General features: G+C 72.2%; 96 protein-coding genes, 2 pseudogenes and 1 riboswitch (2 of these 99 running past the window's edge). Of the genes and pseudogenes, 51 read left to right on the top strand and 47 right to left on the bottom strand.

Features of this window, described 5'->3' with window-relative positions; translation table 11 throughout:
• Both OHS17_RS03915 and OHS17_RS03910 read right to left on the bottom strand, forming a co-directional pair.
• On the bottom strand, nt 1-1388 hold the 5' portion of the coding sequence (locus tag OHS17_RS03915; protein WP_330311066.1) for a (2,3-dihydroxybenzoyl)adenylate synthase. The gene continues 136 nt to the left of window position 1, outside the view; the window shows 1388 of its 1524 coding nt (coding positions 1-1388); it begins with the start codon at nt 1386-1388; the stop codon falls past the left edge of the window.
• A gap of 53 nt (nt 1389-1441) precedes the next feature.
• Nucleotides 1442-1813, bottom strand: a pseudogene (locus OHS17_RS03910) (SDR family oxidoreductase); the annotation flags it as partial.
• Nucleotides 1814-2248: 435 nt separating this feature from the next.
• Nucleotides 2249-2433, top strand: a riboswitch (cyclic di-AMP (ydaO/yuaA leader).
• Nucleotides 2434-2436: 3 nt separating this feature from the next.
• Here OHS17_RS03910 and OHS17_RS03905 point away from each other — a divergent pair.
• The 4 genes from OHS17_RS03905 (at nt 2437) to OHS17_RS03890 (ending at nt 8008) form a co-directional block, all read left to right on the top strand.
• Entirely contained in the window at nt 2437-3303 is an 867-nt protein-coding gene (locus OHS17_RS03905) for a transglycosylase SLT domain-containing protein (RefSeq protein WP_330311065.1), read from the top strand.
• A 220-nt stretch (nt 3304-3523) separates the two neighbouring features.
• Nucleotides 3524-5056 carry an FG-GAP repeat protein gene (locus OHS17_RS03900; RefSeq protein ID WP_330311064.1) on the top strand — a complete coding sequence of 511 codons (1533 nt, stop codon included), beginning with the start codon at nt 3524-3526 and terminating at the stop codon, nt 5054-5056.
• Between the two features lie 116 nt (nt 5057-5172).
• Nucleotides 5173-5361 carry an antitoxin gene (locus OHS17_RS03895; protein ID WP_018106190.1) on the top strand — a complete coding sequence of 63 codons (189 nt, stop codon included), beginning with the start codon at nt 5173-5175 and terminating at the stop codon, nt 5359-5361.
• A 139-nt stretch (nt 5362-5500) separates the two neighbouring features.
• Nucleotides 5501-8008, top strand: a complete 2508-nt coding sequence (locus OHS17_RS03890) for a SpoIIE family protein phosphatase (RefSeq protein WP_443066119.1) — start codon at nt 5501-5503, stop codon at nt 8006-8008.
• Nucleotides 8009-8017: 9 nt separating this feature from the next.
• On the opposite strand, the gene OHS17_RS03885 is transcribed toward OHS17_RS03890, so the two are convergent.
• The 7 genes from OHS17_RS03885 to OHS17_RS03855 are packed head-to-tail and all read right to left on the bottom strand — an operon-like array spanning nt 8018 to nt 16634.
• Nucleotides 8018-8953: an alpha/beta hydrolase gene (locus OHS17_RS03885; protein ID WP_330311063.1), complete on the bottom strand. Its 936-nt coding sequence runs from the start codon at nt 8951-8953 to the stop codon at nt 8018-8020.
• Entirely contained in the window at nt 8944-10566 is a 1623-nt protein-coding gene (locus tag OHS17_RS03880; protein ID WP_330311062.1) for an ABC transporter ATP-binding protein, read from the bottom strand. Before OHS17_RS03880 ends, OHS17_RS03885 begins: the two co-directional genes overlap by 10 nt.
• The gene (locus OHS17_RS03875) at nt 10563-11435 is read right to left on the bottom strand and encodes an ABC transporter permease (RefSeq protein ID WP_330311061.1); all 873 of its coding nucleotides are present in this window, start codon (nt 11433-11435) and stop codon (nt 10563-10565) included. Before OHS17_RS03875 ends, OHS17_RS03880 begins: the two co-directional genes overlap by 4 nt.
• Nucleotides 11432-12397 carry an ABC transporter permease gene (locus tag OHS17_RS03870; protein WP_330311060.1) on the bottom strand — a complete coding sequence of 322 codons (966 nt, stop codon included), beginning with the start codon at nt 12395-12397 and terminating at the stop codon, nt 11432-11434. Before OHS17_RS03870 ends, OHS17_RS03875 begins: the two co-directional genes overlap by 4 nt.
• Nucleotides 12394-14031 (bottom strand): ABC transporter substrate-binding protein, encoded by a 1638-nt coding sequence (locus OHS17_RS03865; protein ID WP_330311059.1) that lies wholly within the window; start codon nt 14029-14031, stop codon nt 12394-12396. Before OHS17_RS03865 ends, OHS17_RS03870 begins: the two co-directional genes overlap by 4 nt.
• 41 nt (nt 14032-14072) lie before the next feature.
• Complete coding sequence (locus OHS17_RS03860) at nt 14073-15110, bottom strand: LLM class flavin-dependent oxidoreductase (protein WP_330311058.1); 1038 nt, start codon at nt 15108-15110, stop codon at nt 14073-14075.
• Nucleotides 15111-15161: 51 nt separating this feature from the next.
• Entirely contained in the window at nt 15162-16634 is a 1473-nt protein-coding gene (locus OHS17_RS03855; RefSeq protein WP_330311057.1) for a DHA2 family efflux MFS transporter permease subunit, read from the bottom strand.
• A gap of 79 nt (nt 16635-16713) precedes the next feature.
• On the opposite strand from OHS17_RS03855, the gene OHS17_RS03850 reads away from it, so the two are divergent.
• Nucleotides 16714-17424, top strand: coding sequence for a TetR/AcrR family transcriptional regulator (locus tag OHS17_RS03850; protein WP_330311056.1), 711 nt, complete (start codon nt 16714-16716; stop codon nt 17422-17424).
• On the opposite strand, the gene OHS17_RS03845 is transcribed toward OHS17_RS03850, so the two are convergent.
• The 3 genes from OHS17_RS03845 to OHS17_RS03835 all read right to left on the bottom strand — a co-directional run bounded on the left by OHS17_RS03845 (nt 17414) and on the right by OHS17_RS03835 (nt 20231).
• Nucleotides 17414-18211 (bottom strand): thioesterase II family protein, encoded by a 798-nt coding sequence (locus tag OHS17_RS03845; RefSeq protein WP_330311055.1) that lies wholly within the window; start codon nt 18209-18211, stop codon nt 17414-17416. The genes OHS17_RS03850 and OHS17_RS03845 overlap by 11 nt on opposite strands.
• 68 nt (nt 18212-18279) lie before the next feature.
• On the bottom strand, nt 18280-19602 hold the full coding sequence (locus OHS17_RS03840) for a geranylgeranyl reductase family protein (protein WP_330311054.1): 1323 nt from the start codon (nt 19600-19602) through the stop codon (nt 18280-18282).
• Nucleotides 19603-19745: 143 nt separating this feature from the next.
• Nucleotides 19746-20231 carry a potassium channel family protein gene (locus tag OHS17_RS03835; protein ID WP_073865218.1) on the bottom strand — a complete coding sequence of 162 codons (486 nt, stop codon included), beginning with the start codon at nt 20229-20231 and terminating at the stop codon, nt 19746-19748.
• A gap of 301 nt (nt 20232-20532) precedes the next feature.
• On the opposite strand from OHS17_RS03835, the gene OHS17_RS03830 reads away from it, so the two are divergent.
• On the top strand, nt 20533-23175 hold the full coding sequence (locus OHS17_RS03830; protein WP_330311053.1) for a SpoIIE family protein phosphatase: 2643 nt from the start codon (nt 20533-20535) through the stop codon (nt 23173-23175).
• A gap of 91 nt (nt 23176-23266) precedes the next feature.
• Here the strand turns inward: OHS17_RS03830 and OHS17_RS03825 are convergent, their stop codons facing one another.
• Complete coding sequence (locus tag OHS17_RS03825) at nt 23267-25450, bottom strand: discoidin domain-containing protein (RefSeq protein ID WP_330311052.1); 2184 nt, start codon at nt 25448-25450, stop codon at nt 23267-23269.
• A 465-nt stretch (nt 25451-25915) separates the two neighbouring features.
• On the opposite strand from OHS17_RS03825, the gene OHS17_RS03820 reads away from it, so the two are divergent.
• Nucleotides 25916-27358: a helix-turn-helix domain-containing protein gene (locus tag OHS17_RS03820; RefSeq protein ID WP_330311051.1), complete on the top strand. Its 1443-nt coding sequence runs from the start codon at nt 25916-25918 to the stop codon at nt 27356-27358.
• 65 nt (nt 27359-27423) lie between these two features.
• On the opposite strand, the gene OHS17_RS03815 is transcribed toward OHS17_RS03820, so the two are convergent.
• Nucleotides 27424-30906 (bottom strand): M28 family peptidase, encoded by a 3483-nt coding sequence (locus OHS17_RS03815; RefSeq protein WP_330315141.1) that lies wholly within the window; start codon nt 30904-30906, stop codon nt 27424-27426.
• Between the two features lie 360 nt (nt 30907-31266).
• Between OHS17_RS03815 and OHS17_RS03810 the strand changes: the two genes are divergently transcribed.
• Entirely contained in the window at nt 31267-32187 is a 921-nt protein-coding gene (locus OHS17_RS03810) for an aldo/keto reductase (RefSeq protein WP_330311050.1), read from the top strand.
• Nucleotides 32184-33176 (top strand): aldo/keto reductase, encoded by a 993-nt coding sequence (locus tag OHS17_RS03805; RefSeq protein ID WP_330311049.1) that lies wholly within the window; start codon nt 32184-32186, stop codon nt 33174-33176. Before OHS17_RS03810 ends, OHS17_RS03805 begins: the two co-directional genes overlap by 4 nt.
• On the opposite strand, the gene OHS17_RS03800 is transcribed toward OHS17_RS03805, so the two are convergent.
• The 4 genes from OHS17_RS03800 to OHS17_RS03785 all read right to left on the bottom strand — a co-directional run bounded on the left by OHS17_RS03800 (nt 33177) and on the right by OHS17_RS03785 (nt 37173).
• Nucleotides 33177-34259, bottom strand: a complete 1083-nt coding sequence (locus OHS17_RS03800) for a serine/threonine-protein kinase (RefSeq protein WP_330311048.1) — start codon at nt 34257-34259, stop codon at nt 33177-33179.
• 203 nt (nt 34260-34462) lie between these two features.
• Nucleotides 34463-34936, bottom strand: coding sequence for an Lrp/AsnC family transcriptional regulator (locus OHS17_RS03795; RefSeq protein WP_018106209.1), 474 nt, complete (start codon nt 34934-34936; stop codon nt 34463-34465).
• A gap of 140 nt (nt 34937-35076) precedes the next feature.
• Nucleotides 35077-35667: a lytic polysaccharide monooxygenase auxiliary activity family 9 protein gene (locus OHS17_RS03790; protein WP_018106210.1), complete on the bottom strand. Its 591-nt coding sequence runs from the start codon at nt 35665-35667 to the stop codon at nt 35077-35079.
• A 162-nt stretch (nt 35668-35829) separates the two neighbouring features.
• Entirely contained in the window at nt 35830-37173 is a 1344-nt protein-coding gene (locus OHS17_RS03785) for a M64 family metallopeptidase (protein ID WP_330311047.1), read from the bottom strand.
• Nucleotides 37174-37364: 191 nt separating this feature from the next.
• Here OHS17_RS03785 and OHS17_RS03780 point away from each other — a divergent pair, with 191 nt between their 5' ends.
• The 3 genes from OHS17_RS03780 to OHS17_RS03770 all read left to right on the top strand — a co-directional run bounded on the left by OHS17_RS03780 (nt 37365) and on the right by OHS17_RS03770 (nt 41691).
• Nucleotides 37365-38783: a helix-turn-helix domain-containing protein gene (locus tag OHS17_RS03780; RefSeq protein WP_330311046.1), complete on the top strand. Its 1419-nt coding sequence runs from the start codon at nt 37365-37367 to the stop codon at nt 38781-38783.
• Nucleotides 38784-39033: 250 nt separating this feature from the next.
• Complete coding sequence (locus OHS17_RS03775) at nt 39034-40527, top strand: FUSC family protein (RefSeq protein WP_330311045.1); 1494 nt, start codon at nt 39034-39036, stop codon at nt 40525-40527.
• Nucleotides 40528-40644: 117 nt separating this feature from the next.
• Nucleotides 40645-41691 carry a lactonase family protein gene (locus OHS17_RS03770; RefSeq protein ID WP_330311044.1) on the top strand — a complete coding sequence of 349 codons (1047 nt, stop codon included), beginning with the start codon at nt 40645-40647 and terminating at the stop codon, nt 41689-41691.
• Between the two features lie 73 nt (nt 41692-41764).
• Here the strand turns inward: OHS17_RS03770 and OHS17_RS03765 are convergent, their stop codons facing one another.
• Nucleotides 41765-42688: a sirohydrochlorin chelatase gene (locus tag OHS17_RS03765; protein WP_026171934.1), complete on the bottom strand. Its 924-nt coding sequence runs from the start codon at nt 42686-42688 to the stop codon at nt 41765-41767.
• 138 nt (nt 42689-42826) lie between these two features.
• Nucleotides 42827-43837, bottom strand: a complete 1011-nt coding sequence (locus OHS17_RS03760) for an N-acetylglucosamine kinase (RefSeq protein WP_330311043.1) — start codon at nt 43835-43837, stop codon at nt 42827-42829.
• A gap of 85 nt (nt 43838-43922) precedes the next feature.
• On the opposite strand from OHS17_RS03760, the gene OHS17_RS03755 reads away from it, so the two are divergent.
• Complete coding sequence (locus OHS17_RS03755) at nt 43923-44600, top strand: uracil-DNA glycosylase (protein WP_330311042.1); 678 nt, start codon at nt 43923-43925, stop codon at nt 44598-44600.
• 4 nt (nt 44601-44604) lie between these two features.
• On the opposite strand, the gene OHS17_RS03750 is transcribed toward OHS17_RS03755, so the two are convergent.
• Together OHS17_RS03750 and OHS17_RS03745 are read right to left on the bottom strand one after the other, a co-directional pair.
• Nucleotides 44605-45693 carry a WD40/YVTN/BNR-like repeat-containing protein gene (locus OHS17_RS03750; RefSeq protein WP_330311041.1) on the bottom strand — a complete coding sequence of 363 codons (1089 nt, stop codon included), beginning with the start codon at nt 45691-45693 and terminating at the stop codon, nt 44605-44607.
• Between the two features lie 115 nt (nt 45694-45808).
• Entirely contained in the window at nt 45809-46867 is a 1059-nt protein-coding gene (locus tag OHS17_RS03745) for a LacI family DNA-binding transcriptional regulator (RefSeq protein ID WP_073865235.1), read from the bottom strand.
• Between the two features lie 214 nt (nt 46868-47081).
• Between OHS17_RS03745 and OHS17_RS03740 the strand changes: the two genes are divergently transcribed.
• From OHS17_RS03740 to OHS17_RS03695, 10 genes are all read left to right on the top strand, one after another.
• Entirely contained in the window at nt 47082-48332 is a 1251-nt protein-coding gene (locus OHS17_RS03740; RefSeq protein ID WP_330315140.1) for an extracellular solute-binding protein, read from the top strand.
• 2 nt (nt 48333-48334) lie between these two features.
• Nucleotides 48335-49264, top strand: a complete 930-nt coding sequence (locus OHS17_RS03735) for a carbohydrate ABC transporter permease (RefSeq protein WP_330311040.1) — start codon at nt 48335-48337, stop codon at nt 49262-49264.
• Nucleotides 49265-49268: 4 nt separating this feature from the next.
• Nucleotides 49269-50162 carry a carbohydrate ABC transporter permease gene (locus tag OHS17_RS03730; protein ID WP_330311039.1) on the top strand — a complete coding sequence of 298 codons (894 nt, stop codon included), beginning with the start codon at nt 49269-49271 and terminating at the stop codon, nt 50160-50162.
• Nucleotides 50163-50214: 52 nt separating this feature from the next.
• Complete coding sequence (locus OHS17_RS03725; RefSeq protein ID WP_330311038.1) at nt 50215-52629, top strand: glycoside hydrolase family 3 N-terminal domain-containing protein; 2415 nt, start codon at nt 50215-50217, stop codon at nt 52627-52629.
• 151 nt (nt 52630-52780) lie between these two features.
• A complete protein-coding gene (locus OHS17_RS03720) occupies nt 52781-53866 on the top strand; it encodes an endo-1,4-beta-xylanase (protein WP_330311037.1) in 1086 nt (361 codons plus the stop codon).
• A 20-nt stretch (nt 53867-53886) separates the two neighbouring features.
• Entirely contained in the window at nt 53887-57084 is a 3198-nt protein-coding gene (locus OHS17_RS03715; protein ID WP_330311036.1) for a glycosyl hydrolase 115 family protein, read from the top strand.
• A 39-nt stretch (nt 57085-57123) separates the two neighbouring features.
• Nucleotides 57124-57504 (top strand): hypothetical protein, encoded by a 381-nt coding sequence (locus OHS17_RS03710; protein WP_330311035.1) that lies wholly within the window; start codon nt 57124-57126, stop codon nt 57502-57504.
• 63 nt (nt 57505-57567) lie between these two features.
• Nucleotides 57568-57846: a DUF1876 domain-containing protein gene (locus tag OHS17_RS03705; RefSeq protein WP_018106227.1), complete on the top strand. Its 279-nt coding sequence runs from the start codon at nt 57568-57570 to the stop codon at nt 57844-57846.
• Nucleotides 57847-57964: 118 nt separating this feature from the next.
• The gene (locus OHS17_RS03700) at nt 57965-59062 is read left to right on the top strand and encodes an NADH:flavin oxidoreductase/NADH oxidase (RefSeq protein ID WP_330311034.1); all 1098 of its coding nucleotides are present in this window, start codon (nt 57965-57967) and stop codon (nt 59060-59062) included.
• 231 nt (nt 59063-59293) lie between these two features.
• The gene (locus OHS17_RS03695; RefSeq protein ID WP_330311033.1) at nt 59294-62569 is read left to right on the top strand and encodes a LamG-like jellyroll fold domain-containing protein; all 3276 of its coding nucleotides are present in this window, start codon (nt 59294-59296) and stop codon (nt 62567-62569) included.
• Between the two features lie 94 nt (nt 62570-62663).
• On the opposite strand, the gene OHS17_RS03690 is transcribed toward OHS17_RS03695, so the two are convergent.
• Entirely contained in the window at nt 62664-63668 is a 1005-nt protein-coding gene (locus OHS17_RS03690) for a LacI family DNA-binding transcriptional regulator (RefSeq protein ID WP_330311032.1), read from the bottom strand.
• A gap of 156 nt (nt 63669-63824) precedes the next feature.
• On the opposite strand from OHS17_RS03690, the gene OHS17_RS03685 reads away from it, so the two are divergent.
• Complete coding sequence (locus OHS17_RS03685) at nt 63825-64664, top strand: phytanoyl-CoA dioxygenase family protein (protein WP_330311031.1); 840 nt, start codon at nt 63825-63827, stop codon at nt 64662-64664.
• Nucleotides 64665-64715: 51 nt separating this feature from the next.
• Here OHS17_RS03685 and OHS17_RS03680 read toward each other — a convergent pair whose 3' ends face one another.
• Both OHS17_RS03680 and OHS17_RS03675 read right to left on the bottom strand, forming a co-directional pair.
• Complete coding sequence (locus OHS17_RS03680) at nt 64716-66986, bottom strand: AbfB domain-containing protein (protein WP_330315139.1); 2271 nt, start codon at nt 66984-66986, stop codon at nt 64716-64718.
• 160 nt (nt 66987-67146) lie between these two features.
• The gene (locus OHS17_RS03675) at nt 67147-69591 is read right to left on the bottom strand and encodes a beta-L-arabinofuranosidase domain-containing protein (protein WP_330311030.1); all 2445 of its coding nucleotides are present in this window, start codon (nt 69589-69591) and stop codon (nt 67147-67149) included.
• A gap of 512 nt (nt 69592-70103) precedes the next feature.
• Here OHS17_RS03675 and OHS17_RS03670 point away from each other — a divergent pair.
• The 7 genes from OHS17_RS03670 (at nt 70104) to OHS17_RS03640 (ending at nt 77750) form a co-directional block, all read left to right on the top strand.
• Nucleotides 70104-71192 (top strand): ABC transporter substrate-binding protein, encoded by a 1089-nt coding sequence (locus OHS17_RS03670; RefSeq protein WP_018106234.1) that lies wholly within the window; start codon nt 70104-70106, stop codon nt 71190-71192.
• Nucleotides 71193-71310: 118 nt separating this feature from the next.
• Nucleotides 71311-72966, top strand: a complete 1656-nt coding sequence (locus OHS17_RS03665; protein ID WP_330311029.1) for a sugar ABC transporter ATP-binding protein — start codon at nt 71311-71313, stop codon at nt 72964-72966.
• Nucleotides 72963-73937, top strand: a complete 975-nt coding sequence (locus OHS17_RS03660) for an ABC transporter permease (protein WP_330311028.1) — start codon at nt 72963-72965, stop codon at nt 73935-73937. Before OHS17_RS03665 ends, OHS17_RS03660 begins: the two co-directional genes overlap by 4 nt.
• Nucleotides 73934-74998: an ABC transporter permease gene (locus OHS17_RS03655; protein WP_161208169.1), complete on the top strand. Its 1065-nt coding sequence runs from the start codon at nt 73934-73936 to the stop codon at nt 74996-74998. Before OHS17_RS03660 ends, OHS17_RS03655 begins: the two co-directional genes overlap by 4 nt.
• Before the next feature lie 100 nt (nt 74999-75098).
• On the top strand, nt 75099-76133 hold the full coding sequence (locus OHS17_RS03650) for a LacI family DNA-binding transcriptional regulator (protein WP_026171938.1): 1035 nt from the start codon (nt 75099-75101) through the stop codon (nt 76131-76133).
• 95 nt (nt 76134-76228) lie between these two features.
• Nucleotides 76229-77311: an aldose epimerase family protein gene (locus OHS17_RS03645; protein ID WP_330311027.1), complete on the top strand. Its 1083-nt coding sequence runs from the start codon at nt 76229-76231 to the stop codon at nt 77309-77311.
• Between the two features lie 70 nt (nt 77312-77381).
• The gene (locus OHS17_RS03640; RefSeq protein WP_330311026.1) at nt 77382-77750 is read left to right on the top strand and encodes an ArsR/SmtB family transcription factor; all 369 of its coding nucleotides are present in this window, start codon (nt 77382-77384) and stop codon (nt 77748-77750) included.
• Between the two features lie 151 nt (nt 77751-77901).
• Here the strand turns inward: OHS17_RS03640 and OHS17_RS03635 are convergent, their stop codons facing one another.
• The 5 genes and pseudogenes from OHS17_RS03635 to OHS17_RS03615 form a co-directional block, all read right to left on the bottom strand.
• Nucleotides 77902-78081 carry a hypothetical protein gene (locus tag OHS17_RS03635; protein WP_051083973.1) on the bottom strand — a complete coding sequence of 60 codons (180 nt, stop codon included), beginning with the start codon at nt 78079-78081 and terminating at the stop codon, nt 77902-77904.
• A gap of 70 nt (nt 78082-78151) precedes the next feature.
• Nucleotides 78152-78842 (bottom strand): annotated as a pseudogene (locus OHS17_RS03630) (HAD family hydrolase).
• Nucleotides 78843-78914: 72 nt separating this feature from the next.
• Complete coding sequence (locus OHS17_RS03625; protein ID WP_330311025.1) at nt 78915-79607, bottom strand: phosphatase PAP2 family protein; 693 nt, start codon at nt 79605-79607, stop codon at nt 78915-78917.
• A gap of 63 nt (nt 79608-79670) precedes the next feature.
• Nucleotides 79671-80606 carry a M56 family metallopeptidase gene (locus OHS17_RS03620; protein ID WP_330311024.1) on the bottom strand — a complete coding sequence of 312 codons (936 nt, stop codon included), beginning with the start codon at nt 80604-80606 and terminating at the stop codon, nt 79671-79673.
• Between the two features lie 86 nt (nt 80607-80692).
• Nucleotides 80693-81286, bottom strand: a complete 594-nt coding sequence (locus tag OHS17_RS03615; RefSeq protein WP_330311023.1) for a DUF5134 domain-containing protein — start codon at nt 81284-81286, stop codon at nt 80693-80695.
• Between the two features lie 232 nt (nt 81287-81518).
• On the opposite strand from OHS17_RS03615, the gene OHS17_RS03610 reads away from it, so the two are divergent.
• Nucleotides 81519-82073: a GNAT family N-acetyltransferase gene (locus OHS17_RS03610; RefSeq protein ID WP_330311022.1), complete on the top strand. Its 555-nt coding sequence runs from the start codon at nt 81519-81521 to the stop codon at nt 82071-82073.
• 10 nt (nt 82074-82083) lie between these two features.
• Here the strand turns inward: OHS17_RS03610 and OHS17_RS03605 are convergent, their stop codons facing one another.
• A complete protein-coding gene (locus OHS17_RS03605) occupies nt 82084-82767 on the bottom strand; it encodes a glycerophosphodiester phosphodiesterase (protein WP_330311021.1) in 684 nt (227 codons plus the stop codon).
• A 252-nt stretch (nt 82768-83019) separates the two neighbouring features.
• On the opposite strand from OHS17_RS03605, the gene OHS17_RS03600 reads away from it, so the two are divergent.
• The 3 genes from OHS17_RS03600 to OHS17_RS03590 are packed head-to-tail and all read left to right on the top strand — an operon-like array spanning nt 83020 to nt 86272.
• Nucleotides 83020-84417, top strand: a complete 1398-nt coding sequence (locus tag OHS17_RS03600) for a DUF6421 family protein (RefSeq protein ID WP_026171940.1) — start codon at nt 83020-83022, stop codon at nt 84415-84417.
• 26 nt (nt 84418-84443) lie between these two features.
• On the top strand, nt 84444-85211 hold the full coding sequence (locus OHS17_RS03595; RefSeq protein WP_330311020.1) for an SDR family NAD(P)-dependent oxidoreductase: 768 nt from the start codon (nt 84444-84446) through the stop codon (nt 85209-85211).
• A complete protein-coding gene (locus OHS17_RS03590; protein ID WP_018106250.1) occupies nt 85190-86272 on the top strand; it encodes a threonine aldolase family protein in 1083 nt (360 codons plus the stop codon). The genes OHS17_RS03595 and OHS17_RS03590 overlap by 22 nt, the downstream gene beginning before the upstream one ends.
• Before the next feature lie 58 nt (nt 86273-86330).
• On the opposite strand, the gene OHS17_RS03585 is transcribed toward OHS17_RS03590, so the two are convergent.
• Nucleotides 86331-87053: a lysophospholipid acyltransferase family protein gene (locus OHS17_RS03585; protein WP_161208160.1), complete on the bottom strand. Its 723-nt coding sequence runs from the start codon at nt 87051-87053 to the stop codon at nt 86331-86333.
• A 219-nt stretch (nt 87054-87272) separates the two neighbouring features.
• Between OHS17_RS03585 and OHS17_RS03580 the strand changes: the two genes are divergently transcribed.
• From OHS17_RS03580 to OHS17_RS03560, 6 genes are all read left to right on the top strand, one after another.
• Nucleotides 87273-87599 (top strand): TlpA family protein disulfide reductase, encoded by a 327-nt coding sequence (locus OHS17_RS03580; protein ID WP_330311019.1) that lies wholly within the window; start codon nt 87273-87275, stop codon nt 87597-87599.
• A 9-nt stretch (nt 87600-87608) separates the two neighbouring features.
• Entirely contained in the window at nt 87609-87752 is a 144-nt protein-coding gene (locus OHS17_RS33860; RefSeq protein ID WP_383746509.1) for a putative leader peptide, read from the top strand.
• A 43-nt stretch (nt 87753-87795) separates the two neighbouring features.
• Nucleotides 87796-88302: a flavin reductase family protein gene (locus OHS17_RS03575; RefSeq protein WP_330311018.1), complete on the top strand. Its 507-nt coding sequence runs from the start codon at nt 87796-87798 to the stop codon at nt 88300-88302.
• Between the two features lie 202 nt (nt 88303-88504).
• Nucleotides 88505-89290, top strand: coding sequence for an electron transfer flavoprotein subunit beta/FixA family protein (locus OHS17_RS03570; protein WP_161207171.1), 786 nt, complete (start codon nt 88505-88507; stop codon nt 89288-89290).
• 59 nt (nt 89291-89349) lie between these two features.
• Nucleotides 89350-90312 (top strand): electron transfer flavoprotein subunit alpha/FixB family protein, encoded by a 963-nt coding sequence (locus tag OHS17_RS03565; RefSeq protein ID WP_330311017.1) that lies wholly within the window; start codon nt 89350-89352, stop codon nt 90310-90312.
• A 171-nt stretch (nt 90313-90483) separates the two neighbouring features.
• Nucleotides 90484-91782: a DUF6986 family protein gene (locus tag OHS17_RS03560; protein ID WP_330311016.1), complete on the top strand. Its 1299-nt coding sequence runs from the start codon at nt 90484-90486 to the stop codon at nt 91780-91782.
• Nucleotides 91783-91793: 11 nt separating this feature from the next.
• Here the strand turns inward: OHS17_RS03560 and OHS17_RS03555 are convergent, their stop codons facing one another.
• Entirely contained in the window at nt 91794-92825 is a 1032-nt protein-coding gene (locus tag OHS17_RS03555; protein ID WP_330311015.1) for a LacI family DNA-binding transcriptional regulator, read from the bottom strand.
• 177 nt (nt 92826-93002) lie between these two features.
• Between OHS17_RS03555 and OHS17_RS03550 the strand changes: the two genes are divergently transcribed.
• Nucleotides 93003-93959, top strand: coding sequence for an ROK family protein (locus tag OHS17_RS03550; protein WP_330311014.1), 957 nt, complete (start codon nt 93003-93005; stop codon nt 93957-93959).
• Here OHS17_RS03550 and OHS17_RS03545 read toward each other — a convergent pair.
• Nucleotides 93949-95985, bottom strand: a complete 2037-nt coding sequence (locus OHS17_RS03545) for an NPCBM/NEW2 domain-containing protein (protein WP_330311013.1) — start codon at nt 95983-95985, stop codon at nt 93949-93951. The genes OHS17_RS03550 and OHS17_RS03545 overlap by 11 nt on opposite strands.
• Nucleotides 95986-96248: 263 nt before the next feature.
• Between OHS17_RS03545 and OHS17_RS03540 the strand changes: the two genes are divergently transcribed.
• Genes OHS17_RS03540 through OHS17_RS03530 form a run of 3 tightly spaced genes read left to right on the top strand, consistent with a single transcriptional unit; the run spans nt 96249 to nt 99383 of the window.
• A complete protein-coding gene (locus tag OHS17_RS03540; RefSeq protein WP_330315138.1) occupies nt 96249-97538 on the top strand; it encodes an ABC transporter substrate-binding protein in 1290 nt (429 codons plus the stop codon).
• Between the two features lie 16 nt (nt 97539-97554).
• Nucleotides 97555-98469, top strand: a complete 915-nt coding sequence (locus tag OHS17_RS03535) for a carbohydrate ABC transporter permease (protein WP_328898945.1) — start codon at nt 97555-97557, stop codon at nt 98467-98469.
• Nucleotides 98466-99383 carry a carbohydrate ABC transporter permease gene (locus tag OHS17_RS03530; protein ID WP_330311012.1) on the top strand — a complete coding sequence of 306 codons (918 nt, stop codon included), beginning with the start codon at nt 98466-98468 and terminating at the stop codon, nt 99381-99383. The genes OHS17_RS03535 and OHS17_RS03530 overlap by 4 nt, the downstream gene beginning before the upstream one ends.
• Before the next feature lie 44 nt (nt 99384-99427).
• Here OHS17_RS03530 and OHS17_RS03525 read toward each other — a convergent pair whose 3' ends face one another.
• The gene (locus OHS17_RS03525; protein ID WP_330311011.1) at nt 99428-99970 is read right to left on the bottom strand and encodes an excalibur calcium-binding domain-containing protein; all 543 of its coding nucleotides are present in this window, start codon (nt 99968-99970) and stop codon (nt 99428-99430) included.
• Nucleotides 99971-100134: 164 nt separating this feature from the next.
• Here OHS17_RS03525 and OHS17_RS03520 point away from each other — a divergent pair, with 164 nt between their 5' ends.
• A complete protein-coding gene (locus OHS17_RS03520) occupies nt 100135-100401 on the top strand; it encodes a hypothetical protein (RefSeq protein ID WP_018102743.1) in 267 nt (88 codons plus the stop codon).
• 110 nt (nt 100402-100511) lie between these two features.
• Nucleotides 100512-101549 carry an NUDIX hydrolase gene (locus tag OHS17_RS03515; protein WP_330311010.1) on the top strand — a complete coding sequence of 346 codons (1038 nt, stop codon included), beginning with the start codon at nt 100512-100514 and terminating at the stop codon, nt 101547-101549.
• On the opposite strand, the gene OHS17_RS03510 is transcribed toward OHS17_RS03515, so the two are convergent.
• Nucleotides 101508-102218 (bottom strand): MBL fold metallo-hydrolase, encoded by a 711-nt coding sequence (locus tag OHS17_RS03510; RefSeq protein WP_330311009.1) that lies wholly within the window; start codon nt 102216-102218, stop codon nt 101508-101510. The two genes, OHS17_RS03515 and OHS17_RS03510, sit on opposite strands and share 42 nt — an antisense overlap.
• 91 nt (nt 102219-102309) lie before the next feature.
• A complete protein-coding gene (locus OHS17_RS03505) occupies nt 102310-103674 on the bottom strand; it encodes a dipeptidase (RefSeq protein WP_330311008.1) in 1365 nt (454 codons plus the stop codon).
• 184 nt (nt 103675-103858) lie between these two features.
• Between OHS17_RS03505 and OHS17_RS03500 the strand changes: the two genes are divergently transcribed.
• Entirely contained in the window at nt 103859-105073 is a 1215-nt protein-coding gene (locus OHS17_RS03500) for a geranylgeranyl reductase family protein (protein ID WP_079199379.1), read from the top strand.
• Between the two features lie 50 nt (nt 105074-105123).
• Here OHS17_RS03500 and OHS17_RS03495 read toward each other — a convergent pair whose 3' ends face one another.
• Nucleotides 105124-105582, bottom strand: coding sequence for a nitroreductase/quinone reductase family protein (locus OHS17_RS03495; RefSeq protein WP_330311007.1), 459 nt, complete (start codon nt 105580-105582; stop codon nt 105124-105126).
• A gap of 141 nt (nt 105583-105723) precedes the next feature.
• Between OHS17_RS03495 and OHS17_RS03490 the strand changes: the two genes are divergently transcribed.
• Nucleotides 105724-106434: a TetR/AcrR family transcriptional regulator gene (locus OHS17_RS03490; RefSeq protein ID WP_330311006.1), complete on the top strand. Its 711-nt coding sequence runs from the start codon at nt 105724-105726 to the stop codon at nt 106432-106434.
• A gap of 14 nt (nt 106435-106448) precedes the next feature.
• Here OHS17_RS03490 and OHS17_RS03485 read toward each other — a convergent pair whose 3' ends face one another.
• From OHS17_RS03485 to OHS17_RS03475, 3 genes are all read right to left on the bottom strand, one after another.
• Nucleotides 106449-107204, bottom strand: a complete 756-nt coding sequence (locus OHS17_RS03485) for a maleylpyruvate isomerase family mycothiol-dependent enzyme (protein WP_330311005.1) — start codon at nt 107202-107204, stop codon at nt 106449-106451.
• Between the two features lie 43 nt (nt 107205-107247).
• The gene (locus tag OHS17_RS03480) at nt 107248-107619 is read right to left on the bottom strand and encodes an SCO4225 family membrane protein (protein ID WP_330311004.1); all 372 of its coding nucleotides are present in this window, start codon (nt 107617-107619) and stop codon (nt 107248-107250) included.
• Nucleotides 107620-107699: 80 nt separating this feature from the next.
• Complete coding sequence (locus OHS17_RS03475; protein WP_330311003.1) at nt 107700-108923, bottom strand: MFS transporter; 1224 nt, start codon at nt 108921-108923, stop codon at nt 107700-107702.
• Nucleotides 108924-109067: 144 nt separating this feature from the next.
• Here OHS17_RS03475 and OHS17_RS03470 point away from each other — a divergent pair, with 144 nt between their 5' ends.
• The gene (locus tag OHS17_RS03470; RefSeq protein ID WP_330311002.1) at nt 109068-110282 is read left to right on the top strand and encodes an ROK family protein; all 1215 of its coding nucleotides are present in this window, start codon (nt 109068-109070) and stop codon (nt 110280-110282) included.
• A 15-nt stretch (nt 110283-110297) separates the two neighbouring features.
• Here the strand turns inward: OHS17_RS03470 and OHS17_RS03465 are convergent, their stop codons facing one another.
• The 6 genes from OHS17_RS03465 to OHS17_RS03440 all read right to left on the bottom strand — a co-directional run bounded on the left by OHS17_RS03465 (nt 110298) and on the right by OHS17_RS03440 (nt 113960).
• Nucleotides 110298-111218, bottom strand: coding sequence for a phosphotriesterase family protein (locus OHS17_RS03465; protein WP_330311001.1), 921 nt, complete (start codon nt 111216-111218; stop codon nt 110298-110300).
• Nucleotides 111212-111793 carry a DUF4865 family protein gene (locus tag OHS17_RS03460; RefSeq protein WP_330311000.1) on the bottom strand — a complete coding sequence of 194 codons (582 nt, stop codon included), beginning with the start codon at nt 111791-111793 and terminating at the stop codon, nt 111212-111214. Before OHS17_RS03460 ends, OHS17_RS03465 begins: the two co-directional genes overlap by 7 nt.
• 11 nt (nt 111794-111804) lie before the next feature.
• Nucleotides 111805-112203, bottom strand: coding sequence for a (R)-mandelonitrile lyase (locus tag OHS17_RS03455; RefSeq protein WP_330310999.1), 399 nt, complete (start codon nt 112201-112203; stop codon nt 111805-111807).
• Nucleotides 112204-112232: 29 nt separating this feature from the next.
• Entirely contained in the window at nt 112233-112808 is a 576-nt protein-coding gene (locus OHS17_RS03450; protein WP_330310998.1) for a TetR/AcrR family transcriptional regulator, read from the bottom strand.
• Between the two features lie 105 nt (nt 112809-112913).
• Nucleotides 112914-113432, bottom strand: a complete 519-nt coding sequence (locus tag OHS17_RS03445; RefSeq protein ID WP_330310997.1) for an ATP-binding protein — start codon at nt 113430-113432, stop codon at nt 112914-112916.
• A 186-nt stretch (nt 113433-113618) separates the two neighbouring features.
• The gene (locus OHS17_RS03440; RefSeq protein WP_018102759.1) at nt 113619-113960 is read right to left on the bottom strand and encodes a hypothetical protein; all 342 of its coding nucleotides are present in this window, start codon (nt 113958-113960) and stop codon (nt 113619-113621) included.
• Nucleotides 113961-114187: 227 nt separating this feature from the next.
• On the opposite strand from OHS17_RS03440, the gene OHS17_RS03435 reads away from it, so the two are divergent.
• On the top strand, nt 114188-115107 hold the 5' portion of the coding sequence (locus OHS17_RS03435) for a PLP-dependent cysteine synthase family protein (RefSeq protein WP_330310996.1). Its footprint extends 217 nt past the window's final position; the window shows 920 of its 1137 coding nt (coding positions 1-920); its start codon is at nt 114188-114190; its stop codon lies beyond the right edge, outside the window.

Genomic DNA, 115107 nt, shown 5'->3' with positions numbered 1-115107 from the left:
ATTCCGCGTTCGCGTACGTGCCGCTTGACGGCGAGCGCCCCGGGCGGTTCGGCGCCTTCGCGCAGGATCACGTACGCCAGGGTGCGTTCACCGAGATTGGGGTCGGCCACACCGACCACCGACACGTCGTGCACCGAGGGGTGGGCGAGGATGATGTTCTCGATCTCCTCCGGCGCGACCTTCTCGCCGCCCCGGTTGATCTGGTCCTTCGCCCGCCCCTCCACGACGAGATGGCCGGTCGGGGTGCGGCGCACGATGTCGCCTGTGCGGTAGAACCCGTCCTCGGTGAACGCGGTCCTGTCGTGCTCGGGCGCGCGCCAGTAACCCCGGATCGTGTACGGGCCCCGGGTCAGCAGATGCCCGAACTCGCCGTCGGGGACGTCCTGTCCGGCGTCGTCCACGATGCGGATCTCGTCGTCCTCGGAGATCGGCCGGCCCTGGGTGGAGACGACGGTCTCGTGGTCGTCGTCCAGCCGGGTGTAGTTGACGAGGCCCTCGGCCATGCCGAAGACCTGCATCAGCCGGCAGCCGAGCGCCGGTTCGAGGCGCCGGGCGGCCGTCTCGCTGTATTTGGCGCCGCCGACGAGGACCAGTTCGAAGCTCGACAGGTCCTGCTCCGCCGAAGCGGCCGCGTCCGTCCACACCAGGGCGAGCGGCGGCACCATGCCGGTCATGGTGACGCGCTCCCGTTCGATGACCGGGAACGCCGTGGCCGGGTCGGGGCGCGGGCACAGGACGACGGTGCCGCCCGCGTACAGCGTGCCGAGCCAGCCGGGCGAGCTCATCGGGAAGTTGTGCGCGGCGGCCAGGATCACGAGGAAGCGGGTGTCCGCGCCGACGCCGCAGATCTCGTTGGAGCCGCGCAGCGAGTAGATGTAGTCGTCGTGCGTACGGGGGATGAGCTTGGGCACCCCCGTGGTGCCGCCGGACAGCTGGAGGAAGGCCAGGTCGTGCGGCTCGGGCCCGTCCTCGGGCTCCCCGGACGCGTCGCACGGCACGTCGGACAGGGCGGTGTGCTCGCCCGGGATCTCCGTCTCGCGGTGGGCGGGCAGCGCGTAGACGGGGAGCGCGCCGATCCGGAGGAGGGCGAAGACGACCTCGGCGAACTCGGCGATGTTGGGCAGCTGGACGACGACCCGGTCGCCCTTGGCTATCCCGCGTGCCCGGAAGCCGGCCGCCAGCCGGGCCGCGCGCTCGTCCAGCTCCCGGTACGCCCAGGCGCGGCGCTCGGGCGCGGGGTCGACCAGCGCGACGCGGTCGCCGTGGGCCTCGGCCCGTTCGCGCAGCATGCTCGTGAAGGTCTCGCCACGCCAGTGGCCGGCCGCGCGGTAGCGGGCGGCGAACTCTGCGGGCCAGGCCGGGGCGTCGTCGTACGGAGAGGCAGTCATCGTTTCAGGTCTCCAGGGGGAGGAGCCGCTTGCGGGGGCGCCGGGCGGACGGGTCAGGCGCGCAGGGTGGCGCCGCCGTCGACGTACAGGTCGTGCAGGGTGATGTGGCGGGCCCGGTCGGACACGAGGAAGGCGACCGCCTCGGCGATGTCGGACGGCTCGGCGATCCGGCCCAGCGGGATGCCCGTGCGGTAGCTCGCCAGGTCCCCGGCGATGACGCGCTGCGCGGCGGGCCCGTCGTCGTGCGCCTCACCGGCCGGCCACATCCCGCGCTGCATGTCGGTGAGCGTGGAGCCGGGCGAGACGGTGTTGCAGCGGACGCCCAGGGGGGCCGGTTCCAGGCCGAGGCACTTGGTGAACATGACGGAGGCGGCCTTGGACGCGGCGTACGCCGCCATGGTCGTACGGGGGATGCCGGCGGCGTTGGCGGGCGACGGCAGTTTGACGACAGGCCCTAGGACGGTGAACAGGGGCGGCAACACTTAGGTAAGCCTAACCATAGAGTGATCACGCGAACGGAGGGCCGGAACCGGTGATTCCGCCCGGTCGCGAGCCACCCTGTGTCCCTTTTGCTCGTGTATGAGCAAAATGCCAATTGCGGGCGTTCGGAGTGGTTTTGATGCGGTCAGATGCGACCAAAACGGGCGAACGCCCCCATTCCGGCTTCAGTGGGCAGCGTCACGTCGGCCGTTTCTGACGCGCAATCCGATCTCCCGGTTCCCAGTCGTGCCAAGAAATTTGACTTCCCCCGGCGCGGGCGATCATGAGCATTTCCTTTGATTGATCTTGCAAAACAATTGTGATCAGCAATTCCGGGCTTGTTCCGGCCGTCGTTTCTCGCTTACGGTCCCGTCATCAATCCGGATGGAACGCCGAATCCTGCCGCCGTCCGGGAACCCGACCACTCACGTACGGCAGGAGCGGGGGACCCAGGTTTGCCGCCGGTCCGGAATCCGGAGCGGCTAGGGGTGAAGTCGCCATGCGCGACCGGACATCTCCAGTCCGAACCCGACAGCTCACCTCGTAGGCGACGGAGAGGAAATACCCCATGCCCATCCCGGGTAAGCACCGTCGTGCCAAGTCCGCGTCCCTGACCCGCGGTTTCATCGCCGTCAGCGCGGGCGGAGCCGTTCTCGCACTCCCCCTGATCACGGCCGGATCGGCTTCCGCCGCCCCCGCCAAGACCGTCGTCGCCGAAAAGGCCGCGGCCCCGACTTCCGTCGCCGGCAAGGAAATTGCCGCGCGCAAGGCCGCGCCCACCACCTATTCCGTGGTGTCCGGCGATTCGCTTTACAAGATCGCCCAGGGCCATTCCCTCAGCGGTGGCTGGGAGCGGCTCTACAAGGACAACCGCGGTGCGGTCGGCGGCAACCCCGACCTCATTCACCCGGGCCTGAAGCTCACCATCGGCGCCAAGTCCGAGGCCGCTGCCCCGAAGGCCGCCGAGAAGAGCGCATTCAAGGCGGAGAGCGCCGAGAAGAACGGCGACACGGCCCCCCGGACCGAGAGCGCCGACCGCGCCGACCGTTCCGAGCGCACCGCCGTCCCGGTCGCCGCCGAGAAGCCCGCCGAGACCCAGGCGGCCGTCGCGTACACCGACGACCTCGACGGCTGGATCAAGGAATCCCTCGCCATCATGGGGCAGCAGGGCATCCCCGGCAGCTACGACGGCATCTACCGCAACATCATGCGGGAGTCCTCGGGCAACCCGATGGCGATCAACAACTGGGACATCAACGCCGTCAACGGCACCCCCTCCAAGGGCCTGCTCCAGGTGATCCAGCCCACCTTCGACGCCTACCACGTGCCCGGTACGTCGACGGACATCTACGACCCGGTCGCCAACATCACGGCCGCGTGCAACTACGCCGCCGCCACGTACGGCTCGATGGACAACGTCTTCGGCGCGTACTGACCGAAACCGGCCCCGCGCTCGGGGCAGGGCCGTGAACAGGGGCGGGAAGAAGCGGAAGCGCTTCTTCCCGCCCCTTTCGCATGCCGTCACGCTCTTGTCGCGGAAAAGCCGTACAACCCTTGTGGCACAAGCGGTGTCGAACACGGCGTCCGGGAAGACAGCGGGCTCTTCCCGGCACCCCCCGGAGTCGCCCGGCCATCCTTGATCCAAGGAGCCACCTGTGCGTACGTACCGTTCGGCCGCCGTTCTCGCGGCCTCGATCCTCCTGCTGACGGGCGCGGCCATCGCCGCGCCCTCCGCCTACGCCGGTCCGTCCGCGCCCGGCGCCGTCCAGGCGAAGGACCGCAACACCGACTTCAACGGCGACGGCTACGAGGACGTGCTCATCGGCGCCTCGGGCGCCACGATCGACAGCAAGCCCGGCGCCGGCTTCGTCACCGTCCAGTACGGCTCCCGCAGCGGCCTCGGCACCAGCCCGTCCGCCGTCTTCAGCCAGAACACCGCCGGGGTGCGCGGCGCCGCCGAGGCGGGCGACGCCTTCGGCCAGTCCGTGGCCACCGGCGACCTGAACGGCGACGGCTACGACGACGCGATCATCGGCGTCCCGGGCGAGGACATCGAGCCCTTGGCGGACGCGGGCGGCGCCGTCGTGCTCTGGGGGTCCCCGCAGGGCCTCACCGGCACGGACAGCGACTGGCTCCAGGCCGGCGAGCCCACCGCCTGGGCGCGATTCGGCAGCGCCCTCGCGGCCGCCCACTTCAGCCCCGACGTCCCCGGCGACGAGCTGGCCGTGACCGACCTGTTCGACCTCATGCTCTTCCGCTACGAACCCGCCCTGCTGAAGAAGGACGCCGACGCCGCGCCCCTCGCCCCCGCCCAGCGCGAGAACGTGATCCCGGCCGAACCCGGACACGAGATCGACCCGAAGTCGCTGACCACGGGCGACTACGACGGCAACGGCCTCGCCGACCTCGTCGTCTCCGGGACGGCCGCCGGCCCGAACCACGGAGAGGGCTGGTCCGCCTACTTCTCCGGCCAGGTCCAGGGGCTCCGCTTCGAGCGCTCCCTGCGCGGCGGCCCCGCCGTCGCCTCCGGTGACATCAACAACGACGGCTACGACGACCTCGTCACGGGGACGCCGCGCCGCCCAGACGCCACCAGCGGGGGCTCCCCGGACGGCGGCGTGGTCGGCGTCTACTACGGCAGCGCCGGTGACGGCCCGGTCGTCGGCGCCGCCGGGCCCGGCACCGAGCCCGTCTGGTGGACGCAGGACTCCCCGGGCGTCCCCGGGGTCTCCGAAGAGGGCGACCGCTGGGGCAGCGATCTGTCGGTGGCCGACACCGACGGCGACGGTTACGCGGACGTGGCCATCGGCGCCCCGCTGGAGGACGTCGGCGCGCCGGGCTCGGACCTCTCCCGGGGCGACACCGGAGCCGTATGGTTGCTGCGCGGAGCGGCCGGCGGTCTGACGGCGGCCGGGGCCCGTTCCTGGGACCAGGACTCCGCGGACGTCCCCGGGGTGCCCGAGAGCAACGACCAGTGGGGCGGCCAGGTGCGCCTGATCGACCCCGACGGCGACGGACGGTACGGCCTCCTGGCCGCCGCCCCCGGCGAGGACGTGTCCAACGGGGTCGTCTGGGTGCTGCCCGCCGGCCAGGGCGGTGTGACGGCCACCGGATCGTGGACCTTCGACGGCGGATCGCTCGGCGCCCCCCGGACGAAGGCCCACTTCGGCGGGGCGATCGACGAGTAGGCCGCCCGGACCCGCCCTGACCCCGCCCTGACCCCGCCCTGACCCGGCCGTCCCGGAATGCGAGGGCACGGCGGGGCGTGGATGCTGGAACGGTCAGCGTCTCTAGGAGGTCAGTCATGGGCATGCTCGACAAGATCAAGGACATGATCAAGGGGCATCCGGACCAGGCCCGCCAGGGAGTCGAGAAGGGCGGCGACTTCGTCGACAAGAAGACCGGCGGCAAGTACGAGGGCCAGGTCGACTCGGCTCAGCAGAAGATGAACGACCAGCTCGGTGACCGCCGCCCGCCCGGTGAGGGCCGGTAGGCGCTTGCACGGACCGTGAGGGAGCGGTGGACGCCACAGCCGTGGTGTCCACCGCTTCCGCGCGTCGCGCCCCCGGCCGTCCGCCCGGGCCGGGCGCCTCCGACGTGCCGCACCGGCCGCCCGGGAGCATCCTGGCTGTGTGACCTGGCACGGCGCGGCCGGGCGGCTGCCGTTCGGTCCGAGCGACGGCCCGCCCCGAGGACCGGAGGACAGCCGGGCGCCGGACGACCTGTCCCTGGTGCTCGCCCAGTCCGTCGTGAACGCGATCGAGGCGGTCGGCGGCCGGGCCGGCGGGGTCTACCTCCCCTCCCGCACCCCCGGCCTGCTCCGGCTGGCCGTCCTCGCCGGGCTCCCCGGCCCCCTGTTCCTCCCCTGGTGGCGGATGCACGTGAACCGGCCGTTCCCGGTCGCCGAGGCGTTCCGCACCGGCAGCCCGGTGTACCTCTCCGACGCCGAGGACGCCATGCGGCGCTTCCCGCAGCTGATGGCCGGGCTGCCGTTCCCCTTCGGCTCCCTGTACGTGCCGGTGCTGCGCCGCCGCGAACCGGTCGGCGTCCTCGTCGTCCTGCGCGGTGCGACGGGCGACGAGCCGGTGCCCGCCGCCGACCGGGCCCGCCTGCAGCGCGTCGCCGACGGCCTGGGCGCCGAACTGGCCGGCCTCGCGGACGCCGGCATCCGGCCCGAGTGGGAGGGCGAGCCCCTTCCCGTACAGCTGCCCGCCAGGACCTCGCCGCCCGTGCGCATCGGCCGCTTCGACTGGAACCTCGCCACCGGCGCCGTCGACGCGGACGACGAGCTCGCCGCGATCCTCGGCAGCGACGGATCCAACCACTTCCACGGCACCATCGACTCCCTGGCCGCCCGGCTCGCCCCGGAGGACGTCTACGGCCTCTGGGCGCTGGCCCGGCAGGCGGCGGGCTCCCGCGGCCCCGTCGTACGCCGGATGCGGCTGCGCGGCCCGGACGGGCGTTCCCACCTGCTGGAGGTGTCCGGGCGCCGGCAGGACGACGCGGGGCCCGGCGGACACCTGACCGGCTTCCTGGTGGACCTGGGCATCGGCCCGGTCGTCGCCGAGGCCGCGGACCGGCTGCCGCGCGGCATCTTCTCGCTCGACCGCTTCGGCCGGATCACCTACGTCAACCCGCTCGCCGAGGACATGCTCGGCCGGCCCCGGGCCGCCCTGGTCGGCCGGGTGTTCTGGGAGGCGCTGCCGTGGTTCGCGAACCCGGCGTACGAGGACCACTACCGGGCCGCGATGATCTCCGACGCCCCGGTCCACTTCCTCGCCCGCCGCGATCCGCCCCCCTGGCTCTCGGTCTCCCTGTACCCCGGGCACGACGGCCTGACCGCGGTCCTCACGCCCACCGACACGCCCGCCTACACCCCGGACTCCGTCGTCTCGCCCGGGCTGGGGCTCGGCTCACCGGCCGACCGGTCCGCCGCCCTGTACCGGCCGGTCGCCCTCGCCATCGCGCTCACCGAGGCCGTCACCGCCCGGCAGGTCTCCCGCGTGGTCACCGAGGAGCTGCTCCCCGCATTCGGCGGCCGGCAACTGGCGATCTACCTGCTCAAGGAGGGCCACCTCTACCTGGAGTGGGAGACCGGCTTCCCGCAGGGCTTCCTCGACCGGTTCGACGCGGTCGGCCTGGACGCCCGCATCCCCGGCGTGGAAACGCTCACCACCGGGCGCCCCATCTTCTTCGAGTCGATGCAGCGCCTGGCCGCCGCCTACCCGGGCATCCCCATGGACGCCGACGTCGGCGCCCGCGCCTTCCTCCCGCTCATCGCCTCCGGGCGGCTCGTCGGCTCCTGCATCCTCGGCTTCGACCAGCCGCGCGGCTTCAGCCCGGAGGAGCGCACGGTCCTGACCGCCCTGGCCGGCCTCATCGCCCAGGCCCTCCAGCGGGCCCAGCGCTACGACACCGAGGCCGCCCTCGCCCGCGGCCTCCAGGACGCCCTGCTGCCGCACCGGCTGCCCGCCGTCCGCGGCATCGACACCCAGGGCCGCTACCTCGCCGGCACCCAGGGCATGGACGTCGGCGGCGACTGGTACGACGTGATCGAGACCCACGGCCGCCTCGCCCTCGTCATCGGGGACGTGCAGGGGCACGGCGTGTCCGCCGCCGCGACCATGGGCCAGGTCCGCAGCGCCGTACGGGCCTTCGCGCTCAGCGGCCACGACCCCCAGGAGGTCATGAGCGGCACCAACCGGCTGCTCATCGACCTGGACACCGGCCAGTTCGCGAGCTGCTGCTACATCGTGACGGACCCGGCCACCGGCCGGACGCACGCCGTGCGCGCCGGGCATCCCCAGCCCGTCCTGCGCCGCCCCGACGGCACCGCCGAGGTCATGGACCTCCCGGGCGGCATCGTCCTGGGCATCGACGCCGAGGCCGGCTACCCCGTCACCGAACTGCACCTCGACCCGGGCGCCACGCTCGCCCTGTACACGGACGGCCTGGTCGAGCAGGCGGGCATCGACATCGACGTCGGGGTCGAGCGGTTGCGCGCCACCCTCCAGGGCCTGGGCGCCGCCCCGCTCGCCGACACCGCCGACCACGTCATCCGCCGGGCCCGCCAGGCCGCCGACCGGCCCGACGACATCGCCCTGCTCCTCGCGGCCCGGTGGACCGGGGACGACGCCTGACCGGCCGCCTCAGCCCGCCCCCGGGCCGCCGGGCCCGCCCGCGTGCAGCCCCCGCCGCAGCGCGGTCAGGTGCTCCGCCGCCACCCGGCGGGGCGCATCGGTGTCCGGTGAGCCCGGCGTCTCCGCCCAGCCGCCGAACGCGTGGTACGCGCCCGGGAAGTGGTGCACCTCCACCGGCACCCCGGCCCGGGCGAGGCGGAGCGCGTACAGCAGGCCCTCGTCGCGCAGCGGATCGAGCCCCGCGGTCGAGAGGTACGCCGGGGGCAGCCCGCCCAGGTCCGCCGCGCGCGCCGGCGCCGCGTACGCCGGTACGTGGGGCCCGCCACCGCCCGGCCCCAGATACAGCTCCCAGCTCTCCCGGGCCAGGCGGCGGTTCCAGACCGGGGTGTCCGGGAACGCGGCCATCGAGTCCGTGTCCAGCCGGTCGTCCAGCACCGGGGTGCTCAGGTGCTGGAGGACGAGGGCCGGGCCGCCCCGGTCCCGGGCCAGCAGGGTGAGACCGGCGGCGAGACAGCCGCCGGAGCTGGCGCCCGCGACGGCGATCCGGGCCGGGTCCGCCCCGATCTCCGCCGCGTGTCCGGCGGTCCACTCCAGCGCGGCCCAGCAGTCGTCCAGCCCCGCCGGGAACGGGTCCTCCGGGGCCAGCCGGTAGGACACCGCCACGACCACCGCGGAGGCGAACGCCGCCGCCCGCGCGGCCGCGTGGTGGACCGCGTCCACGCTGCCGAGCACGAAGCCCCCGCCGTGGATCCACAGCACCGCGGGCAGCGCGGCCCCCGCCCCGGCCGGCCGGTAGACCCGCACCCGTACCCGGGGCGCACCCGCAACCCCCGGAATCCAGCGCTCCGTGACCTCGGTCCCCGGCATGGCCGGGAGCTCGTCCAGCGGCCGCGGGCCTGCCCGGTGCGCCGCGACCGCGTCGGCCAGCCGCCCCGTCACCGGCATGCCCGCTCCCGACGCCGTGGCACCGCTGCCAGCAGGGCCCGCGTGTACGGGTGCGCGGGCTCGGCGAAGACCCGCTCCACCGCTCCGGACTCCACGATCCGGCCGTCCTCCATCACCAGCACCCGCGCGCACACCTCCCGTACGACCGCGAGATCGTGCGAGACGAAGAGCGTCGCCAGCCCGAGCTCGTCCTGCAACGACCGCAGCAGGCCGAGCACTTGGGCCTGTACGGACACATCGAGGGCCGACACCGGCTCGTCGCACACCAGCAGCCGGGGCGAGGGCGCCACAGCCCGCGCGATGGCCACCCGCTGACGCTGCCCGCCGGACAGCGCGAGCGGCCCGCGCGCCAAGTGCGCTGCGGACAGGCCCACTTGTTCCAGGAGCCGTACGGTGTGCTCCCGGCGCTCCGCGCGCGCCACCCCGGACACGGCCAGGGCCTCGCCCACGATCCGCTCCACGCTCCACCGCGGGTCGAACGCGCTGAGCGGATCCTGCGGCACGAGCTGCACGGTGTGCCGCCGCTCCCGCCGGTCCCGCTCGCGCAGGGTGCTCCACGGCGCCCCGTCCAGCTCCACCGTCCCGCCGTCGGGCGCGACCAGCCCCAGCACCATCCGGGCCAGCGTCGACTTGCCCGACCCGGACGCGCCGACCAGGCCCACCGCCTCGCCCGGCCGCACGGTGAACGACACCCCGTCCACCGCCGTTCTGCGGCTGCCCCGCGCCCCCTTGAACACCTTGCGGACCCCGGAGACGGCGAGCAGCGGCCCGCCGCCGTCGTCCGGAGGCGCGGCCGGAAGCGCGCGAGGCGGACCACTCCCCGGGATCGCCGCCAGCAGTTCCTTGGTGTAAGGGTGTTCAGGGGCGCCCAGCACCCGTTCGGCCGGCCCGTGCTCCACGATGGCGCCGTCCTTCATCACGGCCACCTCGTCCGCCAGCGCCTCGACGACCGCCAGGTCGTGGCTGATGAGGAGCAGCCCGGTGCCGCCCTCCTTCAGCTCGCCCAGGAGCCCCAGGACGCGCGACTGGACCGAGGCGTCCAGGGCGGTCGTCGGCTCGTCCGCGATCAGCACACCGGGCTCGGCGGCGATGGCCGAGGCGATCAGCGCCCGCTGCCGCAGCCCGCCGGACAGCTGGTGGACGTAGGCCCGCGCCCGTTCCGCGGGGTCGGGCACCCCGACCCGCTCCAGCAGGGCGAGGACCCGCGCCCCGGCCTCCTTGCGCGGGACGACGCGGTGGGCGAGCAGCGGCTCCGCGATCTCCTTGCCGACGGGCCGCAGCGGGTCCAGCGCCACCAGCGCGTCCTGCGCGACGAGGCCGACGCGCCGGCCCCGTACCGCACGCCACTCGCGCGGCCCGAAATCCCGCGCCTCGCGGCCCGCGACGCGCAGCCGGTCCGCCGTGACCCGGGCGGTCGGGCCCGCGAGGCCGAGCAGGGCGCGGGCGAGCGCGCTCTTCCCGGAGCCCGACTCGCCGACGACCGCCAGGCACCGGCCTGCGTCGAGCGAGAACGCGGCGTCGCGCACCGCGTGCACCTCGCCGGGTCCGGTGCCGAAGCGCACGTTCAGCCCGGCGACATCGAACAGGGCCTTCCTCGTCGATGCTGTCGTCATGAGGCGGCCCGTCCTTCCGCTCGTGCCTGCACGTGGCGGCCCACGACGGTGACCGCGAGGACCGTGGAGACCAGCAGGAGGCCCGGGAAGAGTGCGATCCACCACGCCTGGTCCAGGAACCCCTGGCCCTCCGTGAGCATCGCCCCCCACTCGGGCGTCGGCGGCTGCGCCCCGAGACCCAGATAACTCAGCGCCGCCCCCGTCGAGATGGACGCCCCGAGCGTCACCGTCGCCAGCACCAGCAACGGCCCCAGCGTGTTCGGCAGCACATGGCGGAGCACGATCAGCGGACGCGGCACGCCCAGCGCCACGGCGGACTCGACATACCCGGACCGGCGCACCACCCGTGCCTGCGCCCGCACCACCCGGGCGAACCCGGGCGCCGTCCCCACCGCCACGGCGACCGTGGTGCCCGGCACCCCCTTGCCCGCGATGAGCACGACCATCAGGGCCAGCAGCAGTCCGGGCAGTGCCAGCAGCGCGTCGGCGGCCCGCATCAGCACCGCGTCGCCGAACCGGCCGGACAGCGCGGCGCCCAGCCCCCACACCACGGCGAGCCCGACCCCGGCACCCGTCGCCGCCGCCCCGATGGCCAGCGAGTAGCGGGTGCCGTGCACCACCCGGGCGAAGACGTCCCGCCCCAGCTGATCCGTACCGAACCAGTGCGCCGCGCCCGGTGCCTGGAGCGCGTGGACCGGGTCGGTATCGGCCGGGCTGCCGTGGGCCAGGAGCCCCGGAGCCAGCGCGGCGAGCAGGATCAGCCCCAGCAGCACGGCGGCGGCGAGCACCCCCGGCCGCACCCGGCCCGTACGGCCCCTGCGGACCGCCGCGACCGGTGCCCCGGCCCGTACCGCCTGTTCGGCGCTCATGCGGCGGCCACCCCCGTACCCCTGCGCAGCCGGGGGTCCACGACCACGTACAGCAGCTCCACCACCGCGCCGACCAGCACGAACACCACGGCCGACAGCGCCACCACGCCCTGCACCACCGGCAGGTCGCGGTCGCTCACCGCCTGGAGGGTGATCCGGCCGAGGCCCGGGCGCGCGAACACGTTCTCCACCACCACCGCGCCGCCCAGCAGTGTCCCGGTAGACCAGCCCGTGAGGGTGAGCGCCGGCAGCGCGGCGTGGCGCAGTGCGTGGCGCGAGCGCACGGTGTGCTCGGCGAGCCCCCGCGAGCGCGCGGTCAGGCTGAACGGCTGTTCCAGTGCCCCGAGCAGCCCCTCCCGCATCACCTGCGTGAGCACCGCCGCGATGGGCAGCGCCAGCGTGATCACCGGCAGGACCAGCGAGCGGGCGTCACCGCTGTCGGAGACCGGCAGCCACTCCAGCCGGAACGAGAACACCGTCAGCAGCATGATCCCGAGCCAGAACGACGGCGTGGACACCACCAGCAGCTCCACCGCCGACGACACCCGGCGCGGCCACCGGGAACGCCCCGACGTCAGCACGGTCACCGTCGCCGCCAGCACCACCGCGACCAGCGAGGACCACAGCGCGAGCTGCGCGGTCGGCCCGATCTGACCGGCCAGCAGCGAGGAGACCGGCTGCTGCACCTGGTACGAGTCGCCCAGCTCGCCGGTGGCCAGCCGCCGGAGATACGCGCCGTACTGGATGAGCGGGGACCGGTCGAGGCCGTAGTGGTGGCGGATCTCCTCGCGCTGCTCCGCGCCGACCAGGGCATGGGACCCGACGATCGCGGCGACCGGATCGCCGGGGATGAGGTGCAGCGCCAGGAAGGCGCAGGTGGCGGCCCCCCAGACGACGAGGACCGCCGCCCCGGCCCGGGCCGCGACGGCCCGGACCACGGCGGACGCGTGCGGGTGTTTCATCGGCCGGCCTCGACCCAGGCGGCGTAGAACTCCGGCCACGCCGACAGGGACAGCCGCAGCCCGTGCACCTTCTTGTTGACCCCGACGGCGGCCTTCTGCACGTACGCGGGGACCACCGCGGCGTGGTCGGTCGTCCACTTCTGCACCTTGCCGTAGTACGCGGCGCGCTCGTCCGGCGAGGTCGCGGCCTGTGCCTTCTTCAGCCAGGCGTCGACCTGCGGGTCGGTGACCCTGGCGAAGTTGTGCCCGCCGCCCTCGGACGACTCGGTGGAGAGGAAGAAGCTGCTGAGGATGTCGCCGTCGCCGCGCGCCCAGGACGTCTCGACCACGTCGTAACGCCCCTCGTCCAGCTGGGCGGAGACCGCCGTCGCGTCGGTGGAGGCGGCGAGCCTCAGGTCGATGCCCGCCTTCTTCAGGTCGCCCTGCACGGCCTGCGAGAACACCGACGCCTGGCCGTAGACCGGGGCGGTCACGGTCAGCCGCTCGCCGTTCTTCGTCCGGTAGCCCTCCGCGTCGCGCCCTGTCCAGCCCGCCCGGTCCAGGAGCCGGCCGGCGAGCGCCCGGTCGTAGGGCCAGCTGTTCACCAGCGCGGGGTCGTAGCTGTGCGGAGTCGCGGGGGAGAGGGTGCTCCAGGCGCGGGTGCCGGTGCCCTGGAACACCGACTTCACCAGGGCGTCCAGGTCGATGGACCGCTGGAACGCCTTGCGTACCCGCTCGTCCGAGAAGAGCGGGCTCTTCGTGTTCAGGTAGAAGGTGTCGACCGCGCCCGGGACATCCTTCGTCACGACGTCCAGCCGGGCGTCGCGGCGTACGGCCGCTATGCGGTTCGCGGGCAGCGCGGCCGCCGCGTCGACCTGACCGGACGTCAGGGCGCCCACCCGGGTGGCGTCCTCGGTGAGGAAGCGGATGGTGAACGCGTCCAGCCGGGCGGGCCCGCTGTGACCGGCGCCCTTCGGGGCCCATGCGTAGGCGGCGTTCCTGGTGTAGCCGCGCTGCTGGCCCCGGGTGTAGGCACCGGCCTCGAAGGGCCCGGAGCCGACCGAGCCGGTGCCCGCGCAGAGCGTGTCGGCGCCCGCCTTCAGCGAGGCGGGCGAGGCCATGCCCAGATAGGTGGTGCTCGCCGCCTGGAGGAAGGGCGCGTACGGACGGCTGAAGCGGACCTCGGCCTCGTACTTCCCCTTCACGGTGGTGCCCTCGTACGGGCCGAGCAGCCCGGCCGCGTACTGCGACCGGGTCGCCTTGGCGGTGATGTGGTCGAAGTTGGCCTTCACCGCCGCCGCGTCGAGGCGCTTGCCATCGTGGAAGGTGACGTCGTCGCGCAGCTCGAAGGTGTACGTCCGGCCTCCCTCGGAGGTCTTCCAGGACTTCGCCAGCCACGGCTCCAGCTCCCCGTCCGGGGTCTGGTGGACGAGCGAGTCGAAGACCGGGCGCTGGACGAAGGCGGTCACGTCCTGCGCGCTGGTGTGCGGATCCCAGCAGTCCGGCTCCTGCTGCGCCGCGTAGGTGAGGCTGCCGCCGCTGCGGGGTTTCGCCGGACCGGCGGACGAGGCACCGCCGTCCGTGCTGCACGCGGTGACGGCGGCGAGGAGCAGGACGGGCAGCAGAGCGGATCGGCGAAGGCGCGGCTGGTGCATGAGGGCTCCGGGGTACGAGGGGAGAGGGGGCCGGACGTGGGTCACGGAGCGGTCCGGAGCCGGGCCGGTTCGGGCCGGACGTCCCGCGCGGCCTCCGCGAGCAGTTCGAACGAGCGCAGCCGGTCCGTCTGGTCCGGCACCACGGTCAGGGCCATCAGCTCATCGGCCCCCGTGCGCGCCACCAGGTCCGCCAGCCTGCCGCGCACGGTGTCCGGCGCCCCGATCAGCTGATGCCCCGCCAGCTCGTCCAGGAACTGCGCCTCCGCCTCGGTGTACGTGTGGCCGGCCGCGGTCCGGGCCGAGGGGAACGCGTCGAAGCGGCGCACCGTACGCATCCGTGTCTTGCCGAGCAGATAAGGCGCCGCGACCTCCCGGGCGGCCCGGTCCGTGCCGGCGACGGTGACCAGCGCGGAGATGAGGGTGCGCGGCCGGTCCAGGTACGGCGAGGGCCGGAAGGACCGCCGGTAGTGGTCCAGGGCGTCCGCGGTCGCGTGCGGGTTGATCTGGTGCGCGAAGGCGTACGGCAGGCCCAGCGATCCGGCGAGTCCGGCGCCGGCCGTGCTGGACCCGAGCAGCCACAGCTCCGGCCTGCCGTCGGCGGCGGGCACGGCGGTGATCGGTGACGCCGGGTCGCCGGGCGCGAAGTAGCCGTTCAGCTCGGCGACCTGACGGGCGAAGCCGTCCCCGTCCTCCGGTGCGCGGCGCAGGGCGCGGGCGGTGTGCGGGTCGGTGCCGGGCGCCCGGCCGAGGCCCAGGTCGACGCGGCCCGGGTGCAGCGCCTCCAGGGTGCCGAACTGTTCGGCGACGACGAGCGGCGCGTGGTTGGGCAGCAGGACGCCGCCGGAGCCGACGCGCAGCGTGGTCGTGGCGGCGGCCAGGCGTCCGGCGAGTATGCCGGGCGCGGAGGTGGCGAGGCTGGGGGTGCTGTGGTGCTCGGCCACCCAGTAGCGCAGGTAGCCGAGTTCTTCGATGCGCGGGGCCAGGGCGACGGTGTCGCGGAGCGCCCGGGTCGCGGAGCCGCCCTCGAAGACGGGCACCACGTCGAGCACGGACAGGGGGAAGCCGCGGGGACGGCTCATGGAGACCTCCGGGAGGGGGCGGACGAGCGGGTGAGGGGCGACGCGTACGGCTCAGGTGCGGCCGGTGACCGGCTCCGGGCCCGCGGACGCCTCCTCCGGCGCCCCGGCGGCGGCCGGTCCGCTCCCGGGCTTCCCGGGCAGCAGCAGACCCGCGGCGAAGACCACGACGGCCGCGGCGACCGGCCACCAGAAGGCGTCGGAGAAGGAGTCGGCGGTGGGGGCGGCGTGGGAGCCGCCGCTCTGGAGGATCAGCGCGACGACGGCGATGCCGAGCGAGGCGCCGATCTGGTTGAGGATGAAGACCGCGCCCGTGGCACCGGCGACCGACTCGCCCGGCACCGTCTTGTAGACCGAGCCCATGGTCGGCGCGCCGACCAGACCCATGCCGAAACCGGCGGCGAACTGGGCGGCGGTCAGGGCGGCCTGGGAGGTGCCGGAGCCCGAACCGGTGAAGACCAGGGCGCCGACGCCGATCAGCAGCGCACCGGCCGGGACCAGCCGCCGGGCGCCCACCTTGTCGGCGAGGTTGCCCGCGACCGGCATGCCGATCAGGGTGCCGAGGCCCAGTGGGGCGAGCAGCAGCCCGGACTCCAGGACGGTGTGGCCGCGCACCTGCTGGTAGTACAGCGGCAGCAGGAACAGCAGCGAGAACAGCCCGCCGCCGAGCAGGAACATCGTGGTCACGCTCGCGCTGAACCCCTTGCTGCCGAACAGTCGGAGGTCCAGCAGCGGCGTCGCCGGGGTGCGCAGCGCGTGCACGGCGTACGCGGCGAACAGGGCGACGCCCACCGCGAGCCCGACGATCACCTGCGTACCGCCGAAGCCGTCGCCGCCCGCCCGGGACAGCGCGAACACGATCGCGGCGAAACCGGGGGAGAGCAGGGCCACGCCCAGCGCGTCGAACGGCACGGGGTCGCCGCTCGGCGGCGGATCCGCCGGGAGCACCCGGACGGCCAGCACGATCGCGGCCAGCGCGAAGGGGATGTTGACCAGGAACATCCACTGCCAGGAGAAGTTGTCCAGCAGCAGCCCGCCGACCACGGGGCCGATCACCGGGCCCAGCGTGATCGGGACGGAGACCAGGCCCATGACCCGGCCGATCCTCGCCGGTCCCGCGGCGCCCGCCACCACGGTCATCATGATCGGATCGACCATGCCGCCGCCGAAGCCCTGGACGACGCGGAAGGCGATCAGGCTCTCCGCGTTCCGGGCGAAGGCGCAGAGCGTCGAGCCGATCAGGAACACCGAGAGGCCGAGCAGCCACATGCGCTTGGCGCCGAACCGCGTCACCGCCCAGCCGGCCAGCGGAATCGCCAGGGCCACCGCGAGCAGATAGCCGGTGGTGACCCACTCGATGGTGGCCAGCGTCGCGTGGAACTCGCCGCCCAGGGTGCTGATCCCGACGTTGACGATCGTCGCGTCCAGATACGACATCATCCCGCCGAGCACCATGACGCCGACCAGCGTCAGCAGCGCTCCATCGAGCCGGGCGGGCCCGCTTCCCACCGGCTTCGTTACAGACACAGCAACTCCTTTGAACCGACTCAGCCAGAAAATTTAACTGGGTAGTTAAATCAGGTGGCTGGCACCGTAGCATGGGCGCATGAGCGTTGGCGAGAAGGAAGAGAAGGACGGGCGCCCGGCGGACCGCGGCCGCCTCGACAAGCGCCGGGCGATCGTGGAGGCGGCCCTGCGGGTCTTCGCGCAGGTCGGATACGCCCAGGCGAGCCTGGATGTGATCGCCGCCGAGGCCGGGGTCTCCAAGCCGACGATCTACAACCACCTGGGCTCGAAGGAGAAGCTCTTCCGGTACGTCCTGACGGAGACGGCGGCCCGGTCCAACGCCAAGACCCTGGACGTCCTCACCGACTTCCCCACCGACCCGGACCGGCTGCGCCCCGCGCTCGAGGACCTGGCGACCAAGCTGGTCGACTGTTACTGCGACGAGCAGTCCGAGGCCGTACGCCGGCTGCTGTACGCGGAGGCCGTGCGCTTCCCGGACCTCTTCGACGCGGTACGGGCCAGCGGGCCCAACCAGTTCACCGAGGCGCTCGCGGGCCGCCTCGCCCGGCTGGCCAACGCCGGGCACCTGCGGATCGGGGACCCGGTCAGGGCGGCCAACCAGTTCATCGCGCTGGTCTACGACGAGCTGCCGGGGATGAGCGCGCTGGGCACCCGCCCGCTGGACCCGGCGGAGGTCGCCGAGGTCGTCACAGCGGGCGTCGACACCTTCCTGCGGGCCTTCGGCACCCACAAGGAAGCCCCCGACGCGCGGGGGGCGGCGTCGGGGGCTTCCGGCGGGGTCAGCGGCTGAGCGGCCCCTGGGCCGGGGCGGCGGACAGGGAAACGGCCAGCTCCGCGACGGCCGGCAGATGGTCGTTCAGGAAGAAGTGCCCGCCCGGCAGGATCCGCATCGCGAACGCGCCCGTGGTCGTCTCGCGCCACGGCCCCACGTCGTCCGGCGCCACCTCCGGGTCCCCGTCCCCGGTGAGGGCGACGACCGGGCACGACAGGAGACCGCCGCCCGGCACGTACCCCGCGACGGCCGCGTAGTCGGCGCGCAACGCCGGCAGGATCACGTCGAGCAGTTCCGGGTTGGCCAGCACGGCCGGGTCCGTGCCGCCGAGCCCGCGGACCCGGGCGAGCAGTGCCTCGTCCGTCTCGGGCCCCCCGGACCCCAGGCGCGAGGGCGCCCGCCGCCCGGACACGATCAGCGCCGTCGCCCCCTGGCCCGGTACGCCGGACAGCCGCAGCGCCACCTCGTGGGCGAGCGAGGCGCCCATGCTGTGCCCGAGGAACACGCGCGGCCCGGCCGGGGCCGGACCGGCCGCCAGGGCCTCGGCGATCAGATCGGCGAGCCGGTGCAGATCATCGAGGGGCTCCTCGCGGTAGCGGTCCTGCCGGCCCGGGTACTGCACGGCGCGCACGTCCAGCGCCTGCCGTACGGCGTCGGACAGCGGGCGCCAGAACCCCGCCGCGCCGCCCGCGTGCGGGAAGCACACCAGCTCGGCGCGGGCGCCCGTGGGGTGGTAGCGGCGCAGCCAGGTCTCCGGGCGCGCGCCCGCGCCCCGGCCTGCCTCTTCGGTCTCTTGCTTGTGCATGGATCGCCTTCGGTTCTCACATCTGGTGTGCGGGGGCGTCCGCCGGCGGACGGCGGACACGTTCCTGATCAGCGTCGCCGGACGCCCGGCGTGGGCACCAGGCGGACCGCCGTGTTCAGGACATGGTCGATCGCGTCGCGCGAGGGGTGCTCCGTGAGGTTGGTGAGCAGCCGGGCCAGGGTGTTGAGCAGCGCCGGAGAGCCCATCACGTACCGGTTCAGCACCGGCTGGAAGCCCGACCGGCTGAAGATGAGATCGGCCGCCGTGTTGCCGAGCCGGTAGTAGCGGCCCCAGCGCCGGTTCATCTCGGCCGGGTAGTGGCGCAGCGCCCGCTCCCGCCTCGGCCCCGGCGGCAGTGCCAGCGCCAGCGCCGTCGTCTCGGCGGCGACCTCTCCCGCCTCCATCGCCTGCCCGATGCCCTCGCCGTTCCACGGGCTCACCATGCCCCCGGAGTCCCCGACGAGCAGGAGCCCCCGGGTGTACAGCGGGTGGCGGTTGAAGCCCAGCGGCAGGGCGGCGCTGCGCACGGGCCCCTCGGCGTTCTCCTCGCGCAGCCCCCACTCCTCCGGCGTACGGGCGAGCCACCGGTCCAGCGTGGCCCGCAGGTCCGCACTGCCGTGCCGGCGGTGGGGGAGCGCGCCCAGGCCGACGTTCACCCGGCCGTCGCCCATCGGGAAGATCCAGCCGTACCCGGGCAGATACGCGTCGCTCTTCGGGAAGCGGAGGTCGGCCCACAGCTCCAGGAAGTCCTCCCGCGAGCGCTCCGGGCTGCGGTAGTAGCGCCGGGCGGCCGTGGCGATCTGCCGCTTGGCGTCCCGCTCCAGGCCCATGGCCAGCGCGATCCGGGCCGAGGCGCCGTCGGCGGCGATCACGACGGGCGCCCGGTGCACCACCGTGTCCGCGCCGGACACCGCCGACACCCCGGTGATCCGCCCGGCCCGGTCGGTCACCGGCTCCTTCACCTTCACCCCGGTACGCAGCCGGGCCCCGGCCGCGACGGCGTGCCGGGCCAGGATGTCGTCGAAGTCGTGGCGGCTGCGGGTGAGCCCGAAGTCCGGGAAGCCGCCCAGCGCCGGCCAGTCGATCTCCACCTGCCGGGGACCGGCCACCCAGCGCATCCCCCGTGACCGGGTCCAGCCCGGGGCCTGGATGTCGACGCCCATGCGGATCAGCTGGTGCACCGCGCGCGGGGTCAGCCCGTCCCCGCACACTTTCTCGCGGGGGAAGCGGGACTTCTCCAGGAGCAGCACATCGATCCCGGCCCGTGCGAGGTGGTAGGCGGCGGACGAACCGGCCGGGCCCGCGCCGACCACGATGACCTGCGCCTCCTCGGCCGCGCCGGGAGCGGTCTCCTCGTCCGACGGCGACTGCTCTGCACGCGTCTCCCGCATGGGGCTCCTCTGCTCGCTCGGCACCGCCGCCGGGACGACGGCCCTGTACACCGACATCCTGCCGGTTTCCGGAGCCCCTGGGGCGGGTGATCGAAAAAGGCGTGCCCGGCCCCGGGCCGTTCACACCCGGAGCGCCCCGCCGCTCAGCCCGGCGGCCTGCGTCCCGAATCGGCGAGCAGCCGCTCGATGCGGTCGAAGCGCTCGTGCAGCAGCCGCTCCGTCTCGTCCCGCATCTCGCGCGCGGCGTGCCCGGCCTCGGCGGCCAGCCGGTGGCGGCGCCGCTGCTCGTGCCCGACGAACCAGGTCGCGAGGGCGGCCGTCACCATCCCGTACGTCGTGATGCCGACGCCCATCACGACGGCGGCCACGACCCGCCCCCACAGCGTCACCGGGAAGAGATCCCCGTAACCGACGGTCGTCGCGGTCTCCACCGACCACCACAGCGCCCGTGGATAGGACGTGATCGTGGCGTCCGGCGCGTGCCGTTCGGCCAGGACCACCAGCCAGGACCCGGCCAGCATCGTCACGGCGAGCAGCACCGTCGCCCAGCCGGCCGCCTTCAGATGCAGTGAGCGGTTCTCCCGGCCGAGCAGCAGCTCGACCGCCTTGGTCAGGAATACAGGCACCATTTCCGGATCATCGGGCGCGGGCGGTGGTCCCGGCGCCCGGGCACGCGCCCGCCGCTCGCGCGTCACCCGATCGCGCCCGGACCGGCCAGCCGGGGAACGCGGACCGGTCCCGCACACCGATCGCCCTGCGGCGATCCGTGTTAAACCTGGATATGTGGGTGGCACAGGTCGATTCCGGGCGATATTTCACCGCTCCGCCCGGCGTCCGCAGCGACACGAGGGCGGCCGCCCGGGCGGCGACGCGCCCGCGCCCTCGAAGCCGCCCCGCGGGCGGGCCTCCCGGGGACGCGGACTGATCTCGATGTTCAGCGTCCGTACCGTCGCCGGACAGTTCTTCGTCCTCATGCTCGGCATCGTCATCCTGCTCGACGCCGCCGCCGTCGTCGCCCTCGTCGTACAGGGCCGCCGCGACAGCATGAGCGCGGCCCGCACCCAGTCGCTGAGCGTCGCGCAGACCTTCGCCCACGCCCCGGGCGTCGCGGCGGCCCTCGACAGCAAGAACCCCACGGCCGTCCTCCAGCCGCGCGCCGAGGAGATCCGGCAGAGCACCGGCGTCGAGAACGTCGTCGTGGCCGGCACCGACGGCATCCGCTACACCCATCGCGACATCGCCCTCATCGGCAAGCGGATCAGCGGCCCCTACAAGGAAGCGGTCGAAGGGGAAGCGGTCACCCGCACGGTGACGGGGAGCCGGGGCAGAGCGGTCACCTCGCTGGTGCCCGTCGAGCGCCGGGACGGCTCCGTGGCCGGACTGGTGGCGGTCGGTATCAAGGTCGAGGCCGTCAACCGGCTCGCGTACCCGAGCGTCCCGCTGACCATCGGCGCCGGGATCACCGCCCTCGCCCTCACCGCGGCCGGCGCCGCCCTGGTGGGCCGCCGCCTCAGCCGCCAGACGCGCGGCCTCGGCCCGGCCGAGATGACCCGGATGTACGAACACCACGACGCCGTCCTGCACGCCGTGCGCGAGGGCGTCCTCATCATCGGCGCCGACCACCGGCTGCTGCTCGCCAACGACGAGGCCCGGCGGCTGCTCGGCCTCCCGGCGGACGCCGAGGGCCGCGCGGTGACCGACCTCGGGCTCGCCTCCGGCACCGCGGAGCTGCTGTCCTCCGGGCAGGTCGCCACGGACGAGCTCCGGCCCGCCGGGGACCGGCTGCTCGCCGTCAACCTCCGCCCCACCGAGGAGCGCGGCGGCCAGCCCGGCATGGTCGCCACCCTCCGCGACACCACCGAACTGCGGGCCCTCACCGGCCGCGCCGAGACCGTACGCGAACGGCTGACGCTCCTCTACCGGGCGGGCGCCCTGATCGGGACCACCCTCGACGTCACCACCACCGCCCAGGAGCTCGCCGACGTCGCCGTCCCCGGATTCGCCGACTGCGTCACGGTCGACCTGGCCGACGCCGTCCTGCGCGGCGGGGAGCCGCGACCGCCCACGGGCGACACCCTGGACCTCCGCCGCACCGCCGTCCGCACCTCCGTCGAGGACCACCCGCTCTTCCCGACCGGCCGCGTCATCGGCTACCGGGCGACCACCGCCGAAGGCGTGGGCACCGGCGTCGGGCACACCTGGATCGTCTCCGACCTGGCCACCTCGTGGCAGTGGCGGGAGACCGAGCCGGAACAGGCCGACCGCGTCCTGGAGCACGGCTACCACTCCCTGCTCTCGGTCCCGCTTCGGGCCCGCGGCGTCATCCTGGGCATCGCCAACTTCTGGCGCGCGCAGAACGAGGACCCCTTCGACCTGGACGACCTCTCCTTCGCCGAGGAACTGGTGGCCCGTGCCGCGGTCAGTGTCGACAACGCCCGCCGCTACACCCGTGAGCACGAGATGGCCGTCACCCTTCAGCGCAGCCTCCTCCCGCGCGGCCTGCCCGAGCAGAACGCCCTGGACGTCGCCTTCCGCTACCTCCCGGCGCAGGCGGGCGTGGGCGGCGACTGGTTCGACGTGATCCCGCTCTCCGGCGCCCGGGTCGCCCTCGTCGTCGGCGACGTCGTCGGGCACGGGCTGCACGCGGCGGCCACCATGGGCCGGCTGCGCACGACGGTCCTCAACTTCTCCACGCTCGACCTGGCGCCCGACGAACTCCTCGGCCACCTGGACGAACTGGTGGTCAGGATGGACCAGGACGAGGAGTCGGGCGGCGGCTCGATCACCGGCGCCACCTGCCTGTACGCGATCTACGACGCCGTGTCCGGCCGCTGCACGGTCGCCAGGGCCGGCCACCCCGGGCCCGCGCTCGTGCTGCCCGACGGCACGGTCAGCTTCCCGGAGATCCCGGCCGGACTGCCCCTCGGGATCGGCGGCATGCCCTTCGAGATGACCGAGCTGGACGTCCCCGAGGGCAGCCGCCTCGTCCTGTACACGGACGGTCTGGTGGAGCGCCGCGACCGGGACATCGACGACGGCATGGAGCTGCTGCGCCGCTCGCTCGCCGACCGCGACCGCACCCCCGAGGAGACCTGCGACGACGTGCTGGAGGCCATGCTGCCCAGCCGCGCCAGCGACGACGTGGCCCTGCTGGTCGCCCGGACCCGCACCCTGGACCCGTCCCGGCGCGTCCAGTGGGACGTGCCCCCGGACCCGGCCGCGGTCGCCGGAATCCGCAAACAGGCCATGCGCTGGCTCTCGGACCGGGGCCTGGACGAGGAGGGCTTCGTCACCGAGCTCATCCTGAGCGAACTCGTCACCAACGCCATCCGCTACGGCTCCGAGCCCATCACGGTCCGGCTGCTCTACGACCGGGCCCTGACCTGCGAGGTGTCGGACTGCAGCAGCACCTCCCCGCACCTGCGCTACGCCACCACGACGGACGAGGGCGGCCGGGGCCTCTTCCTCGTCGCCCAGTTCGCGGAGCGCTGGGGGGCCAGGTACACCGACCGGGGCAAGGTCATCTGGTCCGAGCAGACACTCGGCGGCGCGCCGCCGTCCAGTCTGCTGTAGACGGCGGACCAGGACGACGGACGCGGGGCCCGGCAGACTGCCGGGCCCCGCGCCGGTTCACCTCAGGTGCCGGATGTCCTGCGTCTCCCCGTCAGGGGTAGGACACCACCTGCGACGGCACGGTCGAGGTCCCGGAGGTCGGCGAACCCGTGTCGTTGATGACGTGGTTGTACTGGCCCTGGCCGCCGAGGGAGACGACGATCAGGTCGTGGAACTTCACGCCGGCCTTGACCGGGGCCTCGAAGCCGTGGTCCTGGCGGATGCTCGGGTCGACGTTGAAGTAGCAGTAGCTCCCCAGTCCCCAGCCCTCGTGGGTGTTGACCGAGTCGTCCACCTTGTAGGCGGCGTAGCCCTTGATGTTGCCGTTCTGGACGGCCGCCTGGTTGGGGGCGTCGTAGGCCTTCTCGTTCTGGAAGAAGATCGTCTTGCCGTTCTCGCCGGACCAGCGGACGTCGTACTTGTTGAAGTGCTCGACGAAGAGTCCGGTGGCCAGGACGTTGTCGCCGTTGACCTGGAGGCCGTAGTCGGAGCGGTTGGTCTCCCAGCCGATGCCCTCGCCGTGGTCGGCGCGCCACAGCCAGGTGTGGTCGATGATCGTGTCGTTGCTGTTGATCACCATGCCCGTGGTCGCCTTGCCGGCACCGGCGCCGCCGACCCGGACGAACACGTCCTGGACGCTGGTCGGGTTGGCGGAGTGGTTCGCGGAGGCGCCGTCGGGGCCGACCTGCACGAGGACCTGGGAGTTCTGCGGACCGGCGTCGACCAGGAGGCCGGCCAGCTTCACGCCGTCCACGTCACCGACCTTGAGTGCGGTGACCCCGTTGTCCGGGATGATCGTCGCCAGGCCGAGGCCCAGCACGACCGTGTTGGCGCGGTCGATGTTGATCGTCTGGTTCACGTGGTAGATGCCGGGCGTGAACAGCAGGTGCAGGCCCTGCTGGACGGCCGCGTTGATGGTGGCGGCGGTGGCCCCCGGCTTGACGACGTAGAACTGGCTCAGCGGGATGGACTCGCCCTGCGGGGTCCCGTTCCAGGAGACGCCGCGCGCGTTGGTGCGCTTGGCGGGGACGAAGACCTTGTAGTCGTTGCCGTCCAGGTAGAGGAACGGCTTCTCGCGGGAGACCGGGGTGTTCTGGAGGGTGGTGTACGGCGGCTCGGGGAAGCTCTGCGCCGGAGCACCCTCGACACCCGAGAACGTCATGTTCCAGACGCCGTTGCCCCAGCTGCCGATGGAGCTGTCGCGGGTGTACCACTGCTGCTGCGAGTACGGGCCGACCTGGCCGTCGATCTTGCTGTCGGCGATGTAGCCGCCGCTCGCCCAGCCGTAGCCGTTCGGGGCGAGGTTGAGGCCGCCCTTGACGTGCATCCGGCGGAACGGAGCGGCCTGGGACACGGCCCAGCGGTCGGTGCCGTTGACCGGGTTCAGCGCCAGGTTCTCCGCCGAACGCCAGAAGTTCTGCGTGGCGTTGCCGTTGAACCAGCCCGCGTCCACGGTGACATCACCGTTGAACGTGGTGTCGTCCGGCTTGAGGCCGAGACCGGCGATCGAGGTGTAGAAGCCGATCTGCGCGTTGATGTTGTTGTACGTGCCCGGCTTGAACATCAGCGCGTAGCGTCCGTTGCCGAACTGCGCCGACTCCTGCTGGTGGAAGATCTCGTCCACCTTGGCCTGGATGTTGGGCGTCGACGGGTCGAAGACCAGGACGTTCGGGCCGAGGTCACCGCCGCCCGGGATCTGCGGGCCGCCGTCGCCGCCGGTGGTGCCGAGCACCTGGAACTCCCACAGCGAGTAGCCGTAGCCGGTGGCGCGGGCGGTACCGGTCAGCCGCACGTAGCGGGCGGTGCCCGAGACGTTCAGCGTCTCGTTGCCGCCGGGACCCGTGGTGGTCGAGTAGGCGGTGCTCCACGTGTTGTTGTCCGTGGAGAACTCGATCTTGTAGCTCTTGGCGTAGGCGGCCTCCCACCGCAGCGCGATCTGGCTGACCGAGGCGGAGGTGCCCAGGTCGACCTTGATCCACTGCGGGTCGGAGAACGCGCTCGACCAGCGGGTGCCGTTGTCGCCGTCGACGGCGGCGGTGGCGGGGGTACCGGCGCCCTCCTGGCTGGACACGGTCACCGTCTTGCCCTGCGAGAGCAGGGAAGGGGCCGCGCTGACCGGGGTGGAGGGCACGAAGGCGAGGAGCGAGACGACGAGACCGGCGACGGCGGCCAGTACGCCGGTGCGTCTTCTTCCGGTCGAAGGTGCGGGTCTGCGGAGCGAGGGGGGTCCATACATGGGGGCTTGTCTCCTGAGTCGCGGAACGGGTGCACGACACGAAGCCGGAGAGCGCTCTCTCCGGCGATGGGGATACTTCACCCCCGGCTCACGACACGTCAATAGGTGTGCACCGACGGCTTGTTCGGGTGGCCTTGAGAACAACAGTTGACGACGGAAAGCTCACGAGTGTCCGCGTTGCGGCCATCTTGACAGCGCCAGGTTCCAGGGAACTGGCGCAGCGTCGGTTCAGTTGATGACGGGGTGCGTACGAGGAGTGAATGAGGCGGCGCTGATCGTTGCCACCGCAATCACCGGGCGCGCACCGAGGGCGCCCGGGCCGCCGCACCGCGCACGCCCCCGCCGGTTACCGGACATGTTGTTCCCGCCCCGGGGACAGCGGACCCGGCCCCTCGCTATCCTCCGGGGCATGAGCCGTGAGCGAGGCGCGATAAGCACCGCTGACCAGGCACGACGAGGCCCGAGATGACCGAGACGACGGGCCCCGCACCCGCGGACGCCCGCAGTGTCCAGGCCTGGCGGGCGTTCGGCGCCCGGCTGCGGCTGCGGCGCAGGCGGGCCGGTCTCACCCAGGCCCAGGTGGGCGCCCGGGTCGGTTACGACCACACCGCCATCAGCAAACTCGAACACGGCAGCCGCCGCACCCCGCTCCCGCTGGCCCGCCGCCTGGACCAGCTGCTGGGGGCCGACGGGGACCTCGTCGCCGCCTGCGAGGAGGCCGAGGAGAGGGAGCGCGCCCAGGCGGCGCCCGTCGCGCCCGGACCGCTGCCCGACCCGGTCCGGCAGGGCCCGCTGCCCGGGGAGCCCGCCGGCGGCGCGCTCCCGGCGATGCTCCCACCGGGGACCGTCCTGCCCGGGCGGCTGCCGGTGTACGGCCTGGTCTGCCCGCTGCACGGGCGCGACGGCTGCACGGTCCCCGCCCTCGCCGACGTCGTCGCCCTGCACGCGCGGTTCTGCGCCCTGGGGCCCGAGGCCGTGGGCCACCCCGCCCTGGACACCGACACGGTGCACGCCCTGACCGCGCTGCTCGCCGTCTGCCTGCGCGCCGACGAGGAGCGCGGCTGGCCCGGAGCGACCGCCGTGGTCGAGCGCACCCTGCACGCGATGCTCCGCTGGATGGCGCTCCCGGCCGCCCCGTACCAGCGCCAACTCGCCCCGCTGGCCGCCGAGTACGCGCAGTCGGCCGGCTGCCTCAGGCTCCTCTGGGGGCGCAACGGAACGGCGATGGCCTGGCTGGACCGGTCCCTGGTGTGGGCGGCCATGTCCGGCCATGTCGGCGTGCGGGTCGCGGCGCTCAGCGACATGAGCACCCTGGCCCGGCTGGAGGGCGACGGTCCCTCCGCCCTCGCGTACGGCGAGGCCATCCGCCCGGCCGCGGCGGGCCGCCACTGGGCGGGGGCGATGAGCGATCTCTACCAGGCGCGCGGCCACGCGGTGCGCGGCGACGCCGGGCGCACCCTGCACCACATCGCCCGGGCCTGGGCGCAGATGGACCTGGCCGGTGAGCGGGACGAGGCGGAGGCGCCCTGGCTCTCCGTCGCCTCCGTGCGCCTGCGGGTGGAGTCCGGCGCGGCGGGCGCGCTGCGCGACCTCGCCGTCGCGACGGGGGAGCGCCGCTACGCGCTGCGCGCCCTGGACGCGGTCGGCAGCGCGATCCGGCTGCTGCCGCCGGGCCTGCACTCGGCCCGCAAGCTGTTTCTGGCCCGCACGGCGGACGCGTACGTCTGCGCGGGCGAACCGGCCGCCGCGTCGGCGGTGGCGGGACCCGTCCTGGACAGCACCGAGGTGCACCCCGCGACCCTGCTCGGCCAGGAGCTGCGCGGACTCCACGGACGGCTGGCAGGCCTTACCGACGGGAGTGCGGAGACCGAGGAGTTCGTCCGCAGGCTGGCCGCCGTCGTCCACTGAGGACGGACAACGGCAGGGGCGGGACGTGTGGACCACGCCCCGCCCCGTACACACACCCGGTGGGATCAGCTCACGTCGAGGGCCACATCGTCCACGACGAAGCTGGTCTGCAGGTAGGCGTCCTCCTTACTGGTGAAGCCCAGCGTCACCGTCTGCCCGGCGGCCGACGCGACGTCGAAGGTTTTCAGCACGTAGTTGTTGGTGGCGTCGAGATTCGAGTACGTCGCCAGGGTCCGCGACCCCAGCTTCACGGTGAACGTGTCGTACGCGTTCCCGTCCGGCGTCTCGGCGGTGTCGGTCCGCAGGTAGAACGACAGCCGGTACGTCGAGCAGCCGGCCGGAACCGTCAGCGACTGGGTGGCGGTGTCGCTGTGCGTGCTGCCCCAGCCGCCGAACCACGCCTGGTACGAGCCGCTGTGCGCGGGCTTCTCGGAGGTCCGGTTGTTGATGACGCCGCTCGTCTGGGTCCAGGGCGACGTCCCGTTCTCGAACCCGCCGTTGGTCACGACCTGCCGGGGCTGGCAGTTCCCGCCGCCACCGATCACCAGTGAGTACGTGGTGGTGTGGGTGGCCGTGCCGGTACCGGTCACGCTCAGCGTGTACGTACCCGCCGCGGCCTGGGCACTCGCGGAGACCGTCATCGTGGCCGACGACCCGGACTGCACGGAGGTGGGCGAGAAGGAGACGGTGACGCCGCTCGGCGCACCGGACGCCGTCAGCCGCACGCTCTGCGCGGAGCCGCTGGTGGTGGCCGTGGACACGGTCGCGGTGACCGAGGAGCCCGGCTGGACGCTGCCCGAGACCGGGTTCACCGAGACGGAGAAGTCGTCGGCGGGCGCGGTGGAGCCGACCGCCGTCTTCCACAGCGTGTACGCGACCCCGTCGGCGCTGCGGTCGAGCGCGGTGGTGTTGATGTTGGCGGTGGTGTCGCATGACTGGTGGTAGCACGGGTCGTACGAACGGCCTGCCGTGCCACCCCACTTGGACGCCTGGGCCGAGGTCTTGGTGTCACTGGCACCGGTGGCGTAGCCGGAGGTGGCGATCCCGCCCTGCTGGAAGGAGTAGTCGTCGGAGCGCCCCTGGCCCTCGACGTTCTCCTCCGGGGCGAGCCCGAGGGAGGTCCAGTACTCCTTCATCGGCGCCGAGGCGGCCGAGTTGAGGTTGTTGATGAAGTAGCCGCCGTTGACCGAGGCCACCATGTCGAAGTTGTAGTAGGCCTTGATGTCACTGCGCTGGGCCGAACTCAGCTGGCTTACGTAGTACTTGGATCCCTGGAGGCCCTGCTCCTCGCCGTTCCACCAGGCGAACCGGACGTGCTTGGTCATGGCCGGGTTCTGCTGGGCGAGGACGAGCGCGTTCTCCAGCAGGGTCGCCGAGCCGGAGCCGTTGTCGTTGATGCCGGGCCCGGCGGAGACGCTGTCGAGGTGGGCGCCGAACATCACGGTGCTGTCGGCGGGGCCGCCCGGCCAGTCCGCGATGAGGTTCTTGCCGGTGTAGGTGCAGGTGGCGCAGGTCTGCTCGGTGACGGTGTAGCCGGCCGCCTGGAGCTTGCCCTTCACATAGTTGAGCGAGGCGGTGTACCCGCCGCTGCCGGCCCGCCGGTTGCCGCCGTTCTGCGAGGCGAGGGTGTTGAACTGGGTGAGGTGGGCCTGCACGTTGGCGACGCTGATGTCGGGCGCGGTGCCGCCGGGGTTGCCGCCGCCGTCGTTGACGGTCAGCGTGTACTGGGCGGTGTGCTCCTGGGTGCCCGCGCCCTTCACGGTGAAGGTGTACGAGCCGGGGGCCGCGGCCGAGGTGGCCGAAACGGTCATCGTGGACGTGGCACCGGACTGCACCGAGGACGGGCTGAAGGAGACGCTGACCCCGCCGGGCAGGCCGCTCGCCGACAGGTTCACCGTCTGGGCGCTGCCGGACGAGATCGTCGTACGGACGGTGGACGTCACCGAGCTGCCGGGCTTCACCGAGCCGGAGGCCGGGTCCAGGGACAGCGAGAAGTCGTTGTTGCCGCTCGGCGAGCAGGTCGGGTCACCGCTCTGGGCGGGCACACTGACCGCGTCCCACGCCGCCTTGGCGCGGTTGTACAGCGTGCAGGTGGTGTCGAGGTTCTTGGCCGCGGTGAGGGTGGCCGTGCGGTAGCGCTTGTACGTCATACCGCTGGTCTTCAGGAGCATGCCGCCGTAGAACACCTTGCTGGCGCTCTGGATGCCCACACCGGTCACCGTCGAGTTGTTGCAGGTGGGGCTGGAGGGCTTGCCGCCGCCGGGGTTCGAGCCCTCGGCGAGCAGATAGAACCAGTGGTTGAGGGGCCCGGCCGCCGCGTGCTCCTCGGTGCTGGGTATGGAGGAGCTGTAGCAGTTCGGGTCGCCGATCTGGCCGGGGTTGTACATGATCCGGATCGGCCCGTTGCCGACGAGGTTGATCTTCTCGCCGACGGTGTAGTCCGGATCGTCGTACGGGGCCGGCTCGTTGGTGTACGCCTCGGTGAGCGCGCCCATGATGTCGCCGGTGGCCTCGCCGAGCCCGGACTCGTTGTTGGCGCCGCCGGGGGTGTACTGGTCGATGCCGTGGCCGAACTCGTGGCCCACGACGTCCATGGCGCCGATCCACTGGTTGGCCTGGTTGTGGCCGATGGAGACCGTGGAACCGTCCCAGTAGGCGTTGACGTCGTTGAGGCCGACCTTCACCGGCCAGCTGCGGCCGTTGCCGTCGTGCCCGTTGCGCCCGAGCCAGTCGCGCAGCATGTCCCACTCGTGCTGGGCCGCCCACATCACGTCGACGCAGCCGGTCTCCTTGCTGGACGCGCTGCCGGTGCCCCAGGAGTCGGTGGACTTGGTGTACACGCTCCCGGTGCTGTAGTCGGCGCAGCTCAGCCCGGGGCGGTTCGGGTCGCGGAGCGAGTAACTGCCGCCGGACGCGGTGGTGTTGATCGTGAGCGGACTGGGCCCGTTCCACTGGCTGTTGCCGGTGCCGGCCCGGACGTCGTCGTAGCTGTCGATGACCGCGCCGGTGCCCGCGTCCACGAACACGTGCAGCCGGCTGGGAGCCTTCGCGGTCCGGCCCGTGAGCACGGTCTCCCAGGCCAGCCGGGAGCGCTTGTCGGTGGCCCGTACGACGAGCCGGTGGCTCTCGACCTCGTCCACCGTGCGCAGCTGCTTGCGCGAGGTGGTCTCGGCGGCCTTCGCGGAAACGGTCGCGGTGGTGGGCACGTTGATGCGCCGCGAGACCGCCGACTGCGAACCGCGCACCCGGCCCTTGGAGTCGGCCACCACGACGGCGTCCCCGCCGACCACGGGCAGGCCGCGGTAGGTGCGCTCGTACGCGACGGAGTAGAGGCCGTTGATCCACGGGGTGACCATCCGGCGCTCGTAGCGCTCCTCCGGGCCCTTGGCCAGGGTGTCGAGCCCGCTGGCCGCGGCCTTGTCGGCGGCGGTGACGGCGGTGGTGAGTGCCTTGGGGGCGGGCGGCGGGGTGGGATCCGCCGAGGCGGACGGGCCGCTGACGGCGACCAGCATTCCGGCGAGGACGGCCAGGGTCGTCCCGGCCGTCATCGGTCTGCGTTTCATCGAGGCTCCTCATGGGGTCCGTGATCGAGCGACCGAACACTCACATGTGGTCATGACCCCGTCAACGAACTGCGGGCGCCCGCAGAGGAGTTGGCAAGTCTCGTCAAGTCGGACGGACGCGCCGAGGGAAACGCGTGCGGAAATGAGGGATGGACAGGCGGGGAGGCGGACGTTATCCTGCACTCTCACCGGATCGGTGATCTACACGCAACTGTCGAGGCAAGCATATCACTGAATCGGCAGGCGTGCAAGCACTTCTGGCCCCTCTTCATACAGCCCCTCGTCACACGGGCCTCTTCACGCGGACCCCTCTTCTCGCCCGAACCCACAAGGAAGGCACACGCCTTGACCTCGCACACTCTCACCGCAGCGGCCGCCGGCACCTGGCGGCTCGGTGATCTGACCGTCAACCGGATGGGCTTCGGCGCCATGCGGCTGACCCAGAACGGCCGGGCGTTCAGCGACGAGCGCACCCCGCACGACCGGGACCGGGCCGTCGCGGTGCTGCGCCGCGCCGTCGAGCTCGGCGTGAACCACATCGACACGGCGGCCTTCTACTTCTCGCCGCTGCGCTCGGCCAACGAGCTGATCAACCGGGCGCTCGGCCCCTACCCGGACGACCTGGTCATCACCACCAAGGTGGGCCCGGGCCGCGGCCCCTCCGGCGACTGGACCGACTGGGCCCGCCCCGAGGAGCTGCGCGGCCGGGTGCAGGAGAACATCCGTCAGCTCGGCCGCGACCACCTCGACGTCGTCAACCTCCGGATGAACGGCAACCGCCCCGTCTCCGAGCTCTTCGGCGCCCTGGCCGAACTGCGCGAGGAAGGGCTCATCCGCCACCTGGGCCTCTCCAACGTCTGGCCGGAGCAGATCACCGAGGCCCTGGCCATCGCCCCCGTCGTCTGCGTGCAGAACCGCTACGGCATCGGCGAGCGGCGCGCCGACTCCCAGGAGGTCCTGCGCATGTGCGGTGAACGGGGCATCGCCTTCGTCCCCTTCTACGCCATCGCGGGCGCCGGCCGCGAGTCCGGGGCCGTCGCGGAACACGAGGCACTGCTCGACGTGGCCCGCGCCCACGGCGCCTCGGCCGCCCAGGTCCGGCTGGCGTGGACCCTCCAGCAGGGTCCGCACGTCCTGGCCATCCCGGGCACCGGCAACCCCGAGCACCTGGAGGCCAATGTGGCGGCGGGCGCCCTGCGGCTCACCGACGAGGAGCTGGCGCGGCTCACCGCGCTCGGGCAGGACACCGGGGCGGACGTAGCATGATCCCCATGGAACAGCGCGAACTGGGCAGGACCGGACGCAATGTGTCGGTCGTCGGACAGGGCACCTGGCAACTCGGCGGGGACTGGGGAGAGGTCCGCGAGGAGGACGCCTTCGGAGTGCTCGACGCGGCCGTCGAATCGGGGGTCACCTTCTTCGACACGGCGGACGTCTACGGAGACGGCCGCAGCGAACAGCTCATCGGCCGCTATCTGAAGGAGCGGCCCGACGCCGGGGTCTTCGTCGCGACGAAGATGGGCCGCCGCGCCGACCAGGTGCCGGAGAACTACACCCTGGACAACTTCCGCGCCTGGAACGACCGTTCCCGCGCCAACCTGGGCGTCGACACCCTCGACCTCGTACAGCTGCACTGCCCGCCCACCGCCGTCTACTCCTCCGACGAGGTGTACGACGCGCTGGACACGCTCGTCGCCGAGCAGCGGATCGCCGCCTACGCGGTCAGCGTCGAGACGTGCGCCGAGGCGCTGACGGCCATCGCCCGGCCGGGTGTGGCGAGCGTCCAGATCATCCTCAACCCGTTCCGCCTCAAGCCGCTGGACGAGGTCCTGCCGGCGGCGCGGGCGGCCGGGGTCGGCATCATCGCCCGGGTGCCGCTGGCCTCCGGGCTGTTGTCCGGCAAGTACACCGCGGACACGGTCTTCGCGCCCGGCGACCACCGCACGTACAACCGGCACGGCGAGGCGTTCGACCAGGGCGAGACCTTCTCCGGCGTCGACTACGCGACCGGTGTGGCGGCCGCCGCCGAGTTCGCCGCGCTCGCCCCCGAAGGCGCCACCCCGGCGCAGACGGCGCTGCGCTGGATCATCCAGCAGCCGGGTGTCACCAGCGTCATCCCCGGCGCCCGTTCGACGGAGCAGGCCCGGGGCAACGCGGCGGCCGCCGCGCTCGCCCCGCTTCCGCAGAGCACGCTGGACGCGGTGGGCGACCTCTACGACCGCAGGTTCCGCGCGGCGGTTCACGGCCGCTGGTAGTCACCGCCCGGAGAACAGGCTCATCCCCAGGAAGACAGCCGCCAGAAAGGCGATCGCTCCGGCGATGGCACTGGCCACCCGGGGCCGGCGGCGGATCGCCTCACCGGCGGTCCGCCGCCGGCCCTTCGTGCTCCTGGGAGCCGCACGCCGCCCGTGCCCCTGTCCGGGCCCGGGCGCCGGCGCGTGTCCCGCCGGTGCCTGCGGCAGCCGGTACGTGGTCGGCGCACCGGAGTCCGCGCCGGGCAGCGCGGCGGGAGCGGCGGGTGCGGCGGGGAAGGGCGCGAGGGCGGGCGCCGGGTGGTGCGGGGGCAGCGGTTCCGGGCGGCCGCGCCAGGCGTCGCCCTGGAACCAGTCGGCGACCTGCTGGGCGGTGGGCCGGTCCTCCGGCTGCTTGGCGAGCAGGCCGAGCAGATACGTGTCGAAGGCGGCGGAGACGTCCACGCCGCGCTGACGCAGCGGCACCGGAGGCGTGTCCACGTGCTGGTACAGGGTGGCCGTCGCGGTGTCCGAACGGAACGGCGGGTCACCGAGCAGCAGTTGGTAGACGACGCAGCCGAGCGAGTACATGTCGGACGCGGCGTCGGCGGTACGGCCGAGCGCCCGCTCCGGGGCGAGGTAGAGGCTCGTCCCGACGATGTGGCCCGTCGTCGTCAGCGCGGCGGACGGGTCGTCCACGAACTGCGCGATGCCGAAGTCCCCGATCTTGACGGTGCCTTCGCCGTCCAGCATGAGGTTCCCGGGCTTGATGTCGCGGTGGACGATGCCCTGCCGGTGCGCGGCGGCCAGTCCGGCGGCGGCCTGTCCCGCGATACGGGCGGCCTGTTCGGGACCCAGCCGTTCCTGGGCCAGCAGCAGGTCCGCCAGGCTCCGGCCCTCGACCAGCTCCATCACGAGGAAGAGCCGGTTCTCCCAGGCCCCGAAGTCGAAGACGGCCACCAGATGAGGGTGGCTCAGGCGGGCCGCGGTCTGGGCCTCCAGGCGGAACCGGGCGGTGGCCGACTCGTCGGCGTGTTCGCCGAGGAGCAGCTTCACGGCGACGGCACGGCCGAGGACTTCGTCGGTGGCCCGCCAGACCTCACCCATTCCACCCCGGCCGATGGCGGATATCAGCCGGTACCGACCAGCAACCAGCACCTGTGCACACCAATCTCGATGGCTCGGGCCCAGGGCCTGGCCGAGGACCGCTCCGACTGCCGCGGCGACGGCCTCGCCGGGGCGAGAGCGGGGTGGGGGAGCGCGGCAAGATCAGGATATCCGGCGCGCGGAGCCCGGATGACCGGACCTCCTCAACGGGCGGTGCCGCCCAGCGATTCGACCAGGGGGAGCAGCCGGTGCGGCACGCGCTCGCGCAGCGCGACCTCGGTCCGGGTCCGGACCACGCCGGGCAGCCGGATGAGCCGCTGGATGACGTCCTCCAGGTGCCCGTTGTCCCGGGCGACCACCCGGGTCAGCAGGTCGCCGCCGCCCGTGGTCGAGAACGCCTCGATGATCTCGGGCACCGCGGCGAGCGCGTCGCCGACCTCGTCCAGATGGCCCTGCGTGACCTCCAGGTGCACGAAGGCGAGGACGGGGTGGCCGAGTGCGGCGGGCGAGAGGAAGGGGCCGCTCCCGGTGATCACACCGTCGCGCTCCAGCCGGTCGATGCGCGCCTGGAGGGTGCCCCGGGCGATGGACAGGATGCGTGCGTACTCGCGCACGCTCGTCTGCGGCTGCTCGATGAGCAGCCGCAGGATACGGGTGTCGAGCGCGTCCACCGCCATGCTTCGCCGGCCTCTTTCGGTGCGTACTCCGGGGGCCAGCGACTGTATCAACGGCCTCCGTGCGCGGCGGGCCGCGCGTCACCGTCGCGGCCGGATGTGCCCCGCGCACGGGCGGGTGGCGCGGGGCACGGGCCGGACGGTCAGAACTGCACGTCGGAGCAGGCGTAGAACGCGTTCCCGGTGTCGGAGATCGTCCACACACCGAGGATCAGGTGCTTGCCGGACTTCTGCGGCAGTACGCCGGAGTGGCTGACCGTCGAGCCGGGCAGCCGGCCGCCGAAGGGCACCGTGAGGAACGGCTGCGTCTCCAGGTCGGCCCGGGTGAGCGGCTTGGTGGGGTCGTAGCCGTCCTTGGTGATGTAGTAGCGGAAGTCGGTCGTGGCGTGCCGGGCCTCGATCCGCCAGTTGAACGTGTAGTTCTGGCCCGCGGTGACCTTGGTGGCGGGCCAGGCGCCGCCGCGCGGGTCGTCCAGCTCGGAGAAGCGGCCGATGCCGCCCGAGCAGATGTGGCCGTCGGCCGGGCCGCGGGTGGGGAAGCCCTTGGGACCCTCGACGCTCGGCGGCTCCCACTGGATCTGCCCGCAGTGCTTGACGGTGCCGATGCCGCAGAGCTGCTGGCGGCTGATCGGCGAGTCGGTGTAGCCGTGGCTCTGGGCGGGGGCCGAGGTGGCCAGCAGGGCCGCCCCGGCGAGCCCGAGCCCGGCCAGTAACGAGGTGATCTTTTTGCGCATACGTCGCTCCTGGAGATGTGGGGTTGATGTCCGGAGAGTGCTGCGGTCTAGACCAAGGGTGAGCGTAGCGATGGCAATTTGACATGTCTAGACCAAGGGAAGCCCTCTCGGTGGGCCCGCGCGGCGGCCGGCCGCCGCGCGGGCCCCCGGAGCGACGCGGTTCTACCGGCGGGACGCCTTGACCCTCCAGGTCAGACGCTCGGTGGCCGCCGCGCGGACCTCGGGGTCGCGGACCGACTTCGTGCGATCGACCGACTCGACTGTGACCGTGTGCGTCCTGCCGTCCCCGGGCACGCCCAGCGAGGAGGGGGCGGCGGCAATGAGACCCGTGGCTCGCTTCACCCGCACCCCGTCGACGTACCAGCGCAGCTCGGGCGCGGCCAGTGCGCCGAGCGCGGCCCGCTTCACCTCGATCCGGTCGGTCCGCCGGATCGTGGCGCCCGAAGGGGTGCTGCTGCTCAGCGCGTTGGCCTCGCGGTAGAAGCCCGCGATCATGGCCTCGCGCCCGGGGAGGTTGAAGTCCCTGACGTCCAGGGCCCGCATGATCGAGTTGGCGGTCGGGCGGTAGATCCCGTACGGGTAGTAGCTGCTGCCCTCGTACGTGCCGACGGTGCCGCCCGTGGGGTCGGTCTCGCCGAGCCAGCGGTACCACTTGCTCCCGTTGGCGGCCATCCGGTCCGCGGTGTAGATGCTGGAGTTGATGTCCGGCAGCTCGCCGCCCGTCCAGGTGCCGTAGCTGTCGTAGGTGTACTCGTCGGCCAGCAGGCCCACGGAGTGGGCTATCTCGTGGGCGGCGATCATGCTCGACTGCTCGTTGTCGGACGAGAGGGTCGAGACGCCGTCGAACGGATAGCCCTCGGCCTCCAGGCCCGAGTAGCCGGCGCCGCCGTACTTGGTGGAGTGGGAGACGACGACGACCAGGTCCGCGTCCGGTGCCTTCGCCGCGTACGAGGCGACCTTGTCGATGTCGGCGCAGATCAGCCGCTCGGTCTGCGAGCACCAGAAGTAGCTGCCGAGGGCCGTGTCCTTGGCGACGTCCGCGGTGGGGTCGCCGCTGATGCCGGACTCGGCGGAGACGGCGTCGACCGTCCACACGTTCATGAGGCCCTGATAGCTGGCGTAGGGCTCGATGGCGGTGATGTCCGCCCACTTGGCGGCGGCCGCGGAGTGGAAGGCCTCCTGCTCGCCGGCCGCGTAGCCGTCGCCGACGATCACCACGTCGAGCCGGTCGTCCGAGGAGCCGGTCACGGATAGCCGGCCGACCGCTCCGTCCGTCGTCGACGCGGCGGACGGGGCGGTCCGGGCCGAGGCGCGCTTCGTCTCCGTGGTGAGCGGGACCTCGGTCCGGTGCCCCGGGCCGCCCGGCTCGGGGAAGTACTCGACGCCGACGCGCGGCTGTTGCGCGGGCTCCGGGTCCGCGGCCGATGCGGGAGCGGCGAGCGCCGCCCCCAGGAGGGCCAGCAGCGCGACGCTCGTGGACAGAGCGGCCGCCTTTTGTGTGCGCATGTCAATCCTTCCCTCGCACCCGCAGAGATTAAGTTGTGGGTTCAATGGGCTTGAGTTGGCGCTTAACCTAGGTCGTGCGAAGGGGGCGCACAAGGGGTTCTGTGGGAACATGCGAGTCCCCCACGGGTGACGAGTCCGGCCGACGCAGGCGAACGCCGGGACCACCGGCGGACGAGAAACGAGGGGCTGTCATGGCGCAGGCCGACGGGGTACCGGTCGACGGCGACGGAACGATCCGCTCCGAGGCCGGGCGGCCTGCGGGGCCGGGGGGTCCCGCGGCGATCGGCCGACGTGTGAAGAGCCTGCGCAAGGAGCGCGGGCTGACCCAGCGGCAGCTTGCCGAACCCGAGTACACCGCCGCGTACGTCTCGACCCTGGAGGCCGGCAAGGTGCGGCCGTCCGAGGCCGCCCTGCGGCACATCGCCGAACGGCTCGGGGTCGCCGGGGAGGAGCTGGCCACGGGCAGGCCCACCCATCTCGTCGCGGAACTGCGGGTCGGGCTGACCGACGCACAGCGGGTGCTGGCGGTGGGCGACGCCGCCGACGCGCGGGCCGCCTACGAGCAGATCCTCCGCAGGGCCGACGAGTACGAGCTCGCCCAGGAACGGGGCGCCGCGCTCACCGGGCTGGGGGAGTGCGCGCTGGAGACGGGCGAGCTCGCCGAAGCCGTCGGCCGGTTCGAGGCGGCGGAGGCCGCGCTGGCCCGCGAACCCCTCCCGTCCCGTGCCCGGGCGGTACGGGGCAGGTCGATCGCGCACTACCTCGCGGGCGAACTCCGTTACGCCTGCTACCTGCTGGAAAGCGCGATCGACGAGCTGAACACCTCGGGGCTGCACGATCCGGGCGCGCTGCTCCAGCTGTACACGGCCTCCATCGCCCCGTACATGGACATGGGCGCCCACGCCCGCGCCGCGCAGGCCGCCGAACTCGCGCTCGCCCTGGTGCCCCAGGTCTCCGACCCCGCCCTGGTGGCCGGTATGCACCGCACCGTGGCCCGCACCCTGATCGCCGAAGGCAGGGCCGACGACGCCCGGACCTCGCTGGCGCGCGCCACCGAGCTCTACGAGCAGTTGCAGATCCGGACCGAACTCGCGCACTGCCACTGGATGCGGGGCTATGTCTGCGCCCAGGACGGCGACCTCGTCCAGGCGGAGGCGGCGCTGCGCACCGCCCGGTCGATGCTGGTCTCCAAGCGGGCGGCCCTGTACGTCTCCCAGGTGGAGGTCGAACTCGCCGACGTCCTGCGCCGGAGCGGGAAGTCGGAGGAGGCCGCCGAGCTGCTGGGGACCCTGCTGGTCGGACTCCAGCACGGCCGCGGCGCGCTGCACGCGGGCGGAGCCCACCGCTTGCTCGGGCTGATCGCCGAGGAGGCCGGGGACACCGAGACCGCCGAGCTGCACTACGCGACCGCGCTCTCCCTGCTCGAACAGACGGGGGCCGCCGGGGACCTCGCCGACATCTGCCGGCTCCTCGGCGACCTGATGCGCCGCGAGGGCCGTACGGAGGAGGCGCTGAACGCGTACCGGACCGGGCTCGGACACCGCGCCGAGCCCGGGACCACCACGCTCGGCCCCGCTCCCGCCCGCCCGCCGTTCACTTCCTGGACCTGAGGCGCGGGCAGGGCCCGGTGGAGGCGGCCGCACGCGGGTGGCCCGCGAGGCTGGTCCGTTGGCTCTGCCGTGGCCGAGGGAGGAGGCGGAAATATGAGCCATTGGCCCAATGAATGGGGTTCGGTTTGAACCATTCGCCTGTCAGATGTTGAGATATGAAAGTCAATGGCGCTGCGGGTCCCTCGGGGACCCATGCGGCGCCTTTCTCATGTCCGGACATGGTCCAGGTACGAAGAAGGGGCGGGGCAACTTGCTGAAGAGGGCGTTCGTCGCACCGGATCCGGGCCGGATCCGGCTACGGTTCGCGTCCCGGGCCGTGCTCGGCATCGGACTCGCCGTCGTGGTCTGCGGGCTCGTCGGCCACTCGCTCGTGGCGGCCATCACCGGCGGCCTGGCCGCGCTGCTCGCCCTGTTCACCGTGACCGACCCCACGGTCCGGGGCCAGGCGGTCACCACCGCGCTGCTGCCCGCCGTCGGCTTCCCGGTGCTCGCGCTCGCGGCCCTGCTCCACGACCACCCGCTCGCCCGCGACACCGCGTTCCTCGCGGTCATGGGGGCGGGGGTCTACGCGCGGCGGTGGGGGCCGCGCGGGCACTCGCTCGGCGTCTTCGCCTTCATGGCCTTCTTCACCACGCAGTTCCTCCACACCCTGCCCGGACAGCTGCCCGAGTTGTACTCCGCCGTCGCACTCTCCCTGCTCTCCGCGTCGGCCGTCCGCTTCGGCCTCTGGTGCTACGAACGCCGGCTGACCGCCCCCGCCGTGCCCGCCCCGCCCGTCGGCACCGGCCTGGCCAGGGTCACCACCCGCCAGGCCGTCCAGGCGGTGACCGGCGGAGCCGTCGCGCTCATGGCCGGGCAGCTGATGTCCGACCAGCGCTGGTACTGGGCCGTCGGCGCCACCTGGTGGGTCTTCGTGAACACCGCCTCGCGCGGCGAGACCCTGGTACGCGGCTTCCGCCGGGTCCTCGGCACCCTCATCGGCATCCCGGTCGGCCTCGCCGTCGTCGTTCCGCTGCACGGGTCGCCCGTGCCCACCGCCCTCGTCGTCGCCGCCGGGATCTTCGGCATCTTCTACACCGCCGCGGTCTCGTACACCTGGATGATGTTCTCCGTCACGGTCATGGCCGGTGCGCTCTACGGCTCACTGGGCGTGCTCGACCCCGGGCTGCTCGCCCTGCGGCTCGGCGAGACCGCCGTCGGCGCGCTCGGCGCGATGCTCGCGGTGCTGTGCGTCCTGCCCGTCACCACGCACGCCACGACCGACGCCTGGATCCAGCGGGCCCTGCGCTGCGTGCACGCCTGCACCGAGGAGGCCGCCGCCCGCCTCTCCGGCTCCGCCACCGCCGACCCGGCCCCGCGCATCGCCGAGCTGGAGGCGCTCCTCGGACGCGTCCGCCTCTCGCTCGCCCCGCTGGTCCACCCGCTGAGCCCGCTCCGCGCCCGCCGGGCCCGGGCCGGACACGTGCTGGCCCTCCTTGACGAGTGCGCCCGCGAGGTACGGGGCCTCGCCTCGGTGGCCGCCGACCCGGAGGCGTCCCACGACGCCCGGCTCGCCGCGGCCTGCTGGCGCGTCGAGAGCGCGGTCGAGGCCCTGACCGGGCGTACGGCCGTCGCGTCCGCCGTCCCGGCGCACCCGGCCGCCACCGAACCCGCCCTCGCCCACCTGCACAGCCTGGAACGCGCGCTCGCCGAACTCGCCGCACCGCTGCACAGCCCGCCGGGCGCCCCGCTGGTCACGGCCTGACCTCCGGGGCCCAAGACGCCACCCTTGGTCTGGACCGCATCGCCGCACTGCTACCGTCGCCGCAAAAGATCACGACGGCACGTCCGCCGCGCACAGCCGGGGCGGGGAGGAACAGCGGTGGACAGCAGCAACGGAGCGGTACGGGCCTTCATCGGGTCGTTCACCTCGGCGGGCGGGCGGGGCGTCACCGTCGCCGCCGTGGACGCGGAGACTGGCGCGCTCACGGTCCTGGGGGCCACGGACGCCGTGCCCGACCCCTCCTACCTGGCCCTCGGCCCCGGCGGCACCGTCCTCTACGCGGTCAGCGAGACCGAGCCGGGCGGTGCGGCGGCCCTCGACGTCAGCACCGGCGAACCCCGTCCGCTCGGCGAGCTCCGGGCGGTGGACGGCGACGGCCCCACCCACCTCACCCTCGCCGCCGGCCACCTGGTCACCGCGAACTACGGCTCGGGCAGCGTCAGCGTGCTGCCCGTCGCCGGGGACGGCACCGTCGGCCCCGTCGCCGCGGTCCTCGCGCACGAGGGCGGCGGACCGGTCGCGGACCGCCAGGAGGGCCCGCACGCCCACCAGGTCCTGCCCGACCCCACCGGCGCCTGGGTGCTCAGCGTCGATCTCGGCACCGACTCGGTACGGGTCTGCGCGGTCGACCCGGCCACCGGCGAATTGCGCACGCACGGCGAGACGGCCCTGCGCCCCGGCACCGGCCCCCGCCACCTGGCGTTCCACCCCTCGGGCCGCCACGCCTACGTGCTGAACGAGCTGGAGCCCACCCTCACCGTGTGCCGCTGGGACGCCGCCGCGGGCGTCCTGGAACCGGTCGGCGAGGTCCCCGTGCTGCCCGAGGGCGTGACCGTCGAGAGCTACGCCTCCGAGGTCGTCGTCGCACACGACGGCCGGTTCGTGTGGGCGGCCAACCGGGGCCACGACAGCATCTCCGTCCTCGCGCTCGACGCGACCGGCGAGCACCCGTCCCTGGTCACGACGGTGGGCTGCGGCGGGCACTGGCCCCGCGACCTCGCGCTGGACCCGGCCGGGCGCCGGCTGTACGCGGCCAACGAGCGCAGCGGGAACGTCGCCTGGTTCACCGTGGACCCGGCGACCGGTGTCCCGGCCCACGGCGGCACCCTGGACGCCCCGGCGGCGTCCTGCGTGGTCTTCGGCTGATCCCGCTCGGACACGACCGAGGCCCCGGTGCCGGACTGCCGTCCGGGCCGGGGCCTCACACATGCCGGAAGGGTCAGCGGGCCTGCGCCCCCTGGGCCACGGCGGGAGCGATCCCGAGGGCCGAGGTGTACATCGAGAGGACCAGCTTGCCGATCGCCGGGTACGCGCCCAGCGGCTCGGCGCTCGCGCAGCCGGCCTCCTTCGCCGCGGCGTCCAGCAGGCCCTCCGCCACCTCGGGCCCCACCAGATACGGCGCCACGGCCAGCTGGAGCGAGCCGGAGCCCTTCAGCTGGTCGGCGATCGCGGCGACCGAACCCTCCACGTCGAGCGCGGCGGCCATCACCGGCACCGCGAGCCGGGCCGCGAGCAGCATGCCCGTGATCCCCGCCGCCTGCACGGCCTCCTCGCCGCCCACCGTGGCGAGCACGATGCCGTCGGCGGCCGTCGCCACCGTGAAGAGCCTGGCCCGGTCCGCGCGGGCCAGCCCGGCCTCCGACAGCCTGACGTGCAGCGCCTCGGCCAGCAGCGGGTGCGGGCCGAGCACGTCGGTCAGCTCCGCCGGGGCCTCGCTGTCGGTGATCGCCTGGCGTATCCGCTGCACCAGCGCGCTGTCCGGACCCGCGAGCAGCGGGACCACCACGGCGGCCGGGCCCTCGGGCTCGGCGACCTCACGGCCCACGGCCAGCGCCTGCTCGTAGCGCGCGGTGCGCTCGGCGGCGGAATGCGCGATCACTGAGGCCAGCGCCGGGTACTCGGCGTCGTCCCCGTCCACGTAACCGATCAGGGCGTTCAGACCGGGCAGCTCGGAACGGGCGATGCTGATGACCTCTTCGGCCAGGCTGCGGCTCGTCGAGGAAGGGGTACCGGGAACGGCGAGAACGAGCGCGGCAGCGCCCTCGGGTGCGGCCACGGGCTCCGGGCGGCGGTGCCGTCCGGACTGGCGAGGTCGCGGCATTCGTACAGGCAGGCCGGAAGCGGGCCCAGTGGGGGTGCTCATGGCGCCGCATGCTACTGGTTTCGGACGGCTCCCTGCTCGGGGAGGGTCCGGTCGAGCGGCCTCTGTCCGCTTTTATCCGATCAGCGGCTTACCGGGCAACTGCCCTGATCTGTCGTCAACGTGCGCGCGCCCGTCGCCCTACGCGCGGGGCCCGGGCGCCGGAACACAGAGCAGCGTCGGGTGGTGCGGCAGCCGGAGCGTGCCGGTGTCGAGGGCCTGGGCGATGCGCAGCGCACCGATCAGGGGATCACCCGAACCGGGGACCGCCCGTGCCCGCGGCAGCAGTCGCCCCAGCTCCTCGCGCAGCGGTACGAGCAACGGCTCGCCCATCCGGAACAGCCCGCCCGTCAGCGCGACTTCGCAGGCGTCCTCGTCCGCCTCCGTCTCCGGGCACACCGCCGCGGCCGCCTCCGCGATGTGCGCGGCGGCTCCCCGCAGGATGCCCTCGGCGACCGGGTCGCGGTCCGCGCACGCGGCCACCTCCGGCGCGAACGAGGCCAGCAGCGCGGGCCGGTCGGCGCGCGGATAGAGCAGACCGGGCAGCTCCTGCGGCGGCCCGAACACCGCCTCCAGGCGGGCCAGCAGCGCGGACGAACCGCCGCGCCGCCCGTCGTACGCGCGCATCGCGGCATCGAGCCCGGCCCGCCCGATCCAGGCGCCGCCCCCGCTGTCGCCCAGCAGGTGTCCCCAGCCGTCCGCCCGCCGCCACGTCGTCAGGTCCGTGCCGAGCGCGATCAGCCCGGTGCCGGCGGCCACCACCGCGCCGGGCCGCTGCCCGACCGCCCCGGCGTACGCGGTCACCGCGTCCGCCGCGAGCGCGATCCGGCGCACCCCCAGCGCGTCCGCCAGGGCGCCCGGCAGTTCGTCGCGCAACGCGTCGCCCAGCGTGGCCATCCCCGCGGCACCGACCGCCGCGGCGGTGATCCGCCCGCCCGGAGCGTGCGCGTCGAGCAGGCCGCGTACGGCGGGCAGCACCTGGTCCAGGAGGTGCGCGGGGTCGATGCCACGCGGCCCTGTGCGTACCGGCCCGCCGCACGCGAGGGTCGCCGACGGCGCTTCCGCATCGGCCGTGCCCAGCGCCACCCGGAGCCCGGAGCCGCCCGAGTCCACCCCGAGGACATACGTGTCCGGTTGTCCGTGTGACGTCATGGACCGGCTCCCGGGGACGAAGGGGTGGGGGACGGGCAGCACCCTATCCCCGGGGGGCCGCGTTGCGCCGGTAGGGTGATCTTTCGTGACAGCGCGACCGTTGAACGAAGTAGTCGAGCCCGGCTGGGCCGACGCCCTGGCCCCCGTGGCGGGCCGCATCGCCGAGATGGGCGATTTCCTGCGTGCGGAGGTCGCGGCCGGCCGCACCTACCTCCCCTCCGGGGCGAACGTGCTGCGCGCGTTCCAGCAGCCCTTCGAGGACGTACGGGTCCTGATCGTCGGTCAGGACCCGTATCCCACACCGGGGATGGCGATCGGGCTGAGCTTCGCGGTCTCCCCTGAGGTGCGCCGGATTCCGGACAGCTTGGTGAACATCTACAGCGAGCTCAACGCCGACCTCGGGCTGCCCCGTCCGTCCAACGGCGACCTGACGCCGTGGACGCGACAGGGGGTGCTGCTGTTGAACCGAGCGCTCACGACCGCCCCCCGTCGCGCGGGTGCCCACCGGGGCAAGGGCTGGGAGGCAGTCACCGAACAGGCCATCCGCGCGCTGGTCGCGCGTGGGACCCCGCTCGTCTCCATCCTCTGGGGCCGTGACGCACAGAATCTGCGGCCCTTGCTGGGCGACTACCCGTCGGTCGAGTCGGCCCATCCCTCTCCGAGGTCGGCGGACCGGGGCTTCTTCGGGTCGCGTCCTTTCAGCCGGGCCAATGAACTCCTGGTCCGGCAAGGCGCCCAGCCCGTCGACTGGCGGCTTCCCTAGAGGCTCACACCTCGACCGCCGCCGCCCGTACGCACAGCACGTCCGGCAGATGCGAGGCCAGCTGCTCCCAGCTGTCCCCGTCGTCCGCGCTCGCGTACAACTCGCCGTTGCGGTTGCCGAAGTAGACCCCGGCCGGGTCCGTGTCGTCCGTGCAGAGCGCGTCGCGCAGCACCGTGCCGTAGTGCGCGCTCTCCGGCAGGCCCGCCGACAACGGCTCCCAGTGGGCGCCCGCGTCGGTCGTCCGGAAGACCCGGCAGCGGTGCTCGGCGGGCACCCGGTCGGCGTCCGCGTTGATCGGGAAGACGTACGCCGTGTCCGCGCGGTGCGGGTGGGCGGCCACGGCGAAGCCGAAGTCCGAGGGCAGACCCGCGCCGATGTCCGTCCAGTGGCCCCCGGCGTCGTCGCTGCGGAAGACGCCCCAGTGGTTCTGGAGGTAGAGGCGGTCCGGATCGGCCGCGTCCCGGCTGACCTTGTGCACGCACTGGCCGAACTCCGGGTCCGGGTCGGGCAGGAAGACGGCCGAGACCCCCTTGTTGGCCGGGGTCCAGCTCGCGCCGCCGTCGGCGGTCCGGAACACCCCGGCGGTGGAGACCGCGACCGTCACGGCGCGCGCGTCCCGCTCGTCGGTCAGGATCGTGTGCAGCCCCTCGCCGCCTCCGCCGGGCACCCACCGCGAACGCGTCGGATGCTCCCACAGCGGGCGCACCAGCTCGAACGACTCGCCCCCGTCCCCGGACCGGAAGAGCGCGGCGGGCTCCGTGCCCGCGTAGACGACGCCCGGCGCCTCGGGCCCCGCCGGCTGCAACTGCCACACCCGCTCCAGGGAGGTCCCGGTGAACTCCGGGAACTTCACCGCCGGGGTCTTCGGCTCGACCCAGCTCGCGCCCAGGTCGTCGGAGTGAAAGACGGACGGGCCCCAGTGCGCGCTGTCCCCGCCGACCAGCAGCCGGGTCCGGCCGTCCCGGGTGTCGATGGCGACCGAGTAGATCGCCTGGGCGTTGAAATGAGGCCCCTCGAACTCCCATGAACCGCCGCGCCTGCGGCCGATGAAGAGCCCCTTGCGGGTCCCCACGGTGAGCAGTACATCGGTCATGACCGAACCTCCCGAAACGCCGTTGTGCCGGATATCGGTCAGTCTGCACCCCGGCACCGACAGCGGCCCGGACCACCGACCGGGGTGTCCCTCCCCGGTCCGGGCGGGCCGCGTCTCAGCGGCAGGGCGGGGCCGTACTGCTGCGGACCACCAGATTCGTCGCCAGGTCCACCCGGGTCGTCGCGGGCTGCCGGCCCCGGCCCAGGTCCAGGACCAGCCGGGCCGCCGTCTCTGCCATCTCGATCAGGGGCTGGCGCACCGTGGTCAGCGGCGGCCCGATCCACCGGGTGAGCGGCAGGTCGTCGAAGCCCACGACGCTCAGGTCCTCCGGGATGCGCAGACCGAGCTCGCGCGCCGCCTCGTACACGCCGAGCGCCTGGAGGTCGTTGCCGGCGAAGACGGCGGTCGGCCGGTCCGCCGAGCGCAGCAGCTCCATCCCGGCCGCGTACCCCGCCTCGTGCGAGAACTCGGCCTCGCGGATCAGCGACGCGTCGATCGGGATGCCCGCCGTCTCCAGGGCGGCCCGGTAGCCGTCCACCCGGGCCCGGCTGCACATCATCCGGGTCGGTCCGCCGACCACGCCGATCCTGCGGTGGCCGAGGCCGGTGAGATGCCGGGTCGCGGCGAGACCGCCCTGCCAGTTCGTCGTGCCGACCGACGGGATGTCGTCGCCCGGGTCTCCGGCCGGGTCGACCACCGCGTACGGGATGCTGCGGCTGGTGAGCTGCGCGCGCTGGGCGGCGGTGAGGTCGGACAGCACCAGGATGACCCCGACCGGGCGGCGGGCCAGCACCCCGTCGACCCAGGTCTGCCCGGGGCTGAGGCGGCCGGCGCTCTCCGAGAGGACCAGGCTCAGCCCCTCCTCGCGGGCGACGTTCTCCACTCCGCGTACGACCTCCATGGCCCACGCGCTGTCCAGCTCGTGGAAGACCAGGTCGATGAGTTGCGACTGCGTGGTCGAGCCGCGTCTGCGGCGGTAGCCGTGCTGGAGCAGCAGCTCCTCGACCTTGGTGCGCGTACCGGGCGCGACATCGGCGCGCCCGTTCAGCACCTTCGAAACTGTCGGAGCCGAGACTCCGGCCGCTCGGGCGATTTCCGCCAGCGTGGCAGTGCCGTCCGACGGCGCTGCGGCAGGCGCATTCTCCTGATGTGACTGGACGTTTGCGGGGCTCATAGAGCGAATCGTAACCGCCCGGCGGCCGAACGGACGCGGGAGCCCGGGCGAAAAATTCGCGCTCCGCGACCTCTTGACTGGCCGGAAACCCAACCGTACGGTTCCGGCAACATTCGCAAGCAACTCCGAAAGATTCGACAGAGGTGCGGTCATGCGGTCGGGAATTTTCACTCAGGGCAAGCGTGCGGCGAGATGGACCGCGGCCGGTGCGGCCGTGGTCATGGCGGGAGTCCTGGCGGGCTGCGGATCGGACGGTGGCAGCGGCGGCGGTGGCGGCGGCACGCTGACCGCGTACGTCTACGGCGACGACGCGGTGAAGGTGCAGCAGGCGGCGGTCAAGGAGTTCAACAAGACCTCCGACGTCAAGGTCAAGCTCGTCTCGGTGCCCGGTACCGACTACGTCAACAAGCTCCGCAGCGCCATGGGTTCCCCCAGCGCCCCCGACATCTTCTTCAACTGGGGCGGCGGCTCCATCAAGCCGTACGTCGACGCGAACCAGCTGGTCGACCTGAGCTCGACGTTCAAGAGCGACGCCACCCTGAAGGACGGCTTCCTGCCCTCGATCGTCACGGCCGGCAGCCTCGACGGCAAGGTCTACGGCGTCCCGATGCGCGGGATGCAGCCCGTGATGCTCTTCTTCAACAAGACCCTCTTCGCCGAGAACAACGTCACGGTCCCCAAGACGTGGGAGGACCTGCAGAAGGCCATCAAGACCTTCAAGGACAAGGGCATCACGCCGTTCGCCCTCGGCGGCTCCGACAAGTGGCCCGAGCTGATGTGGATGGAGTACCTGCTCGACCGGATCGGCGGACCGGACGTCTTCCGCAAGATCCAGAACGGTGACAGCTCCGCCTGGGGCGACCCGGCCGTCCTGAAGACCGCCCAGACCGTCAAGCAGCTCGTCGACGACGGCGCGTTCGGCGAGAACTTCAACTCCGTCGACTACGGCAACGGCGGCGCGCCCACCCTGCTCAACAAGGGCAAGGCGGCCATGCACCTGATGGGCTCGTGGGAGTACTCCACCCAGCTCGGCAAGGCGCCCGACTTCGCCAAGAAGGACCTCGGCTGGACGAGCTTCCCGACCGTCGCGGGCGGCGTCGGCGACGCGGCCGACGTGGTCGGCAACCCCACGAACTACTGGTCGGTCAACGCCCGCACCAAGCACAAGGACGAGGCCATAGCCTTCCTCAAGACCATGGCCTCCAAGTCCTACGCGCAGGCCCTCGTGGACAACGGCGACGTGCCCACCACCTCCAACGCCGCCTCCATGCTGAGCGGATCGCCGAACCCGAAGTTCGCCACCGACCAGTACGAGATGGTCCAGAAGGCCCCCGACTTCACCCTGTCGTGGGACCAGGCGCTGGAGTCCAAGATCGCCACCCCGCTGCTCACCGAGATCAGCAAGCTGTTCGCCGGCAAGTCCACGCCCGAGCAGTTCGTCGCCGCAATGAAGGCCGTCAAGTAACAATGTCCCACGTCTCCTCGTCACCGAAGGTGCGCGGAGGACGGAAGGCGGCCGTCGGAAACGTCGGCCGCCCGCCGGTCGCCTGGGCGCTGCCCGGCATCCTCTTCTTCGCCCTCTTCGCGATCGTCCCGCTGGCGATCGCCGTGTACCTCTCCTTCTGCCACTGGGACGGGCTGAACTCCCCGACCTCCGCCGGCACGGCCAACTGGACCCGGCTCTTCAAGGACCCCGAGTTCCGCCAGGCCGCCTGGCTCAGCCTGCTCCTCACCACCATCAGCTGGGCCTTCCAGACCCCGGTGGCCCTGCTCCTCGGCGTCTGGGCGGCCGGCCGGCAGCGCAGCCGCGCCGTGCTCTCCGCGGTCTTCTTCATCCCGCTGCTGCTGTCCACCACGGCCATCGCGATGCTGTTCCACGCGCTGCTCGACCCGAACTTCGGGGTCATCAAGGAGATCGGCCCCTGGTTCGGCATCGACCCGAACATCATGGGCTCGTCCACCGGCGCCCTGCTCACCGTGGCGTTCGTCGGCGGCTGGCAGTTCATGCCCTTCCACACCCTGATCTACCAGGGCGGCACCCGGCAGATCCCGCAGGTGCTCTACCAGGCCGCCGAGATCGACGGCGCCGGCATGTTCCGGCAGTTCTTCCACATCACCCTGCCGCAGCTGCGCAACACCATCACGACTTCCTCGGTCCTGATGATCGTCGGCTCGCTGACCTACTTCGACACCGTGCTCATCATGACCAAGGGCGGTCCGGGTACGGACACCACCATCCTGCCGTACCTGATGTACCGCACCGGTTTCCAGACCTACGACCTCGGGTACGCCGCCGCGATCGCGACCGCCCTCGTCGTCGTGGCCACCGCGATCTCGCTGATCCTCGTCCGCTTCAGCGGCTTCGGGAACATGCGCTCCACCCGGGAAGGTATGTGACGCGATGTCGATCGACACCCGCCCCGCGGCGCGCCCCGCACGGCCCCTGACCCGTACCCGCCCGGCCACCGCCGCGCGCCGCCGCAAGTGGGGCAACCCGCTGGCCGGCCTTGGCTCGCTGGTCTGGCTCGTGCTCGTGCTCGTCCCGCTCTACACGCTGGTCTCGTCCTCGCTGATGCACCAGGACGAGGCGCTGAACGGCGATCCGCTGGCCATCCCGACCGACCCGACGCTCGACAACTACCGCACGGTGCTGGACAGCGGCTTCTCCACGATGCTCTCCAACACGGCGATCGTCGCCGTGGCGACCACGGCGATCGTGCTGGTCCTCTCGATCCCCGTGGCGTACGTCGCGGTACGCACCCGCAGCAGGCTCTCCGGACTCGCCTTCCGCACCTTCCTGCTCGGCGTCGCCATCCCCGCCCAGGCCGTGATCGTGCCGCTCTACCTGCTCATCAGCAAGATGGGCCTGTACGACAGCCTGACGGCCATCATCCTGCCGACCGCCGCGTTCGCGATGCCGGTGGCGGTGCTGATCCTCAGCGGCACCATGCGCGACGTCTCCGAGGAGATGTACGAGGCCATGGCGCTCGACGGCGCCTCGTCGCTGCGGATGCTGTGGCAGCTGGCGATCCCGATGTCCAAGGCGGGCATCAGCACGGTCGCGATCTACACGGCGCTCCAGGCGTGGAACGGCTTCCTGTTCCCGCTGATCCTGACCCAGTCGGAGGAGAACCGGGTGCTGACCCTCGGTCTCTTCAACTTCATGTCCCAGTTCGGGGTGAACATCCCGGCCGTGCTCGCCGCGATCGTGCTCTCCGTCGTACCGATCTTCGCCGTGTACCTCGTGGCACGGAAGGCACTGGTCAACGGACTGATGGGGGTGGGCGGCAAGTAGCGCACCCATGCCGCCGCGTACCACCGCACTCTTGAGAGGAATCTCCGCCGCCATGGCAAACCCCCCTGTTCCGCATGCCCGCAGGACCGAAGCGGCCACCGCCGTCGACGGCCCCTGGCAGGACCCCTCGCTCGCCCCCGAGGAGCGTGTGGCCGATCTCGTCTCCCGGATGACCCTCCAGGAGAAGACCGCCCAGCTGTACGGAATCTGGGTGGGCGCCGACGCCGACGGGGACGGGGTCGCCCCGCACCAGAACGAGATGGTCGACACCATCGACTGGGACGCGCTGATCCCGCGCGGCCTGGGGCAGCTGACCCGCCCCTTCGGCACCGCCCCGGTCGACCCGGCCGTCGGCGCGATCTCGCTCGCCCGCGCCCAGCGGGCCATTGCGGGCGCCGGCCGCTTCGGCATCCCGGCCCTCGCCCACGAGGAGTGCCTGGCGGGCTTCACCGCCTGGGGCGCCACCGCCTACCCCGTCCCGCTCTCCTGGGGCGCCGCCTGGAACCCGGACCTGGTCACCGAGATGGCGCACCGGATCGGCAGCGACATGCGGTCCGTGGGCATCCACCAGGGCCTCGCCCCGGTCCTGGACGTCGTGCGGGACCTGCGCTGGGGCCGCGTCGAGGAGACCATCGGCGAGGACCCCTACCTCGTCGCCACCATCGGCACCGCCTACGTGAAGGGCCTGGAGTCCGCCGGCATCGTCGCCACCCTCAAGCACTTCGCCGGGTACGCGGCATCGGCCGGCGCCCGCAACCTCTCGCCGGTCCGGGCCGGGGCCAGGGAACTCGCCGACGTCATCCTGCCGCCCTTCGAGATGGCCCTCCTCGACGGCGGCGCCCGCTCCGTCATGCAGTCGTACGCGGAGATCGACGGCGTTCCGTCGGCCGCGGACCCCGCCCTGCTCACCGGGCTGCTCCGCGACACCTGGGGCTTCGAGGGGACCGTCGTCGCCGACTACTTCGCCATCGGCTTCCTGGAGACCCTGCACAAGGTCGCCGAGGGCCGGGCCGACGCCGCCCGCCTCGCCCTGCAGGCCGGGGTGGACGTGGAACTGCCCACCGTCCGCAGCTACGGCGAAGAACTCGCCGCCGCCGTCCTGGCCGGTACGGTCCCCGAAGCCCTGGTCGACCGCGCGCTGCACCGGGTCCTCCTCCAGAAGTGCGAACTCGGGCTCCTCGACCCCGACTGGAGCCCGCTCCCCGCCCTCCTGCGCGACACGGACCCGGAGCAGGCGCGCGAGACCATCGACCTGGACCCGCCGCGCAACCGCGCCCTCGCCCGCGAACTCGCCGAACAGGCCGTGGTCCTGCTCGCCAACCCGCAGGGGGCGCTGCCGCTCGCCGGGACCGGCCGGATCGCGGTGATCGGCCCCCGCGCCGACGACGCCCTCGCCATGCTCGGCTGCTACTCCTTCCCCAGCCACGTCGGCGTCCTGCACCCCGAGACCGCCATGGGCATCGAGATCCCGACCGTGCTCGACGCGGTGCGCGGTGAGTTCCCGGCCGCGACGGTCACCGGCGCCCCCGGCTGCGAGGTGGACGGCACCGACACCTCGGGGTTCGCGGAAGCGGTGGACCTGGCCCGGGACGCGGACGTCTGCGTCGCCGTGCTCGGCGACCGGGCCGGACTCTTCGGGCGCGGCACCTCGGGCGAGGGCTGCGACGCCGACGACCTCGCGCTGCCCGGTGTGCAGGGCGAACTGCTCGACGCGCTGCTGGACAGCGGCACCCCGGTCGTCCTGGTCCTGCTGACCGGCCGCCCGTACGCGCTCGGCCGCTGGGCGGACCGCACCGCCGCCGTGGTCCAGGCGTTCTTCCCCGGTGAGGAGGGCGCCCCCGCTCTGGCCTCCGTGCTCTCCGGCCGGGTCAGCCCCTCCGGCCGGCTGCCGGTCTCCGTACCGCGCCACCCGGGCGGCCAGCCCTGGACCTACCTCCAGCCGCCCCTCGGGCTCGCCAACGGGGTCAGCAACCTGGACCCGACGCCGCTCTACCCCTTCGGCCACGGCCTCACGTACACCTCCTTCGCCTGGGAGCCCGGCGCCCCCGCCCCGGAGGAGGTCCCCACCGACGGCTCCGCCGACATCGAGCTCACCGTCCGCAACACCGGGGACCGGGCGGGCGCGGAGGTCGTCCAGCTGTACGTGCACGACCCGGTCGCCCAGACGACCCGGCCCGACAACCGGCTCATCGGCTACGCCCGGGTGCCGCTCGACGCGGGCCAGGAGGCTCGGGTGCGCTTCCGGTTCCACGCCGACCTGGTGTCCTTCACCGGCATCGGCGGGCGGCGCATCGTGGAGCCGGGCGCGCTGGAGCTGCGGCTCGCGACGTCCAGCGGTGCCGAGGACATCCGGCACGCGGTGCACCTGCGCCTCACCGGTCCCGAGCGCACCGTCGACCACAGTCGCCGGCTGGTGTGCGACGCGGAGGTCGAAGCCGTGCCGGCGGCCGCGCCCGTACAGGGCTGACCGCACCCGTGCTCCGGGTGGTGGCGCCGCGGCCCTTACCGCAGCGCCGCCACCCGGTCCCCAGATCCACGAAACTTTCGAAACACCCACACCCGTGCACGCCTCCCCGGTCGCCGGGGCCCGGACGTGCGCACTCTCGAAGGGTTCTGTCATGCGCAAGCCAATCAAGGCTGTCCTGGTCGGCACCGCCGCCGCGGCACTGCTCGCCCCGTGCACCATCAACGCCTTCGCCCACGACGACACCGGACGCGGGCACAAGGACACGCGGTCCGACACTCTCGGCGGCCTCGGCCTGCGGTCGGGCGTGCGCATCGGCACCGCCGTCGACATGGCGGCCCTGGCGGACGACGAGCCCTACCGTGCCAAGGCCGCGAGCGAGTTCAGCTCGGTCACCCCCGAGAACGTCATGAAGTGGGAGGTCGTCGAGCCGACTCGCGGCCAGTACGACTGGAAGGAGGCCGACATGCTGGTCGACTTCGCCCGCGCCAACGGCCAGCTGGTACGCGGCCACACCCTGCTCTGGCACAACCAGCTGCCCAGCTGGCTCACCACCGGCGACTTCTCCGCCGACGAGCTGCGCGCCATCCTCCGCAAGCACATCACCGACGAGGCCCGCCACTTCAAGGGGCGCATCTGGCAGTGGGACGTCGTCAACGAGGTGTTCAACGACGACGGCACCCTGCGCGACAGCATCTGGCTCCAGAAGCTCGGCCCCGGCTACATCGCGGACGCCTTCCGCTGGGCCCACGCGGCCGACCCCAAGGCCAAGCTGTTCATCAACGACTACAACATCGAGGGCGTCAACGCGAAGAGCACCGCCCTCTACAACCTGGTCGTCGAACTGCGCAAGCAGCGCGTACCGATCGACGGCGTCGGCATCCAGGGCCACCTGTCCGTCCAGTACAACGCCCCCCACGACATCGCCGAGAACATGAAGCGGTTCGACGACCTCGGCCTGGAGACCGCGATCACCGAGGCCGACGTCCGTATCCCGATGCCCTCCGACAGCACCAAGCAGGAGGCCCAGGCCGAGGGCTACGACGTACTGCTGCGCGGCTGCCTGCTCACCCGCAAGTGCACCGACTTCACCGTCTGGGGCTTCACCGACAAGTACTCCTGGGTGCCCGACACCTTCGAGGGTGAGGGCGCGGCCAACCTCTTCGACGAGAACTACAAGGCCAAGCCCGCCTACAGCGCCCTGCGCGACGACCTGCTGCTCGCCGCCGGCCGCAACTGAGCGGGGAGGAGGACAGCAGGATGGACAGCGACAGCCCCGACACCGGAACCCCCCGGCCCACCAGCCGCCGGTCGGTCCTGGGCCTCGGCCTCGGGATCACCGCCCTCGGCGCCACCCCCCTCGGCTCCCTCGTCGGACTGACCGGTGAGGCGTCCGCCACCGGACACGGCCCCGCGCCCCGGCCCACCGACCCCGGCGCCTACATCTCGTTCACCGCACAGCGCGGCGGCTTCCCGCTGGTCCGCCACGGACGGGCGGCCCCGGTCCTGGTCAGCGACCGCGACTGGCCGGGCGTCGTCCGGGTCGCCGGCGACCTCCGCGACGACATCGAACGCGTCACCGGAGTCCGCCCCGCCCTCTCGCACGGGGCGGTGCCCGAGGCCCGCGAGATCACCATCGTCGGCACCGTGGGCCGCAGCCCCCTGATCGACCGGCTGGTCGCCGAGGGCCGGCTCGACGTCTCCTCGATCCGCGGCAGGTGGGAGACCAGCCTCCAGACTGTCGTCGACCACCCGCTGCCCGGCGTCGAGCGCGCGTTCGTCATCGCCGGCAGCGACCAGCGCGGGACGATCTTCGGCGCCTACGACGTCTCGCGCGGCATCGGCGTCTCGCCCTGGTACTGGTGGGACGACGTCACCCCCGTACACCGCGACGAGATCCACGTACGGCCCGGACGCCACACCCAGGGCACCCCGGCCGTGAAGTACCGCGGCTTCTTCATCAACGACGAGAACCCGGCGCTCGGCACCTGGGCCCCCGCGTACTTCGGCCCCGGCAAGGCGCCCGGCTTCGAGGGCGGCTTCAACGCCGACTTCTACGCCCGCGTCTTCGAAGTCATGCTCCGGCTCAAGGCCAACTACCTGTGGCCGGCCGTCTGGGGCCGCGCCTTCGCCGAGGACGACCCGCTCAACCACGCCACCGCCAAGGCGTACGGCGTCGTCATGGGCACCTCGCACGAGGCACCCATGATGCGCGGCATCGAGGAGTGGAACCGGCACGCCGTCGCCGCCGTGCGCGACGGTGAAGGCAACATCACCACCCCCGGCCACGACCCCTACGGCGGCACCGGCGAGTGGTCCTTCCGCCGCAACGCCGACGCGCTCAAGGCGTACTGGGCCGACGGCATCCGCCGGATGAAGGACGAGGACTTCGAAGGCGTCGTCACCCTCGGCATGCGGGGCAACGGCGACGTCAGCCTCCCCGACGGCGACGGCATCGAGCTGATGACCGAGATCATCGCCACCCAGCGGCAGATCCTCGCCGAGGTCTCCGGCAAGGACGTCACCACGATCCCGCAGGTCTGGACCCTCTACAAGGAGGTCCAGCGCTACTGGGACCGGGGGCTGCGCGTCCCCGACGACGTCACCGTGGTCCTCACCGACGACAACTGGGCCAACATCCGCAAGCTCCCCGACCCCGCCGAGGGCCCGCGGCAGGGCGGCTACGGGCTCTACTACCACTTCGACTACGTCGGCGTCGGCCGCAACTACAAGTGGGTCGACACCGCGTCGCTGCCCAACATGTGGGACCAGCTCCACCAGTGCCACGCCTACGGCAACCACGGACTGTGGGTCACCAACGTCGGCGACCTCAAGGGCAACGAACTGCCCACGCAGTTCTTCCTGGAGTACGCCTGGAACCCGGAGCGCTGGCCCCTGGACCGGCTGCCGGAGTGGGAGGAGACGTACGCCCGGCAGAACTTCGGCGAGAAGCAGGCCGCCGAGATCGCCGCCGTCCTGCGCGAGTACGCCCGGCTCCAGGCCCGCCGCAAGCCCGAGCTGCTCAACCGCCGGATCACCCTCGACCCCGCCAAGGACCCCGCGACCGACAGCTCCGCCGTGGTCCACGACGACCAGGCGTCCCCGTTCGGCCTCGTCCACTACCGCGAGCTGGAGCGCGTCACCGAGGAGTGGCGGCTGCTCGGCGAGCGCGCCGGGCGGATCGGACGCCGGCTGCCCGCGTCCGCCCAGGACGCCTGGTACGAACTCGTCGGCTATGAGGTCGCGGCCACCGCCAACCTGTACGCGCTGCGCGAGGCGGAGTTCACCAACATCCATTACGCGGCCCAGGGCCGGGCCCTCACCAACGAGTTGGCGGCCACCGCGGAGGCGCGGCTCGCCGACGACTTCGCCCTGGCAGACCGCTTCAACACGAAGATCGCGGGCGGCAAGTGGCAGGGCTTCCAGACCCAGCCGCACATCGACTACGGCGACGTCGAACGCTACGGATCCAACGCGCCCTGGCAGCAGCCCGAGATCGACAACGTGGCCATCAAGGACGTGCTCTTCCCGGCCGTCCGGCGCATCGACCTGCCCGCACGGGCCGCTATGGGCGTCGCCGTGGACGGTTCCACGGCATGGTGGCCGCATGGGACCGAGCCCGCCGTGCTGCCGGTGTTCAGCCCGTACCAGACCCGGCCCGCCCAGTACATCGAGGTCTTCAACCGGGGCGGCGCCCCCTTCGACTACCGGGTGCGGACCGGGGCGTCCTGGCTGACCGCCGACCGGGTGCGCGGACGCGTCACCACGCAGGACCGAATCACCCTGCGCGTCGACTGGGAGCGGGCGCCGAAGGGCGTCACCCGCGTCCCCGTCACCGTCACGGGGCCCGACGGGGCGGAGGTGACCGTCACGGCGGTGACCGACCGCCCGGCGCTCTCCCGCTCCCGGCTCGGCGGCTTCGTGGAGGCCGGGGGATACGTGTCCATCGCGGCCGACCACTACCACCGGGCCGTCGGCGGCCGGGGCGTCACCTGGCAGCGCATCCCGGACATCGGACGCACCGGGGCCGGCATGGAGCCCTTCCCGGTCACCGCGGCCCGGCAGACGCCCGCCGGCCGGAGCCCGCGCCTGGAGTACCGGGTCAGCCTGTTCACCACCGGGCCGGTCACCGTGTACGCGTACCTCTCACCCCGCAACAACGCGCTGCCGACCGACGGGCTGACCTACGCGGTCTCCTTCGACGACGCCGCCCCGCAACGGGTGAACGTCACGAAGGCGACGGGGGCCGACGACGGGACCATGAACGCCCAGTGGGCCCGGCACACCTCCGACAACGTCAACATCACCGGCACGGTCCACCACGTCACCGGACCCGGGGTGCATGTGCTGAAATTCTGGATGGTCGACCCGACGGTGGTCCTCCAGAACCTGGTGATCGACACCGGCGGCCTCGAACCCAGCTACCTGGGCCCGCCGGAAAGCCTCCGGCTGGACTGAGCCCGGCGGCACGGAACGTACACGGGAAGGTGTGCAGCGATGACGGACGAGCACGGGAACAGCGGAATCCTGGAGATCGCCCCCGCCGGGGCGGAGGTCGGGATCACCGTCGCCACCCCGTCCGGCGAGCACACCCTCCGGTGCACTCCGGCCCGGGCCCGGGAACTGGCGGCCGCTCTCGGCTTCGCGGCGGACGAGGCCGAGAGCGGACCGGCCCACCACGTCACCGTCCGGGCGGATGAACTGCACCGGGGCGATGTGCGCGACGGCGACCGCGTCATGACCGTGGACGCCGTCCGCGTCGAAGGCGGCACCGCCCACGTCACCTGGACGTCCGGCGCGGGACGCAGCTGGAACCAGCTGTACGACGCCGACGCCTCCATCCCGCTCCGGCGCCGGGGCCGGCTGCCGGGGGCGTGAGCGTTGGCGCGCGGCCCGGCGGCGGGCGCACCCTGGAAGGGAGACCTTCCGGAGGTGAACGCCATGACCCGGACCGCTGTCGGATGGCACATCGAGCTGGAATTCGAGGAGGACACCCACCGCACCCGCGCGGCCGCCCTGGTGCGGCTCTCCGACGGACAGGAGGTGCGCGCCCACGGCTACGCCAGCCGCCACCCCTCCGACGCCGAGCAGCCCCGGGTGGGGGAGGAGATCGCCGGAGCCCGCGCGCTCAACGAACTGGCGATGAAGCTCCTGACCAAGGCGCACGACGAGATAGACGACGCGGCAGGCCGCAGCTCGTACCCGCTGAAACCCCGCTGACCCGGACCCCGCGCAGCCGCAGGCCGCTTGTACGAGAGTGGTCGTAATTTGACGGGCGTCGTACTACGGGATGTATCGTACTAGCGATCCTTCCGTACCCGGCGAAACGGAGTCCGTCGTGAGTGCCCTCTTCGAGCCCTACACCCTCAGGTCGCTTGTCGTGCCCAACCGGGTGTGGATGGCGCCCATGTGCCAGTACAGCGCCGCGGTGGAGGGGCCGGAGACGGGTGTGCCGGGCGACTGGCACTTCGCCCACCTCGCGGCCCGCGCCACCGGCGGCACCGGCCTGATCCTCACCGAGGCCACGGCCGTCAGCCCCGAGGGCCGTATCAGCCCGGCCGACCTCGGCATCTGGAACGACACCCAGGTCGAGGCGTTCCGCCGGATCACCGAGTTCGTCAAGGCGCACGGCTCCGTGATCGGCATCCAGCTCGCCCACGCCGGGCGCAAGGCGTCGACCGCCGCGCCCTGGACCGGCGGCCGCCCCCTCGGCCCCGAGGCGCACGGCTGGACCCCGGTCGCCCCCAGCCCGCTGCCCTTCGACGAGGGCTACCCGGTCCCGCACGAGCTGACCACCGACGAGATCGCGGGCGTCGTGGACGACTTCCGCCAGGCCGCCCGGCGCTCCGTCGAGGCGGGCTTCCAGGTCGCCGAGGTGCACGGTGCGCACGGCTACCTCATCGGCCAGTTCCTCTCCCCGCACAGCAACCACCGCACCGACGAGTACGGCGGCAGCTTCGAGAACCGCGTCCGCCTGGCCCTTGAGGTGGTCGACGCGGTGCGCGAGGTGTGGCCCGAGGAGCTGCCGGTCTTCTTCCGCGTCTCCGCGACGGACTGGCTCACGGAGAACCCCGAGGACGAGCGGGAGGGCTGGACGGCCGACGAGACCGTGCGGCTCGCGGCGCTGCTGCGGGACCACGGGGTGGACCTGCTCGACGTCTCCACCGGCGGCAACGCGCCCCGCGCCCGTATCGCCACCGGTCCGGGCTACCAGGTGCCCTTCGCCGAGCGCGTGAAGCGGGAGACCTCGCTGCCCGTGGCGGCCGTCGGCCTCATCACGGATCCGCAGCACGCCGAGAAGATCCTCACCGAGGGCCGCGCGGACGCCGTCCTGCTCGGGCGCGAACTGCTCCGCAGCCCCTCCTGGGCCCGGGACGCCGCCCGTGCGCTGAACGGCACGGTGCACGCCCCGGTCCCGTACGGCTACGCCATCTGATTCGCCCTCAGGGCGTTCCCTTTCGCCCCCGTCCGCCCCCTTCGCACCCAAGGTGTGCGAAGGGGGCGGTCTGCGTGGACCCGCCGCCCTGCTCGTACCGCCGTGTTTTCTATCGTTGAAAATTCCTCACGCACGACTGTTGTTTTGCGTTTGATGCTGTGGCTCAATGTTCGATTGTGTGCTGTGCCTCACAGGTTCGAGGCACTTCAGCTCTCTCGACAGGACGACGCCTTGAGACCACAAACGCCCCACCCCCGCGCTCTGTTCAGGACAGCGGCCTGCGCCGCCGCGCTGCTCATCCCCCTCGGTGCCACGCTCGTCCCGGCCGCCGCGGCCGCCCCCGCGAGCGCCGCTTCGACCACCTTCAAAGCCGGTGACCCGGCCACCACCGTCCACGGGCTGAAGGGCGAGTACTTCAGCATGTCCGCGCCCGGCGCGCGGGACTTCGACAAGCTCGGCGGGGTCGCCCTCGAACCGAACATCAACTTCCCCGGTCTCGCCGGCACGTTCGAGTCGACCACCGGCCAGGCCGAGAACACCACCGCACGCTGGACCGGTTTCCTCACCGCTCCCGAGGACGGCGACTACACCTTCGCCGCCAGTGGCGACAACGGCTTCCGGCTGTTCATCGACGGCAAGGCCGTCATCGACCACTGGGAGCCCGACTGGGACAACGAGCAGACCAGCGCGCCGATATCGCTCAAGGCCGGCGAGCCGCACGAGTTCAAGCTGGAGATGTTCCAGGACACCGGCGGCGCCAACATGTTCCTGCGCTGGTCCAGCGCGAACCTGGACCGGCAGTTCGTCCCGGAGTCCGCCTTCACCCCGCCCGCCGACTTCGAGGTCTACCCGGTCGGGCTGAGCGTCGCGGACAACGGCACCGAGCTGCACGCGGTCTTCGACGACAAGGTCAGCGACTACGCGGACCTGAAGAACCACCTCACCATCGAGGCCGACACCACCCCGATGCCGGTCAAGTCCGTCACCCGGGCCCGCGGCGGCAAGGAACTCGTCGTCAAGCTGGACGCCGCCGTCCTCAAGGACCAGCGCGTCAAGATCGCGTACGACGGCAAGGGCGGCCTGAAGGCGGGCGGCGAGACCGTCCCCGACATCAACCGCACGGCCACCAACAACTCCACGCACCGTCTCACCACCAAGTGGGGCGACAAGGTCGACCGCAACCACCCGCTGCCCGAGTACCCCCGGCCGCAGCAGGTCCGCGACAAGTGGAAGAACCTCAACGGCCAGTGGGAGTTCGCCGGGGCCAAGGCGGGCGAGAAGCCCGTCTTCGGCAAGAAGCTCGGTGAGCGCATCACCGTGCCGTACCCGGTCGAGTCGCAGCTCTCCGGCCTGGAGCGCCACGAAGACCACATGTTCTACCGCAAGCTCGTCACGGTCCCGCAGAACTGGGCCGTCAAGACGGACAAGCACGGCAAGAGCAACCGGCTGAAGCTCAACTTCGGTGCCGTCGACTACCAGGCGACCGTCTGGGTCAACGGCAAGAAGGTCGCCGAGCACACCGGCGGCTACACCGCCTTCACCGCCGACATCACCGACGCGATCAAGGGCAGCGGCCCGCAGGAGATCGTCGTCGGGGTCACCGACACCACCGGCGCCGACCAGCCCACCGGCAAGCAGTCGGCCAACCCGGGCGGCATCTTCTACACCGCCTCCTCCGGCATCTGGCAGACCGTCTGGATGGAGCCCGTCGCCCCGGCGGCCGTCGACTCCCTGACGACCACCCCGGACATCGACAAGGGCAACCTCGCCCTGACGGTCAACTCCGCGAAGGCCTCGAAGTCCGCGACGGTCACCGCCGTCGCCCGTGACAAGAAGGGCAAGGTCGTCGGCAGGATCAGCGGCCCGGCCAACCGCGAGCTGAGCCTCCCGGTCGCCAAGCAGCACCTGTGGTCCCCGGACGACCCGTACCTGTACGACCTGGAGGTCACCCTCAAGGACGGCGGCTCCAAGGACACCGTCGACAGCTACTTCGGGATGCGCTCCGTCGGCATCGCCAACGTCGGCGGCTACCAGAAGATCGTCCTCAACGGGAAGCCGTTCTTCTCGCTCGCCCAGCTCGACCAGGGCTTCTACCCGGACGGCCTGAACACCCCGCCGAGTGACGACGCGCTGGTCTTCGACCTGAAGGCGCAGAAGGACCTCGGCTTCAACTCCGTGCGCAAGCACATCAAGGTCGAGCCCGCCCGCTGGTACTACCACGCCGACCAGCTCGGCCTGTTCGTGTGGCAGGACTTCGTCTCCGGCAACCTCACCAACGAGAAGGGCCACCAGGCCTTCATCGACCAGGGTGCCGAGGAGATGGAGCAGCTCCACAACTACCCCTCGATCGGTTCCTGGATCGTCTTCAACGAAGGCTGGGGCGAGTGGGACCGCACCGAGACCGGCAAGATCACCGAGCAGGTCCAGGCCGCCGACCCCTCCCGCATCGTCAACGCCCACAGCGGTGTCAACTGCTGCAACTCCAAGGGTGACTCGGGCAAGGGCGACATCATCGACCACCACGACTACAACAACACCGACCCGGCCTTCCCGGACGCCACCCGCGCCGCGATGGACGGCGAGCACGGCGGCTTCACCCTGCGGATGCCCGGCCACATGTGGCCCGGCGCCCCGACCGTGATCTACAGCGGTGTCGCCGACAAGGCCGCGCTGACCGCCAAGTACGTCGAGAACACCCGCAAGTACTACCTGGAGGCGGCCGGCGCCGAACTCTCCGGCTCCATCTACACCCAGGTGACCGACCTGGAGAACGAGCTCAACGGCCTCTGGACGTACGACCGCCGCGAGATCAAGGTCGACGCCGCCCAGGTCCGCAAGATCAACCGCGAGGTCATCGCCGCCGGCGCCGCGGCGGGCACCCGCACCCCCGTCAAGGGCGGCGGCTCCTGGTCGCTGGACGAGAACAAGGGCACCAAGGCCGCCGACAGCGGCCCGAACCACAAGGACCTCACCCTCTCCGAGGGCACGTCCTGGACCACCGGCGTGCACGGCTCGGCGCTGAAGTTCAACGGTGAGGGCCAGTACGCGGAGACCAACGGCCCCGTGGTCGACACCACCGGCGACTACACCGTCTCGGCCTGGGCCTCCCTGGACGCCCTCCCGGGCAATTACGGCACCGTCGTCAGCCAGGACGGCCGGCGCCAGGAGAACCCGTTCTACCTGCAGTACGGTCAGGGCGCGTTCGCCTTCTCCACCCCCGGCGCCCACCGCGCCCGGGCGGAGATGACCCCGGAGCTCGGCCACTGGTACCACCTGGTCGGCGTCCGCAGCGGTGACCAGATCAAGCTGTACGTGGACGGCAAGCTCGCCTCCACCGCCCCGGCCGGATCGGCCGACGTCAGCAGCGGTGCCCTGTCCGTGGGCCGCGCCAAGTGGTCGGGCAACAACACCGACTTCTGGAACGGCTCCGTGGACCAGGTCCAGGTGTACGACAAGGCGCTCACCGACCAGGAGGTGACCGCGCTGTACGACGGTGGGAAGGCGTAAGCACTCCCGCTCCCAGGACCGCTCCCGGCGGTGCGCGGCACGAGCCCGCACCGCCGGGAGCTTCCGGCTGCCCGGAGGCTGCCCCCGGGAATGCTCAGGCCCCGCTGCTCTCCCGCACCACCAGCCGGTGCGGGACGACGATCCGGCGCGCCGCCAGCCCCGAGAGCCGCCCCAGCACGCGCTCGCTCAGACACTGCACCGCCCGCTCCGCGAGCTGCGCCAGGTCGGGCGACACCGTGGTCAGCGAAGGCGTGGCGAACCGCCCGTCCTCGATGTCGTCGAAGCCCGCCAGCGCCAGGTCCCCGGGCACCCGGACCCCCCGCTCCCCGGCCGCCCGCAGCGCCCCCAGGGCCAGTTCGTCGCTGAAGCAGAACACCGCGTCCGGGCGCTCCGGCAGTTCCAGCAGCTCGCGCAGCGCCCGCGCCCCCTCCGCCCGGTGCAGGTCCGCCACCTCGACCTCGGCGACCGGGCTCAGCCCCGCCTCCGCGAGCCCCTGCCGGAAGCCCTCCGCCCGCAGCTCGGCCGTGCCGTGCCCCAGCGCGGACTGGAGCCCGATCGCGGCGACCCTCCGGCGGCCCGTCGCCACCAGGTGCCGGGCGGCGTCCCGGGCCGCCGCCACGTTGTCCAGCGCCACATGGTCGATGGACCCGTGCGGATCGAGCTCGCCGAGGACGACGAGCGGCAGGCCGCCCGCGAGCGCGGCCAGCTCGGCGGGGGGCGTCGACCAGGGGCTGATGATCATCCCGTCCACCTGGTGCCCCTCGGAGCCGTCCAGCAGCCGCCGCTCCAGGTCCGCCCGGCCCCCCGTGCGCTCCACGAGCACCGTCCAGCCGCGCTCCTGGGCGGCGTCGATGAGGAGGCCGGTGAGCGCGCCGAAGTAGGGGGAGTGGATCTCCGGGACCGCCACGCCGACGATCCCCGTGCGGCCCTGGCGCAGGTTGCGGGCGGCGAGGTTGGGCCGGTAGCCCAGCTCCTCCACCGCGGCGAGGACCCGGGCCCGGGTGTCCGGGGCGACGGCCGCCGTGTTGCTCACCACGTTGGAGACGGTCCTGACGGACACCCCGGCGAGCGCGGCCACGTCCTTGAGTCTCGCTGCCACGTTCGGTGCTCCTGCTCTCTGCCGGCGGGCGAAGGCGCCCGCGCCCCGTGCGCAGTGACCGTAACAGGTGGTGCGAGGCAGGCCCGTACAGACTCTTGCCACGTTGGTTGCAACGTTGCAATATGAGGGTGCTCCGAACCAAGGAAGGACCACACCATGACCGAGGCCGCGACCACCACCGCCCCGTTCCCGCCCGCCGAAGACGCGGTGCGCGACCTGTACGGCGCCGGGATCACCGCCTGCCGCGGGGCGTTCAGCCCGCAGTGGGCCGACCGGATGCGCGAGGACATCGACGCGGCGTTCGCCGAGGCGCGCGGCCGGGAGGGCGGCGCGGTCGGCCGCGGCCCGCACCGCTACTACGTCGAGATCCACCCCGAGCAGCTGCGCGGCTTCGTTGACCTGGTCGACCACCCCTGGGTGCGCGCGGTCAGCGAGGCGGTCCTCGGCCCCGGTTACCGGATCGTGGAGCTGGGCTTCGACGTGCCGCTGGCCGGGGCGGTGAACCAGCCCTGGCACCGCGACTTCCCGATGCCGGAGGAGACCCGCCGCGACCGTCGGCTCACCTCGCTGGCGTTCAACCTCACGGCCGTCGACACCCGCGCGGACATGGGCCCGTTCGAGATCGCGCCCGGCACCCAGTGGGACGACGATGCCCGCTTCCGACACGCGATGTTCCCGCGCCGCGAGGACTACCCGCGCTACGAGGCCCTGGCCGAGCGCAAGTTCCCGCAGCGCGGTGACATCTCGGCGCGCTCGGCCCTGACCATCCACCGGGGTACGGCCAACCAGTCGCAGGACCCGCGCCCGGTCCTGGTGCTCGGGGTGGACGCCCCGGGCGCGGGGAACGAGGGCCACCACGACATGGCGGTCACCCGGGGGTTCTGGGAGGCGCTGCCCGAGCGGGTCCGGGCGCACCTGGGCTGCCCGGTGGTGGATGAGCTCGCGCCCATCGTGCAGAAGCACACCATCGAGGGCCTGGTCATGGGTGACGCATGACGGAACCGGGGTCCGGCGGCCAGGCCGCCGGACCCCGGTGCTCAGCTCATCTCAGGGTGCCCAGGGCGCCTCCACCGCCCAGGTGGTGTCCTCGGTGAACGTGGCCGGGTTGTCCCAGTCGTGTCCGCCGCCCGGGGTGGCGAGCCACACCTCCGACTTGATGTGCCGCAGATAGCTGCCCGGCAGGTTCGCGCTGGTCAGCCGCACACCGCCGGTGCCGGCGACCGCGCACCAGGTGGCGTCGGCCTTGTAGAGCGCGGAGCCGTCGTTCGCCTCGCGGCGGACCCGGAAGTCCCGGTGGCGCAGGTACTCGCCCGGGTAGTTGCGCGACTCGAACGAGTAGCAGTTGCCGTTCGCCAGGCCCGGCACGATCTTCCAGGTGGCGTCGTTCTTCAGCAGCGCGCTGCTGTTGCCGTCGACCACCTCGGTGAAGGCCAGCGCGTCCTGGTGGCGCAGGTACTTGTTGGTGTAGCCGGGCGTGGTGACCCGCAGGGACTTGTAGCCCCCGGTGGGCAGGGTCACCGGCGGGGCCGGGTTCTTCGAGGCGTTGATCAGGGCCTGGTTCGCGGCCCGCACCCGCGCCGTGTCCACCTTGACGACCTGGCGGTCGTAGGTGAGCAGCCCGTTGGCCTCGTTCTCCACATCGGTGATCTCGGTGTAGACCGAGGCGGAGAGCCCCGCCGGGAGCTGGCCGATCCGGATGCCGTCGATGAGCCCCACGAACCGGTCGTTCAGCGCGGCGATGCTCGGTTGGTCCTCGTAGCTGAAGCCGCCGCCGGGGAACCACTCGTGCCCCGGGACCTTGTAGCCGAGGCCGCCGAACTCGCCGAGGACGGCCGCCCGGGTCGCGGTCGGCGCGGTGTTGCCCGGGCCGACGTAGATGTGGTTGTCGACCACGTCACCGTTGCCGCCGTCCACCGAGCCGCAGCAGTTGACCCCGCTCATGTTGTCGACCAGCCGGGTCGGGTCGTACGCCTTGACCTCGTTGGCGATCCTGGCCTGGTCGTACTGCCCCCAGCCCTCGTTCTGGTCGACCCACATGACCAGCGACGGCGAGCTGCGGTGCTGGTCGATGATCGCGTGGAACTCGGCCTCCCACTGGGTGCGGGCGGCCGCACTCGGGGACTTGCCGGTGTCCATGGCCGGCATGTCCTGCCAGACCAGGAGCCCCAGCTTGTCCGCCCAGTAGAACCAGCGCTGCGGTTCGACCTTGATGTGCTTGCGGACCATGTTGAACCCGAGGTCCTTGTGGGCCTGGAGGTCCGACTTCAGCGCGGCGTCGGTCGGCGCGGTGTAGATGCCGTCCGGCCAGTAGCCCTGGTCCAGGGTGCCCGTCTGGAAGACGAACTTGCCGTTCAGGACCGGCCGCAGGACGTTGTCGACCTTCGCGATCGCGATCGAGCGCATCCCGGTGTAGCTCCCGACCGAGTCCGTCACCGCCGAACCGTCGAGCAGCTCCGCCCTGACGTCGTACAGGAACGGGTCGTCCGGAGTCCACAGATGCGTGTTCGGCACCGGTACGGAGACCGTGGAGCCGACCGTACCGGTGGCCGAGCCGACCACAGTGCCGCCGCTGGACACGGTGACCCTGGCCGTACGCCCGGACGCCGCGTCGGCCTGCACCTTCACCCGCAGGGTGCTGTCGCCCAGGTTCGGCGTCATGTCCAGCCGGGTGATGTGCGCGGCGGCGACCGGTTCCAGCCACACCGTCTGCCAGATGCCGGAGGCGGCGGTGTAGAAGATCCCGCCCCCGCTGTGCGGCCGCACATCATTGATGCGCTGCTTGCCGACCGCCTGGCCGCCGGTCTGCGTCGGGTCGTAGACGGACACCACGAGGGTGTTCGTCCCGCCGTTCAGCTGCGGCGTGATGTCGTACGAGAACGAGTCGTAGCCGCCCTTGTGCGCTCCCACCTGGGTGCCGTTGACCCAGACCGTGGTCTGCCAGTCCGACGCGCCGAAGTTGAGCACGGTCCGGCGGCCGTTCCAGTCGGACGGGACGGTGAAGGTGCGCTTGTACCAGAGCTTGTCGTTCTCGGTGATCTTGCGCTGGATGCCCGAGAGCGCGGACTCGGCGACGAAGGGCACCCGGATCTGGTCCGGCCACGACGACGGCTGCCCGGCGTCCCGGCCGGTCACCGCGAAGTCCCAGATGCCGTTGAGGTTGGCCCAGTCGGACCGGGTCAGCTGCGGGCGCGGGTACTCCGGCAGCGGCTTGTCCACTGGGACCTGGTTGGTCCAGGGCGTCGTCATCGGCGGCGTCTTGGGCGACCAGGACGCGGCGCCGGCCGGCGAGGCGCCGACCCCGACGAGGGCGGAGGACACCAGCGCCAGCAGGCCGGTCGTAGCGATCGCCCGTCTCCACCACGGCCTTCGGCCGGGTACTCGTAAACGGCTCACAGGTTCGTCTCCTTGACTCGGTGCGGCGATTCGGTGCGGCCCCCGGGGACGGGAGCGGTATGGGGGAGGCGCGGGGCGCCGGGAATCAGACGAGCTGCCAGAGGTGGTCGTCGGTGCCGTTGTCGTCGTACTGCACGACATGGGCGCTGTCGGCCGTGGACATGTTGTCGACGCCGAGGACCTTGCCGGAGTGGCGGTTGCGGATGCGGTACCAGCCGCCGCCGTCCGGGACGAGCTGCCAGAGGTGGTCGTCGGTGCCGTTGTCGTCGAACTGGACGACATGGGCGCTGTTGTCCATCGACATGTTGTCGACGCCGAGGACCTTGCCGGAGTGATGGTTGCGGATGCGGTACCAGCCGTCGCCCTCCGCGACCAGCCGCCAGTCGTGGTCGTCGGTGCCCGTGTCCCCGAACTGCACGACGTGCGCGCTGTTGGCGGTGGACATGACGTCGACGCCCAGGACCTTGCCGGAGTTGCGGTTGCGGATGCGGTACCAGCGGTCCGCGAGCCACGGCTCCGCGGCCGGGTCCGTGGTCGGGAACGAGGTGATCCGCAGCCGGGCCGCCCCCATCGGGACGAGGGTCACGTCCTCCACCGGCTCGGTGCTGCGGGCCGGGGAGTCCTGGAGCGGGGCCACCACGTGCTCGTCGTCGGCCGTCCACTCCGGGATGCGGCGCGCCTTCGCGGTGATGGACAGCGGGGTGCCGTCGAGCGTGAAGGGGTTGCCGGCCTTCACCCGGCGCGCGCTGTGGTGGCGCAGGGACGCGGCGGGCTTCTTCGCGTCCAGGACGAGCCCGTAGTTCCACGCGCCGGTCGCGTGGACCGCGTACTCCGGGAACTGGTCGCTGCCGCCGATGCGCTCGTACGTCTCGCCGATGCGCAGTGAGTACGTGAGCGGGCCGTGGTCCACGCTCACGGAGGCCCGGTTGTCCGCCCAGGTACGCACGGTGGTGCGCTGCGGGAAGCGCAGGGTGACCCGGTCCCCGTCGGCCCAGGTGCGGTCGATCCGGGTGAAGGCGGGGCCCGCGGGGGCGTCGACGCGCCGCCCGTTCACCGCGATCTCGGGGGCGTCGCACCAGGCCGGGACGCGCAGCACCAGCGGGAAGGCCAGCCGCTTGGGGGCCTTCAGGGTGAGGGTGACCGCGTCCGTGAAGGGGTAGTCCGTCTCCTCGGTGAACGTGACCTCGGCGCCGTCGGCGACCTTGGCGGTCACCTGGCAGGCGGCGTACATGGCGGCGGCCAGGCCCCCGTCGGGGGTGGCGAGCCACAGCTCCTCGGTGAAGTAGGGCCAGCCCATGCCGTAGTTGTGCGGGCAGCAGCGGTACTGGTCGACGCCGGGCAGGAACGCCTGCATGGCGAACCCGTTCTGGAACTGGCGCTCCGACTTGGGCACGTTGTCCAGGTCGACGCTGTTGGCGCTGGTGATGTAGTGGATCGCCCTGCCCGAGGGGTCGAGCGAGGCGGGCAGCGAGTTGAACGCCAGCTCCTCGCAGCGGTCGGCCCACAGCGGGTCGCCGGTGATCCGGGTCAGCAGCTGGTGGCTGGCCATGAACTCCACGATGCCGCAGGTCTCGAAGCCCTGGCGGGGGTCGCCGTGCCCGGGCCGCGCGTTCTCGTCCCCGGCGAACCCGCCTCCGGGGAACTGCCCGTACTGGTCCATGGCCTTGCCGTACGTCCCGTACGTGTCCCGGGTGTCCTGCGCCGAGCCGCTGCGCAGCGCGTACTGGGCGGGCTCGCGGAAGCCCTGGGCGATGTTCACGTTGTGCGGGTTGACCAGGTTGTCGCCCCAGTCGGCGCCGTACGTGTGGATCTTGTCGGCGAGGTCGAGCAGGAAGGCGTCGCCGGTCCGGTTGTACAGCCAGAAGACGCTGTCCAGGCCGTCGCCCCAGCGCAGGGCGATCCAGCTGGTGTTGAAGGCGCCGGGGCCCTGGGCGTTCATGTACCGGAAGAAGCGGCTCAGGAAGGGGATGATCCGGGCGTCCCCGGTGTACTCCTGCCAGGAGCGCAGCGCCTGCACCAGCGGCAGGAACGGCCAGAAGTCCGGGCCGCCGTTCAGCGAGGTGCGCAGTGCCTTCGGGCCGAAGAACCCGTCGGACTGCTGGGTGGCCAGGATCGCGTCGAACCAGCGGCGCACCGAGGCCAGCGCCGTCGCGTCGCCGGTGACGATCGCCAGGTCGGTGTAGCCGCGCAGCCAGTACGGGACCTCCTCCCAGCCGCCGAGTTCGGGGCGGACCCAGCCGGTGGCCGAGAAGTCGAGGAAGTGCGAGAACTCCTCGTACCGGCCGCACAGGCCGTCCAGCTGGAGCTTCAGCTGTCCGGCGAGCCAGCCGCGCGCGGTGACCTTGCCGGGCGGCAGCTTCAGGAAGGCGGTGGGGTGCAGGGGCGCGGCGTTGGGGGAGTAGTGCCCGCCGCGCGCGGGCCGCACCCGGTGCTCGGCGGCGGTCGCGGTGGCCGACCAGCGGCCGGCCGCGGTGGTGGCGGCGACGGTGGCGAGCGCGGCGGTCACGAGCTGTCTGCGGTTCAGGGGCATGGGGGAGGGCTCCTGCTCTGCCGGACATGCAACTCCGGCTTGGGAATGCGCATGACAAGAGAGGGTGCTGTCACGGCGCGGCCGCACGGTCCGGCCGCGCGCATGACGAAGAGCGCCTTCGCGATCCGTACGGAGCGCGCGGCTTCTTTCTGCAACGTTGGAAAATGGGGTTCCGGCGGTATGACAGCACGCCGTCAGGCGACTGTCCAGAGGTGCGACGGCATCGTCCGGGTCCGGGCGCCGGAGCCGGACGAAGTGGCTGCGACACATTTTGGAAACGCATCGACCACGCTCTTGCCGCCCGTGCCGCGCCGCCTATATAACGTTGTAAACCGAGCCGCCGAGAGGCCGCGCAGGCTCTCACGACCGCAGTTTGTGCAGCTAGGGGCCGTCTCCTAGCGGGGCCGTGAGTGCAGTGACATCAGCCGCCGCGCAGCGGCCGATGCATCGTCCAGCCATGACCGACCGCACGCCCTTCGGCGTGCCGTCATCCCGCCAAGGAGCTCCCGCGCATGATGATCCAGCGTCGATCCCGTACCCTCGCCGTGGCCTGCGTCCTCGCCGCCACCGCCACGCTGGCCGTTTCCGGCTGCTCCAAGTCGGAGGGCTCGGACAACAACGCGAGCAGCGACAGCAGCCAGGCAGCACAGGCGGCCAAGACCCCCGAGTCCTCGTCCGGTTCGGGCTGCTCGCTGCAGAGCTACGGCGCGCCCAAGCTCGACCTGAAGAACGCGGTGGTCGGCTTCTCCCAGTCGGAGAAGGAGGCCAACCCCTTCCGTATCGCCGAGACCCAGTCCATCAAGGACGAGGCGAAGAAGATCGGCGTCAAGAAGCTGCTCACCACCAACGCCCAGTCGCAGCTGTCCAAGCAGATCAGCGACATCCAGGACATGCTCGCCCAGGGCGCCCAGTTCCTCATCGTCGCCCCGCTGAACTCGGACGGCCTGGAGCCGGCCCTCAAGGCCGCCGCCGCCAAGAAGGTCCCGGTCCTCACCGTCGACCGCAAGCTCAACGCCACCGCCTGCAAGGACTACGTGGCCTTCCTGGGCTCCGACTTCGTGGAGCAGGGCAAGCGCGCCGCCGACGCGATGATCAAGTCGACCGGCGGCAAGGGCAAGGTCGCCATCCTCCTCGGTTCGTCGGGCAACAACGTCACCACCGACCGCACCAAGGGCTTCGTGGACCAGCTCAAGGCCAAGGCCCCCGACATGGAGATCGTCGCCCAGCAGACCGGTGAGTTCGCCCGCGACAAGGGCCAGCAGGTCACCGAGCAGCTGATCCAGTCCAAGCCCGGCATCACCGCCATCTACGCGGAGAACGACGAGATGGGCCTCGGCGCCGTCACCGCGGTGAAGGCCGCCGGCAAGAAGCCCGGCAAGGACATCAAGATCGTCTCCGTCGACGGCACCCGCAACGCCGTCCAGGCCATCGTCAACGGCGAGTACAACGCCGTCATCGAGTCCAACCCGCGCTTCGGCCCGCTGGCCTTCGCGACCGCCCAGAAGTTCTACGGCGGCGAGGAGATCCCCGAGAACGTCATCATCAGCGACCGCTCGTACGACGAGTCCAACGCCAAGTCCACGGTCGGCAACGCTTTCTGATCCCGGCCGGCCCCATCTGCCCGTACCGGCTCCGTCGGTTCACCGCCGCCGTGGCGCTCCCCCGTCACGGCGGCCACCGGGCCCCCATCCTTGGAAGAGCGGAAGGCCAAGACCAGCCATGGCACCACCCGAAGCAGTACCGCAGCCGCCGGAGCCGGCCGCCGACGTGAAGGAGAGCAGCGCGACCGGAACGGCCCTCGCGGACGAGCCCGGCGCGGCACCCGCCGTCCTGGAGGCGCGCTCGGTCAGCAAGCGGTTCCCGGGCGTCGTCGCCCTCGACGGAGTCTCCTTCTCCCTGCGCGCCGGCGAGACCCACGCCCTGGTGGGGGAGAACGGAGCCGGGAAGTCCACCCTCATCAAGGTGCTGACCGGCGTCTACCGCCCCGACGAGGGCGAGCTGCGGCTGGCCGGCCGACAGGTCGTCTTCGCCCGGCCGTTCGAGGCGCAGGAGGCCGGGATCTCCACGATCTACCAGGAGGTGAACCTCGTCCCGCTGATGAGCGTGGCGCGCAACATCTTCCTCGGCCGTGAACCCAAGAACCGCTTCGGCCTGATCGACTTCCCGCGGATGTACCGCGAGGCGAGCGAACTGCTCGGCGGCTTCGGCGTCCGCGTCGACCCGAAGCGCCCCCTGCACACCCTGGGCATCGGCACCCAGCAGATGGTCGCCATGGCCCGCGCGGTCTCCGTGAACGCCCAGGTCGTCATCATGGACGAGCCCACCTCCTCGCTGGAGCCCCGCGAGGTCGAGACCCTCTTCCGGGTGATCGAGGACCTGCGCGGACGCGGCATCGCCGTCCTCTACGTCAGCCACCGCATGGACGAGCTGTACCGGATCTGCGACCGGGTCACCGTCCTGCGCGACGGCAAGCACATCCACACCGGCGACCTCGCCGACCTCGACCGGATGCAGCTCGTCTCGATGATGCTCGGCCGCGACATGGCCGAGGTGCGCCGCGAAGGACTCACCAACTTCGACTCCGAGGGCCACGAGGCCGCGCGCACCCCCGTCCTCACCGCCACCGGCCTCTCCCGCGACCACCAGCTGCACGACATCTCCCTCGACCTGTACGCGGGTGAGGTCATGGGCCTCGGCGGACTCCTCGGCTCCGGGCGCAGCGAAACCGCGAAGGCCATCGCCGGAGCGCTCTCCCTGGACTCCGGCGAGGTGAGCATCGCCGGCCGCACCCTGCGCCGCCTCACCTCGGCCGGTGCCATCCGGGCCGGGATCAGCCTGCTGCCCGAGGACCGCAAGGCCGAGGGCATCGTGCCCGGCCTCTCGGTCCGCGAGAACATCGTGCTGGCCGCGATGCCCCGGCTCTCCCGCGCCGGCATCGTCTCCCGCGCCAAGCAGGACCGCATTGTCGACATCTTCATGAAGCGACTCAGGATCAAGGCGGCGAGCCCCGAGCAGAAGGTCGGCGAGCTCTCCGGCGGCAACCAGCAGAAGGTGCTGCTGGCCCGCTGGCTCTGCCTGGAACCCAAGGTCCTGCTCCTCGACGAACCCACCCGGGGCATCGACGTCGGCGCCAAGGCCGAGGTCCAGAGCCTCATCGACGACCTCGCCCGCGAGGGCCTGGCCGTCCTGCTCATCTCCTCCGACATCGAGGAACTGATCGAGGGCGCCGACCGGATCGTCGTCCTGCGCGGCGGAGCGGTCGCGGGCGAACTGGCGGGCGACGAGGTGGCGGAGAGCCATCTGCTCGAAGTGCTCGCCGACCACTCACCGGCTGCCGCGGACAAGGCGCCGGCCGCGAAGGAGGACCCCCGATGACCCAGGCCGCAGTCACCACCCCCGCAGTCCGGCCGCTCGCCCGGCTGCGCGACCCCGCCTGGTACCAGGAGTACGGCGTCTACCTCGCCGTCGCGGTCGTCCTCGTCTTCAACGCCCTGTTCACCGAGCACTTCATGACGGTGGACAACCTGCGCACCCAGCTCGTCCAGGTCGCCCCGATCGTCATCGTCGCCCTCGGCATGGCGCTCGTCATCGGCACCGAGGGCGTCGACCTCTCCGTCGGCTCGACCATGGCCGTGGCCGCCGCGCTGCTGCCGCTCTACCTCGGCTACGGACTGGTCCCCGCGCTCGTCATGGCGCTGCTCGCCGGGGCCCTCGTCGGAGCGGTCAACGGCACCCTGGTCTCGCTCGTCGGCCTCCAGCCGATCGTCGCCACACTCGCCCTGTTCGTCGGCGGCCGGGGCCTCGCCCTGGTCATGGCGGACAGCCAGCTCAAGCAGATCGTCAACCCCGACCTGCTGTCCCTGGGCACCGGCTCCTTCCTCGGCATCCCGCTGGTCGTCCTCATCGCCGGTGTCCTCGCCGTCGCCGTGGCCTTCCTCGTCACCCGGACCACCTTCGGCCGCCAGGTCGTCGCCATCGGCGGCAACCGCTCCGCGGCCGCCCTGGCCGGACTGCCCGTGCGGCGGGTGCTCATCGGGGTGTACGTGCTCTGCGGAGTGCTCGCCGCCCTCGCCGGAGTCCTGGCCACCGCCCGGCTCACCGCCAGCGACCCGTCCTCGCTCGGCACCCTCATGGAACTCTCCGCCATCACGGCGGTCGTGGTGGGCGGCACCCCGCTCAACGGCGGCTCCATCCGGGTCCTCGGCACCGTCGCCGGCGCTTTGCTGATGCAGCTGCTGCGGGCCACCCTCATCAAGCACGACCTGCCCGACTCCACCGCACAGATCGCCCAGGCGGCCATCATCATCGCCGCCGTCTACGTCGCCCGGGAGCGTCGGTCCCGATGAACGAAACCTCACCTGCCCCGGCGGCCTCCGCCCCGGCCCCGCGCAAGACCCCCGCCGCCTCCGGCGCCACCACGCCGGCGCCCGGTGCCGGATCACCGCGCACGACCGGCGGGCGGATCGCCGAACTCCTGCAACGCCAGGGCGTCCTGGTCGTCCTCCTGACGGTCGTGATCGTCGCGTCCTTCATCTACCCGACGACGTTCTCCACCCTGGACAACGCCCGCGGGGTGACCGTCCAGGCATCGTTCCTGGCCATCGTCGCGCTCGGGATGACCATGGTCATCATCACCGGCGGCATCGACCTCTCCGTCGGGTCCGTCTTCGCCCTGGGCGGGGTGCTCGCCGCCTGGGCCTCCCAATGGGGCATCCTGCCCGCCCTGTTGATCCCACTCGTGGTGTGCGGCGCGATCGGCCTGCTCAACGGCTTCCTCGTGGCCCGCGCCGGAATGGCCCCGTTCATCGTCACGCTCGCCACCCTCCTCGGGGCGCGCGGGCTGCTCCTCGCGATCACGGACGAGGGCGCCACCACCTACCTGGTGCCCAAGGACTCGGCCTTCGCGGAACTCGGCCAGGGCGCGATCTGGGGCTTCGGCTACCCGATCTTCATCGCCCTCGCGCTGTTCGGCCTCGGCGGACTCCTCCTCCAGCGCACCTCGTTCGGGCAGTCGATCTTCGCCGTCGGCGGCAGCAGTGACGCGGCCACCCTGATGGGCCTGCCCGTCGCCCGTACGAAGATGCTCGTCTACACGCTCAGCGGACTGCTGGCCGGGCTGGCCGGCGCGCTCAACGCCGCCCGGCTCTCCTCCGGCGTCACCATCCTCGGCGTGGGCATGGAGCTCGACGCGATCTCCGCCGTCGTCATCGGCGGCACCCTCCTCATCGGCGGCGCCGGCTCCATCAGCGGAACGCTCTGGGGCGTCCTGCTCCTTCAGGTCATCCAGAACCTGATCAACCAGATCGGCTCGCTGAACTCCTCGTACCAGTCGGTCGTCAGCGGCGGCTTCCTTATCGTTGTCGTCGTGGCCCAGCGCTATCTGGCGCGCAGCCGCAGAACCACCTGAACCGGTGCCGGGGCCCCACGGCCCCGGCACCGTTCGAGCCGAACCGGCGGGAGCCGGGCCACCGCGCCTCACCGCGCGACAAGTCGATTCAGGGAGTGCCGTGGGCGTCAGCCTCAAGGACGTTGCGCAACGGGCGGGCGTGTCCATCAAGACCGTGTCCAACGTGGTGAACAACTATCAGCACGTCACACCGAAGATGCGCGCCAAGGTGCAGCAGGCCATCGATGAGCTCGGCTACCGGCCGAACCTCACCGCCCGTCATCTGCGCAAGGGCCGCACCGGGATCATCGCGCTCGCCGTCCCCGAGTTCGGCAACCCGTACTTCGCGGAGCTGGCCGGCGCGGTGGTCGACGCCGCCGCCCGGCACGACTACACCGTGCTGGTCGACCACACCGGCGGACTGCGCGAGAAGGAACTCCTCGTCAGCCAGGGGTTCCGGTCCCACGTCATCGACGGGCTCATCCTCAGCCCGATCCACCTGGAGACCGAGGACCTGATGGCGCGTACCGAGACCGCGCCCCTGGTCCTGCTCGGCGAGCGCGAGTACGAGGCCCCGTACGACCACATCGCCATCGACAACGTCGCCGCGGCGCGCGAGGCCGTACGCCACCTCGTCGAGCTCGGCCACCGCCGGATCGCCTTCCTCGGCTCCCGTACCGGCCGCGAACGCCAGCCCGCCCACCTCCGGCTGCGCGGCTGGCGCGAGGAGCTGGCCGCCTCCGGGATCGAGCCCGACGAGGCGCTGGTCGTCGTCACCGACGGCTACGGCCGCGAGGACGGGGCCTCCGGCATGGCCGCGCTGCTTGACCGGGGCGAGCGCCCCGACGCCGTCTTCGCGTACAACGACCTCATCGCCATTGGCGCCATGCGCACCCTGACCGCACGCGGCCTGCGCATCCCCGAGGACGTCGCCGTCGTCGGCTTCGACGACATCGAGGAGAGCCTCTACGGCGCGACCACGCTCACCACCGTGGCGCCCGACAAGGAGGCCATCGCCCGGCTCGCTGTCGACAGCCTGGTCGAGCGCCTGTCCGGCGAGCCGGTCGCGGAGCCCAGGCGGCCCCGGCCCGGCTACCGGCTCGTCGTCCGCGAATCCACCGTTCCCCGGCCCGCCGCCGGACCGGCGGCACCGTAGCCACGGGCCGGACTCCCCGCCACCCCTGGGGAGTCCACCGCCCACAGCCCGCCCGTCCGGCCGCTCCGGCCTTCCGATCGCCCCAAGGATCATTGATGCCTCGCCCCACCGTGCACAGCAAACCGTTCGGCGCCCACGGGCCCACGGACGTCGACATCTGGACGCTCGACTCCGGCACCGGAGTCCGGGCCGAGATCCTCACCTACGGCGGCATCCTGCACCGGCTCACCGTGCCCGACACCGCCGGCACCCCGGCCTCGGTCGTCCGCTCGCTGCCCGCCCTCGACCACTACACGGGCAAGAACCCGTTCTTCGGCGCCCTCGTCGGCCGCTACGCCAACCGCATCGCGCACGGCAGGTTCACCCTCGACGGCACGGACCACCAGGTCCCCGCCACCGACCGGGGCCACGCCCTGCACGGCGGGCCCGACGGCTTCCACACCCGGATCTGGCGGGCCGAGGCCACCACCACGGACGAGGCGGCCGTCCTGCGGCTCACGCTGCACAGCCCCGACGGCGACATGGGCTTCCCCGGCGCGCTGGCCGTGGCCGTGACGTACACCCTCGACACGGCCGGCACCCTCGCGCTCGACTACGAGGCCACCACCGACCGCGCCACCGTCGTCAACCTCACCAACCACGCCTACTTCGACCTGACCGCCCGGGGCGACATCCTCGGCCACACCCTCCAGGTGGACGCGGGGCACTACCTCCCCGTGGACGAGGAGGGCATCCCCGAGAGCCCCGCCGCACCCGTCGCCGGCACCCCGTTCGACCTGACCGGGCCGCAGATCCTCGCGGATCGGATCGCCCTGCCCGACGAACAGCTGCGCCGGGCGGGCGGGTTCGACCACTGCTGGGTCCTCGACGGCGCCGATTCACCGGCCGCTCCCCGCCGCGCCGCCCGCCTCACGGCACCCGGCGGCGCGCGCGTCATGGAGGTGTGGACCACCGAACCGGGCATCCAGGTCTACACCGCCAACCAGCTGGACGGCACCCTCGCCGACCCCGACGGCGGCCACCACGAGCGCCACAGCGCCGTCTGCCTGGAGACCCAGCACCTCCCCGACTCGCCCAACCGCCCCGACCAGCCGGCCACCGTGCTGCGCCCCGGCGAACACTTCCGCAGCCGCACCGAGTACCGCTTCCCGCACCTGGCGGCGGTCCCGCAGGAGTGAGGGGGAGTCGAATTACGACGAGTCTCGTAGTATGGGAGCCCCGGACGGAGCGACGATACGGAGAGCGACCGTGACCCCTGCCAGCACCACCGAACCGGCAGCGGGCGCGCGCACCCTGCCCCACCCGGCCCGTGAGGAGATCCGGCTCGAAGCGGTCCTGCACGCGCTCTCGGACCCGGTGCGGCTGTGCGTCGTACGCGAACTGGCCGCCGCCGAGGCCGAGCTCACCTGCTCCTGCTTCGACCTGCCGGTCACCAAGTCCACGACCACGCACCACTTCCGGGTGCTGCGGGAGAGCGGCATCGTCCAGCAGACCTACCGGGGCACGTCCAAGATGAACGGGCTGCGCCGGGACGACCTGGACGCGCTGTTCCCCGGGCTGCTCGACCGCGTCCTCGAAGCGGCGGCCTGCCAGGCGGTGCGCCTCGGCGAGGGCTGAGGGGCGCGCTGAGGGGCGGGCCCGCCACCGTACGGCCCGGGCACATCACGGACCGTAATACTTCATTGACCGATCAGCCGCGACGGGACATGCTGTACCCCCGCCACGGACCGGTTCCGGCGACGCAGGGGATCGCCGGAGCCGGGACGTCTCAGAACGCCGGCCGCTCGCCGCCCCCGGTCGCCGCGGCCCACTCGACCAGCAGACGCTGGTACTGCTCCTCGTCCTCCGGGGACAGGTGACCGCCCGAACGCCGCCACAGGTCGCGAATGTCTTCATTCACCACTGCTGCGGGGCGTACGGAATCGGACGGGCACGGAGTCGGGGACATGTTCTCCAGGCTAAGGCCACGATGTGACAATCCGACCCATTGCGCGTCAGGGACATCTCTCACATGTGTCTCAGGCAACCTTCTCGGTCAGTCCGAGCTCCCGCAGGCCGTCGGGCCGTTCATTCACCGGCAGGTGGCGTACGAAACGCACCTCGCAGCCCAGCGCCGCTGCCCCGCCGGTCGTCGCCGACCATCACCACATCCGTCGGATCCTGTCCGAGAAGTGTGCAGGCGGTGCGAAAGAGGCGTGCGTCCGGCTTCTGGATGCCGTGCTCGAAGGAGAGGACGTACGCGTCCACATAGCGGTCCAGGCCGTGCGCGCGGAAGACGGGGCGCAGGTCCCAGCCGATGTTGCTGACGACCCCGATCCGGACCCCGGCCGCGCGCAGCCCCTCCAGCACCTCCGCCGCGTCCGGGTAGGGGAGCCAGGCGTCCGGGCGCAGATGCCGGTCGTACAGCGCGTCGTACAGACCGGGGTCGGGCAGGGCGACCTGGCGGGCCAGACCGGTGTACACCGCGCGATGCAGCTCGGCGCTCTCGTCGCGGTGCGGCCAGCCGTCCGCCAGCTCCTCGGGCATCCGCTGGGGACTGGATCCCCCCGGCAGCGCGCCGAACGCCTCCAGCTCCGCCGCGTACCGTTCGAACGCTGCCTCGTCCACGCGCACCCCCCGCTCGGCGAGGGTCGCGGCGAGCCAGGAACGGACCGGCTCGATCCGGAACAGCGTCCCGGAGAAGTCGAAGAGGGCACCCTTGATCGGCATGGCACCGATCCTCGCCGAACCGGCGGGCCCCGGGCAAGGGCGCCTGTCCGGTGGCCGCGGCCCCCTGCCTGGTCAGGGGCTCCGGCGGGCGGGCGCGGCGGGGCACCAGCGGTCGGAGCCCCGGATCGCGAAGGCGGTCAGCGCGGCCCCGAGGAGCCACCCGCCCAGCACGTCGGACGGCCAGTGCACGCCCAGGTACAGCCGGGTGAGCCCGACCCCGAGCACCGAGACGGCCGCCGCGCCCACCGCCGCCCGCCACACCCCGCGCCGCACACCGGACCGGTGCAGCAGCCACAGCAACAGCCCGCAGCTCACCGTCGCCGTCATCGCGTGCCCCGAGGGGTAGGCCGCGTAGTGGGCGGAGTCCACCGGGGCCGTCCACTGCGGCCGGTCCCGGCCGACGGCGGCCTTGACGCCCTGCTGGACGAGCGCCGAAAGCAGCGTCGTCCCCGCCACCCACACCGCGAGCGGCCGGGCCCCGCGCCACCACAGGGTCACCACCGCGACGGCGATCAGCGCGCGGAACGTCCACGGGTCCCACAGCCAGTCCGTCAGCAGCCGGTTGACATGGACGAGGCCGGGCTCGGTCACCGCCCGCCGGTGCAGCGCCTCCGCGATCCGCTCGTCCAGGTCCACGAGCGGCCGCCACCGGGCGACCACCAGCGCGGTCACCGCGCCGCCGAGCACCGCGCAGACCGCGCCCGTCCGCGAGAGGTGCGAAACGGCGCGGACCCGGCCGACGGGGGAGAGCAGCGGAATGTGCATGGCCCGATCCTCGCCGACGGGCGCCCCCTCCGGCCGTTTCAGCGCGCCCGAAGAACCCGTTCGCTACTTCAGCGCGCTGAGCCCCGGGACGAACGCCACCAGCAGCGGGACCACGGGCACCAGGGCCGCCGCCGCGGTCAGCCGCAGCCGCCGTCCGGCCGTGAGCCTGCCCGCCGGGGCCAGCAGCCGGTTCACCCGCAGTGGCAGTTCCGCGTCCGCGGCCGAGGACGGGCCGAACACGCCCCGGTCCTCGTTGAGTTCGACCAGGGCGAGGGCGATCGTCAGCCGGCCGAAGCGCCGTGACGCCACATCGTCGGCGGCCAGCTCGACCAGCCGGTGCATCTCGTTGCGGAAGGCCGCGAACACCGGCACCTGCGGGAAGCCGGTGGCCAGCGCCTCCGAGCAGTTGAGCAGCCAGTCGTGCCGGGCCTGCGCGTGACCCTGCTCATGGGCCAGGACCGCGTCGAGCTGGCGTCCCTTCAGCCGCCCCAGCGCGGCCGTGGTGATGACGAGTTGGGGCGCGGACCCCGGCAGCCACCAGGCGTCGGGCCGCTCGCCCTCCAGCACGACCAGCCGCCCGGACCCCGGCTCCTCGCCGGGCATCAGCGGGGCGCGCACCAGGAGTTCGGACCGCCGCTGCCTGCGCCGCAGCTGCGCCCGGCGGATCTCCCGGGCCAGCATGGCGGCCGTCCACACCCCGCCGAGGGCCAGCAGCACCGCCATCACGGCCGACCACGCCCCGTGGCCCGCGAGCGCGTACGCCTCCACGACGGCGTGCGGCGCGGGCGCGAAGACATGACCCCGTACCGCCTGCCAGGCGGTCGCCGCGCTGAACGTCATGGAGAGGGCGAAGGACAGCAGCACCGCGGCCACCACGCACTGCCACACCCACAGCGCCACCACCGGCTCGCGCTCGGGCCACTCGGCCCGCGCCATCAGGCGCGGGGTCACGACGGCGGCCACTGCACCGAGCAGCAGCAGCGCTAGGGAGACCCACATGGCGTCAGCCTATGAGGGCCGCGCCACACACGGATATGGCTCCGCGCGCCAAGTGACGCACACCACGAAAGGCGGCCCTTCCCGTCTCACAGGGTGAGCAGCATCGCGAACATGGCTATGCCCATGGTCAGCCGGCACGCCAGCGCCAGCTCCGGTCGCGCCCCCCAGCCCCCGGGCGAGGGCCCGCCGCCGGCGGCCGCCGCGGCCACCGGCACCAGCCGGGCGCCCGAGCGCAGCACGTACACCGCGTAGTAGACGAGGAGCAGCCCCGTGAGCAGGGGTATGCCGCCCGCCCCGGCCATGCTGTGCGACCCCATCGCGTGCGAGACATGGCCGCCGCCGTGCCCGCCCGCCCCGGCCCGGGCCATCACCACCGCCATGTAGACCATCGCGCCGGAGCCGACCAGATGGTGCAGATGGTGTCCGCTGCGCCGGGAGAACCACAGCGCCCGCAGCGCCGCGACCCCGAAGAACACCGCGTACGCGCCCCATCCCCACGCGGGCGGGGCGACGGCGGCCGCCGGGACCGCCATCGCGGCCATGCCGAAGCCCATCAGCGCCTCGGCCCGCGCGGCTCTGCGCTCCTCGGCGCTCCCCGTACGGGTGCGCAGCAAGCAGTACGAGCCCGTCACCGCGCACAACGCCATCAGCAGCCATCCGGACATCGCCGGTCCGTGCACAGCGGCCCTCCCCCCGGGCGAACGACATCGCCGTCGCCCAGAAGATGCCCGGGGCCGGACACCCGTACGCGGCGCACGGAGGTACTGGGGGAGCGCGCGACGGGAGTGTTTCCGTGATGCGCCCGGTGTGCGCCCCCGCGCGCCCCGTGAGGACCGCCGGGAGCCCCGGCGCCGCCCTCGGAGTTACGCTGCTCCGGCACCGCCCCCGCACAGAATCCGGAGACACCCCGCCATGGACACCGCCCCGCCCCGGGACACGGGAGAGCTGACGTTCCGCGACGCCACCGAAGCGGACATCCCCGCGCTCGTCGAGCTGATCGAGTCGGCGTACCGGGGCGACAGCAGCCGCACCGGCTGGACCACCGAGGCGGACATCCTCCAGGGGCAGCGCACCGACCCGCAGGGCGTGCGCGCGGTGGTCGAGAGCCCGGGCAGCCGGCTGCTCGTGGTGGAGCGCGACGGCGCGCCCGTCGCCTGCTGCCAGCTGGAGCACCGCGGCGAGGCCGCGTACTTCGGCATGTTCGCGGTCCGCCCCGCGCTCCAGGGCGCCGGCCTCGGCAAGGTGATCATCGCCGAGGCCGAGCGCACCGTCCGGGAGGGCTGGGGCGTGCGGGAGATGCACATGACCGTGATCTCCGTCCGCGAGGAGCTCATCGCCTGGTACGAGCGCCGGGGCTACCGCCGCACGGGCAAGCTGTCCCCGTTCCCGTACGGCGACGACCGCTTCGGCATCCCCCAGCGCGACGACCTGGCCTTCGAACTGCTGGTCAAGGAGCTCGAAGGCTGACCGACAGGCCCTAGGCGGGGGCGCCGCCCCCGCGCTGGATGTCGGGGTGGTCGGTGGTCACGCCGTCGAGCCCCAGTCCCTCGGCCAGCCGCAGCTGCTGCTGGGTGTTGACCGTCCAGCCGAAGACCGTCAGCCCCTCGGCGTGGGCCTTCTCGACCAGTTCCCGCGTGATGCGCCGGATGTTCAGGATGAGCCGGGTCGCGCCCACCGCCTTCGCGCGGTCCAGCAGGTCCCCGCCCCAGCGGCTGGCCACCAGCGCCGTCCGCACGCCGGGGACCAGCTGCGCGATCTCGGCGATCGCCTCGTCGTGGAACGAGATCACCTCGACGCGCTCCACCAGCTCGCGCTCGTGCATGACCCGGGCCAGGGTACGGGCCGCGGCCACGTCCTTGATCTCCGCCTGGAGCGGGGACCGCACGGCGTCCAGGACCTCCTCGAAGACGGGCACCCGCTCGCCCAGGCCCGCGTCGAGCGCGCGCAGCTCGGCGAGCGTCTTCTCCGCGATCGGACCTTCGCCGTCGGTCGTACGGTCCACCTCCGCGTCGTGCATGACGGCCAGCGCGCCGTCCTTGCTCAGATGCAGGTCCAGCTCGATGAGGTCCACGCCGTCCTTCTCGGCGCGGACGAACGAGCGCAGGGTGTTCTCCGGCTCGAAGCCCGGCGCTCCGCGATGACCGATCGTGAGAATGGACAAGGCCCGCTCGCTTCCGTCGACGCTCGGTTCCCCCGGCAGCCTAGTGGCCCCGCAACGCCGTACGGGGGAGGGGCGGGCCCGGCTGCGCAGCGCCGCGCGAAACCCCCGAAGAAGCCGCGACAGCGGCGTACCACAGGAAAAATGACGGTGACCATGGGGGTCGGCAGGATAATTTCCACAATCCCACTTGTCCCGGGGACTCGCACGCGGATACGGTGGACAGACGCGAGGTTCTCCCGTGGAGGAAGTGTGATGACGGAAATTCTTGTGCACGACGCCGCATCCGGCGACATAGCTGCCGCCCCACGGGTGATCGAGCACCCGGCCTGGCCCGCGCTCAAGAACGCCGTGGAGGAGATCCGTCCCTGGCAGTCGAAGGACGGTTCCATCGACTTCGACGCCGAGGGCGCTCCCGCCCCGGCGCTCGCCGAGGCCGCCGTGGAGCGGGTCATCGGCGCCGTCGAGGAGCTGTCCCCGCTGCTGCCGCACGACGCCGCGTACCACCGCGCCCTCGTGAAGGACCTGCGCAGCTGGGTGGGCGGCGGTTTCGACGTCCCCGACTTCCTGGACTCCCTGCTGGCCTTCCAGCCGGCCAAGGGGCGCGCCGACGGCCTCCAGCACCTGGTCGTCTTCGCCATGTACACCCAGAACGGCAACCCGGACCGCAATCTCGAAGCGGTCGTGCTGCGGATGGTCTGGCCCGACTGGCTCGCCGAGCTGGAGGCCAGCCGCTACGACAACCCGCTGTTCTGCGGCATCACCTTCGAGGACTTCACCTCCGGCTACGACACCAACTCCGCGGTGCTCTTCCCGGAGACCATCGCCGTCCGCGAGGCCCCCGAGCGCTTCAGCTGGGGCGGCATCTTCTGCGACCGCGAGGCCGCCCGCTTCCGCCGCGTCACCGAGGCGGCCGTCGACCTCCTCGGCGTCGAGCTGCCCGACGACATCCGCGCGATGATCAGCGACCAGCAGCGCTGCGAGCAGGCGTTCGTGCTCTGGGACATGGTTCACGACCGCACCCACAGCCACGGCGACCTGCCGTTCGACCCCTTCATGATCAAGCAGCGCCAGCCGTTCTGGATGTACGGCCTGGAGGAGCTGCGCTGCGACCTCACCGCCTTCAAGGAGGCCGTGAAGCTGGAGGCCGAGGGCAATCCGCACGGCCGCGACGTGCAGTACGCCGTGCTCTTCGACCGGATGTTCCGCTTCCCGGTCACCGGCGAGCGCGTCCGCAACTACGACGGCCTCGGCGGCCAGCTCCTCTTCGCGTACCTGCACAAGCACGATGTGGTCCGCTGGACCGACAACACGCTCCGGATCGACTGGGAGCGCGCCCCGCAGGTCACCAACCAGCTCTGCGCCGAGATCGAGAAGCTGTACCGGGACGGCATCGACCGCCCCAAGCTGGTCCACTGGTTCGCCGCGTACGACCTGGTCTCCACCTACCTCGCGCCGCACCCCGGCTCCCGCTGGGCCAAGGGCCCCGACGCCCTGGACCTCTCCCAGCCGCCGCGGAAACTCGTGGACGACGTGCTTCCGGACGAGTTTCCCCTGAGCATGTTCTATGAGGCCCTCTCCAAGAAGCTGAAGAGCGTGATCGCCTCGGCCAAGGGCATCACCGGCTCGGACACGGGGAAGGCTGCCGCGTGAGCACAGGTCCCAAGGAGGCGGAGGCCATGAACGGAACAAGCACGGGCGACGCGGACGGCGCGCTCGAAGGCGCCGTGGTCGCCGTCGCGGGAGCCGCCGGACCGGCCGGACGGGCCACGCTGCTGCGGCTCGCCGAGGCGGGCGCGGTCGTCGTCGCGTCGGACTCCCACCCCGCCCGGCTCGCCGAAGCCGTCGACGCGGCGCGCTACGCCCACGGCGGCGCGACCGTCACGGGCGACACCGTCGACCTGCTCGACCTCGGCGCCACCCGGGAATGGGCGGACAAGACGGAGAAGGAGTTCGGCCGCGTCGACGGCGTCGTCCACCTCGTGGGCGGATGGCGCGGCAGCGCGACCTTCGGCGAGACCGACCCCGCCGACTGGACGCTGCTGGAGAAGCTGCTGATCCGCACGGTGCAGAACACCTCGCTGGCCTTCCACGACTGCCTGCTGCGCAGCGACCGGGGCCGCTTCCTGCTGACCAGCGCGGCGGGCGCGAGCAAGCCCACCGCGGGCAACGCCGCCTACGCCGCCGCCAAGGCCGCCGCCGAGGCGTGGACCCTCGCCCTCGCCGACTCCTTCCGCAAGGCGGGGGGCGAGGACGGCCCGCGCAGCGCGGCTGCGATCCTGGTCGTGAAGGCACTGGTGCACGACGCGATGCGCGCCGAGCGCCCGAATGCGAAGTTCGCGGGCTTCACCGACGTCACGGACCTGGCCGATGCCATCGCCGGCGTCTGGGACCGGCCCGCCCCGGAAGTGAACGGAAAGCGCCTGTGGCTGACCCCGCAACCGTAAGGACCGACGCGCGTCGCCATCACGACCCGCAGGTCCGCGGTTTCGCCAGTGACAACTACGCGGGGACGCACCCCGAGATCCTCGCGGCGCTCGCCCTCGCCAACGGCGGCCACCAGGTCGCCTACGGCGAGGACGACTACACGGGCCATCTCCAGCGCGTCATGCACAGCCACTTCGGGCCCACCGCCGAGGCGTTCCCGGTCTTCAACGGAACCGGCGCCAACGTGGTGTCGCTCCAGGCCATGACCGACCGCTGGGGCGCGGTCATCTGCGCCGAGTCCGCGCACATCAACGTGGACGAGGGCGGGGCGCCCGAGCGGGTCGGCGGCCTCAAGCTGCTCACCGTCCCCACCGAGGACGGCAAGCTCACCCCGGAGCTCATCGACCGGCAGGCGTACGGCTGGGACGACGAGCACCGCGCCATGCCGCAGGTCGTCTCGATCACGCAGAACACCGAGCTGGGCACCGTCTACACCCCCGACGAGATCCGCGCCATCTGCGAGCACGCCCACGGGCACGGCATGACGGTGCACCTCGACGGCGCCCGCATAGCCAACGCGTCGGCGTCCCTGGACGTGCCCATGCGTACGTTCACCAACACCGTCGGCGTCGACGTGCTGTCCTTCGGCGGCACGAAGAACGGGGCCATCTTCGGCGAGGCCGTCGTCGTCCTGAACCCCGACGCGGTCCGCGCCATGAAGCACCTGCGCAAGCTGTCGATGCAGCTCGCGTCCAAGATGCGCTTCGTCTCCGTGCAGCTGGAGGCGCTGCTCGCGGGCGACCTGTGGCTGCGCAACGCCCGGCACGCCAACGCGATGGCCCAACGGCTCGCCGAGGGCGTGCGCGGGATCGACGGCGTGGAGATCCTCCACCCCGTGCAGGCCAACGCCGTCTTCGCGCGGCTGCCGCACGCGGTCACCGAACGGCTCCAGAAGCGCTTCCGCTTCTACTTCTGGGACGAGCAGGCCGGGGACGTGCGCTGGATGTGCGCCTTCGACACCACGGAGGAGGACGTCGACGCGTTCCTCCTCGCGCTCAAGGAGGAAATGGCCGCCGCCTAGGGCACGGCCCGAATGGCGCCGGGGTGCGGACGGATCGTCCGCACCCCGGCGTGACGTTTCAGCCGCGCTCGCGGACCTCGGCCGGCGTCGGAGCCGTACCGCCCAGGTGCGCGGGCACCCACCACGTGTCACTCGCGTCCTTCGGCCGGACCGGATAGGCCCGCTGCGCCGCTTCGAGGAGCTCCTGCACCCGTTCGCGCAGCCGCCGCGTGATGGCGCCCGCGTACTGGTCGGTGGGGGCCTCCACGGGCTCGCCGACGCGGATGGTGACCGGGATGTGGTTGCGCTTGAAGCTGCGCGGCCGGCCCTTCGTCCAGAGCCGCTGCGTGCCCCACAGCGCCATCGGGATCAGCGGCACCCCGGCCTCCTGCGCCAGGCGCGCGGCACCGGACTTGAAGCTCTTGAGCGTGAACGACTCCGAGATCGTCGCCTCGGGGAACACCCCGACGATCTCGCCGGAGCGCAGCGACTCCAGCGCGTGCGCGTACGCGTCCTCGCCCTGCTTGCGGTCGACGGGAATGTGCTTCATGCCGCGCATCAGCGGCCCCGAGACCTTGTGCCGGAATACCGATTCCTTGGCCATGAAACGCACCAGCCGCTTCTGCGGGAGCGCGGCGAGGCCACTGAAGATGAAGTCCAGATAGCTGATGTGATTGCTGACCAGAACAGCGCCACCGGTCTTCGGGATGTGCTCCGAACCCTGAGTGTCGATCTTCAGGTCGAGCGCCTTGAAAAACGTGCGAGCGGCGCCGATGACCGGCCGATAGACGAGTTCTGCCATCTGGGGAAGACCCTTTCTTCAGCGCCCGCGGAGGTTCTCCCGGCGGAAGTTACGCAGCCGTAGGTTTTCGGCATTGGGGCGATCGTGCCCCATACGGCGACGTGGTGGCCAGTCCCGGCGGCGCCGGGCCGCGAGATTCTCGTCACGTGGGCCGTCCGGGAATGCCCGCGGCGTCGCGGGTGCTGACCCCTTGCGTAGAGCTCTGACAGGAGGCCGAAGGTGGACGGGCAGGCAGGCGCCGAAAGGCTGGACGCGCCACGACTCGGCGCGGAACTGGGGGAGCGGGCCACGCTCGTCCAGTTCTCCAGCGCCTTCTGCCAGCCGTGCCGGGCCACGCGCCGCACCCTCGCGGAGGTGGCCGGAATGGTCGAGGGCGTCGCCCATGTGGAGATCGACGCGGAGGCGCGTCTCGCGCTCGTACGCGACCTCGGCATCAGCCGGACCCCCACCGTGCTGGTCCTCGACGCCGGGGGCCGGATCGTCCGACGCGCCGAGGGACAGCCCCGCACCGTCGACGTCGTCGCCGCCCTCGGCCGGGCGATATGACGGACCGTGATGCTTCTCCCACCTGGTGGGACGCCCTTGACTGCACCGACCGCGCATCGTCAGTCTGACGTTATGCCGTCAGATCCCCTTCTCCATGGCCGGGCGTACATCGACCTCGCCCGCACCGCCGGCGCGTGCTGTCCGGGTGCCTGAGCACCCACGGTCCCGCATTTCCGACGCGCAGAAGGACATCTCCATGACGGCATCACCCGGGCTCGGCGAGACGCGCACGGCATCCCCGGACCTGCTGCGCTCGGTGTTCCGCCGGCATGCCGCCGGAGTGGCCGTGATCACCGCCGCCGGGGAGCGCCCGGTCGGCTTCACCGCCACCTCGCTCAACTCCGTGGCCGCCGAGCCGCCCCTGGTCTCCTTCGGCGTCGGCACCGCGTCCTCCAGCTGGCCGGTGCTGGCCGAGGCCGAGCACGTGGGCGTGCACATACTCGGCGAACACCAGCGGGAGCTGGCCGCCACCTTCGCCCGGAGCGGCGCCGACCGGTTCGGTCCTTCCACCTTTTGGCGCAGCGGTCCGGAGGGCGTTCCGCTGCTGGACGACGTGCTGGCCTGGCTGGTCTGCCGCGTCGTGGCCCGGGTTCCGGCGGGCGACCACCACATCGTGATCGCGCAGGTGGTCGAGGGCGACCCGGTCGGCGGGGGCCGGCCGCTGGTCTATCACCAGGGCCGGTTCACGGCTCTGCGGGACTGACGCGAGGCCCGGGGGTTCCCGGGCGGATCGCGTTGGGCAGATCACAGTGCAGAGCGCTTGCCCCGTGGGCACACGCTGGGTGTACTGGCGAGTAATATGACGGTCGGAGCGTCGGTCGCCCCGACCGGAAAACGCCCCATCAGGCGCCTATGCTGCGTGCAACAAGGCAGCCCGGAAATGACGATGCAGTAGGAGAGCCGGCGTGAGCTTGAGGATCGTTGTCACTGTGAAGTACGTGCCCGACGCGACCGGTGACCGGCATTTCGCCGATGACCTGACGTTGGACCGTGAGGATGTCGACGGTCTGCTGTCGGAGCTGGACGAGTATGCGGTCGAGCAGGCGTTGCAGATCGCGGAGGCGGCTGATGATGCGGAGGTCACCGTGTTGACGGTGGGTCCGGAGGATGCCAAGGACGCGTTGCGCAAGGCGTTGTCGATGGGTGCGGACAAGGCGGTTCACGTCGAGGACGACGATCTGCACGGTACGGACGCGCTGGGTACGTCGCTGGTGCTGGCGAAGGCGATCGAGGAGACCGGGTACGACCTGGTGATCTCGGGGATGGCGTCGACGGACGGCACGATGGGTGTGGTTCCGGCGCTGCTCGCGGAGCGGCTGGGTGTGCCGCAGGTGACGCTGCTGTCGCAGGTGTCGGTCGAGGGCGGTGTGGTGCGTGGCCGTCGTGACGGTGACAGTGCGTCGGAGGAGCTGGAGGCGTCGCTGCCGGCGGTGGTGTCGGTGACCGACCAGTCCGGTGAGGCGCGTTACCCGTCGTTCAAGGGGATCATGGCGGCGAAGAAGAAGCCGGTGAAGTCCCTGGACCTGGACGATCTGGGGATCGACGCGGACGAGGTGGGTCTGGCGGGTGCGTGGAGCGCGGTCGACTCCGCGACCGAGCGTCCGGCCCGTACCGCGGGAACGATCGTGAAGGACGAGGGCGAGGGCGGCAAGCAGCTGGCCGAATTCCTGGCCGGCCAGAAGTTCATCTGATCCCCGGCATTCCGTTCGCCGCCCCCGCCTACTTCGTACACGCAGGAGATTGAAGTCCCATGGCTGAAGTTCTCGTCTATGTCGACCACCTGGACGGTGCCGTCCGCAAGCCCACCCTGGAGCTGCTGACGCTGGCCCGCCGCATCGGCGAGCCCGTCGCCGTCGCGCTGGGCAACGGTGCTGCCGACACCGCCGACGTGCTTGCCGAGCACGGTGCGGTCAAGGTGCTGACCGCCGAAGCGCCCGAGTTCGCCGACTACCTCGTCGTACCGAAGGTGGACGCGCTCCAGGCCGCCTTCGACGCCGTGTCCCCGGTCGCCGTGCTGCTGTCCTCCTCCGCGGAGGCCAAGGAGATCGCGGCCCGCCTCGCAGTCCGTATCGGCTCCGGCATCATCACCGACGCCGTCGACCTCGAGGCCGGCGACGCGGGCCCGGTCGCCACGCAGTCCGCGTTCGCCGCCTCGTACACGACCAAGTCCCGTGTCTCCAAGGGCGTTCCGGTCATCACGGTCAAGCCGAACTCCGCCCCGGTCGAGGCGGCCTCGGCCGCCGGTGCCGTCGAGACCCTCGCGGTCACCTTCTCGGCGCAGGCCACGGGCACGAAGGTGCTGTCCCGTACGCCGCGTGAGTCGACCGGCCGCCCGGAGCTGACGGAGGCCGCGATCGTGGTCTCCGGTGGCCGTGGTGTCAACGGTGCGGAGAACTTCGCGATCATCGAGGCCCTCGCGGACTCGCTGGGTGCCGCGGTGGGTGCCTCGCGTGCCGCCGTGGACGCGGGCTGGTACCCCCACACCAACCAGGTCGGCCAGACCGGCAAGTCCGTCTCGCCGCAGCTCTACATCGCCAACGGCATCTCCGGCGCGATCCAGCACCGGGCGGGCATGCAGACCTCGAAGACGATCGTCGCGGTCAACAAGGACGCCGAGGCCCCGATCTTCGACCTCGTGGACTACGGCGTCGTCGGCGACCTCTTCGCCGTCGTCCCCCAGCTCACCGAGGAGATCAACACCCGCAAGGGCTGATCGCCGGAGGGTTTCGTACGAGCAACGGCCCGGGGCCGCACGGTGAACGCACCGTGCGGCCCCGCGGCGTTCCCGGTCACCGTTGACTCGGATGCGAGCGCCTTATAACTTCACTATACGGATTGTTGTTTCCGGGAAGCGGAAACGGCCGGAGCGTGGAGGGTGCGGACGATGGGTCAGCAGGAGAAGGTGGCGACGAGCCTCGCCGGTGCGGTCAGCGACGGGATCAGCGCGTCCCTCGCACCGGTGGACGCCGAACTCGCCCGCCGCTACCCGGGCGACCCCGGCACCCGCCAGCCCGTGCACACGGTCTACGTACCGGGCGACACCTTCACGGCCGGCACCCTGCGCACCTGGGGCGACGAGGCGCTGAAGGCGCTGGACGAGCACGCCCCCGACGCCGCCGCCCTCGCCGGGGTGCTCGGCATCCCGGACGAGCTGGCCGGGCCCGTCCACGACCGGGTGCGCGCCAAGCTGGAGCGCGAGCCGGTCGAAGACCTGAGGATCGACTTCGAGGACGGCTACGGACCCCGCTCCGACGCCGAGGAGGACGAGGCGGCGGCCCGCGCGGCCCGGCTCGTCTCGGAGGCGTACGCCGACGGCACGGCCGCCCCGTACATGGGCATCCGGATGAAGTGCATGGAAGCCGCCGTCCGTGACCGGGGCATCCGTACCACGGACGTCTTCCTGACCGGCCTCATGCGGGCGGGCGGGCTCCCCCACGGGCTCGTCCTCACCCTGCCGAAGGTGACGTACCCCGAGCAGGTCACCGCCTTCGTCCAGCTCCTCGAAGCCTTCGAGCAGGCGCACGGGCTGCCCGACGGGCGCATCGGCTTCGAGATCCAGATCGAGACCAGCCAGTCCATCCTGGCCGCCGACGGCACCGCCGCCGTGGCCCGCATGATCGACGCGGCCCGGGGAAGGGCGACCGGGCTGCACTACGGCACCTTCGACTACAGCGCCTGCGTCGGCGTCAGCGCCGCGTACCAGGCGAGCGACCACCCGGCCGCCGACCACGCCAAGGCCGTCATGCAGGTCGCCGCCGCGGGCACCGGCGTACGCGTCTCCGACGGCTCCACCAACGTCCTGCCCGTCGGGCCCACCCCGCAGGTCCACGAGGCGTGGCGGCTGCACTACGGCCTCACGCGGCGCGCCCTGGCCCGCGCCTACTACCAGGGCTGGGACATGCACCCGGGTCACCTGCCGACCCGCTACGCGGCCGTCTACACGTTCTACCGCGAGGGTCTGGAGCAGGCCGCCGCCCGGCTCGCCGCGTACGTCGCCAAGGCCGGCGGCGACGTGATGGACGAACCGGCCACCGCCAAGGCGCTCAGCGGCTATCTGCTGCGCGGCATCGACTGCGGCGCCCTGGACACCGACGAGGTGGCGAAGCTGACCGGGCTGACCCGCGCCGACCTCGACGCCTTCGCCTCGCCCCGGCGCGGCACCCTGACGGTCACCGCGCCCTGAGGGGCGTTCGCTCAGGCGGCCGGGGGGATCTCCCCCGAGCCGCGGGCGATCAGCCGGGTCGGGAGCTCCACGCGCGCCGGGGGGTGACCGGACCCGTCCAGGCGCCGGAAGAGGTGCTCGGCGGCGGTGCGGCCCACCGTCGCCGCGTCCTGGGAGATGACGGTGATCCCGAGCAGGTCCGCCAGTTCGATGTCGTCGAAGCCGACCAGGGCGACCGGCCGCTCCCGGTCCGCCAGGACGCGCACCGCCGTCACCGTCACCCGGTTGTTGCCGGAGAAGAGCGCCGTCACCGGCTCCGGACCCGTGAGCATCGCCTCGGCGGCGGCGCGCACGCGGTCGGGGTCCGTGGAGCCCAGCGAGACCCAAGAGTCCTCGACGGTTATCCCGGCCTCCGCCATCGCCGCGTGGTAGCCGCGCAGGCGCTCGGTCGCGGTGTGGATGCGCGGCTGGTCGCCGATGAAGCCGATACGGCGGTGGCCGTGCGCGATCAGATGGGCGACGCCCTCGCGGGCCCCGCCGAAGCTGTCCGAGAGGACCATGTCCGCCTGGATCTGCCCGGCCGGGCGGTCCACGAAGACGGTCGCGACGCCCGCCTTGATCTCCGGCTCCAGATAGCGGTGGTCGTCGGCGGCCGGGATCACGATCAGTCCGTCGACCCGGCGCGCGCACAGGGCGAGGACCAGCTCCTGCTCGCGCTCCGGGTCCTCGGCGCTGGAACCGTTGATGAGCAGGGCGCCGTGCGCCCGGGCCACCTCCTCGACCGCGCGGCTCAGCGGCCCGTAGAAGGGGTCGGCCAGATCCTCCAGGACCAGGCCGATGGAGGCGGTCCTGCCCTTGCGCAGCACCCGCGCGCTGTCGTTGCGGCGGAAGCCTAGCGCCTCGATGGCCTCCTGCACACGGCGCTCCGTGTCCGGGGTGACCCCCGGCTCGCTGTTGACCACGCGCGAGACCGTCTTCAGGCCCACCCCGGCCCGGGCGGCCACGTCCTTCATGGTCGGCCGGTTGCCGTAACGGGGCTCGGGATGACGGGCGGTCTCGGCCACGGTGCGCTGTCCTGTCGTCGGTCGGGCGGTCCCGGCGGGCCACGGCGGCGGCCGTGGGGGCTCCCGGAGGGTGTGGCGTCGAGCATAGGCCCTGGACAACGTTGTCAAGGGAATGGAGACTGGGCAGACTGTGCACCTGAGCCGCAGGTCCCGCCCACACCACCCGGAGCCACACCGATGCAGACCCACCTCGTCGCCGCCCTGGACATCGGGGGCACCAAGATCGCCGGCGCGTTGGTGGACCGGGACGGCGGGCTCCTGGTGCGCGCCCAGCGGCCGACGCCCGCGCGGGAGAGCGGCGAACGCGTCATGGCGGCGGTCGGCGGCGTCCTGGCCGATCTGGCCGCCTCCCCGTACTGGGGCGACGCGACGGCCGTCGGCATCGGCAGCGCGGGCCCGGTGGACGCCGCCGGGGGAACGGTCAGCCCGGTCAACGTGCCCGGCTGGCGGGGCTTCCCCCTGGTCGAGCGGGTCGCCGACGCCACCGGCGGCCTTCCGGTCACGCTGGTCGGCGACGGCGTCGCGATCACGGCGGCGGAACACTGGCTCGGCGCGGCGCGCGGCCACGACAACGCGCTGTGCATGGTCGTCTCGACCGGCGTCGGCGGCGGGCTCGTCCTCGGCGGCGCCCTGCACCCCGGCCCCAGCGGGAACGCCGGCCACATCGGGCACATCAGCGTGGACCTCGACGGCGACCTCTGCCCGTGCGGGGCGCGCGGCTGCGTCGAGCGCATCGCGAGCGGCCCCAACATCGCGCGCCGCGCGCTGGACGCGGGCTGGCGGCCCGGCCCGGACGGCGACGCGACCGCGGTCGCCGTCGCGGCCGCCGCGCGGGCCGGTGACCCGGTCGCCGTGGCCTCCTTCGAACGCGCCGCGCAGGCCCTGGCGGCGGGGATCGCCGCGACGGCGACCCTGGTCGAGATCGACATCGCGGTGATCGGCGGCGGGGTGGCCGGCGCGGGCGAGCTGCTGTTCGCCCCGCTGCGCACGGCCCTGCGCCGGTACGCCACGCTCTCCTTCGTCCAGCACCTGACGGTGGTGCCCGCGGTCATGGGCAACGACGCGGGCCTGGTCGGTGCGGCGGCGGCCGCGCTGGCCGCCGCCCGGCCGCTCGCCGACCCGCTCAGCAGGTGATCCGCAGGTCCCCCCAGTCCGCGTGGTCCGAGTCGACGCCGTCGCCGCCGTCCGTGACCACCAGCCGGACGACCTGAGCCCCGGTCACGTCCGCCGAAAGGGGCTGCGGGGCCATCGCGTTGGTCAGGACTCCGGTCGAGGCGGCCTTCTCGCCGTCCGCCCAGATCTCGAAGGTCACGGTGCCCTTGGCGCCCTTCTCGTCGTCCACGCCCACCTGCGCCGTCACGGCGGTGCACGCGCCGCCCGCGTAGTACTCGACGCTGCTCGCCGCGTGGGTGCCGAGCCCCTTGGCGTACACCTGGCCGCCGATGGTCAGCGGGTGGCCGTCGCCCGCGGCGCTCTCGCCGTTGCTGGTGTCCGTCTCGACGGGGCCGTAGCCGTTGGAGGCGCTGAGCTGCGGCAGGTCGCTGAGGTAGCCGCCGCCGGCCGGGGGCGGCACCACCACATGGGCCCGGAACGGCACGGCGGACCGGACCCGCTCACCGGTGGGGGAGCGGTACTGGGCGGTGAGCGTCAGGTCGTAGCCGCCGGGTGCCGTCACGGCGGGGGCCGTCACCCGCCACCGGGTGGCCAGTGCGCGGCCGGTGGGCAGTGCGGGGGTGCGGGTCGGCGACGCGGCTTCCACCTGCCAGCCGGCGGGGCCGGTGAGCGCGGCGGAGACCGTGAGCGCGGGGGTGCGGCCCAGGTCGGTGACCTCGGTCGTCAGCGTGGCGGTGCGGCCCGCCTCGACCAGCGGGCTGCCGTCCAGGGCGAGTTCGACGGCCGGCGGGTGCGCGGCCCAGCGGGGGTCGGCGGCGACGCGCAGCAGGACGGTGCCGTGCGCGGGCACGGTCGCCGAGAGGCCGCCCGCGGTGTTGCGGGTGGTGTGGTCCCACAGGTCGCGCACGGTGTACCCGGAGGCGCGCTCCAGGCCGACCGCGGCGGCCGTGGTGGCGATCCGCTGTGCGCTGCCGGTCTCGTTGAACAGGGCCACGGCCCGGGAGCCGTCCGCCATCTCCTTGGCGACGACCCAGCGGCCGCCCTCGGAGGAGAGCACCTCGCCCTGCCGGCCCAGCGGGTCCTGGTCGACGGCGATGACCTCCTCGTTGGAGAGGATGTCGAACGTCTCCTGGGAGGCGGTGCGAAGGTCGGAGCCGATGAGCAGCGGCGCCGCCATCACCGACCACATCGAGAAGTGGGTGCGGTACTCGGTGTCGGTCATCCCGCCGTTGCCGACCTCCAGCATGTCGGGGTCGTTCCAGTGGCCCGGACCGGCCGCGGCGGCGAGCGGGAGGTTCTGCTTCATGATCGACAGCATGCTGCCCCAGCTGTCGTTGATGTCGCCCGTGGTGCGCCAGAGATGGCCCAGCTCGGCCGCCCATTCCCAGGGCTTGTTCTGGCCCCATTCGCAAATGCTGTAGACGATGGGACGGCCGGTCGCGACGAGCGCGTCGCGCATCGTCGTATAGCGTTCCTTCGCGTCCACGCCCTGGTTGTTGCAGTTGTCGTACTTGAGGTAGTCGACGCCCCAGTCGGCGAACTGCCGCGCGTCGCTGAATTCATGGCCGAGCGCTCCCGGAAGGCCCACGCTGTCGCAGGTCCTGGTACCGGCGCTGGTGTAGATCCCCAGCTTGAGGCCCTTCGCGTGCACATAGTCCGCGACCGCCTCGATACCGTGCGGAAAGCGCACCGGATCGGCCACCAGCTTTCCTTCGGCATCGCGTTCCGGAACCGCCCAGCAGTCGTCCAGATTGACGTACTCGTACCCGGCGTCCTTCAACCCCTTCTCCACGAAGATGTCGGCGATTCCCTTGACCATGTCCTCATTGAACTCGGCGCGGCAATGCGTGGAGTTCCAGTTGTTGAAGCCCATGGGCGGGGTGAGGGCCAGTCCGTTCGCGGCCCGGGTTCCGGCGGCCGGTGCCGGTGCGGGGGAGTGCGCGGCGGCGGGGACCACGGCCCCCGCCGTGCACAGGAGGCCCGCGACCAGGGCTCCGAGGACTCTGTGGCGGTTCGCTGGGGTGGGACGGCTTGGAAGATGACGCATCGTTACGTTCCTCCGTACTCATGCCGGATCAGGCGGCGCCATGTGCACGCCAAGACGAGCGAATACGTTAGAGCGTGTTGAAGTCTGTTGGAAGAGGGCGGGCGTCCGGTCGGCCGCATCTCGTCAAAACCCTTGACTGCGCCCCATGTTGGGGGTGAGATCCAAGCGCACGTTCGGTTGTGTTCGGTTGCCTTCCGGAGGACGGGGTCATGGCACACTCGTACAACAGATCGGATCTGCCCGGCAGCGTCGCGGGACACCGGATGTCCCGGCGGAGTCTGCTGCGCGGCGCGGCCCTCGGTGCCGGCGCGGTCACGCTTCCCGCCCTGCTCACCGCGTGCGGCGGCGGACCCGGCGGGGACGGCAAGACCGTCACCCTGGGATCGAATGCGTCCGACCCCGTTCCCAAGAAGGCGTTCGCCGACGCGTTCAAGGCGTACGCCGCGCAGTCGGACGGGCGGAAGGTGAAGGTCAACACCGTCGACCACAACACCTTCCAGGAGAACATCAACCGCTATCTCCAGGGAAAGCCCGACGACGTCTTCATGTGGTTCGCCGGGTACCGCATGCAGTTCTTCGCGAAGAAGGGCCTGCTGTACGACATCAGCGACAACTGGCAGCACTACGCGGGATTCTCCGACGCCCTGAAGGACCAGTCCAGCGGCGAGGACGGCAAGCAGTACCTCACGCCGTACTACTACTATCCGTGGGCCGTCTTCCACCGGAAGAGCCTGTTCACCGAGCGCGGCTATCAGGTGCCCAAAACCCTTGACGAGTACGTGGCGCTCGCCAAGCAGATGAAGAAGGACAAGCTGGACCCCATCGCGTTCTGCGACAAGGACGGCTGGCCCGCCATGGGCACCTTCGACTACATCAACATGCGCACCAACGGATATGAATTCCACAAGAGCCTCATGGCCGGTGAGGAAGCCTGGACGGACAAACGCGTCCGGGACGTCTTCGACACCTGGCGGCGCCTGCTTCCGTACTGCCAGCCCGGCGCCAACGGCCGTACCTGGCAGGAGGCCGCCACAAGCCTCCAGAAGCGCGAGGCGGGCATGACCGTCCTCGGCCTGCCGCACCCCGGCGCGCAGTTCCCCAAGGACGAGCAGGGCGACCTGGACTTCTTCCCGTTCCCCGAGATCAGCCCCGAGCACGGCCAGGACGCCGTGGAGGCGCCCATCGACGGGTTCCTGCTGGCCAAGAAGTCCAAGAACCTGAAGAACAAGAAGACGCTGGAGAGCGCCAAGGACCTGGTGAGGTGGCTCGCCACCGGCAAGGCCGAGGACATCTACCTCAAGAGCGACCCCAACAACATCGCGGTCAGCGAGGAGGCGGACACCTCCGGGTACTCCGCGATCCAGAAGAAGGCCGTCGAACTCGTCTCGGGCGCCAAGCAGATCTCGCAGTTCCTCGACCGGGACACCCGTCCGGACTTCGCGTCCACGGTCATGATCCCCGCGATCCAGAAGTTCATCAGCAGCCCCAATGACGTGGACGGCCTGGTCAACGACATCGAACGGCAGAAGAAGACCATCTTCGCCTCGGACTGAACCGGGAGTACGCACCGTGCCGTTCATCTCGGGGAGGCGCACCGGACGACGGGGCACGCGGCGGTACACCCGCCGCGACCTCGTCGTGCTGGGTGTGCTGCTCGGCCTGCCCGTCCTGCTCGACCTCGCCATCGTCTGGGGCCCGACCCTGGCCTCCGTCGTCCTCTCGTTCACCAGCTGGGACGGGATCGGCGACATCGAGTGGGTCGGGACCCGCAATTACGTGAACCTCTTCACGAACTACCCGCAGTTCTGGCCCGCCGCCCGGCACAACCTGCTCTGGCTCGCCTTCCTCGGCCTCGTCGCCACCCCGTTCGGGCTGCTCCTGGCCGTGCTGATCGACCGGGGCGTCCGGTTCAGCCGCTTCTACCAGTCCACGCTGTACATGCCCGTCGTGCTCTCGCTCGCGGTGGTCGGCTTCATCGCCCAGCTCGTGTTCTCGCGGGACCAGGGCGCGCTCAACGCCGTCATCGGCGACACGGAGACCCCGACGGACTGGCTCGGCGATCCGGACCTCAACATCTGGATGATCCTGCTGGCCGCCGCCTGGCGGCACACCGGCTATGTGATGATCCTCTACCTCGCCGGACTCAAGGCCGTCGACCAGTCCCTCAAGGAGGCGGCGGCGATCGACGGGGCGAGCGAGGCGCAGACCTTCTTCCGCGTCGTCTTCCCCACCCTGCGGCCGGTCAACGTCATCGTCGGCGTCATCACCGTCATCGAGTCGCTGCGCGCCTTCGACATCGTGTACGCAGTCAACCACGGCCGCAACGGCCTCGAACTGCTCTCCGTGCTCGTCACCGACAACATCATCGGCGAGGCCAGCCGGATCGGCTTCGGCTCCGCGATCGCCGTCGTCCTGCTGACCGTCTCCCTCGGATTCGTGGTGACGTACCTGGTCCAGGAGCTCCGAGGGGAGAAAGACCGATGACCACCACGCAGGCCGACCCCGTACGCCCGGCGGCCCCCGCGCCCGTCGCGGCCCGCCGCAGGCTCCGCCCCGGCCGGCTCGGGGTGCACGCCTTCCTGATGGCGGTCTCGCTGGCCTTCCTGGCCCCGCTGCTGCTCGCGGTCTACGCCTCGCTGCGGCCGTACGACGAGACCTCCGAGTACGGCTACTTCTCGCTGCCGCGCCACCTCTCGCTGGACTACTACCGGCAGGCGTTCACCGACTCCGGCATGACGAAGTACTTCGTCAACACCCTGATCATCGCGGTGCCCGGCGTGTTGATCACCCTGTTCCTCGCCTCGTTCGTGGCCTTCGCGCTCGCCCGGCTGAAGATGCGCGGCGGGCTGGTCCTGCTGATGCTCTTCACGGCCGGCAACCTGCTCCCGCAGCAGGTGATCGTCACCCCGCTGTACGTCGTCTTCAACCGGATCCCGCTGCCGTACTGGATGTCCGACTCGATGACGATGTTCGACTCCTACTGGGCCGTCGTCCTGGTGCAGATCGGCTTCCAGATCGGCTTCTGCGTGTTCGTCCTGGCCAACTTCATGCGCACCCTCCCGTCGGAGATCCTGGAGGCGGCGGTGGTGGACGGGGCCGGGGTGTGGACGCGGTTCTGGCGGATCACCCTGCCGCTGTGCCGCCCGGCGCTCGCCGCGCTGGGCACGCTCCAGTTCACCTGGATGTACAACGACTTCCTGTGGGCGCTGGTTTTCATCTCCGACGGCGACAAACTGCCCATCACCTCCGCGCTGAACAACCTGCGCGGACAATTCTTCACTGACTACAACCTGCTCGCCGCCGGTTCGGTGATCGTCGCGCTGCCGACGCTCATCGTCTTCCTGCTGCTCCAGCGGCACTTCATCGCCGGACTCACGCTGGGGTCCGGCAAGGGGTGACGGGGCCTGTCCGGCGGAGTGCCGCCGGACAGGCCGGAAGCGACCTACTCGCAGGCCACGCCGTCCCCGTCGCGGTCGAGATGACGGCCGTACCCCGGGTCGCCCCGGTGGATCGGGGCCGCACCGGCCGCGCGGACGGCGGTGCAGTTCGCGTAGTACGCCGAGCTGCCGCCCGAGCCCCCTCCACTCGAACCGGAACCGTCCGAACCGGGGTCGTCCGAGGTGCCGGCGGGCGCCTCGGGCGCGACGGTGACCTTGACGGTCTTCGTCCTCGTGACGGTCGGCACCGGCTCGGGGCTCGCGGTGACCGTCTCGGTCACGGCGGGCTCCGGCGCGGGCGTGACCGACACCGTGGCGGTGACGGTCGGCGCCGGCGAGGACTTCGCCGCGGCCTCGGTCCTGTCCGCCCCGGAGTCGCCCCCGGCGGCGCCCATGCCCACGCCGATGAGGAAGAGAACGGCCGCCGCCGGGATGACGATGCGTTTCCTCGCCCAGCGGGGCGCCCCGCCGGGACCCTGCGGGCCGAACGGGGACGGCTGCGGCGGCGGCCCCCAAGGCGGCGGCTGCGGTGACAGGTTGTGCGACACGGGACCCCCCAAGGTTGTGTGGAGGGAAGACCGTAGCCAGGGCGCCGAACGCGAGGGGGGCAATCCTCCGCAAGTGATGGAGTTGTGGCCATCGCGTGAAGCCGGAGGCCCGCCACGGTCCGCGCGGGCCCGCCGTTGTCAGTGCCGGGTGCGATCCTGCATGCATGGACGAGATCATGCGACGGCGGGTGTACGGCGCCGACCACGAAGACCCCGACCCGGGACCACAGCCGGGCCGTGACTACCGGGAACTGGTCGGCGGACCGCTCGACGGACTACTCCTGGACGTGACGGGGTGGACGGCGGTGGCCCTCGCGGACGGCTCCGCCCTGGTCACCGAGATCGGCGCCTACGGACCGGGCGGCCGCGCCGAGTACGGGCCGCGCCCGGACGAGCCGGACAAGTGGGACTGGCGGGGCGATACGCCGTAGCCCGGGGCGGGCCCCGCAGCCCCGTCCGTGCAACGCGTCGCCCCGGTCGGGTTTTCGCGGCAGGGTGTTGCGGGCAAGCCACAGGGGGCTGCTACGGAAGAGGGGGAACCGTGATCGTCTGGATCAACGGTGCGTTCGGCGCCGGAAAGACCAGCGCCGCGCGTGAACTGATCGATCTGATCCCGAACAGCACCTTGTACGACCCGGAACTCACCGGGACGGGGCTCGGAAGTCTGCTGCCCCAGAAGAAACTGGCCGAGGTGACGGACTTCCAGGACCTGCCGATCTGGCGGCGTCTCGTGGTGGACACCGCCGCCGCGCTCCTCGCCGAGCTGGGTGGGGTCCTCGTCGTCCCGATGACGCTCCTGCGGCAGGAGTACCGCGACGAGATATTCGGCGGGCTCGCCGCCCGGCGCATACCGGTGCGCCATGTACTGCTCTCACCTGAGGAAACGATCCTGCGTGCGCGCATCGCCCATAGGGCCGAGTTCCCCGGTGACGCGGAGCGCGTGGACCCGACCGGCCGCTGGGCGTACGACCGCATCGAACCCTACCGATCGGCCCTCGGCTGGATCACCGGGGACGCCCACACCGTCGACAACAGCGCGCTCACCCCGCGCGAGACGGCGGAGCGCATCGCGGAGGCCGTACGCACCGACGCCGCCCCCGCCTGCGAGATCGTCCAGACCCCCGAGCCGACCGCGGAGACCGTCGCCTCCGGGGTGCTGCTCTTCGACGAGCACGACCGGTTCCTGCTCGTCGATCCCACGTACAAACCCGGCTGGGAGTTTCCTGGCGGCGTCGTGGAGGCGGGCGAGGCCCCCGCGCAGGCCGGGATCCGGGAGGTCGCCGAGGAGATCGGCATCCATCTCGACCGGGTGCCCAAGCTCCTCGTCATCGACTGGGAGGCCCCCGACCCGCCCGGGTACGGAGGTCTGCGCCTCCTCTTCGACGGCGGGCTGCTGCCCCGGGCGGACGCGGAACGGCTGCTGCTCCCCGGCTCCGAGCTGCGCGGCTGGCGGTTCGTCACCGAGGCGGAGGCGGCCACCCTGCTCCCGCCCACCCGCTACGAGCGGCTGTGCTGGGCGCTCCGGGCCCGGGAACGCTCAGCCGTGCTCAACCTGGAGGCCGGCGTCCCCGTGGGCTGAGGCCCGCAGCACCGCGGCGGCGTCCTCGGTGAGGGGGTCGCCGTGGCCGAAGCAGACCGTGGCCGGTTCCAGGGCGGCCAGCCGTTGGAACGAGGCCACGGCCTGCTCCCGGTCGATGTTGAAGACGCCCAGCATCACCTGCCCCACCCCGGCCACGCAGTCGCCGGTGAACAGGACGCCGTGCCCGGGCAGATGCACACCGATGGAGCCCGGCGTGTGACCGGGGGAGTGGACCACCCGCGCCCCGCCCCCGAAGGGCAGCACCGCCCCGTCGGACAGCTCGGTGTCGACCCGGGTCGGGGGAGCCGGGGGAACGGTCAGCGCGTGCGCGTACAGCGGGCGTTCCCAATCCAGGAGCACCGGCTCCCCGACCTCCTCCTCGCCCCGGATCACCGGCGCGTCCAGCCGGTGCGCCAGAATCTCGGCACCGTGGCGGTCGGCCAGCTCCTGGGCGGCGCCGTAGTGGTCCCGGTGGCCGTGGGTGATGATGATTCGGGCGAGGTCGGCGGGGTCGTGGCCGAGGCCGCGCACCGCCTCCTCGATGGCGGGCGCCGCGTTCACATCGCCCGCGTCGATCAGGGTCAGCTCCGTCCCGTCGCGCCAGAGATACGCCTGGCCGATCGGGAAGCGGAACATGTGCAACTGCGGAAGCACCTCTACGAGATCCATGCGGCGAACCTAGGCGGCCGCGGCCGGCCACCGCATGGATCTACGCTCTCGGCGAGCTTCGCTCAACGCGTAGCCCGGGCCCGACGAGGGCTCAGACCGCCTTGGACGCCGCGTAGTTGCGCAGGAACAGCGCCTCGGTCACCGACAGCCGTTCCAGCTCCTCGGGCGACACGCTCTCGTTCACCGCGTGGATCTGCGCCTCCGGCTCGCTGAGCCCGATCAGCAGGATCTCCGCGTCCGGGTACAGCCCGGCCAGGGTGTTGCACAGCGGGATCGAGCCGCCCATGCCGGAGGACTGCATCTCCTGGCCCGGGTACGCGACGCGCATGGCGTCGGCCATCGCGGTGTACGCCGGGCTCGCGATGTCAGCGCGGAACGGCTGGCCCTGGCCGACCTGCTCGACCGAGACCTTCGCGCCCCACGGGGCGTGCGCGAGCAGGTGCGCGGTGAGCAGCTTCGTCGCCTCGTCCGCGTTCTGCCCCGGCGGCACCCGCAGGCTGATCTGGGCCCGGGCGCTCGCCTGCACGGAGGGGGTCGCGCCGACCACGGCCGGGCAGTCGATGCCGATCACGGTGACGGCCGGCCGCGCCCAGATCCGGTCGGCGACCGTGCCGGTGCCGATGAGCCCGACCCCGTCGAGGACCTTGGCGTCGTTGCGGAACTCCTCCTCCGGGTACTGCAGTCCGTCCCACTCCTCGTCCGCGGTCAGCCCGTCGACCGTGGTCGAGCCGTCCTCGGCGCGCAGCGAGGCGAGCAGCTGGATCATCGCGGCGAGCGCGTCGGGCGCGGCACCGCCGAACTGGCCGGAGTGGAGGTTGCCCTCCAGCGTGTCCAGCTGGACCCGCAGCATCGTCATGCCGCGCAGCGTCGAGGTCACGGTCGGCAGCCCCACCCGGAAGTTGCCGGTGTCGCCGATCACGATGGTGTCGGCCGCCAGCAGCCCGGGGTGCGCCTCGGCGTACCGCTCCAGACCCCCGGTGCCCTGCTCCTCCGAACCCTCCACGATCACCTTGACCGAGACAGGTACCCCGCCGTCCGCCTTCAGGGCGCGCAGCGCGAGGAGATGCATGATGAAGCCGCCCTTGCAGTCGGCCGAGCCCCGCCCGAACCAGCGCCCGTCACGCTCAGTCAGCTCGAACGGCGGGGAGATCCAGGCGGCCTCGTCCAGCGGCGGCTGCACGTCGTAGTGCGCGTAGAGCAGCACGGTCGGCGCGCCCTCGGGCCCGGGCAGGAGGCCGTAGACGGACTGGCTGCCGTCCGGGGTGTCGAGCAGGGCCACGTCCTGGAAGCCCTCGGCGCGCAGCGCGGCCGCGACCCACTCGGCGGCGCCCTCGCACTCGCTCTTCGGATAGACCGCGGGGTCCGCCACCGACTGGAAGGCCACCAGCTCGGTCAGCTCCGCCTTGGCGCGGGGCATCAGCGAGGCGATGGTCTCGGGAATCGGGTGGCCGGTCATGGGGCACGCTCCTGGTAGGTGCGACGTTATGTGTACGTTTCCGGTTACTCGCCCGCCTGGAGTGCGGCGTCGCGGGTACGTCGGAGACCTGGCCGATCCTCCCACAGCGGTTCTCGGCCACAACGCGCCGTAGGATGCCGTGAGCAGCTTGGGCCACTGGTCGGATCGGGAGCAGAAGCACATCGTGAGCAGCGAGAACGCAGACGCCGGACATGAGCACGAAGAGTCGTCCGTGTGGGACGTCGTCGTAGTCGGCGCCGGACCGGCGGGAGCCTCCGCGGCATACGCGGCGGCCGTCGCCGGCCGTAAGGTACTGCTCCTGGAGAAGGCGGAGCTGCCGCGTTACAAGACGTGCGGCGGCGGCATCATCGGATTTTCGCGCGATGCCCTGCCACCCGGGTTCGAACTGCCCCTGAAGGACCGGATCCACGCGGTCACCTTCTCGCTCAACGGCAGACTGGCGCGCACCCGCCGCTCGAAGCGGATGCTCTTCGGCCTCATCAACCGCCCCGAGTTCGACGCGGGGCTCGTCGAGCAGGCGCAGAAGGCCGGTGCCGAACTGCGCACCGGGGCGACCGTCTCGCGGGTGGAGCAGCATGGTGCCGCGGTGCCCGACCGGCGCACGGTCGCGGTCGTGCTGGCCGGCGGCGAGACCGTCCTGGCCCGTGCGGTGGTCGGCGCGGACGGCAGCGCCGGGCGGATAGGAGCCCATGTCGGGGTCAAGCTCGACCAGGTCGACCTCGGCCTGGAGGCGGAGATCCCGGTGCCGCCCACCGTGGCGGAGGACTGGGCGGGCCGGGTCCTCATCGACTGGGGCCCGATGCCCGGCAGTTACGGCTGGGTCTTCCCCAAGGGCGACACCCTGACGGTCGGCGTGATCTCCGCCCGCGGCGACGGCGCCGGCACCAAGCGGTATCTGGAGGACTTCGTCGCGCGGCTCGGCCTCGCTGGCTTCGAGCCGAAGATCTCCTCCGGTCACCTCACGCGCTGCCGCAGCGAGGACTCCCCGCTCTCGCGCGGCCGGGTGCTGGTGTGCGGTGACGCGGCCGGGTTGCTGGAGCCGTGGACCCGCGAGGGCATCTCCTTCGCGCTGCGCTCGGGACGGCTCGCCGGTGAGTGGGCGGTGCGCGTCGCGGAGGCGCACGACGCGGTGGACGCCCGCCGCCAGGCGCTCAACTACGCCTTCGCCATCAAGGCCGGACTCGGCGTCGAGATGAGCGTGGGCCGGCGCATGCTGAAGCTGTTCGAGCGGCGCCCGGGCGTGCTGCACGCCGTCCTGACGGGCTTCCGCCCGGCGTGGAACGCGTTCGCGGGCATCACACGCGGCACGACCTCGCTGGCCGAGCTGGTCCGTTCGCACCCGCTGGCCCAGCGCGCGCTCTCGGCGATGGACCGGTAGGGCCGCTTCCGAGGTCCGGTTCCACGAGGGCTGACGCGCCGTCCGGTGCGTCAGCCCTCCTCGCTGATCCGGAAGACCGGGTGGTCCGGGCAGGCCGCCAGGATCTCGGCGTCCGTGGACTTCGCCGTGACGCCCTGGAAGTACTGGTTGACCTCCCAGCCCCACCGCTCCAGGTACGCGCGGATGACGGTCGCCTTGTGCGCGTCGTCCGCGATCTCCACGGCCGAGAAGGGCCGCGTCCTGCGGCCGCGGCGCAGCTCCCCGCCGCCAGCCGCCCGCATGTTGCGCACCCACTGCGAGTGCCCGCGGGCGGAGACCAGGTACCGCACACCCTCGTAGGTGTGCGGGTTGACCGGGACGCGCTGCATCTTGCCGCTCTTGCGGCCCCGCACCGACAGCTCCTGCGAGCCGAGCAGGCTGATTCCGTGCCGCGCGAGCCAGCCGACCAGGCTGTTGAAGCGGATGTTGAGCGGGCTGCCCTGCAGGTAGTACGGCTGCGTCTGCGACATGGTGTGACCCCCACGGTGGAGAGAACATTTCCGAGAGCAGTGCTCTCGCTTGAGATCAGTGTGCACAGAAGCGGCGCTCAAAAGCAAGAGCACTGCTCTCGTTATTGGTCGCTGCTCTGTGCGCGTGGCAGACTGAGTCCCATGAGCGCTATCCGGGGAGCCAGGGAACGGGCCCGTATCGAGGTCACCGCCGCCATCAAGGACGAGGCGAGGAAGCAGCTCGCCGCCGAGGGCGCGGCGAAGCTGTCGCTGCGCGCCGTCGCGCGCGAGCTGGGCATGGTCTCCTCGGCCCTCTACCGCTACTTCCCCAGCCGGGACGACCTGCTGACCGCTCTCATCGTCGACGCGTACGACGCGGTCGGGGAGGCCGCCGAGCGTGCCCAGCGCGGCGCCGCGTCACCCGGCGCCCCCGTCACCGGTCTCAGCCGCTGGGTCGCGGTCGCCTGCGCCGTACGCGACTGGGCGCTGGCCCACCCGCACGAGTACGCGCTCATCTACGGCTCGCCCGTGCCCGGATATTCGGCGCCGCAGGACACCGTCGGTCCCGCCGCACGCGTCGGCATGGTGCTCATCGGCATCGTGGAGGAGGCCCGCCGCGACGAGGGCCTGGCGCTTCCGCCGCTCCCGGACGAGCTGCGCCCGGAGGCCGAACGGCTCGCCGCCGATGTGGCCCCCGGACTGGCTCCGGCGGTGGCCGCCCCGCTGGTCGCGGCCTGGTCCCAGCTGTTCGGGCTGATCTCCTTCGAGGTGTTCGGCCAGTTCAACCGGGTGGTGGAGGCCCGAGAGGTCTTCTTCCGCCAGGCCGTCACGGAACTGGCCCGCACGGTGGGCCTCCTGGGTCCGCGCGGCTGAGTCCGGCTACCGCGTCACGACCAGGTGATCGAGGAGTTGTCGCGCCAGATCCGGGCCGGCTCCTCGTCGCCCGTCACCGTGAGGGCCGTGAGCGGAAGCCGGTTCCACAGGGCGAGGTAGAGCGTCCCGGCCGGGCCGCTCAGCTCGCAGTCCACGGCGGACGCCGGGTCCGGCGCCTCCTCGCGCACGGCCACCGGCGCCTCGGCGGACAGCCGTACGGTCCACACGGCGTCCGCGTCCGTCGCGCGGATCCGCAGCGTGCGCGGAGTCCCGGTGCGCACCCGGCTCTTCGGGCGGGCGTGCATCCCCCGCAGCAGTTCGTCGATGCCGTCCAGCGCAAGGGCGGGCGCGAGGGGGGAGAGCTCGCCGCCGCGCGCGGACTCGGCGTCCGCCCGGTGGATCGTCGTCTCATGGGCCTGGCGGCGGGCCCAGAAGGCGAGCGGCGAGGGCGCCGGGAGGAACGACCAGCACTCCACGCCCTGCGGCGCCTTCTCCAGCGTCTCCACCAGGAGCCCGTGTCCTGCGCGGAAGTGCGCCACCAGCTCCGGTCCGTCCAGCTCCGGTTCGCCGCCGTCGGGGACGTACGAGGTGTGGCCCTCGCGGACGAAGGCGGCGGCCCAGGCGTGCACCATCGCGGTGTGCCGGAGCAGGTCGCGCACCTGCCAGCCGGGGCAGGTCGGCACGGGGGCCCCGGTGCCCGCCTCGGCGGCCGCGTCCGCCAGCAGGCGGCCCTCGGCGGCCAGGGCCGCTATGTGCTCCGTGATCTTCATGGACGGATTGTGCCAGCCGGGCGGGCCCGGGAGGGTCGTCCGGTCAGGCTCCCTGGGGGTGGGCCGTACGGCTCCGGCGGGCGCCGCCGCGTACCAGCCGGACGAACCAGCCCAGCGCCAGCGACTGCACCAGTACGGACACCGTCAGCGCCAGGTACATGAACCAGGCCGGGCCGAAGGATTCCGCCCCCGCCATCGAGCCGCCGAGCAGGAACACGAACACGGTCGGCGCCGCCAGCAGGAACAGCCAGACACCGGCGAACGAGGCGTCGTCGTGGGCGACCAGCAGGGTGTCCACGGTGACGAACACGGCGGCTGCGGCGACCGCGCCCAGGTAGACCAGGGACGCGGCGTTCCCGAAGGTGAGCCGTGCGAGCGTGCGGAGCGACTGCTGGTCGATGGACGGCTTGTTCATGGTGTGTTCCCCCTTGGCTGGCTGTTCCTCCATCGTGCGCGCGGGGAATCGTTCCTGCCTGAGTACCGCTACTCATTCGGTCAGGTGTGTGCCGCCCTGCGGGCCCCGTAGCCCAGGGCCGCCGCCGCACCCGCCAGCACCGCCACCGTGGTCAGGGCCACCGGCAGCGAGAACCAGTCGGCCAGGAAGCCGATCGCGGGCGGCCCGAGCAGCATCCCGCCGTATCCGAGCGTCGAGGCCGCCGCGACCCCGCCGGGTCCGGCCAGCTCACCGGCCCGGCCGACCGCCACCGGGAAGATGTTGGCGAGACCGATCCCGGTGACCGCGAAGCCGAGCAGCGCCAGCCAGGCGGTCGGGGCGAGCGCGCCCAGGAGCATCCCGGCGCCCGCCGTGGCGCCGCCCGCCACCAGCGTGCGGGTCTGCCCGAGGCGTTCGAGGAGGGCGGTGCCGCTGAGCCGGCCCGCCGTCATGGCCAGCGCGAACAGCGAGTATCCGGCGGCGGCGATCCCGGGACGGGCATGCAGGTCCTGTTCCAGGTGCAGGGCGCCCCAGTCGGCCAGCGCGCCTTCCCCGTACGCGGTGCAGAGCGCGATCAGGCCGAACAGCAGCACCACCTTGCGCGCCCGTCCGGACAGCCGCTGCCCGGACCGGGCGGCGGGCGGGGCGTCCGCCCGCTCCGGGACCACGGGCGCCGGGTGCCGCAGGAGGACCGGGCCCGCGAGCGCGGTGACGAGCAGTCCGATTCCGGTCAGGAGGGAGAGGTGCACGGCGGGCGAGAGGCCGGCCGCGACGAGCCCGCCGAGCCCCGCGCCGAGCATCCCGCCGAGGCTGAACGCGGCGTGGAAGCTGGGCATCACGGGGCGGCGCAGGGCGGCGACCAGATCCACCGCCGCGCTGTTCATCGCCACGTTCATCCCGCCGTACGCGGCGCCGAAGACCAGCAGCACGAGCCCCAGCGAGAGGGCCGAATGCGTCTGGGCGGGCAGCGCGATGCTGAGCGAGAGGAGAACACCGCAGGCCACGGTCACCGCGTGACTGCCGAACCGGCGGCAGAGCCGGCCGGTGAGCGTCATGGTGACCACGGCACCGGCGGAGACGCCGAGGAGCGCGAGGCCGAGGGTGGCGGCCGAGGCGCCGGTCTGGTGCTTGATGGCCGGGATACGGACCACCCAGCCGGCGAAGAGGAAACCGTCGAGGGCGAAGAACACGGTCAGCGCGGTACGGAGACGGGCCGAGGAGAGCGTGGCGGTGTTGCCGCCGAAGTCCCCCGGGAGTGCCGTCCGCAGTTTGTTTAGTTGCGGCACAAACTCAGCATAGGGGTGGCCCGGCGGCCGGTGCAAGACGGATGTCCCGCCCGGCCCGAAGCGCGGGGCCCGGGGACGCACACCCGGGGCAAGTCGGCCACCACGGCGTCGGACGCACCTCCGGATCATGGGAGACTCGCCCCCATGAACGGCAAGGCGACCACCACCCGGACGAAGTTGGAGAGGGGCCGCAGCGCGCTCGGACCCGCCCTGGAACTGGTCCACACCGGACGCGCGCCCACGCGCGCCGTCCTCACCTCCGAGCTGGGGGTCACCCGCGCGACGGCGGGCGCGGTCGCCGCCGAACTCGAAGCCCTCGGCCTCATCCGGGTCGACTCCAGCCCCGGTTCGGCGGCGGGTTCACAGGGCCGGCCCTCGCACCGGCTGGCCGTACGGGAGTCCGGCCCGGTCGCCGTCGCCGCCCAGGTGCACGCGGACGGCTTCCGCGCCGCGCTCGTCGGCCTGGGCGGCCGGCTCGTCGCGACCGCCCCCGGCTGCGTCACCATCACCGCCGACCCGGCCCAGGTCATCGGCGAGGTCGTGGACCACTGCGCACGGCTGCTCCGGGACAGCGGACTGCGGTGCGTCGGCGCCGGGCTCGCCGTGCCGTCGGCGGTCGCCGAACCGGAGGGAACCGCCCTCAACCCGCTCCACATCGCCTGGCCCGCCGGCGCCCCGGTCCGCGAGATCTTCGCCACCTGCGTACGCGAAGCGGGCATCGGGGGACCGGCGTTCACCGGCAACGACGTCAACCTCGCCGCGCTCGCCGAACACCGGCACGGCGCCGGGCGCGAGGCCCAGCACCTGCTGTGCGTCGCCACCGGACACCGGGGCGTGGGCGGGGCGCTCGTCCTCGACGGCCGCCTGCACACCGGGAGTTCGGGCCTCGCCCTGGAGGTCGGCCACCTCACCGTCAACCCCGAGGGGCGCCCCTGCCACTGCGGCGGGCGCGGATGCCTGGACGTCGAGACCGACCCGCTCGCCTTCCTCACCGCCGCCGGGCGCACCCCGGGCCCCGAGGAGTCGCTGCTCAAGCAGTCCGGGGACCTGCTGCGCAACGAGTACGGGGACCCGGCCGTGCGCACCGCCGCCGAGGAGCTGATCGACCGGCTCGGCCTGGGGCTCGCCGGTCTCGTCAACATCCTCAACCCGGACCGCATCATCCTCGGCGGGCTGCACCGCGCCCTGCTCGACGCCGACCCCGAGCGGCTGCGGGCCGTGGTGGCCGACCGCAGCCTGTGGGGCCGCAGCGGAAGCGTGCCGATCCTGCCGTGCACCCTCGACCACAACAGCCTGGTCGGGGCGGCGGAACTGGCCTGGCAGCCCGTCCTGGACGACCCGCTGGGGGCGCTGGCCTGAGGGCTTCCGCCGGGCTCAGGGGCCCGGCGGGGGCCCTCCCTCCACCGGCGCCTCGAACGCGAACGCCCGCGCCGGATTAGCCACCAGCACCGTCTCCATCGCCTCGGCGCCCAGCACCTCTTCCAGCCGGGGCCGCAGCCGGCGCAGCAGGAACGGCATGCCGGGGGTCTCCGGGACCGTCGTGTCACCGCCCAGCAGCAACTGCCCGGTGAACCCCGCACCGGCCAGCTCCGCCAGCTCCTCCGGAAGCCGCCAGTCCGTCGCGTGGTTGGCCCGCGACGGCCCGTCGAACGCCAGGAAGGCGCCCGCCCGCGCCGCCTCCCGCTGCACCGCCCCGTCCGGGGAGCGGCCGAGGTGGCCGAGGATCACCCGGTGCGGCGCGACGCCCAACTCCCCGCACAGCAGGTCCAGGACGTCGAGCGCGGCCGTGCCCAGCTCCAGGTGGACGGCGATCGGCGCGCCCGTGCGGTGATGGGCCCCGCCCGCCGCGGTCATGGTGAGCCGGGCGTGCGCGTCGAGCGTGTGGAAGGCACCGGCCACCTTGATCAGGCCCGCCCGCACCCCGGTGGTGCCGATGCCCTCGGTCAGCTCCGCGACGAACAACGCGGCGAGGTCGTCCCTGATCCGGTCCAGCAGTTCCGGCGGGTAGTGCGCCGCCTGGTGCAGCCCGGTCGCGGCGACCACGTGCGTGCCCGTCGCCCGGGACAGCGCGGCCAGCGCACCGGCCCCGCGCCCCATGCCGTGCGGCGTCCACTGCACCACGGCCCGGCCGCCCAGCGCGTGGAAGGCGCGGAGCCGTCCGGCCGCCGACTCCGGGTCGTCCAGCTCCTGGCCCGGCAGCATCGGGCTGCGCAGGAAGAGGTGGTCGTGGGCGTCGCAGACCCCCAGCTCCCCGGGGGCGATGTCCCCGAGGACGGTACGGACGGCGGCTACCACTGGCGTCCCCTGGTGATCCGCTCCTGCTCGGGGCGGCTGAGGTGGAGCACCTGGTAGCGCTCGCCGGGCGCGGCCGGGGCGTCGTGGTCCCAGAGCGTGAAGTGCAGGAGCTCCCAGTGGCGGGGATCGGCCGCGAGCGCCGAGGCGACGGCGCCCGGTGCCTTCGCGAGCCGGCGGCTCTCCTCCAGCGCGGCTTCCACCGCGTCCGCGGGGGAGACCGACGGCGGTACGGGCGAGCGGCGGCGGGTAGCCGACCGGGGGAGTGCGGACGACGCGGGCCCCTCCTCGTAGGCGAGCCCGGTCCAGTGCTGGACCACGGGGCGGCCGAAGTCCTGGACGATGCCCTGGAATCCGGCGCCCCAGAGGAAGGAGTTCATGCCCTCCGGCCGGGTCCACAGGTAGAAGGGCGCGTACTGGTTGACCGGGGAGTCCCCGCCCCGCTCCCGCATCAGATACGCCTTGAGCCCGAGCCCCGGGAAGTCGTCCAGGAGGTGGCCCCGGGTCGCCACCCGGTGGCGGATGGCGCCCATGTCGTAATCGGCCGGCAGGGTGATCTCGTACTGCATGGCATGCATCGGAGGGCTCCTCAGGTCGCCGGGTAGTCGGCGACGTGTGCGTCGGTGTGCCAGTGGATGGTGCTGCCGTCCTCGGCGGCCTCGACCACCGCGAGATGGGTCATGAACGTGCGCGGCGACGCCCCGTGCCAGTGCCATTCGTCCGGCTCGATCCATACGGTGTCCCCGGCCCGGATCGTCTCGACCGGGCCGCCCCTGCGCTGCACCAGGCCCTCGCCCTCGGTGACATGCAGAACCTGGCCGTGCGGGTGGGTGTGCCACGAGGTGTGGCCGCCCGGGGCGAAGTGGACGCTGAACATCCGCAGCCGGGAGGGCGGTTCGGGGGCGGCGATCTCATCGAGCCACACCGTGCCGTTGAAGTGTGCGGCGGGGCCCTGTCCGGTGTCGGGGCGGTTCCTGGTGATGCGCATGTGCGGCTGCTCCTGAAGCGGTCGATGGGTCAGGCGGGCGGGGCGAGAAGGCTGAGCAGTCCCCGTACGCCAGCGTCGAAGGCGTCCGTCGAACCCGACGCGCGGGCCAGCACGTAGCCGCCCTGCACCGTCGCGACGACCGAGGCGGCGACGTCCTCGGGCACCACGCCGGGGGCGAACTCGCCCCGGTCGACGCCCTCGCGGACGATGCCGGCGATCCTGCCGCGCAGCCAGGCGATGGTCTCGTCCACCGGCTCCCGCAGCTCGTCGCTCGCGACGATGTCCGGGTCCATGGTCAGCCGACCCACCGGGCAGCCGCGCAGCACATCGCGTTCGCGCAGCAGATAGGCCGCGATCCGCTCGTACGACGTTCCGGGCGCGTCGAGCACCCGCTCGGCGGTCTCGCGCAGTTCGTCGGCCGTGCGGCGGATGGCGGTGAGGGCCAGATCCGGTTTGCCGGTGAAGTGGTGGTACATGCTGCCCTGGCCCACCCCCGCGTGCTGCTGGATGGCCTTGGGGCTCATGCCCACGTAGCCGCGCTCCCACAGGAGCTCCCGGGTGGCTTCGATCAGACGGTCCGGAGTGCTCATGCAGGCAGTGTACATACTAGTAGGTACAGAATGCGGAACCGTTTCGCCGCGCATACGCGAACGGGGCACCCCCGGCGGGGGATGCCCCGTTCACGTCGTGTCGGGCCGGGTCCGCTCGCGTCAGCCCACCACGGCCGACCGCGACGCCGAGGGCGGTGAGCCCTCCAGATGCTTCAGGACGCTCAGGTCGAACGGCCCGTCGGTCGTCGCCCCGTACACCACGTGTGACGGCGGGGCGAGCGGTGCCGGTGCGGGAAGCGTGAACCACACGACCTTCCCCGCACCGCCCCGGGGGCGCACGCCCCAGCTCTCGCTGACCGCGGCGATCAGTGCGAGCCCGCGCCCCGACGTACTGGAGTCGTCGGCCTCGCGCACGGTCGGCAGCCGTGGATCGTGGTCGTGGACGGACACCGTGAGTCGTTCGAGCAGCAGCTCGATCTCGACGGTGCATGACTTGTCCGGCCGTGCGTGCCGGTGGACGTTGGTGAGGAGCTCGGTGACGCCCAGCGCTGTCTGGTCGATCAGAGAATCGAGATGCCAGTAGCGCAGTTGCGCCGAAATGATTCTGCGGACCTGACCGATCCGCGACGGCAGGGCCTGGAGCTCCACCGTGCAGTGCCTGCTTGGCTCGCTGATCACGGCTGCGACTCCCCGAAATAGGTCCGGAAGAAGACGAAGGAACGGATCCAGCACATGGCTCGCTGCTGAGTCCGGGCCGGCGGCCTGGATCACAGTGTCACCGCCGGTACACCATGAGTGACGTGACTCCAATGTCGCTCAGGGCCTACGGCTCCGCAACTCGCGGTGTCCCGCGCCCCACCGGTCTCAGGAGCGACGCCCTCCCGCGCTGTACAGCGCCTCCAGGAACCGGTGCGAGGGTGCCGTGTCACCGGGTTTGCCGTCCGGCCGCCGCATCGTCAGCCGGTACCGCGTCCCGTTGACCCGCGCCACCGTGGCGTCCGACCCCGCGAACCACGGTCTGCCCGCGCTCACCGTGCCCACCGGCGCGCTGTCGATCTCCCGCCCGTAACTCGTCAGGAGGGCCACCCGCCCGTCCTTCACGGTCACCTGCCCCGCCCGGGTGACCGAGCGCGCCCACCGGTCGATGCGCACCCCGGTCGCGCTGAACTCCGTCACGCCCGTCACCCCGAACTCCGTTTCCGACATGGCCCCTTCGCCCCCTTCGTCATGCCTCTGAGACGAAGTGTGCCCATCCCGGGGCGTGTGCACCAGAGCGGGACGGTACGTAAACGGCGCATTCGGGCCGAGCGGGGGCACAGCGGTCCGGCCGCGACACCAAGGCACTGCTATGGACCATCAAAGTCAACGTTTGTGCAGGTGGGGGGCATATCGTGGGCCCCGCCGAGACCGGTCGTACGAGGAGAAGCGCGCAGATGGACACCACCGAGCACGGGCACGGCGGCGCAGCCGCGCCGACCGTCGACGTCGACCGCTCCGACCCGGCCTACCGCGCCTGGCTCAAGGAGGCCGTCCGCAAGGTCCAGGCCGACGCCAACCGCTCCGCCGACACCCATCTGCTGCTCTTCCCGCTGCCGGAGAGCTGGGGCATCGACCTCTACCTCAAGGACGAGTCGACCCACCCCACCGGCAGCCTGAAGCACCGGCTCGCGCGTTCGCTCTTCCTCTACGGGCTCTGCAACGGCTGGATCAGGCCGGGCAAACCGGTCATCGAGGCGTCCAGCGGCTCGACCGCCGTCTCGGAGGCGTACTTCGCCAAACTGATCGGCGTGCCGTTCATCGCGGTCATGCCCCGCACCACCAGCCCGGAGAAGTGCCGGCTCATCGAATTCCACGGCGGGCGCTGCCACTTCGTGGACGACTCGCGCCGGATGTACGAGGAATCGGCCCGGCTCGCCGCGGAGACCGGCGGCCACTACATGGACCAGTTCACCTACGCCGAGCGGGCCACCGACTGGCGGGGCAACAACAACATCGCCGAGTCCGTCTACCAGCAGCTGCGGCTCGAACGCTATCCCGAGCCCACCTGGATCGTCGCCACCGCCGGCACCGGCGGCACCTCCGCGACCATCGCGCGCTATGTGCACTACATGCAGCACGACACCCGGATCTGCGTGCCCGACCCGGAGAACTCCTGTTTCTTCGACGGCTGGACCCACCACGACCCGCACGCCACCAGCGACTGCGGCTCCCGCATCGAGGGCATCGGCCGGCCCCGGATGGAGCCCAGCTTCGTCCCCGGCGCCATCGACCGGATGATGAAGGTCCCCGACGCGGCGAGCGTCGCCGCCGTGCGCGCCCTGGAACGGACCATCGGGCGCAAGGCGGGCGGCTC

This window comes from Streptomyces sp. NBC_00523, assembly GCF_036346615.1.
In the GTDB taxonomy this organism is placed as follows: Bacteria; Actinomycetota; Actinomycetes; order Streptomycetales; family Streptomycetaceae; genus Streptomyces.
Note: the sequence above shows the minus strand (reverse complement) of the source record. Positions and strands in the feature narration are given on the sequence as shown.

Bases quoted from the DNA above. Each gene is read 5' to 3' on its own strand.
- OHS17_RS03905 (WP_330311065.1), top strand. From the start codon at position 2,437: ATGCCCATCCCGGGTAAGCACCGTCGTGCCAAGTCCGCGTCCCTGACC.
- OHS17_RS03895 (WP_018106190.1), top strand. From the start codon at position 5,173: ATGGGCATGCTCGACAAGATCAAGGACATGATCAAGGGGCATCCGGAC.
- OHS17_RS03885 (WP_330311063.1), bottom strand. From the start codon at position 8,953: ATGCCGGTGACGGGGCGGCTGGCCGACGCGGTCGCGGCGCACCGGGCA.
- OHS17_RS03880 (WP_330311062.1), bottom strand. From the start codon at position 10,566: ATGACGACAGCATCGACGAGGAAGGCCCTGTTCGATGTCGCCGGGCTG.
- OHS17_RS03875 (WP_330311061.1), bottom strand. From the start codon at position 11,435: ATGAGCGCCGAACAGGCGGTACGGGCCGGGGCACCGGTCGCGGCGGTC.
- OHS17_RS03870 (WP_330311060.1), bottom strand. From the start codon at position 12,397: ATGAAACACCCGCACGCGTCCGCCGTGGTCCGGGCCGTCGCGGCCCGG.
- OHS17_RS03865 (WP_330311059.1), bottom strand. From the start codon at position 14,031: ATGCACCAGCCGCGCCTTCGCCGATCCGCTCTGCTGCCCGTCCTGCTC.
- OHS17_RS03860 (WP_330311058.1), bottom strand. From the start codon at position 15,110: ATGAGCCGTCCCCGCGGCTTCCCCCTGTCCGTGCTCGACGTGGTGCCC.
- OHS17_RS03850 (WP_330311056.1), top strand. From the start codon at position 16,714: ATGAGCGTTGGCGAGAAGGAAGAGAAGGACGGGCGCCCGGCGGACCGC.
- OHS17_RS03845 (WP_330311055.1), bottom strand. From the start codon at position 18,211: ATGCACAAGCAAGAGACCGAAGAGGCAGGCCGGGGCGCGGGCGCGCGC.
- OHS17_RS03840 (WP_330311054.1), bottom strand. From the start codon at position 19,602: ATGCGGGAGACGCGTGCAGAGCAGTCGCCGTCGGACGAGGAGACCGCT.
- OHS17_RS03835 (WP_073865218.1), bottom strand. From the start codon at position 20,231: ATGGTGCCTGTATTCCTGACCAAGGCGGTCGAGCTGCTGCTCGGCCGG.
- OHS17_RS03830 (WP_330311053.1), top strand. From the start codon at position 20,533: ATGTTCAGCGTCCGTACCGTCGCCGGACAGTTCTTCGTCCTCATGCTC.
- OHS17_RS03825 (WP_330311052.1), bottom strand. From the start codon at position 25,450: ATGTATGGACCCCCCTCGCTCCGCAGACCCGCACCTTCGACCGGAAGA.
- OHS17_RS03820 (WP_330311051.1), top strand. From the start codon at position 25,916: ATGACCGAGACGACGGGCCCCGCACCCGCGGACGCCCGCAGTGTCCAG.
- OHS17_RS03815 (WP_330315141.1), bottom strand. From the start codon at position 30,906: ATGACGGCCGGGACGACCCTGGCCGTCCTCGCCGGAATGCTGGTCGCC.
- OHS17_RS03805 (WP_330311049.1), top strand. From the start codon at position 32,184: ATGATCCCCATGGAACAGCGCGAACTGGGCAGGACCGGACGCAATGTG.
- OHS17_RS03800 (WP_330311048.1), bottom strand. From the start codon at position 34,259: ATGGGTGAGGTCTGGCGGGCCACCGACGAAGTCCTCGGCCGTGCCGTC.
- OHS17_RS03795 (WP_018106209.1), bottom strand. From the start codon at position 34,936: ATGGCGGTGGACGCGCTCGACACCCGTATCCTGCGGCTGCTCATCGAG.
- OHS17_RS03790 (WP_018106210.1), bottom strand. From the start codon at position 35,667: ATGCGCAAAAAGATCACCTCGTTACTGGCCGGGCTCGGGCTCGCCGGG.
- OHS17_RS03785 (WP_330311047.1), bottom strand. From the start codon at position 37,173: ATGCGCACACAAAAGGCGGCCGCTCTGTCCACGAGCGTCGCGCTGCTG.
- OHS17_RS03780 (WP_330311046.1), top strand. From the start codon at position 37,365: ATGGCGCAGGCCGACGGGGTACCGGTCGACGGCGACGGAACGATCCGC.
- OHS17_RS03765 (WP_026171934.1), bottom strand. From the start codon at position 42,688: ATGAGCACCCCCACTGGGCCCGCTTCCGGCCTGCCTGTACGAATGCCG.
- OHS17_RS03760 (WP_330311043.1), bottom strand. From the start codon at position 43,837: ATGACGTCACACGGACAACCGGACACGTATGTCCTCGGGGTGGACTCG.
- OHS17_RS03750 (WP_330311041.1), bottom strand. From the start codon at position 45,693: ATGACCGATGTACTGCTCACCGTGGGGACCCGCAAGGGGCTCTTCATC.
- OHS17_RS03745 (WP_073865235.1), bottom strand. From the start codon at position 46,867: ATGAGCCCCGCAAACGTCCAGTCACATCAGGAGAATGCGCCTGCCGCA.
- OHS17_RS03735 (WP_330311040.1), top strand. From the start codon at position 48,335: ATGTCCCACGTCTCCTCGTCACCGAAGGTGCGCGGAGGACGGAAGGCG.
- OHS17_RS03730 (WP_330311039.1), top strand. From the start codon at position 49,269: ATGTCGATCGACACCCGCCCCGCGGCGCGCCCCGCACGGCCCCTGACC.
- OHS17_RS03725 (WP_330311038.1), top strand. From the start codon at position 50,215: ATGGCAAACCCCCCTGTTCCGCATGCCCGCAGGACCGAAGCGGCCACC.
- OHS17_RS03720 (WP_330311037.1), top strand. From the start codon at position 52,781: ATGCGCAAGCCAATCAAGGCTGTCCTGGTCGGCACCGCCGCCGCGGCA.
- OHS17_RS03715 (WP_330311036.1), top strand. From the start codon at position 53,887: ATGGACAGCGACAGCCCCGACACCGGAACCCCCCGGCCCACCAGCCGC.
- OHS17_RS03710 (WP_330311035.1), top strand. From the start codon at position 57,124: ATGACGGACGAGCACGGGAACAGCGGAATCCTGGAGATCGCCCCCGCC.
- OHS17_RS03705 (WP_018106227.1), top strand. From the start codon at position 57,568: ATGACCCGGACCGCTGTCGGATGGCACATCGAGCTGGAATTCGAGGAG.
- OHS17_RS03685 (WP_330311031.1), top strand. From the start codon at position 63,825: ATGACCGAGGCCGCGACCACCACCGCCCCGTTCCCGCCCGCCGAAGAC.
- OHS17_RS03675 (WP_330311030.1), bottom strand. From the start codon at position 69,591: ATGCCCCTGAACCGCAGACAGCTCGTGACCGCCGCGCTCGCCACCGTC.
- OHS17_RS03670 (WP_018106234.1), top strand. From the start codon at position 70,104: ATGATGATCCAGCGTCGATCCCGTACCCTCGCCGTGGCCTGCGTCCTC.
- OHS17_RS03665 (WP_330311029.1), top strand. From the start codon at position 71,311: ATGGCACCACCCGAAGCAGTACCGCAGCCGCCGGAGCCGGCCGCCGAC.
- OHS17_RS03660 (WP_330311028.1), top strand. From the start codon at position 72,963: ATGACCCAGGCCGCAGTCACCACCCCCGCAGTCCGGCCGCTCGCCCGG.
- OHS17_RS03655 (WP_161208169.1), top strand. From the start codon at position 73,934: ATGAACGAAACCTCACCTGCCCCGGCGGCCTCCGCCCCGGCCCCGCGC.
- OHS17_RS03645 (WP_330311027.1), top strand. From the start codon at position 76,229: ATGCCTCGCCCCACCGTGCACAGCAAACCGTTCGGCGCCCACGGGCCC.
- OHS17_RS03635 (WP_051083973.1), bottom strand. From the start codon at position 78,081: ATGTCCCCGACTCCGTGCCCGTCCGATTCCGTACGCCCCGCAGCAGTG.
- OHS17_RS03625 (WP_330311025.1), bottom strand. From the start codon at position 79,607: ATGCACATTCCGCTGCTCTCCCCCGTCGGCCGGGTCCGCGCCGTTTCG.
- OHS17_RS03620 (WP_330311024.1), bottom strand. From the start codon at position 80,606: ATGTGGGTCTCCCTAGCGCTGCTGCTGCTCGGTGCAGTGGCCGCCGTC.
- OHS17_RS03610 (WP_330311022.1), top strand. From the start codon at position 81,519: ATGGACACCGCCCCGCCCCGGGACACGGGAGAGCTGACGTTCCGCGAC.
- OHS17_RS03600 (WP_026171940.1), top strand. From the start codon at position 83,020: ATGACGGAAATTCTTGTGCACGACGCCGCATCCGGCGACATAGCTGCC.
- OHS17_RS03595 (WP_330311020.1), top strand. From the start codon at position 84,444: ATGAACGGAACAAGCACGGGCGACGCGGACGGCGCGCTCGAAGGCGCC.
- OHS17_RS03585 (WP_161208160.1), bottom strand. From the start codon at position 87,053: ATGGCAGAACTCGTCTATCGGCCGGTCATCGGCGCCGCTCGCACGTTT.
- OHS17_RS33860 (WP_383746509.1), top strand. From the start codon at position 87,609: ATGCTTCTCCCACCTGGTGGGACGCCCTTGACTGCACCGACCGCGCAT.
- OHS17_RS03575 (WP_330311018.1), top strand. From the start codon at position 87,796: ATGACGGCATCACCCGGGCTCGGCGAGACGCGCACGGCATCCCCGGAC.
- OHS17_RS03565 (WP_330311017.1), top strand. From the start codon at position 89,350: ATGGCTGAAGTTCTCGTCTATGTCGACCACCTGGACGGTGCCGTCCGC.
- OHS17_RS03560 (WP_330311016.1), top strand. From the start codon at position 90,484: ATGGGTCAGCAGGAGAAGGTGGCGACGAGCCTCGCCGGTGCGGTCAGC.
- OHS17_RS03550 (WP_330311014.1), top strand. From the start codon at position 93,003: ATGCAGACCCACCTCGTCGCCGCCCTGGACATCGGGGGCACCAAGATC.
- OHS17_RS03545 (WP_330311013.1), bottom strand. From the start codon at position 95,985: ATGCGTCATCTTCCAAGCCGTCCCACCCCAGCGAACCGCCACAGAGTC.
- OHS17_RS03540 (WP_330315138.1), top strand. From the start codon at position 96,249: ATGTCCCGGCGGAGTCTGCTGCGCGGCGCGGCCCTCGGTGCCGGCGCG.
- OHS17_RS03530 (WP_330311012.1), top strand. From the start codon at position 98,466: ATGACCACCACGCAGGCCGACCCCGTACGCCCGGCGGCCCCCGCGCCC.
- OHS17_RS03520 (WP_018102743.1), top strand. From the start codon at position 100,135: ATGGACGAGATCATGCGACGGCGGGTGTACGGCGCCGACCACGAAGAC.
- OHS17_RS03510 (WP_330311009.1), bottom strand. From the start codon at position 102,218: ATGGATCTCGTAGAGGTGCTTCCGCAGTTGCACATGTTCCGCTTCCCG.
- OHS17_RS03505 (WP_330311008.1), bottom strand. From the start codon at position 103,674: ATGACCGGCCACCCGATTCCCGAGACCATCGCCTCGCTGATGCCCCGC.
- OHS17_RS03495 (WP_330311007.1), bottom strand. From the start codon at position 105,582: ATGTCGCAGACGCAGCCGTACTACCTGCAGGGCAGCCCGCTCAACATC.
- OHS17_RS03490 (WP_330311006.1), top strand. From the start codon at position 105,724: ATGAGCGCTATCCGGGGAGCCAGGGAACGGGCCCGTATCGAGGTCACC.
- OHS17_RS03485 (WP_330311005.1), bottom strand. From the start codon at position 107,204: ATGAAGATCACGGAGCACATAGCGGCCCTGGCCGCCGAGGGCCGCCTG.
- OHS17_RS03480 (WP_330311004.1), bottom strand. From the start codon at position 107,619: ATGAACAAGCCGTCCATCGACCAGCAGTCGCTCCGCACGCTCGCACGG.
- OHS17_RS03470 (WP_330311002.1), top strand. From the start codon at position 109,068: ATGAACGGCAAGGCGACCACCACCCGGACGAAGTTGGAGAGGGGCCGC.
- OHS17_RS03460 (WP_330311000.1), bottom strand. From the start codon at position 111,793: ATGCATGCCATGCAGTACGAGATCACCCTGCCGGCCGATTACGACATG.
- OHS17_RS03455 (WP_330310999.1), bottom strand. From the start codon at position 112,203: ATGCGCATCACCAGGAACCGCCCCGACACCGGACAGGGCCCCGCCGCA.
- OHS17_RS03450 (WP_330310998.1), bottom strand. From the start codon at position 112,808: ATGTACACTGCCTGCATGAGCACTCCGGACCGTCTGATCGAAGCCACC.
- OHS17_RS03440 (WP_018102759.1), bottom strand. From the start codon at position 113,960: ATGTCGGAAACGGAGTTCGGGGTGACGGGCGTGACGGAGTTCAGCGCG.